Source organism: Paraburkholderia sp. Tr-20389, from assembly GCF_017104565.1.
In the GTDB taxonomy this organism is placed as follows: Bacteria; Pseudomonadota; Gammaproteobacteria; order Burkholderiales; family Burkholderiaceae; genus Paraburkholderia.
In genome coordinates this window covers 1-114,704 of the sequence record NZ_JAAGPD010000030.1, presented here as the reverse complement: position 1 = coordinate 114,704, position 114,704 = coordinate 1, and the positions used below count along the sequence as shown (strand labels likewise).

Genomic DNA, 114,704 nt, shown 5'->3' with positions numbered 1-114,704 from the left:
TTGTCGAGCATGATTTGGAGCGACGCGACCCACGTGATCAGCAGGCCGAGACCGACGACGTCGATGGGCAGTTTGCGCGTCGGCGTTTCGCGCGTGCGATAGATCATCCACGTGACGCCCGCCGCGAAAATGCCCACGGGGATGTTGATGTAGAAGATCCATGACCAGCTGTAGCTATCCGTGATCCAGCCGCCGAGCGCCGGACCCGCGATCGGGCCGACGGTCGCCGTCATCGCCCATAGCGCGAGCGCGGTCGACGATTTCTCCTTGGGCCACGAACTGAGCAGGATGGCCTGTGAGAGCGGAATCAGCGGCCCGGCGACCACGCCCTGCAACACGCGCGCGAACAGCAGGATAGGCAGCGACGGCGCGACGCCGCACAGCCAGGACGCGATCACGAAGCCGAGAATCGCGCCGACGAACAGCTTGATCTGCCCGAAGCGCTGCGTGAACCAGCCCGTCAGCGGAATCGACACGGCGTTCGACGCCGCGAACACGGTGATGACCCACGTGCCTTCGTCGACGGACACGCCGAGGTTGCCCGAGATGGTGGGAATCGCCACGTTGGCGATCGACGTGTCGAGCACGTTCATGAACGTGGCGAGCGCGACGGCGAAGGTCGCGAGCACCAGCCGGCCGCCTTGCAGCGGCGGCTGGGCGGGCGGCCCGGCGGGCTTCGAAGGGGCGGGCGGTCCGGCGGGTCGGTTCGGTTCGCTCAAGCGGGTCTCCGTCGGTGAAAAGGGCGGCGCGGCGGATGCTGCCGGCCGTTAAAAGGCCGATGATAGTCGCTAGCGCCGAACAGCATCGGCAACGTGCACACACGCCGGCACTGAGCGGATCAGAATTGCGTTGTCCAGTGCTACGTGACGCGACCGGGTCACCTGTTGGGCGCCGCTGACGGTCATCACATAATTGCCGCACAATCATGGCGTGCAGCGTATGCTGCCGCCTGCGCGTGACACGGCAGCGGCGCAATGCCCGCGGTGCACGCCGCGCAATACGAAAGGAATGATGGCGATGGCCTGGGAACAATTCGACAACGGCTGGCGGCTCGCGCCCGCCGACGGACCGGCGACGGCGCTGGTCGTGCTGCTGCACGGCGTCGGCAGCAATGCTCAGGACCTCGTGCCGCTCGCGGAAATCTGGCGCGAAGCGCTGCCGCAAGCGGCGTTCGTCGCCCTCGACGGCAGCGAACCGTTCGACGGCGGCTTCGGCGGCCGTCAGTGGTTCAGCCTGCGCGATGTCGACGCGAACAATCGTCCGGGCCGCGTCGCGGCCGCGTGGCCCGCGCTACAAAAAATGCTCGACGCCGAACTCGCACATTGGCAACTCGGCTACGGGCAGCTTGCTTTGGTCGGTTTCTCGCAAGGCTCGATGATGTCGCTGCATCACGTGGCGACGAATCCGCAGGGCGCAGCGGCCGTCGTCGCGTTCTCGGGGCGGCTCGCGTCGCCCGTCACCGCACACAGCGCCACGCCCGTGACGCTGATTCACGGCGACGACGACGCCGTCATCCCCGTCGACGAAACCGAACGGGCCGCTATCGCGCTGCACGACGCGGGCTTCGACGTCGAAGCCTTCGCGCTGCCGGGCGTCGGCCACACGATTTCCGGCGACGGTGTCGCGCTAGGCCGCGACGCACTCGTGCGCGCGCTCGCGCCGCTTGCCCGCCGCTGATCCATCGCGCATCGATCCCCGTATCTGAACTGTCTCGAGCCTTCGAAACGGCCGCATCCCGGCGGCCGAAGTAAGCGCCCGTAAGACAGTTTTCGAATTCACCCTCCTAAAGTTCGCCGGGCATTTGCCGATATGCGCTCAAGAGCCGGAAAAACTTTCCGACGCACGAACGCGCCGCTTTATTGCGCCGTACGTTTGACATTTCCGCTGCCAGAGAGGCAGCTCACTTTTCTCAGAAGAGCCTGATCATGGCCAGATCGAATGCGCAGTCATCGCTTTTTGGACGCCTGTTCCGCGAGTCCGTGGCGGTCGATCTCGGCACGGCCAACACGCTGATCTACACCGACGACGGCGGCATCGTCCTCAACGAGCCGTCCGTGGTGTGCTTCGACAAGCAGGAGACGGTGGCAGGACGCAAGCGCGTCGCGCTCGTCGGCAGCGAGGCCAAGCAGATGATCGGCCGCGCGCCGTGCAACCTGGAACCCGTGCGGCCGATGCGACACGGCGTGATCGCCAACTTCCCCGCCGCCGAGCACATGATCCGGCAGTTCGTCGATATGGCGCGTCCGCGTCCGTTCTTCGCGCGCCGCGCCGCGTTCACGATCTGCGTGCCGTCCAGCGCGACCCAGGTCGAACGCCGCGCGATCCGCGAAGCCGCGGCGGCAGCGGGCGCGTGGAAGGTGAACCTGATCGACGAGTCGCTGGCGTCGGCTGTCGGCGCGGGCTTGCCGGTGTCGTCGGCAACGGGGTCGATGGTCGTCGACATCGGCGGCGGCACGACGGAAATCGGCGTGATCGCGCTCGGCGGCACGGCGTACAACGGCTCGATCCGCGTCGGCGGCGACCAGTTCGATGCGGCCATCATCAAGCACGTGCGCAACAACTTCGGCGTGCTGCTCGGCGAGCAGACGGCCGAGCACGTGAAGAAGACGATCGGTTCGGCGCTCGCCGTGGTGCCGCCCGACACCATGCGTGTGACGGGGCGCGGCGTCGACGACGGCCTGCCGCGCACGGTGGAAGTGTCGACGCAGGATGTCGTCGACGCCATCGCCGCGCCGCTGCGTCAGGTGCTCGCCGCCGTGAAGACGGCACTGGAAAGCGCGCCGCCCGAACTCGTGACGGATATCGCGGACTCGGGCATCGTGCTGACGGGCGGCGGTGCGCTGCTCGGCAATCTCGCGCGCTATTTCAGCAACGAGCTGTTTCTCGACGTGCGGGTCGCCGACGAGCCGCTGACCTGCGCCGTACGCGGCGCCGGTGCGGCAGCTAGCGCAGGGCTGCTCGACATGTCGGTTTACGACTGACGCAATCGTTTGACATAGCCTGCGGCATGCGGAACGCAGGCGCCTCTGTCGTGCGATGCCATGCAATGCCCCGCATCGTCGTGTGAGAATGAGGCCTTCACGGCGCGCATTTCATGGATAATGCGCGCCTTTTCATTTGCCTCTTCCAGTGAATCAGACTTCCGCCTCATCCGTGCCTTCCATCGAATTGCCCAACGGCTTGCGCATGCCGTACGTCGAACAGGGCGAGGGCGAACTGCTGCTCTTCGTGCATGGCTCGCTGTGCGATTACCGTTACTGGGAGCCGCAAGTCGCGGGTCTGTCGAAGCATTACCGCTGCGTCGCCGTCAGTCTCACGCACTACTGGCCCGCAACGGATACGCCGGCTTCCATTTCGTTCAGCTGGAGGGATCACGCGGATGAAGTCGCGCAGTTCATCGAGCGCTTCGGCGCCGGGCCGGCGCATGTCGTCGGTCATTCGCGCGGCGGTTGTGTGGCGTATCACGTCGCGCGGCGTCATGGGCAGCATGTGAAGACGTTGACGCTCGCCGATCCGGGCGGGCCGTTGCAGATCGCCGGGCGTGCGCCCGCGAGCTTGCCGGAGACGGTGAATGCGCTGCGCGCCCGTGCTGCGCAGTTGATCGAAGAAGGCGAGGTAGACGCGGGCTTGCAGCTATTCGTCGATTCCGTGAGCCGTCCGGGTTTCTGGTCGAAGAGCACGCCGGGTTTCCGGCGCATGGCGACGGACAATGCCCACACGCTCGCGCGTCAGTTCCGCGATCCGTTACCAGCTTACACGCCCGAGAGCGCGTCGGATGTGAAGTGCCCCGTGCTGCTGATCGATGGCGAGAAGAGTCCGCTGATGTTCCGGCGCGCCGCGGAGACACTCGCGACATGGCTGCCGGACGCGCGTCGCGAAACCGTGATGGGCGCCTCGCACGGAATGAATCTCGCGCACCCCGCCGCTTTCAACCGTTTCGTCGACGCGTTCATTCAAGGTACGCGTTGAGAATCTTTTGACCTGTCAGTCTTTCGCGTGCGCGTCGATATCGAGCGCGCGCTCGGCCGGTTCGCCGACGAGGCCGCTGTAGTACAGATGCACGCCGATCGCGAGCGAGTCGTGGCGGATCTCGTTGAACGCCTTCCATGCCTTCTGCGGTTCCTTGAACACCAGATAGTGCGCTTCTTGCGATACGAGACGCGCGACCTGATGCAGCCCGTGTCCGTGCAGACGGTCGACGAGTTCGTCGAGGCTGCGGTGCGTGCGCGCGTCGGTGCGCGGATACAGCATGTGCAGAACGGCGACCTTTTCCGTTGCCAGCGCCGCCGACATCGCGAGCACGATGTCCTGATGGTTCAAGGCCGTGACGACGATGTCTTCGGCTTCTTCGGTCGCGGGAAAGAGCGTGTCGATGTTCATGTTCATTTTGTATGTTCCTGTGTCTGACTTTTAAAAAAGACCCGCCGGTTCGCCGGCGGGTCCAAGACAGCAATGTGTTTGCAGGGGAAGCTAAACACGAACCCAGTATGTCAGACGCGATTGCGTTTGACGTCCCGACCCGCAGCAAAACATTGTTGCAGCGGATGCGCTTACTTTCATTTGTCTGTCGATGAAAAGGCTTGTGCTCGCGTCGAGTATTGCTTGGTGCGAGATGGATTGTTGCGCGGGAGCGATGCAATCAAACGCGTCGCGCGCCGTAGAATGCTGGCGGCGGCCGGGTGCGGCAAAACGCGCAGTAGCCGGCGCGTGAATGTTTCGTTCAACGCGCAGCGCCGAAAGCCCGGCCTCACGTGTTTCGCGTGTCTCCAGCAATGCAATGTCGAAAGGAATCCCAGATGAACGTATCAACGACCAAAGCCACGCTGTCGTTTTCCGATAGCGACGAGAAGATCGAACTGCCCGTTTATAAAGGATCGTTGGGTCCGGATGTCATCGACATTCGCAAGCTGTACGGGCAAACGGGCAAGTTCACATACGATCCGGGCTTCATGTCGACGGCGTCGTGCAACTCGGCGATCACCTACATCGACGGCGACAAGGGCGAACTGCTGTATCGCGGCTACCCGATCGACAACCTCGCGCAAAACGCCGACTTTCTCGAAACCTGCTACCTGCTGCTGAAAGGCGAACTGCCCAACGCGCAGCAGAAGAAAGAGTTCGAAGACACCGTCACGAAGCACACGATGGTGCACGAGCAGATGCATTTCTTCTTCCGCGGCTTCCGCCGCGACGCGCATCCGATGGCAATCCTGGTTGCTGCCGTCGGTGCGCTGTCGGCGTTCTATCACGACTCGCTCGACATCAGCAACCCGCTGCATCGCGACGTCTCCGCGATCCGCATGATCGCGAAGCTGCCGACGCTGGTCGCGATGGCGTACAAGTATTCGATCGGTCAACCGTTCGTGTATCCGCGCAACGACCTGTCGTACAGCGCGAACTTCATGCACATGATGTTCTCGAACCCGGCCGAAGAGTACAAGGTCAACGACGTGCTCGTGCGCGCACTGGACCGCATCCTGATCTTGCATGCCGACCACGAGCAGAACGCGTCGACCTCGACGGTGCGTCTGGCCGGTTCGTCGGGTGCGAACCCGTTCGCGTGTATCGCTGCCGGTATCGCGTGTCTGTGGGGCCCGGCGCACGGCGGTGCGAACGAAGCCGCGCTGAACATGCTGGAAGAAATCGGCTCGGTCGACAACATTCCGAAGTTCATCGAGCAGGTGAAGGACAAGAACTCGGGCGTGAAGCTGATGGGCTTCGGCCATCGCGTGTACAAGAACTACGATCCGCGCGCGAAGCTGATGCGCGAAACCTGCCACGAAGTGCTGAATGAACTCGGCCTGCACGACGACCCGCTGTTCAAGCTCGCGATGGCGCTCGAAAAGATCGCGCTGGAAGACGAATACTTCGTGTCGCGCAAGCTGTACCCGAACGTCGACTTCTACTCGGGCATCGTGCAGCGCGCGCTGGGCATTCCGACCGCGATGTTCACATGCATCTTCGCGCTTGCACGCACGGTCGGCTGGATCGCGCAATGGAACGAAATGATCGCCGACCCCGAGCAGAAGATCGGCCGTCCGCGTCAGTTGTTCGTCGGCGAAACGTCGCGCGAAGCGCAGCCGATCGCGCAGCGTTGAGCGCGTATCGATAGTCAAGGCTTGCTTTTGAACGCCGCTATCCGTGGCATCGTCTGAAGGCGCAGGCGCCGCTCCCGCAAGAGGGGAGCGGCGCCTGTTTTCATTTGCGGCGGCGCATTGCATGTGAACAGGATACCGAAGTAATATTCGCGGCCGCTTTCCTTGCCGACGCTGCCATGCACCGTGAATTCGCCCATGTCCCGCACTGACAGCACGACCCGTGCCATGCGCGTCTCGCGCTACCTTTCAATGAAAATTTCATGAAGATTCGGGGCACCCGACGCACTATCCTCTGTCGTAATCGCATGAACCTTCTACAATCACCGGAATAAAGCCACTAGCACAGGAGCGAGCTGATGCAGGATCCAGAAGCACTCGGCGGGCTGACCCATCAGGGCGGCGTGGACTATCGCGGCGAGGAGAGCGATGGCGCATTCATTGCGCCTGAAAACCTGAATGTCGCGAGCGCGACCCAGCACGTGCTGAAATCGGGCGGCACGTTCATCGTCAACGATCCCCTCGGCGACGTCACCGGACGTGACGACGGCCTGTTCGTCAACGACACCCGCGTGCTGTCGACGCTGCGCCTGACGTTCGGCGGCCGCGCGCCGTCGCTGCTGTCGGGCAGCGTCGGCAGCGACAACACCTCATTCACCGCGCATCTGACCAACCGGCCGCTGCCGCCCCTCGGCGGCGACAGCACGCCGGAAGGCGTGATTCACGTCGAACGCGTGCGGGTGCTGTCGGGCACGGTGATGAACGAAGCGATCGAGCTGACGAACTACGGCACGACGGAGGCCGTCGTGCCGCTGTCCATCTCGTTTGCGAGCGATTTCCGCGACATGTTCGAAGTGCGCGGACTGAAGCGCACGAAGCACGGCACGGTCGAAGCGCCGCGCGTGCACAAGAACGAAGTGCTGCTCGGCTACATCGGCCTCGACGACGTGGCGCGCCGTGTGCGCGTCGCGTTCTCGCCGATGCCCGACAAGCTGTTCGCGGACCGCGCCGACTATACGGTGAAGCTGCCTGCGCAGGCGTGCGTGTCGATCTATCTGTCGGTGGCCGTGCAGGTCGCGGCGCACAAGGGCACGCCCGACGTCGATGTGCCGCAATCCACCCATACCGTCACGGAACAGCACGTGTCGCAGATCGACGCGGCGCGCCCGCGCGTGGGCCGCACGGCCGTGCGCGCGGCGCTCGTCGACGCGCACCTCGTCATGCGCGAGCGGCGCCGCGCGTCGGCGCGCGTACGCTCGAGCAATCCGCTGTTCAATGCGTGGATCGACCGTTCGCAGGCCGACCTCAATCTGCTGACGACCGATCTCGCGACCGGCCCGTATCCGTATGCGGGTATTCCGTGGTTCTCGACGCCGTTCGGCCGTGATGCCGTGATCACATCGCTGCAGATGCTGTGGTTGCAGCCGGGCCTTGCTCGCGGCGTGCTGCGCTTTCTCGCCGAGCATCAGGCGAAGGAAGATTCCGCGTTCCGCGACGCCGCCGTCGGCAAGATCATGCACGAGATGCGCCGCAGCGAAATGGCGGCGACGGGCGAGGTGCCGTTTGCGCTGTATTACGGCGGGGTCGACACGACGCCGCTCTTCATCGTGCTGGCGGGCGCGTACGTGGCGCGCACGGGCGACACACAGCTCGTCGACGAGTTGTGGCCGGCGCTCGAACGCGCGGCGAAGTGGGTGGCGGGCGTCTGCGATCGCAACGTATATGGGCTGCTCGACTATCAGCGCGCCTCCGACGGCGGTCTCGCGAACCAGGGCTGGAAAGACAGTCACGATTCCGTGTTCCATGCGGACGGCAGCTTTCCTGAAGGGCCGATCGCGCTCGTCGAAGTGCAGGCCTATGCGAGCGCCGCGTTCGACACGATGGCGCAGTTCGCGATGTTGCGCGGCCAGTCCGACGACGCAGTGCGCTACACGCAGCGCGCGACGTCGATCCGCGCGTGCGTCGAAGACAAGTACTGGATGGACGATTCGCGCTTTTACGGCATCGCGCTCGACGGCAAGGGCGAGCTGTGCCGCGTGCTGGCGTCCAATGCGGGTCATCTGCTGGCGTTCGGCCTGCCTTCGCGGGAACGCGGCGAGGCCGTCGCGCGTGCGCTCGAATCGACGCTCTTCCACACGGGCTGGGGCGTACGGACGCTGGCGGCCGGCCAGCCGCGCTTCAATCCGATGGCGTATCACAACGGCTCGGTCTGGCCGCACGACAACGCGCTGTGTGCGCGCGGCCTCGCGCGCTACGGCGCGAAGGCGGCGGCCGTGCGTCTGTTGCAGGCGCTCTTCCAGGCGGCCGTCAATTTCGACATGCGCTTGCCCGAGCTGTTCTGCGGCTTCCCGCGCCGTCGCGGCGAGCAACCCACGGCATACCCCGTCGCGTGTCTGCCGCAGGCCTGGGCGGCCGGCTCGCCGTTCATGATGCTCGAGGCATGCCTCGGCATCACGATCGACGCGCAACGTCGCGAAGTGCTGATCGAGCAGCCCATGCTGCCCGAAGGCATCGACTGGATCGAGATCGGCGATTTGCGCGTCGGTGACGCGTCGGTGTCGATCACGTTCCGGCGCGTGGCGGGCAAGGTCGTGGCGTCGGCGGAGCAGGGCGACGTGCGCGTGATCGCGCTGCTTTGAGTCCGCTTTGTTTGGCTAACGGAACTCGAGCTTCGACGGAGAGAGCCAGCGCATGGCGCAACAGAACGTCTACGTCGCGTTCAAGGGCACGCTGAAACTGGGCGTGCCCTTTCTCGACGGCTACACGGGCGACCCGCACTACGTGATCGTCGTGGACGACGCGCAGGGCGGCGAGTTCAGGATCGTCACCAACGTGAAGTCCGACAGCTCGCTCACGGGGCAGGCGGGCTATTCCGTGCTCTATTCGTGGGCGCAGTATTTCGACCATCCGATGGTGGCCGACCTCGCGAAGCTGCCGGCGGGGCTCGCGCAAAGCGGCTTTCCGAAGCTCGACTACGTGCACGATCCACGCCTCGTCGATCTCGGCAGCATGCGGCCCATCGCGCTCGATACGGCGACCGAGCACAACGACATCAACGCGCTCGTCAACGGGATGTTGCAACTGGACATGTCGGCGGCACCCGTCGACTATCTGTATCCCGGCAAGAGCGGCAACGACATGCGGCGCGGCTGGAAGCCGACGAAAGACGTCACGGTGTACGGCTTCGGCTTTCTGTTCGAGCCGGGCCACGACGGCTTGCACGAAACGCATATGAACCAGGGCAACCCGAAGCCGCAGCCGGGCAGCCGCGTGAGGGATCATTCGTCGGAAAACGGCACGTTCCAGGACGGCGCGGTGATGGTCGAAGTGGACGGGCGCTTCCAGGCGCTGTTCGTCGCGTTTCAGACCCAGCTCGTGCCGACCGACAACCGTGGCTTTCCGATTCCCGGCCAGTCGCATCCGATACTCGGCTGAGGTCGGCAAGGTCGGACAGCAGCGAGCAGCGAGACGCCGCGCAGCTTGAACCGCGCCGGCGCGGTGCTAAGCTTGGCGAAAGCGTTCAGCGTATTTTTTCAGGGGCGCGTGACGATCCTGCCCGTTTCACCCGACGTGGCAGGCGATCGACGCGGCTCAAGGGAGAAGCTCATGGCGGCACGCTCGATTGCATCGTTGTCTCTCTCGTTCGGCCTCGTGTCGATTCCCGTCAAGCTGTACTCCGCGACCGAAAGCGCGTCCGACGTGCGCTTCAATCTGCTCGCGCCCGACGGCTCGCGCGTGAAGCAGCAGTACATTTCGGAATCGAGCGGCGCCGTGGTCGAGCGTTCGTCGATGAAGAAAGGTTACGAGTTCGAGAAAGACCGATTCGTCGTATTTACCGCCGACGAACTGAAGGCGCTCGAAGAAAGCGCCAGCCACGTGGTCGAGATCGTGGCCTTCATTCCGGAAAAATCGGTCGATCCTGTCTACTACGACAAGGCCTACTACATCGCGCCCGACCGTCGCGGCGGCAAGCCATATAGTCTGCTTCAGCAGGCGCTCGCGGAAAGCGGCCGCTGCGCGCTGGCGAAGTGGGCGTCCAAAGGCAAGACGCGCATCGTGCAGGTGCGGCCTTCCGCCGACGGGCTGGTGTTCCAGCAACTGCTGTTCGCCGACGAAGTGCGTTCGATGAAAGACCTCAACATCGAGCACGTCGACGTGTCGGCGTCGGAACTCAAGCTCGCGATGCAGATCATCGAGCAGGGCACCGAAGACCACTACGATCCCGCCGCGTATGAGGACGAAGAGAAGAAGCGCGTTCTCGCGGCCATCGACCGGAAGATCGAAGGCAAGCAGGTCATTTCGAACGAACGCGCCGATGCGCCCGCCGAGGGCGGCGAGGTTATCGACCTGATGGAAGCGTTGCGCGCGAGCCTGCGTGGCGGCGCGAAGGCCAAGCCCGCCGCCGCGCCGAAGCGCAAGGCTGCCGAACCCGTCGCGGATATTGCGGACGCGCCGCGAGCCCGCAAGCCGGCGGCGCGCGCAGCGAAAGCGCCCGCTGAAGCGCCCGCGAAGGTTCGGGCACGCAAGTGACGCGCAACGACGCGCCGCACAGCCTGACGATGCGCGAGTTGCAATCGATGCTGGGCGTGTCGCGGCGCATCATCTCCGGACTGATCGACGCCGGTTTCGTGACACCTGCGCGCGGGCCGCGCAACGCGCTGCGCTTCACGTTTCAGGACGTGGTGCTGCTCAGAACCGCGTTGCAATTGCGCGCGTCGAATATTCCGCCGCGCAGGATCATCCAGGCGTTGACGCGGCTGCGTGCCGAACTGCCCACCGAACTGCCCTTGTCGGGCATTCGCGTGACGGCTGTCGGCAATGACATCGCGGTGAGAACGGGGCCGTCGCAGTGGGACGCGATCACGGGCCAACAACTGCTCGACTTCGAAATCGCCGAGATAAAGGGGGACGTGGTGTTCCTCGAATCGACGCCGAAGCCGGCGGACGCCGCGCAACAAGCCGAAGACTGGTACGAGCTGGGCGGGCAACTGATGAAGTCCGACGTGAAAGGCGCGGAGCTGGCGTACCGCAACGCGATCGAGCTTGCCAAGGAGCCGTTTTATGCGGCCTATGTCGATCTCGGGGCGCTGCTGTGCGAAGCGGAAGCGCGCTGCGACGAAGCGCTTCGCGTATTCGATGATGCGCTCGCGCACTTCCCGAACGACGCCGTGCTGCATTTCAATCGGGCGGTCGCGCTGGAGGGGTTGGACCGGCTCGACGAAGCAGAGCGCAGTTACGAGCGTTGTCTCACGCTCGATCCATCGTATGCCGATGCGCATCACAACCTTGCGATCCTGCTCGAAAGCCTCGGCGACAAGCAAGGTTTGTTGCGGCATCTGAACGCATATCGGCGGCTGATTACCTAGCTTGCGCGCAGTGTGCGGCTGCTAATTGGCGGGTGCGCAAAAAGGCGTAGACTTGCGGCTTACGCTCGCTAAAGCGGGTGCGGCGGGGCGCTCGATCGGGCGCCTCGTCTGCCTTGCGCGCAGGTTGTTTTCAGTGCAAAAGCACACACGTATTGAAGACAGGACAAACAGAATTGAGGTCCGAAACCCATGCTCAAGCCCGAATTCAATGACGCCGACAGCGCGCGTCCCGAACTGCTGTGCTATCTCGTCGCGATTGCTGCAGCGTCGTATGCGATGACGCAGGAATGGCGCGTCGATCATGTCGTCGAGTGCTGCCGCCGCTGGCTCGCGAAGAACGATGTGAAGATGGTCTGGCTCGACCGCGTCAGGATCGGTCAGCTCGCGTTGAAGATCGCGAGCCAGGATTTGCTCGAGGCGGGCATCGCGGTGCGTCTGTCGAGCGTCAATGCACTCTTTACGAGCGAGATGGAACTGAACGAAGCGAGCACGATGGTGCAGAGAATGATGTCGCTTTGCCAGGAAGCGCTTTGAGCAAACAAGCGAGCAGTTAAGCGCCCACCCAGTCAGTCGAGCCCGGTTGCGCAGCGTTGTACCGGGCGAACACAGTGTTGCAACTTCCCTAGCTGATCCAGAGACGAGGCCGATCCATACTTGCGGATGGTCGTGCACCGCATCGTGCAGGTGCAAGCGTTCAGCTTCGAGGTTGCTGTGAAAACGTTCGCAATGAATCAAGTCCTGTCGGGTCTGAACGATCTGATCAGGCAACGCGTGACAGTCGTCGCGCTGTTCACGCTCATGCCGCTGATGATGCAGGCTTGCGCGAGTTCCAGTCCCGTCGTGCCGACTGGCGATGCGGGGCGCTTCACGCTGCACGCATCGGCGGCGGGCGGAAACGTCGCGTGGGCGAGATCGCATAAGGCCGTCATGCAGAGCGCGAGTGACTTCTGCGCACAACGCGGCGAGGTGCCGAGCGTCGTGTCGGAATCGTCGAAAGGCGTGAGAGCGCTCGAAACCCACGAGGCCGAACTCACGTTCGAATGTCACCCGCGTTTTTGACGAATCGTCGATCGACTCATTAGACGAAAACGGAAAGCGAAAAGTGCGAATAGCGTAAGTCGCCCTTAAGGATGGGCAACTATAAAGTGATGCACATGCGACTCGCGCGGCGCCTCCAATCAACCAATCAGAAAGGGTGACCCGGACTCGCAGATACGACGTCTATCCGGAGGTCGCCCATCATGCAGATCATCCCCGCTGCCATTGCGCGCGTTGCCACGTTCTTTCCCCTCGCGTGCGCGATGCTGCTCGCGGCGCAGGTCCGCGCCGAATCCACGTGTCCCGACTATGTCGTGCTGCCATCGGGCAGCGCCTTCAACATCGCGAGGCTGATCGCCGATGCGGGGTCGCCGCAAGCCGCGCTCGACAAGGCACGCTCGGCCGTCGAACAGGTCAGTTCGAATGGCGGTTGTCCACGCTCCGTGCGACGCGCCGTGTGCGAAGAAACGATGGCCGTCGCGAAGAAAGCCATCGTCGCCCTGGAAGCGTGCGTTCGGCCGTCCGGTTCTTCCGGGGCAGTCGAGACGGATTCGCCAACGGCATCGAAATAGCCGCGCATCCACGCTCGAACGCTAAAAATACGGCCTTTCCCTGCGCAAAAGTAATGGGTCCATGCCCCCGACCTGGGACATTCCCTATCAAGCTCCGTTCGAATAACGAAAGAAAAGGCCTTTCAGATGGCCTCGCCGTGTCATCGACACAGCCGCAAAGCCGCACCAGTGCTGGCGCTCAGCCAGTTGCTCCGATTCCGGACGCTTTTCGGTGCACGCCGCACAACGGCCTTGCATTACCAAAGGTATGGATAAGTGCGCACAAAATGTAGATGGATGACGCTATTTGGCTTGCTAATCTGCAATCCATGCACTAAGCACCGACGAGAAACAGCTTAAGCGCACGAATATTCTGGCTTTCGTGCGACGAGTGGTGACTTGTTCTGATCTATCGCCTCGCGACGCTTGCGATCTGGTTTTTTCGCACGAGTTCGAAGGACTCGGCGAATGCGACAGTCGCGCGCTTCATTTCCTGAACTTGCCAGTTGGGATGACAGAATGACCCCAAACCTGACATTTGCGCCCGAGGGCGTACTCCATCCGGGCGCACTCGATGCGGAAGATGTTTCCGCGCAGGCCAAACCCGTCGCCGTGTCCGGCACCGATATCCTCACGGTCCGGAATTTGTCGAAGATATTCGGCCCCAAGCCCGAACGTGCCGTCGAGCTGATCAAGCAAGGCCTCGGGCGCAACGAAATCTTCGAGCAGACGGGCAACATGGTCGCCGTCAACGACGTGAGCCTGAGCGTGAAGGCCGGCGAGATCTTCGTGGTCATGGGCCTCTCGGGTTCCGGCAAGTCGACGCTCGTGCGACTGCTCAACCGGCTGATCGAGCCGACCTCCGGCCAGGTCATTCTCGAAGGCCGCGACATCGCGCCGATGTCAACGCTGGAGTTGCGCGAAGTCCGTCGCAAGAAGATGGCGATGGTGTTCCAGTCGTTCGCGCTGCTGCCGAACCGCACGGTGCTCGACAACATTTCGTATGGCCTCGAAGTTGCGGGCCTCAAGAAGGCGGACCGCTACGCAGTGGCGCGTGCCGCGCTGACGCGAGTGGGCCTCGGCTCTTATGAAAAGCTGCTGCCGGGCGAGCTGTCGGGCGGCATGCAGCAGCGCGTCGGCCTTGCCCGCGCGCTGGCCGTGAACCCTTCCGTGCTGCTGATGGACGAAGCATTCTCGGCGCTCGATCCGCTGATCCGCTTCGAAATGCAGAACGAACTGCTGCGGCTTCAGAAAGAAGAGCAGCGCACCATCGTGTTCATTTCGCACGACATCGAAGAGGCCATCAAGATCGGCGGCCGCATCGGCATCATGAAGGACGGCTGCCTGATTCAGGTCGGCACGCCGGCCGAACTCATCCAGTCGCCTGCGGATGCCTATGTGCGGGACTTCTTCCGCAACGTGGACGTGTCGCGTTTCCTGAAGGCTTCGAGCCTGATGACGAGCGTCGAGCGCGGAATGATTTCCTGCGACGTCGGCGCGCCCAGCGAGCGGTATCTGAATCAGCTGATCGATAGCGGCGTCGAATGCGGTTATGTGTGCGACGAAGCAGGTCGCTATCAGGGGTGCGTCACGCCCGCGTCGTTGCACAAGTCGGGCACCCATCCCATCCGCGATGCATTCGTGAAGGACGTGAACGCCGTGGCGCTCGATGCGGATCTGCATCAGCTGGCGACGATCGCGCTGAGCCAGGAACACGACGTACCCGTCACCGACACGACCGGCAAGCTCGCGGGCGTCGTGTCGTGCCGCACGATACTCAAGCAGGTCATGGAACGGAGAGCAGCATGAACTCGTCAGTCATCGGCAAATTTGCAGAAAACGTCGTCAACTTTCTCTTCCAGCATTTCCGCGGCGGCTTCGATGCGTTTTCGGCTGGCTTGGGCGCCGTCGTCAAGCTGCTGGAGGACGGACTCGCCGCCGTGCCGTTCATCGCGATGGTCGCGATTCTCGTCGCGTTGGCCGTGTGGCGGCGCGGCGTGGTGTTCGCGGTGTTCGTCGGCGCGGCGTTGATGGTGATTCACTACATGGGACTGTGGGCCCAAACGGTGTCTACACTCGCGCTGGTGATCGCGGCGACGGTTTTCAGTCTCGTGATAGGCGTGCCGCTCGGCATCTGGGGCGCGCGCAACAAGCGCGTCGAAGTGATCCTGCGTTCGCTGCTCGATTTCATGCAGACGATGCCCGCCTTCGTCTACCTGATCCCCGCCGTGATTCTGTTCGGCCTCGGCCGGGTGCCCGCCGTGATCGCCACCATCGTGTTCGCGATGCCGCCCGTCGTGCGTCTCACCACGCTCGGCATTCGCCAGGTGCGCGAGGAACTGCTCGAAGCGGGCCGCTCGTTCGGCAGCACAGATTCGCAGCTGCTCTGGAAAATCCAGTTGCCGAATGCGTTGCCGTCGATCATGGCGGGCGTGAACCAGACCATCATGATGGCGCTGTCGATGGTCGTGGTCGCCTCGATGATCGGCGCGGGCGGCCTCGGCGAATACGTGCTGAGCGGCATCCAGCGGCTCGACATCGGCATCGGCTTCGAAGGCGGACTGGGCGTCGTGCTGCTGGCGATCGTGCTCGACCGTCTCACGGAAAGTTTCGGCATGAAGGCGAAGAAGACCAAACGCACCGTGCGGACCGCGAAGCCCGCCGGCACCAACACCGCGGTGCGAACCTGAGCAACGCGTAAAGACAGATGCCACATCGCTACAGCAGTTCATTTTCTAAAACTTCCATAATCGCGTAGGAGTACTGTATGAAACCCAATCTGTTCAAATCGCTGGCAGCGAAACTGGCTGTGTCGACGGTCGTCGCGATGAGCGCCGGCGCAGGGCAGGCAATCGCGGCAGAGCCGATCAAGATGGCTGTGACCAACTGGGCAGACGTGCTGGCCGTCGCCAACGTGGCCAAGTACGCGCTCGAAACCAGCCTCAAGCAGCCGGTGCAGTTCGTGCAGGCGGACATCGGCATCCAGTATCAGGGTGTCGCACGCGGCGATCTCGACATCATGGTCGGCGGCTGGCTGCCCGTCACGCACGGTACGTACTACGCACGCTACAAGAACGACATGGAAGACGTGGGCGTGATCTATACGGGCGGCAAGAACGGCTGGGCTGTGCCCGCGTATATCCCCGAATCGCAGGTCGCGACGATCTCCGACCTCGAGAAGCCCGATGTGAAGACCAAGCTGAACGGCACGATCCAGGGCATCGAGCCCGGCGGCGGCCTGATGCAGGCCTCCGAAAAGACCATCAAGGCGTATGACCTCGCCGGCTACAACCTGCAATCGTCCAGCGAGGCAGGCATGCTCGCGGGCGTTCAGCGTGCGTATCAGTCGAAGCAATGGATCGTCGCAACCGTATGGAGCCCGCACTGGTTGTTCCAGAAGTGGCAGATGCGTTATCTGAAGGATCCGAAGGGCACGCTGGGCGGTGAAGAACAGGTGCATGGCTTCGCGTCGAAGCAGTTCGCCACCAAGTTTCCCCGTGCCGATGTGTTCTTCAAGCACTTCAAGCTGACGCTCGCCGACGTCGAGGCGATCGAATACGAAGGCAACACGACGAACGACTACGCGACGGCCGCGAAGAAGTTCGTCGATGCCCACCCGGAAAAGCTCAAGGCCTGGTTGCAGCAATAAGTACCGCAACAAGTGCAGCAACGAGCCGGGCACGCATCGACCCCGGCTCAGCCGTCCTGAAACACATGCCTTACACGTCAATACCCGGAGTCACCACGTGAACGAGAACTCGCGCTTTTTTGCAGAAACGCTCCAGAGCCGCGACCCTGTCATCGCATCGGAGATCGCGCTGGAATTGCGCCGTCAGCAGACGCAGATCGAACTGATCGCTTCTGAAAACATCGTCTCGGCGGCAGTGATGGAAGCACAAGGCACCGTGCTGACCAACAAGTACGCCGAGGGCTATCCGTCGAAGCGCTACTACGGCGGCTGCGATCATGTGGACCGGGTCGAGGCGCTCGCCATCGATCGCGTGAAGGCGCTGTTCGATGCCGAGTTCGCCAACGTGCAGCCGCATTCGGGCGCACAGGCGAACGGCGCGGTGATGCTCGCGCTCGTCAAGCCGGGTGAGACCGTGATGGGCATGTCGCTCGACGCGGGCGGCCATCTGACGCACGGCGCGCGTCCCGCGCTGTCCGGCAAGTGGTTCAATGCGGTGCAGTACGGCGTGAGTCCGCAAACCTATCGCATCGATTACGACGAAGTGCGCAGGCTTGCCGAGCAGCATCGTCCGAAGCTCATCATCGCGGGCTATTCGGCTTATCCGCGCGCGCTGGATTTCGCCGCCTTCCGCGATATCGCCGATAGCGTGGGCGCGATGCTGATGGTCGATATGGCGCACATCGCGGGCATCGTCGCAGCGGGACGTCACGAGAACCCGATCCGTTTCGCCGACGTGGTGACGTCGACCACGCACAAGACGCTGCGCGGACCGCGCGGCGGCTTTATTCTCACCAACAACGGCGACGTCGCGAAGAAGATCAATTCGGCTGTTTTCCCCGGCTTGCAGGGCGGCCCGTTGATGCATGTGATCGCGGGCAAGGCCGTCGCGTTCGGCGAAGCGCTGCGCCCCGAATTCAGCGCCTATATCGATCACGTGCTGCGCAACGCACAGGCGCTCGGCGACGTTCTCAAATCGGGCGGTGTGAATCTCGTGACGGGCGGCACCGACAACCATCTGCTGCTCGTCGATCTGCGCTCCAAGGGGCTGACGGGCACGCAGACCGAGAAGGCACTGGAACGCGCCGGTATTACGTGCAACAAGAACGGCATTCCGTTCGACACGGAGAACCCGACGGTGACGTCGGGCATTCGTCTCGGCACGCCTGCCGGGACGACGCGCGGTTTCGGCACGGCGCAATTCGAGCAGATCGGCCAGATGATTCTGGAGGTGTTGTCGGCGCTCGAACGCGAGCCTGGCGGCGACGAACAGGTCGAACGCGCGGTCCGCAGCCGCGTGCGCGATCTGTGCAGCCAGTTCCCCATCTATTCGCACACCGAGGCGCTCGCATAAGGCGGCTCGGCGTTTTCATCAGGCACGGCGCGTGGATTCGCGAGCCGCCATCTCATCGACTGAAGAGAGAACCGAAATGAGCTTTCTGGGCGTACACACACCGCTGGTGACCCCGTTCAAGGCAGACGGCGAGATCGATCATGATCTGCTCGGCAAGCATGCCGCGAATCTCGTGGGCCGCGTCGCGGGCCTCGGCGTCGGCGGAACGACGGGCGAATACTACGCATTGAGTTTCGAAGAGCGCGTCCGCACGTTCAACACGGTCGCCGAAGCAGTGGGCGGCAAGACCTATCTGACGGCGGGCATCAACGCGACGACGACGAAAGACGTGATCCGCCTCGGTCAGGAAGCGAAGCGCGCCGGGCTGCCCGCACTGCTGCTGGCCGCGCCGTACTACGCGCAGCCGACGCAGGAAGAATTGCTGAGCCATCTGCTGAAAGTGGACGACAGCCTCGACATGCCCGTGATGCTGTACAACTTCCCGGCGCGCACGGGCACGGACATCGGCGACGAGGTGCTGTCGAAGCTGCTCGAACGGAAGAACTTCATCGCGATGAAGGAAAGCACGGGCGATATCTCGCATCTACATCATCTCGCGACGCACTTCAAGGACCGGCTGGTGCTGAGCTGCGGGATGGACGATCAGGCGCTGGAATTTTTCGTATGGGGTGCACAGAGCTGGGTCGCGGGCGCGTCGAACTTCCTGCCCGAAGCGCATACGTCGCTGCTCGACGCCTGCGTGAAGCAGGGCGACTTCGCGACGGGCAGAAAGCTGATGGCACAGCTGCTGCCCGTGCTCGAACTGCTGGAGCGCAGCGGCAAGTTCATCCAGTATGTCCGTTACGGCTGCGAGCTGGCGGGTACGCCCGTGGGCGTCGCGCGCGCGCCGCTCGGCACGCTCGATGAAGCAGAACGCAGCGCGTTCGCCGCGCTGGTTCGCCCCTTGTTGCGCAACACTCAGTAACACACACTCGCATGGCCTCGAAACTGGAATTCGCGCGATTTCCCGCCCCGGACGGCGTCAACGGCTGGTGGGAAAGTCTGCCGCCCGCCGCGCCCGCCGTTTCGGTGTCGTCCGACCGGCAGTACGACTGGGTCGTCGTCGGCGGCGGCATTACGGGGCTGTGTGCGGCCCGGCGACTCGCCGAGCTTGCGCCCGATGCGTCGATTGCGCTGGTCGAGGCGGATCGCATCGGACGCACGACGGCCGGGCGCAATTCCGGCTTCTTCGTCGACCTGCCGCACGACATCAGCAGCGAAAGCTATTCGCGCAGCGTGGAAGCGGACAAGGCCGACGTCCGTTTTCAACGTCATGGCATCGACTACGTGCGCTCGGCGGTGAAGCAGCACGGCATCGAATGCGACTGGCGTGACGACGGCAAATTTCACGCGTCGGTGAACAAGAAAGGTCACGCGGCGCTCGCGCATTTCGCCGAGGGCCTGGAGCGCATCGACGAAGCGTTCGAATGGCTCGACGAAGCCGCCATCGCGAAGGTGACGGGCACGACGTTCTATCATGGCGCGCTGTTCACGCCCGGCTGCAGCACCGTGCAGCCGGCGGCGCTGATGCGCGGCCTCGCGGCGAGCTTGCCCGCGAACGTGCAGGTCTTCGAACTGAGCGCAGTGAAACGGATCGACGATCAGGGCACGGCGAAAGTGCTGAGCTTCGCGAACGGCAAGATCGTCGCGAAGCGCGTGATTCTCTGCACCAACGCGTACGCGGCGACATTCGGCGGCCATCCGAACGGGCTGCTGCCCGTGTACACGTTCGCGTCGATGACACGCGTGATGAATCCCGACCAGGTCAGTCGGCTGGGCGGCACACGTTCGTGGTCGCTGATTCCCGCCGACCCGATGGGCTCGACGGTGCGCCGTCTGGCCACGGATCGCATCTGCGTGCGCAATCACTTCGCGTTCCGGCCGAATCTCGAAGTGTCGCAAGCCGATCTGGCGAAGGCAAAGAGTCTGCATCAGCGCTCGTTCGACCGGCGCTTCCCGATGCTAAGGGACGTCGAACTCGAATACACGTGGGGCGGCCCGCTGTGCCTGTCGGCCAACAACGGCGCGCTGTTCGGACGCAGGGACGATGGCGTGTTCGAAGCGGTCGGCTGCAACGGCCTCGGTCTGAGCCGCGGGTCGGCGTCGGGCAAATTGATCGCCGAGTACGCGCTCGGCCAGTCGAGCGATCTGGTGCGTCAACTGTTGAACCAGCCGCATCCGCGCTCGCTGCCCGTGCGTCCCATCGCCGACGTCGCGGTGTCGGCGGCCATCTGGGTCAAGGAATTTTCGGCGGGTGCCGAGCTTTAAATCTGTGAGGACAGGACATGACGACGTATCAGGAATGGCAGCAGAAAGCGCAGGCCTTGTCGCTCGACGGCAGGGCGTTCATCGCCGGACAACGTTGTGCGGCTGCGTCGAATGAGACTTTCCCGACGCTCAATCCGTCGACGGGGAAGGCACTGGCCGAGATCGCTCGATGCGATGCGAAAGATATCGACCGCGCGGTCGCCGCGGCGCGCGCTGCATTCGAATCCGGCGTGTGGTCGAAGGCCGCGCCCGCGCAGCGTAAAGCGGTGCTGTTGCGGCTCGCACAACTGATCGACGACAACGCCGAAGAACTGGCGCTGCTCGAAGCGCTCGAGGCAGGCAAGCCGATCAGCGAATGCATGGGGCTCGACATTCCCGAATCGGCGGCGTGCATCCGCTGGCACGCGGAAGTCACCGACAAGCGCTACGACGCGCTGTCGCCGTCGGGCGCAAATGTCGTGAGCATGATTACGCGCGAGCCGATCGGTGTCGTCGGCGCCGTGCTGCCGTGGAATTTCCCGGCGCTGATGCTCGCGTGGAAGATCGGCCCGGCGCTCTCCGTCGGCAATAGCGTGATCGTGAAGCCCGCCGAGCAGACCTCGCTGTCGACGCTGCGCATCGCCGATCTCGCGCTCGAAGCGGGCGTGCCGGCGGGTGTCTTCAGCGTCGTCACGGGCTTTGGAGAAAGCGCAGGTCAGGCCCTGGGACTCCATGCGGACGTCGACCTGGTGGCGTTCACGGGTTCGACGGAAACGGGCAAGCGCTTTCTGCGCTACTCGGCGGATACGAACCTGAAGCGGGTCGTGCTCGAATGCGGCGGCAAGAACCCGCAGGTCGTGCTGCCCGACGTCGCGAATCTCGATGCTGTCGCGGAACAGGCCGTCGCCGCCGCGTTCTGGAACATGGGCGAGAACTGCAGCGCGGGTTCGCGCATCCTCGTGCCGTCAGCGCTGAAGGCGAGTCTGCTCGAAAAAATTCAGGCCGTGCTGCAAGGCTGGAAGACGGGCGATCCGCTCGATCCCGACGTCAAGCTCGGTTCCCTGATCGAGCAGAAGCACTATGAAAAGGTGCTGGCGCACATCGAGAAAGCGAAGGCGGAAGGCGCGCGAGTCGTGTGCGGCGGCAAGGCCACGCGCACGGAGACGGGCGGCTGGTTCGTCGAGCCGACCATCTTCGACAACGTGACGCCGCAAATGAGCATTGCGCGCGAAGAAGTGTTCGGCCCGGTGGTTTGCATCGTCGAATACGCCGATATCGACGAAGCGGTGCAAATTGCCAACGACACGTGCTATGGTCTCGCGGCATCGTTGTGGACCGACAACGTGAATCACGCGCACAAGGTTGCGGCGCGGATTCGCGCGGGCACGGTGACGGTGAACTGCTTCGGCGAGGGCGATCTGTCGACGCCGTTCGGCGGATTCAAGCAGTCGGGCTTCGGCGGCCGCGACAAGTCGGTCTATGCGCACGACCAGTATTGCGAGCTGAAGACCACCTGGCTGAAGCTCGACTAGGCGATGCGCAGCAACAACCGTCAGCCCGGCCGTCGCGCCGGGCTGACGCGATTCTGGTCCGGATGTCGGTTATCGGGGCCGGGGCGTGTCACGGCGGACTCGGGTTGTCCGCCCTTGCCTGTTGCCGCGAAGACTCGCACACTATTTTTCGCGCGGCTATCGTATTGTCACGGGGCAATGCGCAGCGGCGGACCCGCTGACAACCCGCGGGCGCGTCCGCTTTACAGGTGAAAGCCATGCAAAAGAAACAGATGTTCGCCGACCGGCTGCTCGCGCAGATGCCTTCCCTGCGCGCGCTGCGCTGCTTCGTCACGGCCGCACGCTATGAAAGCTTCACACAGGCGGCGGAAGTGCTCTGCGTGACGCAGGCTGCCATCAGCCGGCAGATCAAGGAACTGGAAGATTCGCTGGAGGTCGCGCTGTTCGAACGGACAGGCCGGCACATCGCGCTGACGGATGCCGGGCGCATTCTGTACAACGCGTCCTATCTGTCGATCATGAACATCGCCGAAGCCGCGGAGGCCGTGCGCCGCACCGACCGGGCCGCGCTGACCATCTGCGTGTCGCACACGTTCTCGGCATTGTGGCTGTCGTTCAGGCTGCCGTCGTTCCGCAAGCGCTTTCCTGAGATCCGTCTGCATGTGATGGTCACCGAGCATTTCATGGAACTCGACGACCTGATGGAACCCGACATCATCATTACCAAGAATCCGCCGCGCGAACCGGAATATGAAATCGAGCCGCTTTTCCATGATGTCGTGTATCCCGTGTGCAGCCCGTCGTTTCACGAGCGGCATTTTCACGGCAGGTCGCTGAAGCCGCTCGACCTGCTGTCGCATCCAACGCTCAACCTCTCGTTGCTGGGGCGCGCACAGGTATGCGAACACGTCGACTGGCGCGTGTGGCGCAACTGGTTCCAGCAGGGCGACGGCACGGACCGGCTGGTCGAGAACGACCATCTGGAGAGCAACGACTACCGGCTGCTCGTCGCGCAGGCGGAAGCGGGCGAGGGCACGCTGCTCGGCTGGCATCATCTCGTGCATCGCCAGGTCGAACAGGGCCGCCTGCTTCGGCCGGTGCAGGATGCGCTCGAATTCCACGACCGTCATCACTATCTGATCACGCATAAGAACGCGCGGCTGCGGCCGGAGTATCAGCAGTTCCGCGAATGGCTCGGTGAAGAGGTCGGCGCGATGATGGGCGAATGGCGCAGCGTCGAAGTCGAAGCGGCGAAATAGCGTTGCCGATCTCGATGCAGACAGTGCGAGCCGGCTTTTCACGCGTCGCGACGCAGGCGGTCTCATGTTGAGCCATGCCCCTCATTCCAGAGCCGATACTTCCCGGCCGCTGCGCTTCGGCATCGTGCTCTTGCCGAACTTCACGTTGACGGCGTTTTCCGGTTTTGTCGATCTGCTCAGACTGGCGAGCGACGAAGGCGACATGAGCCGGCCCGTGCGCTGTTCGTGGACGATCGTCGGCGAGTCGCTCGTGCCCGTGAGGGCGAGTTGCGGTATCCAGGTCGCGCCGTGGGTCACGTTCGACGAGGCAGGTGAGTTCGATTACGTTGTCGTCGTAGGCGGTCTGCTGCATTCGGGGCCGTCCGCGAGCAAGGCGACGCTCCAGTTCATCCAGGCTGCGGCGAAAACATCGGCCACGCTGGTCGGCATCTGCACGGGCGTGTTCGCGCTGATGCGCGCCGACGTGATGGACGGCTACCGCATGTGCGTGAGCTGGTTCCACTACTGGGACTTCGTCGAACGCTTTCCGGGCGTCGACGAGCGCAATCTGGTCGCCGACCGGCTGTTCGTGATCGACCGGCGGCGCATTACCTGTTCCGGCGGGCGCGCGTCGATCGACGTCGCCGCAGCCATCCTGCTGCGCCATGTCGAGGCGACGATCGTGCAGAAGGCGCTGCGCATCATGCTGGTCGACGATGCGCAGAAGGGCAACGCGCCGCAGCCGCATCCGCCGGGCCTGGAGCCCGCGACCCACCCCAAGGTGCGGCGCGCGATCCTGCTGATGGAGCAGCATATCGGGCAGCCGTTGAGTCTCGCCGAACTGGCGCACCGGCTGGAGATGTCGGTCAGGCAACTGGAGCGTCTGTTCGCCGCCGAAACGGGCAAGTCGCCGCATGCCTACGGGCGGCAGATCCGTATCCGCATGGCGTCGTGGCTGCTGACGAGTTCGGATCGCACGGTCGCCGATATCGCCACGTCGTGCGGTTTCTCCGACGCCTCGCACCTCGGCCGCGAGTTCAGAAAGGAATTCGGCGAATCGCCGAACGCGTATCGCGTGGCGCGGCCGCCTAGCCAGTCGCCCGCGTTGCCCGCCGGCTGGCAGGCCAGCGAGGGCGAGGTTCAGGCAGACAATGCGTGATGTCGAGGCCGCGCGTCTTGCGAAGAGCGCGCACCTACCTTCAAATTCGATCGATTCGACCCGAGCCTTCAGATGAAACCGCCCATACAAGGGACCAAGCAAGGGACCAAAGGATACCGGCGCCTGATTCCGTCGATGACGGCCCTCGTCGAGTTCGAATCGGTTGCCCGCCTGGGCAGCTTTACCGTCGCGGCTAACGAACTCGGCGTCACCCAGGCGGCCGTCAGCCGCCAGGTCAAATTTCTCGAAGACACGCTCGGTGTGCGGCTGTTTCACCGTCTGCATCGCTCGATCGAGCTCACCGACGAAGGCAAGGCGCTGTATCTCGTCATCGCCGAATCGATGCAGAAAATTGCGGGCGTGTTCGACCGGCTGGCCACGGGACCTGTGCAACAGGAGCTGGTGCTGGCCGCGACGTCGGCGTTCTCGCATTTCCGGCTGCTGCCGCGCCTCGAATCGATCCGCAAAGCGCAGCCGAACCTTCAGCTTCGCCTGTCCACCCAGATGTTCACCGCGGACCTGCGGCACAAGGAGATCGACGTCGCCGTGCGGTTCGGCGACGGGCGCTGGGGCGACGGCACGGCAACCCTGCTGTTCGACGAGGAGGTGTTTCCCGTGTGCTCGCCGAAATGGCTGGCGGAGCGCGGCATGCCCGAATCGCTGCAAGATGTCGCGAATGCCGCGCTGATCGAATCGGACTCGACTTCGGAAGGCTGGATGACGTGGGAGGAATGGTTCCATGCCGTCGGCCTGCATCCGCTGCGGCTGAACTTCGCGCTGCGCTGCAGCCTGTACACCGATGCGATCCAGGCAGCCCGCTACGGGCAGGGCATCGCGATGGGTTGGGGGCGGCTGGTCCACGATCTTGTCGATGCAGGCGAGCTGGTCAGGTTGCCCGTCGCGTCGTTCAAGACGAACGATGCGTACTTCGTCGTGGTGCCGCACGGGCGCACCATCACACCCGCCGTCGACGGGCTCATCGAGTGGCTCCGGCAGGATGTGGCGGCGCAATGACGCCGGCTGTCCGGCATGGCTGCACTCGCATAATCCAAAGTAATGCCTGACCGAAAATAAAGCACATTGACGCTCTTTTTCGTCGCTCCAATACTGAGTTCATCGCGGGACCGTTCGAAGTCCCGACATCCCCTGAACGCTGGAGAAGACGATGTCCGAAGTGCAAATCAAAACGCATGGTGAGTTGATCCGCAGCCGTCATCCCGGTCATGGCATGCCCGGCGAACTGTTCGGTCGGCAGGACGTGTTCGAGACGGACGTCGACGTCTTCTTCCACAAGCACTGGATTCTCGTCGGCGTCACGGCGGATGTGCCCGAACCGGGCGATGTGTCCGTCGTCGATATCGGCAAGGCATCCGTCATCATCGTGCGCGACGACGACGAAAACGTGCGGACCTACCGCAACGTCTGCAGTCATCGCGGCGCGCGGCTGAAGGAAGCGGGCAAGTCGACGGTCGGCATGCTGGTGTGCCCGTATCACCAGTGGACGTACGATCTCGACGGCAGCCTGCGTCACGCGTCGCACATGGGCAAGGACTTCGATCCCACTTGCCGCAGCCTGAAACCCGTGCATACGAAGATCGTCGGCACGCATATTTTCGTCTGCCTCGCCGACGAGCCGCCCGAAGACATCGCGAAGCTCGAAGAAACGATGATGCCGCGCTTCGCACCGTTCGACCTGCAGAACACGAAGATCGCGTTCGAGCAGGAGATCGTCGAGCACGGCAACTGGAAGCTCGTGATCGAGAACAACCGCGAGTGCTATCACTGCGCGGGGACGCATCCCGAACTGACAGCGTCGTTTTTGCCGGAAGACTTCGGCTTTTGCCCGGAAAACCTCAGCGACGAATCGCTGCGCGCGCTGGAGGAGTACAAGGCGCGTAACGCGGCCTGTCAGGCGAGCTGGGAGCGCGACGGATTCGTCGCCAGCACGGTCGAATGGCTCGACGAGGACGCCGTCACCCAGTTCAGGACACAGCAACTGGTGATCGCGGGCAATGGCGAATCGCAAACGCTCAGCACGAAGGTCGCCAGCACGAAGCTGTTCGGCCAGATCGAGCGGCGCGATCTGGGCGACACGCACCTCTGGACGCACAACTCCTGGACGCACGTGATGAGCGATCACGCGGTGATCAGCTACATCATTCCGCTTGCGCCCGACCGGACGCTCGTACGGTCGAAATGGCTCGTCCATGCCGATGCCGTGGAAGGCGTGGACTACAAGGTGTCCGACCTGACGGAAGTGTGGATTGCGACCAATACGCAGGACAAGCATCTCGTCGAAATCACACACGAGGGCACGCAGGATCCCGCCTATTCTCCGGGCGTGTTCTCGCCGTTCACCGAAACCTACGTGGATCAGTTTTCGCGCTGGTATGCGGCGCGGCTGAGCGCACATGGCGTCTGAAGAAGCATGACGAGACGAGCCGTGGATGCATCACGCGTTCGCGGCTCGATCGCAAGATGCGTTCGGCGCGCGTCAATACGCAAACTTTGTGTAGTTCTCGCCCGTGGCGTTATCGTCGATATCGCTCACGCGCGGCATGTGCCGCAGCAGCCGCTTCGCTCTCGCACCGAGCCCTTGATACACGCTTTCCGGCACGTCGATCTTCACCTCCGGCCGGAAGTACCAGCTGCGGCTATAGCCGATCACGACCATCGGGCGCGGCGTCTGCGTCCGGTTGGGTGTGCCTCGATGCAATGCGCGTACGTCGCGGATCATCACGTCGCCGAGTTCCATCGTGATCGCATGCAATGGCGCGCGGCCCGCTTCGTAGGCTTCCAGTGCGTCGCTCGAATGCATGCGATGCGTGCCGAGCGTCGTCTCGAACGGTCCGTTGTCGAGCGTCACGTCGCAAAGGGGAAAATTCACAGCCAGCTGGAACGATGGCGTTTCAGGAAAGCCTTCGAACAGCGCGGGTGTGTCGCGGTGCACGTCCTGATAGTCGGATCCGTCGAGCGGCGTATCCGACGCCAGCTGACACATGACGGGCTCGTCGCCCGCAACCCGCTCGACGATGCCGAGCAAGTCCGGGTCGGCAAAAATGGCTTCGTCGGCGAACACGCCTGCGAAAGGCAGCGTGATGTAATGACGGTTCGGTCCTCGCACGGCCGTCGCGCTCGTGCGCAGTCGGTGTTCGAGCAGCACGTCGAACGCGTTGCGCCATTGAAGCAAAGTGTCCCGCGCAAAGTGCCGACGCAGCACGACCATCCCGTCGGTGTCGAACTGATTGGCGAGCAGGTCCAGCTCGGCTGCCGTATAGCGGCTCATCGGTGTCTCCGGAACAGGCGTGGTGTGGACTCCACTGTAATACGTGCGGCGGCAACGAGCGATATTGCGTGCCTCAGTGGATGTATCCATCCGGTCTCAGGCCTGGATCATGCTCGTAGCTGCTCATCTGTTCGATGGGGAGCGAAAGATGGGTAATGCACGCAGCACTCAAGGCGCCGTCGATTTCGAGGTCGACGCTCAGGTCACCCTGCTGACGTTGATCGTCGCGTTGCATTTGCTCGTCTACGCGGAGACGCGTTGGTGGCTGACGGCCTCGCAGGCGGTCGATGCGATGCGGCGCTGGCATATGGCCGACACGAAGGTGCGCCACGTGATGCGCCGGGTCGCGTTGTCGAGCCGGGCGCTGCCGCTCGCGATGCGCCTCGTCGAGTGTCACGCGAGCCTGCGCGACCCGGCGGGTCTGCAAGCGGCCTTTACGGACCAGCTTCAGATCGACAAGGATACGGATCAATACCGGATCATTCGTCACGCATGCGAAGCGGCGCTGCTGCGCGAGCGATAACGTGGCGTATGCGTGGACAGGCGCTGCGGGGGCATCGTCGCCCCCGCCTTGCTTCGATCGTCAGACGGCATGAATGACGTTCATCGCGCCGTCGTTTTGGGGGGCGTATGCCCGCCAGACTTAGCCACCAGGTCGGGCCACCGATCCGCCACGTCCGGAACCACCGGCGCCGGCGGAGATTCATCGGAGCTGGAATATCCGCCTATCGCGTTTCCCCACGATTCGACGGCGCGTCCGCCCATCATGGCCGTCCCGATGATGGGCGCGTTGGACAACCAGTCGTCAATCGCAGCGCCCCGGTTCCGCGCAGCTCGAAGTTCTTCAGGGGTGAGTTCCCTGTCGTTCAAGGCCGCGTTTCGCATGGCGTCTGCCGTCGAGAAGAAGGTGGCGGGATGTGCGAACCCGTCACGAAAGCCGCGCCAGAAGACTGAGCCCGGGCCTTCATCGTTCTTCGGATCATGTGGCGGAGGCGGGATGATCTGGGAGCCGACCTGGATGGGTTGTCCGTTGGTGCCCAGTTTGAATTCGGTCGCGACATTCGGAGTCTTTCCGTCAGGACCTGGAAGCTGGTTGGCATCGACCACCCGCAGATCGGTCGAAACATGTTGTTCGCCCGCTGTATCGCCGGGATGGGGCGGCGGCGTTGTGGACGTCTGGATTGCGATAGTCATTGTGGATTCCTATGTAATTGAGTCGAAGGCGTCGAGGCCTTCGCCGATCCGTGTTTCCAGCGCGATCGCTTCTACCAGTTTCCGCCTGCACCGCCTTGCGCCGGGTTTCCGGGCGCGCCGCCTTGTCCGGCATTGCCGCCTCCGCCGCCTTGCCCCTGATTTGCACCGCCGCCCTGCTGCTGCTGCTGTTGCAGGGCATGCATGCCGAACGCCCAGCCCAGGAAGTTATTGACGTTCATCGGTTGCTGCTGCGGCGGTTGTTGCTGTTGTTGCGGTGGATTGCCCGGCTGCGCAGGCGGATTGTTATCGGTGGGTGCCGATTGATACGGATCCTGGCCGCCGCCTTTGAGCCCCTGTGAAATCTGCCATTGCCCGTCGTGATCCAGCGAAACCCCGTAGGACGGTCGTTCCGGGTGGTCAGGGTCGTACGTACGGTACTGACCGCCCTCGTTTTTCACGGGATACGCCTGACCGTTCACGATGATGAACTGAGTCTTGCCGGGGTGTTCGTAGTCGACCATGACGTTCCTGTTTTCCTTCGACGGGCCATAGCGCGTCGGCAGGCGGTTCATGGCATAGGCGGTGGGCCAGTTCGAAGTGGGCGGCCGGGCGTCTGCGCCGGAAGATGCGGGACCGGCGGTGGATTCGTCCCCGTGCAGCGTCCCGCCTCGCTCGGGTTCGTTTTCGTTCTCGTGGGGCGAGCGTGGCGTTTCCGGCGGCGCATCATGGCCTGGCGGCCTCATGCCGCCAGGAACTTCCGGGGGAAAGATGTCGAATCCGCGTGCTCCGATCGATGCGATTGCCATGATCCATACCTCGTCAGTAAAGGAGGGTACGCAGGCCGCATGTCATTCGGCTTGCCACGTCAGGCGGTGTGGCAGCCGCTTGTGGCGGCCTCCGTGCGAAGTATTTGACCAGGCAGGAGCGGGATACGGGTGATACAGGGTTACCTGCGAGGGTTACCTGCGCGCCTCCTCCTCGGCGGCTTGCCAATGCTCGGTGACGGCTTTGTCGGTGATGCGTACCGTGGCGAGCAACGGCACATATCCGCGCAGCTTGATCTCGCCGACCGCGAGCATTTCCGAGCGATAGATCTCCGGCGTCACTTTCGAGCCGTCCTCGAACTCGACGGTATAGCCGTCGATCGGCCCCCAGCGGCCCTTCGGTACGGGTTCCACATAGACGTGCAACATTTGACCTCTCCCTGCGTTATGAAAAAAGCGTTGGGCGGTTCGCTTCGACTCGCCGGTCGTCGGACGGGAAGCTGCGAACCGTCACCTCTTGTATAAGAGAGTACCGAAGAAGGGATCGGCGGCGGCTCTTCAGGATATGCCGAGAACCACAGAAAAGATGCATTAAGATCAATGGGTTGCGCATTTCATTTCACGATGTGGAGCGTGGTTTTCCGATACGCATTGCCGTTAAGCTGCCATGCAGCACGCGGTTTTGTGACACGAGCCCCGATTTCGCAATGTGAGATTTTTGACATATCGATTGCCTGAGATGGAGACACGGGATGTCCCGAGTGCGCGGTAGGATGATCCGGACACACACGACGAGACCATCCGCTGACCCAAGGACGAAAAATATGAACGTGCTGATCAGGGCAACCGCATTCGCGGCGTACAGGCATCGCAACCAGCGGCGCAAGGATGCTGACGCATCGCCTTACATCAACCATCCCATCGCGCTCGCCGACGTGCTGGCCAACGAAGGCGACGTCGCCGACGAAGCCGTGCTCGTCGCCGCGATTCTTCACGACACGATCGAGGACACGGAAACCTCGATGGAAGAACTGGTCGCGCAGTTCGGCCACGCGGTCGCCGGGATCGTCGCGGAAGTGACCGACGACAAAACGCTGCCGAAGGCGGAACGCAAGCGCCGGCAGGTCGAACATGCGCCCGCCATCAGCCGGAACGCGCAGCTCGTCAAACTCGCCGACAAGATCTGCAATCTCCGCGATATCGCTGCCTGCCCGCCGGCAGACTGGTCCGTCGAGCGCAAGCGCGAGTATTTCGACTGGGCCAAAGCGGTGGTGGATGGGCTGCGCGGCGTGCACCCCGTGCTCGAGGCGGTATTCGACAGCGCGTACGCCGCGAAGCCATCGGCGAGTTGATTCTCTTCATGCCGGGCCGGTTTGCGTCGGGTCTTCGTCGACGGGACATGAAATGTCCCAACTCCACGCTGAAATACCGGCTCTGCGGTTCAGCGCCTGAGACAATCTGACCGCCCGACGTGACGAGATGGACACCCAAAGTGTCTCCGCCGCATGGACAATAGCGGACTCGAAGCGATCGACGACAAACGAACAGTGACAAGAGAGGGCCGGACATTTGAAGCTACTGCACACCGCCGACTGGCAGATCGGAACCCAGTTCGGGCAATTTACGCCGGAGGAGGCCGCGCATCTGACGGAAGCGCGCTTTGAAACGGTCCGGCGCATCGCCAGCCTCGCTACCGAACGCGATATGGACGCGGTGCTGGTCGCCGGCGACGTGTTCGACCAGCAGACGGTTTCCGAAACGGTCATTCGCAGGCTCTTCGGCGCATTGTCCGGCTACGCCGGGCCGTGGTATCTGCTGCCGGGCAATCACGACGCCGCGCTGGCCGAAAGCGTCTGGACGCGTGCGCAGCGCCTCGGTTGCGTTCCGCACAACGCGCATCTCGTTCTGGAACCGGGCGTCATCCTGCTGGAAAAACAGCGGACCGCGCTGCTGTGCGCACCGCTCACGCAGCGCAACACCTACGAAGACACGACCGCGTTCTTCGACGGGCTGGAGACGCCCGACGGTTACCTTCGCATCGGGCTCGCGCACGGCAGCGTGACGGGCATCCTGCAGGAGGACGTCGATTCCACGAACCCGATTGCGCCGACGCGCGCGCGGACGGCGCGGCTCGACTATCTCGCGCTGGGCGACTGGCACGGCGAATACCGCGTCGACGAGCGCATCCGCTATGCGGGCACGCACGAGCAGGACCGCTTTCGCAGCAACGAGCCAGGCTATGTGCTCGACGTCGAGTTGCCGGGGCCGGGCGAAGCGCCCATCGTGGAGCGCGTGCATGTGAGCAAATACCGTTGGCATCTGCTGAAGCCGCATCTGAGTGTGGCGAGCGACGTGGCGCAGTTTCGCGCGCAGCTCGAAGCTTTCGGTGAAACCGACGTGCTGCGCATCGAAGTCACGGGCGATCTCGCGCTGGCCGACGCCGAAGCCGTGAACGTGGCCATCGAGGAAACGCGTGCGCGCGTGCGTGCGCTGCGCTCGACGACCACGGGCATCAAGGTGCTGCCGACGGACGAAGACCTTGCCGCGCTCGGTGCGCGCAGCGGCTATCTGGCGAAGGTGGTCGAGCGGCTGCGGGCAATCCAGGCTGACGGAGGCGGCGCGGTTGCATCCGAAGCGCTGCTGATGCTCGCGCGATTCCAACGTGAAACGGGGGCGGCGTGATCCTCGAAAGCATTACGATCCAGAACTTTCGCAAACTGACCGACCGCATCGTCATCGACGGGCTCGAGTCGGGGCTGAATCTCATCAGCGGTCCCAACGAGGCGGGCAAGAGCACGATTGCCGAAGCCGTGAGAACCGTGTTCCTCGACCGCTACAAGGTGAGCGGGCTGGACGCGCTGGTTCCCGCCTCGCGCCCGGATAGTCTGCCGACGGTGGAAGTGGGCTTCGACATCGGCGGCACGAAACACCATCTCGTCAAGCAGTTCGTCAAGAAGCAGCGCTGCAATCTGCGCGTGGGCAGCAAGACGTTCGACGGCGACGAAGCGGAGGCGATTCTCGCCGACACGATCGGCTTCACGCGTCCGAAGCAGGGCTTGAGCCGCGCCGAGCATGCCGGCATTCCCGGGCTGCTGTGGGTTCGCCAGGGGCAAACGGGCGACGTGCGCAAACCGGGCGAGCACGCGTCGACGCACGTGCGCGCCGCGCTTTCGCAACTCACGGGCGGCGAAATGCCTGGCGGCGACGATGCACTCATTGCAGCGGTGCAGAAAGATCTCTTCAAGCTGATCACGAGTCAGGCACGCAGGCCGACGGGCGAACTCGCCGCGGTGGAGAAGGAACTCGAGAATCTGAAGGCGGAGCAGGCGGCGCTCGAACAAAGCAATCGCGAGTTCGACGAAGACATTGTCCGGCTCGGCAAGCTCCAGCGCGAGCATGACAATGGAGAGCGCGAGCGCCCGTGGGATGCGCTGCGTCAGAAGGCGGCCGCCGCGCTCGCGCAGGCTCAGCAGAATGACGTTGTCAGGCGCGAACACGATGAGGTCGCGCAACAGCTCAAGATTGCCGAGGCCGAACACCGCGTGCTGCTGGAGCAGGAGCAGTTCGCCGCGAACCTCGAAGCGTCCGTCGCGACGGATCGGCGCGATCTCGACAAGGCCGATGCGATCGCCGCGCAGGCGGGCGCTGCCCATCTGCGCGCGCAAGCGTCCGACGCCGCCGCGCAAAAGGCCGGCGAGGCCGCGCAGCAGGCGCATGGAAAGGCGATCGCCGCCGAAAGCGCTGCGCAATACAAGGCGCTGGCACAGACGCAGCAGACGGACATCGCTCGAATCGACGCCGCACTCGCCCGTGCAATCGAAAGCAATGAAAAAGTGCTGGAGTTGACGCGTGTTGCCGCGAACCTCGAACTCGACGAGAAAAAGGTCAAGCGGCTCCAGCAGGTAAGCGATCAACTGGTTCCGTTGCAAGTCCAGAAGAATGCCGCGCTGACGCGCATCGAATATCGCTTGAGCGCGGCCATCACGGTCGACGGCGCTCCCGTGCAGGGCGACGGCACGCTGGTGCTGGACGGGCGCAAGACGATCGGCCTGCCCGGCTTCGGCGAATTGACCATCGTGCCAGGCACGCTCGACCTGTCCGCGCTCGATACGCAATTGCAGGGTCTCGAAGCAGAGCGCGACAAGCTGCTGCTCGCACTTGGCGTCGAGAGTCATGCGCAGGGCGCCGAGCAACTTGCGCGCTGGAAGTCCGTGTGCGTCGAGCGCAACAACCATGCGCAGATGCTCAGGACGCATGCGCCGGACGGCGTCGATGCGCTGCGCAGCGAACTCGAGCAGGCACGCGGGCGTCTCGGCGCCACGCAGGCGAAGCTGGACGCGCTGGAGGACGCAACGGGCGCGATCCCCGTCGCGCAGGCGAAGGATGCCGTCGATGCCGCGCGAGTGCAGATCGAAACGGCACGCACGGCTTTGCTGGATGCCGCGACGGCCAGCGCGCAGGCCGCGGCGGGCGCGAAGGGCATCCGCGAGCGTCTGGCCGTCAATGAGGCGCGGCTGAAGGAAGCGGCATTCATCGACGAACGCAAGCGCCGGCAGGCAGCGCTGGTCGAAAAGAAGGCGTACATCGACGAATACACGCGCAATCTCGACGCGGCGGCGCAGCGTCTGAGCGCCGTCAGCCTGGACGATCCGCGCGCCGACGCCGACCGCTACAACCGTTCGGCCGAACTCGAATATCAGCAGCATCTCGAACGGCAGCGCAACGCGGGGCAGTTGCGCACGCGGCTCGAAACGCTCGGCGGCACGGAGCTGGGCGTGCGTCTCGCGCAGACGGCGGCCGCCATCGAGCAGGCCGAGGTGCGGCGTGCGGAACTGCGCATGCGCGCCGATGCGCTGAGTCTGCTGGAGAGCGTGCTGGTCGAAGAGCGCGATACGGCAGTGGCGACCTTGCGCAAGCCGCTGACCGATCGTGTCAACCACTATCTGCGACGCGTGTTCCCGACAGGCGAACTGGCCGTCGACGACTCGCTGTCGCCCGTGGGCCTGATGCGCGAGACAGCCGATGAAGCCTTCGAGTCGCTCAGCTACGGCACGCAGGAACAGCTTGGCCTGCTGGTGCGGCTCGCGTACGCCGACTTGCTGAAGGATGCGGGCAAGCCGACGCTGTTGCTGTTCGACGATGCGATCGTCCACACGGATGAAGAGCGGCGCGAATCCATCAAGCGTGCGCTGCTGGATGCGGCCACCCGTCATCAGATTCTGGTGTTCACCTGTCATCCGTCGGCGTGGAGCGATCTTGGCGTGAAGCAGCGGCGTCTGGAAGACATCAAGGCGGCAGCGCGGCTTGCCGGCTGATGGCGCAATCGACGCCCTCGCGGGCGTCGAGCCGCCGCTTCCCTCATTCGCCCCCATCAATACCGGGTGATAACATTTGTTGTCATCCCATCGCCCGGTACACCGTATGCCCGACAACTTCGACCAGCTCGCCGCCCTGATCCGCGGGCGTTTCGCGGAACTCAGTCCGCAGTTCCAGATGGGCGCGGCGTTTCTGCTCGATCATCCCGACGAGGTTGCCGTCTCGTCGATGCGCAAGGTCGCCGAGCGCGCGCAGGTGCAGCCGGCGTCGCTCGTGCGCCTGTCGCAGCAACTGGGCTTTCCCGGCTGGAACGAGTTGCGCGACCTGTTCGTCGCGCGTGTGCGTACGCGTCCCGAACCGCTGACGAGCCGCGCCCGCTCGCTCGTCAAAGGCCACGCGAAAGATGCGCTCGCGCACGATCTGCTCGTCGCGCAGCAACACAATCTCGAAGTGACAGCCGCGCACAACACGCGCGTCACCGTCGAAGCGGCCAAGCTGCTGCGGCGCGCGCCGCATGTGCATGTCGGCGGCTTTCGTTCGTGCTACCCCGTCGCGTTCGGTTTCGTCTACGGATACCGGCTGTTTCGCTCGTCCGTGTCGCTGCTGACGGGCGAAGCCGGCACGCTCGAAATGCAGTTGCGCGGCATCGAGCGTGACAGCGCGACCGTCGTCGTCAGCTTCGCGCCGTATTCCGTCGAGGCCGCGCGCGTCGCCGAAGCCGCGCTGGAAAAAGGCAGCAAGCTGATCGCGATCACCGACAGCGCCGTCTCGCCCATCGCGCTGAACGCCGACAAGGCGCTGATCTTCTCGCACGAAAGCCCGTCGTTCTTCCCGTCGCTGGTCGCGGCGACGGCCATCGCCGAATCGCTCGTCGCGCATCTGCTCGCGCTCGAAGGCACGGACGCCGTCCAGCAGCTCGAACTCGCCGAGCAGTCGCTGCACGCGAAGGGCGCCTACGTACCCTGAACGTCGGGCCGGTCGGTTGACGACAACAGACCGGCCAAATCACGCCACCTTTGACAACATATGTTGTAATGCGCTATAAATGCGCATCGCGTGTTGAATGATGTTCGAGGTGTCGTGTGGCGAAGCAGGGTTGGGAGTTGCACCGGATAACGGGCGAGCCGTATGAGATTGGCCGTCAGCTGGGCGAGCTGGCGCGGCCGGGGTTCGATGCGTACATGCAGCAGAGCGCGGCCTGGCACGCGCTGCGGGCATGGCGCGGCCACGCGTTCGTGCAGCATCTGCGGGATGTCGCGCGCGCGCATCATCCCGCTCAACTGGCCGAACTCGACGGCATGGCAGCGGGCCTCGGCTGGCCCGCCGACGACGTTTTCCTCTGGAATTGCCGAGGCGAACTCCTGCACGCCACGCCCGACGGCTGCACGACGTTCGCCGTCGCGCGAGCCGACGACACGCTCATTGCGCACAACGAAGACGGCGATCCGTTCCTGCTCGGCAAAGGCCTGCTGGTCGACATGCGGCCGCAGGGCAAGCCCGGCTTCATCAGCTTCTATTACCCCGGCTCGCTGCCTGGCCACACGTTCGCGACGAACCGCGCGGGGCTCGTGCAGGCGATCAACAATCTGCGCATCCGTCAGCCTGTGACGGGCGTGCCGCGCATGATCCTGTCGCGCGCCGTGCTCGATACTTCGACGCTCGACGAAGCCGTTCGTCTATTGCAGAACGCGCCGCGCGCGAGCGGCTTCCATCACACGCTCGGCGCGACGGGCGAACGCCGCGTGTTCAGCGTAGAAGCCACGGCGATGCGCTGTTCGATCGAAGCCGTCACGCGCGTATCGGGTCACGCGAATCACATGATTCATCCCGGCTGCGACACCGAGGCGCAGATCGTGACGGATTCGTCGCGCGACCGGCAGGCGCGTATCGCGGCGCTTCTGGAAGCGCGCGGCGCGCAGCCTGACGGCAAGACGCTCGTCGACATGCTGCACGACAAGGCGTCCGCCGGCTTACCGATTTACCGCGAAGACCCCGACGATCCCGACGACGAAAACACGCTCGCGACGGCGCTGTTCCAGATCCGCGACGACGGTGTTGCACTTCAGGTTCACGCGCAACGCGCCGTCGTCTTCGAAACGTTTGTTGCACGCACGGCGGCCTGAGCGCCACCGCCTTCCGCTCATTCAAGGAGAGCTGATGACTACCGTATTCCATCGCATGCCCAAGCAGACGCTGCCTGTCGCCGTGAAAGGCGACGGCATCGAGATCGTCGATTCGACGGGCAAGCGCTATATCGACGCATCGGGCGGCGCGGCCGTTTCGTGTCTCGGCCACAGCAACCAGCGTGTGATCGACGCGATCAAGCGTCAGGCGCAGGCGCTGCCGTATGCGCACACGTCGTTCTTCACGACCGAGCCCGCCGAGGAACTGGCGAGCTATCTGACCGAACGCGCGCCGCAAGGTCTCGGGCACGTGTACTTCGTGTCGGGCGGATCGGAGGCGATCGAGGCGGCGCTGAAGCTCGCGCGTCAGTATTTCGTCGAAGTGGGGCAGCCGCAGCGCCGCCACATCATCGCGCGCCGTCAGAGCTATCACGGCAATACGCTTGGCGCGCTGGCGATCGGCGGCAATGCATGGCGGCGCGAACCGTTCCTGCCGCTCCTGATCGATGCGCATCACGTGAGCCCGTGCTACGCATATCGCGAGCAGCGTGCGGACGAGACGGAAGAGCAGTTCGCACAGCGACTCGCCGACGAACTCGAACAGAAGATTCTCGAACTCGGGCCGGACACGGTTGCGGCTTTCGTCGCCGAGACGGTGGTCGGCGCGACGGCGGGCGCGGTGCCGCCCGTGCGCGAGTACTTCCGCAAGATTCGCGCGGTGTGCGACCGCTACGGCGTGCTGCTGATTCTCGATGAAATCATGTCGGGCATGGGCCGTACGGGCTATCTGTTCGCGTGCGAGGAAGACGGCGTCACGCCCGACCTGCTGACCATCGCGAAGGGCCTGGGCGCGGGCTATCAACCGATCGGCGCGACGCTCGTGAGCGACAGGATCTACCAGGCGATCACGGGCGGTTCGGGCTTCTTCCAGCACGGCCACACGTATATCGGCCATGCAACGGCCTGCGCCGCCGCGCTCGAAGTGCAGCGCGTGATCGCCGACGACCATCTGCTCGACAACGTGAAGGCACGCGGCGAGCAACTGCGTGCGCTGCTGCGCGAGCACTATGCGCAGCATCCGTACATCGGCGACGTGCGCGGCCGTGGACTCTTCGTCGGTGTCGAACTGGTGAAGGATCGCGCGACGAAAACGCCGTTCGATGCGAAACTGAAGCTGCACGCCGCGATCAAGCGCGAGGCGTTCCAGCGCGGTCTGATGGTGTATCCGATGGGCGGCACCGTCGACGGCAAGACGGGCGACCATGTGCTGCTCGCACCGCCGTTCATCTGCACGCAAAGCGATATCGAACAGATCGTCAGCCGCCTGACGGATGCGATCGAAGGTGCGCTTGCTGCATCGGGCGCGGCCTGACCGAACTTACTCCTACCTGAAGAGCTTCCGATGACCAACCGTCTGCCATCTTTCGACGCCGGCCACGCGACGCCCGAACAGAAGGTCGTGCTCGACGAGATCCTGTCGGGTCCGCGCGGCAATCTGAACGGACCGTTTCTCGGCTGGATCCATAGTCCCGAACTCGCGCAGCACGCGCAGCGGCTCGGCGCGTTCTGCCGCTACAAGACGGGCCTGTCGCTGCGCCTGTCGGAGCTGGCGATTCTCGTCACGGCGTCGCGCTGGCAGGCGCAGGCCGAGTGGTTCATCCACTACCCAATTGCGATCGAAGCGGGCGTGCGCGTCGACGACGCCGAGGCGATCCGCCAGAGCAAGCTGCCTGACTTCGCCGATGCCGACGACGCGCTGATCTACGCCTTCGCGACCGAGCTGTACGACGCGAAGCGCGTGTCCGATGCGACGTATGCGAAGACCGTCGAGCGCTTCGGCCACGAGGTCACGATCAACCTGGTCGGGCTGCTCGGCTACTACGCGCTCGTCGCGATGACACTGAACGTGTTCGACATGCGCGCGCAGGGGCAGGACTCGCTGCCGTTCGCTGAGTAGGTTTCACATGCACAAAAGAAAGGCCCCGGCTGACTCGATGAGTCGGCCGGGGCCTTCGTGCATCTGACGCTAGCGCGCGATCACGGCGCGCAACACGGCCTGGTGGCCGCAGATCAGTTGCCGCGGAACGTCGAGAAGATGCGCTGCTCGACGCTCGGACGCGAACCCGATTGCGACGAGCCCGACGTCGCGCCGCCGACTTCCGTCGCTTGCGACGTTGCGCCGTATTGCGGCGTGGCCTTCGGGTACGTCACGTCGTTCTGGTCGAGCGTGCCGTTTTGTTGCGCGGCGACGAGTTCGGCGCGAACCTGCGTGCGCGTCACGGGGGCGTTGCTGGCTTGCTGCGCGAACGAAACAGCGGGAACGAGAAGAGCGGATGCGACGACGACTGCCGAAAGAAGCGATTTCATGATGACCTCCGAGAACATTTGTTTGATCGGTTCGGTTTGAACTTTCCTGTCCGAACCGTTGGAGCAAGTGTATTTCCGGAGTGCTGGTCAAAAAAGTGGCAGATTGGAGAAAGATTCTTGCGTCGAGTGAAATAATGCCCGCGCACGCATGGGCGTGCAGCTTCACGGCAGTGCCACCGATATCCGCCTATGATGAAGCTTCGGTCCACGCCGACGGCCCACACGTTTGGCGCAGCACGCGTGACCGGTGCCGAAGCCGCGAATCGTCGGGAGAGACCGTCGCGGCGGGCATCGCGGTTGGGAGCGCGGCAGCACGAACTCTACTCAGGAGAGACGAATGAAGCGCAAGGCATCAGCACTCTGGCAGGGCGGTCTGCAAGACGGCAAGGGCTCGATCTCCACCGACAGCGGCGTGCTCAAGGACACGCAGTATTCGTTCGCGACGCGTTTCGAGAACGGCATCGGCACGAATCCCGAAGAACTGATCGCGGCGGCGCATGCGGGATGCTTTTCGATGGCGTTGTCGGCGGAACTCGGCAAGGCCAACATCAAGCCGGAGCGTATCGCGACCACGGCCACGGTCACGCTCGACAAGGACGGCGGCGGCTTCGCGGTGACGGCCTCGCATCTCGACGTCGTGGTGAAGATTCCGGGCGGGGACAAGGCCGCGTTCGACAAGGCGGCAGCCGACGCCAAAGCGGGGTGCCCGATCTCGAAGGTGTTGAACGCGACGATCACGATGGACGCGAAACTCGAAACCTGAGTTCGCGGCGCACAGCAGTTCACAGCAGTTCTTTCCGCTTTCGCCCGGTCACGCGATGCAGCGCCGGGCAAAGCGGCTCGTACGGAATCCACCGACAGGGCGGCCATGACATCACAAGCAGACAAGGCACGGGCATTTCGCGCGCTTCATGAGGCGAGCGTTCCGTTCATCATTCCCAACCCGTGGGACATCGGTTCCGCGCGCCTGCTCGAAGCACTCGGCTTCAAGGCGCTCGCGACGACGAGCGCGGGCTACGCGTTCTCCGTCGGCTTGCCGGACAACGCCGTCGGCCGCGAGCAGATGATCCGTCATCTGGCCGACCTCGCGCCGTCGACGGCGCTGCCCGTCAGCGCGGACCTCGAAAACGGCTTCGGCGATGCACCGGAAGACGCGGCCGAAACGATCCGGCAGGCAGCTGCGGCGGGTGTCGTCGGCGGCTCGATCGAGGACGCGACGGGGCGCGCCGGCGATCCCATCTACGCGCACGACCTCGCTGTCGAGCGCGTGCGCGCGGCCGTCGAAGCGGCGCGTGCGCTGCCGTTCCCGTTCACGCTGACGGCGCGGGCGGAAAACTATCTGGTGGGCCGCGCCGATCTCGCCGACACGATTCGCCGTCTGCAGGCGTTCCAGGAAGCGGGCGCCGACGTGCTCTATGCGCCGGGCCTGAAGACGCGCGAAGACATCGCGGCCGTCGTCAGTTCCGTCGACCGGCCCGTCAACGTGCTGATGGGCATGGCGGGCATGCCGTTTTCCGTCGACGATCTCGCGCAGATGGGCGTGCGGCGGATCAGCGTCGGCGGGGCGCTCGCACGCGCGGCGCTGGGCGCGATGCTGCGCGCCGCGAATGAAATGCTCGGTCGCGGCACCTTCACTTACACGAACGAAGCAGCGACGATGAAGGAGATTACCGACCTGTTTGCTTCCGTCGGCAAGCCTGCCTGAGCAGCGTACGAATGCATGACGCCAGCCCAGCGTCACGCATTCGATGCGCTCGGATCCACGGGAGCATTCGACGCGTGCTGCAGTTCGTGCGGACTGCGCGCATAACGCCTCGGCGCCATTCCCGACCAGCGGTGGAACGCGCGAGAAAACGCCTTTTCCGATGAATAGCCGACCCGTTCGGCTATTTCGATCAGCTTGCGCTTGCCGTTGGTCAGTTCGCCGCTTGCCAGATACATGCGGTACGCGGTCAGATGTCCGATCGGCGTGTCGTTCACCAGTTCGACGAAGCGCGCACTGAAGCGCGAGCGCGACATGCCCGCCGCCGCCGCGAGACTCGCGACGCTCCATTCGCGGCGCGGATCGCGATGGATCATCGCCATCGCGCGGCCGATCTGCGGATCGGCGAGGCCGCGCAGCCAGCCGGTGTGATTGGCCGTCGATTGCAGATGCGCGCGCAGCAACTGCACGAACAGCACATCCGCGAGACGCGCGGCGGCGATCGCCCAGCCGGGCTGACAGGTCATCGATTCCTGAATGAAAGTCTGCAGCGTGCTGGCGAGCCACGGCGCGACGGCGGGATCGTTTGCACGCACGTGAATCAGCGGCGGCAACACCGAGAAGAGCGGACTGCGCATGATGTCGCGATATACGACGATGCCCGTGTAGAGGTCGCTGGTCTCGCCGCCGCCGCCCGCGGTGAATTCGAGCGGCGTGTCGAAACGCGGCTGGATGCCTTTGTCGGCCATCAGCGAATCGAACGGCACAGGCTGCTCTTCCAGCGACGACGCCATGATGTGTTCGTGCCCATGCGGCAGCAGCACGAAGTCGCCTGGTTGAACATGGACAGGCGGCTCGCCTGCAACCGTTAAATAGAACGGCGTGCCCGAAGCCATGCGGAACGGCGCACCCGATACGGCAGGTTTACGGATCGCCCACGGCGCGCTCAACGTGAAGCGGCCGGTGACGACGGCATCCGCGCGCAGGTCGGCGAGGATGTCGCTCAGCAGGTCGTTTGCCATAGGTTTGTCTCCCGTTGTTCGCGCCGAGGTTCTGTATGTTGGACCCGTATGCGCATGCCTGATCGGATCGGGCGCGCAGATGCATCAAAAGCGCTGCTGGATGCCCGCCATCACGCCCAGCTGATCCTGCCCCGTGCCGACCGACCCGCCTGCCGCGACAGCCGCCGCGCCGCGCGAACTGTTCTCCATGTAGCCGACCGACGTATAGACCGTGGTGCGCTTCGACAGCAGATAATTCACGCGGCCGACGAACAGCGTCGAGTCCGACGTTTCGCGCAACAGATAGCGCAGCACCTGTGCGTCGAATGATAACGCTGCGCTTGCGTGATACGTCGCGCCGACAAAATAGATGTCCGACTGGCTATGCGCGGCCGCCGACGTATTGCGGCGAATCCAGCCGCCACCGATCTTCGCGGGACCGACATTCGCGTAGGCGTCGACGATCGTGCGCGTGTCGGTGTAGGCCGGGTTCGACAGCGGCGCCGACGCGCCGGTGCCGCCGCGCATCACGTCGTACGAAGCCGCCACGCCGAATTGCGTTGCGTCATAGGCGAGCATCATCGTGTACTGCCGGCACGCGACGGGATCGCCCGCGACATTGCCTGCGCAATTGGTGGCCGACGGTCCAGCCGGTCCGGCTGCATCGCGCCCCGTGCTGTAGGTGCCGCCAACCGTCAGGCCGCCGAACTTGCCGAGATAGCCGGCTGCATTGTCGCTGCGCGCATTGGGCAGATAGGTGTCGAAGCTCGCCATCGAATGAATCGACGGGCCGATCACGTCGGCGTTTTGCAGCACGTACATCGACATGTTCATCTGCCTTCCGAGCGTGAGGGCACCATACGGCGAACTCACACCGACGTTCGCCTGACGGCCGAACAACCGGCCGCCGTAGTTCAACGCGCCGCTATTCACTGCGAAACCGTTCTCCAGAACGAAGAAGGTCTTGTAGCCGCCGCCGAGATCTTCGACGCCGCGCAAGCCGAACCGCGACGGCACCTCGCCCGTGAGCGTCGGCATGCCGACTACCGAGCCGCCACCCGATGCGTTGTTGTAGTACTGCACGCCCGTATCGACGATACCGTAGAGCGTCACGCTGCTTTGCGCGCGTGCGCTGCCCGCGCCGAGCGCCGCCGTCACGCCGATCGCGGCGAGCAGCGCAGTGGAGACAGTCGTTCTCTTTCGTGTGACCTTCATGTTCACCAAGCCCTTGTTTGCAGCCCTGCTTATCGTTGTGGGTTCGGAGGCTGTCGCGGCGACGGGCCTCCCCTGAAGCGGCGTGCGTCGAACGGTTCGGATGCCGTTGCGTACGCTGCGCATCGCCCGTCGCGTATCAGCTGCGGATGGCGGGCGAGTGGGGAAATTCTTGGCGACGCAAAAAACGCCGCCAAGGACCGTGGCTCTCTGAAAAGTAGCCGATCGTCCCGTTGTCGCAGATTGACTGGCGCGCCGAAACGGCTTGTTTCAGGGGAGAAACAAGGGCAATAACAGGAGGTAAAAACGAGGTCGGGGAAGAGGCGTTACAGGCTGGAGCGGGACAACTCGCCGGCGGCCGACTTGACGCCGGCTTCGACCTTCGCGCGCAGCGAGTCGTCGTTAGCGAATGCGGTGTTCGGGCCCGCGACGCTCACGGCGGCGAGCACGTTTCCACGGCTATCGATGACGGCCGCCGCGCACGAATCGATGCCCGCTTCGAGACCCGAGAAGCTCCACGCACAACCGTTCTCCCGCACTCTGGCGAGCGCGACGTTCAGCGTGTCCCAATCGGGGCGGTGGTCGGCGTTCGCCGGCGGGTGGTGCGCATACAGGTCGGCGAGCGCCGGCGCGTCGAGCGTGGCCAGCATCGCGAGTCCCGGCGTCGCGCGGTGTGCCGGAATCCGGCTGCCGACCCGTATGCGCGTGACGAGCGGCGTGTCGGGCGTCTCGCACAACAGATAGATCAGCTCCGTGCCTTCGAGCACGGCGAGAAACGCCGACAGGCCCGTTTGCGCGACCAGCGCGGGCAAGGTTTGCCGCGCGCGCGACGTCAGGTCCGCCGAGCCGAGCGCGCTCGCCGCCAGCGTCAGGAAAGGCAAGCCGAGCCGATGCGCGCCGCCGGACGGAACGGCTTCGATCAGCCCGGCAGATTTCAGCGACTCGAGCAGCCGCATCACCGTCACGCGATTCACGTTGATCTGGCGCGCGACATCGCTCAGGTTCGCGGTCGAGCCGCCGTCGGCGATGTAGCGCAACAGGCGGAACGCGCGTTCGACGGGCGACGCCGACGCATCGGCGGCGCCCGCCCGGTCGGATGGAAACGTCATCTTCGGGCTGGTTCAGTTGGAGCAACGAGTCACTGCAGACTCACGGACCACGCATCGTACCCGTAAACCCAGTCCGCATTGCCGCCCGTTTTCAGCCAGTTGTTGCCGCGCGAGCCGATCTGGATTGTCGCGGTGCGTTCCTGGCGCGCGCTTTCGTAGCGCTTCAGCGCCGCGCCGAGCCCGTCGGCTTCCACGCCCGTCAGCGCGCGCGACAGCACGACGGCGTCCTCGATCGCCATGCCCGCGCCCTGTGCCATGAACGGCATCATCGGATGGCATGCGTCGCCGAGCAGCGCCATGTGCGGGCCCGTCCAGCTGGGCAACGGATCGCGAATATAGAGCGCCGACGCGAGCACGCTGTCGCAGGCGTCGAGCAGGGCGCGTGCTTGCGGGTGGAAATTCGCGTACGCGCGGCGCAACGCGTCGGGGTCGCCCGGCGTGGTCCACGATTCGTGCGTCCAGTCGGCCTGCGAGGTGGTCGCGAAGATGAACACGTCGCGGCCGCGATTGAGCGGGAACGTGACGATCTGCAGATCGTCGGTGGGTCCCCACCATTTGACGAACGCGCCGAGATCTCCGCCGCTGAGCCGTTCGGCGGGTACCACCGCGCGATACGACACGATGCCCGTGAACTGCGGATGCTCGTCGCCGAACAGGTGCTTGCGCACGCCGGAATGGATGCCGTCGGCGCCGAGCAGCAGATCGAACGCGTGCGTCGAGCCGTCGGCGAGCGTCACCCGTGCTTCGCCGTCCGCGTGGTCGAATCCGACGCTGCGCGCGCCAAGTTGCAGTTCGCCCGGCGCCAGCGCCCGCTCCAGCGCGGCCATCACGTCCGCACGGTGCATCGTCAGTTGCGGTGCACCGTATTTGCGCTCCGCCTCGTCCGACATCGCGAGGCGCGAGGTTTCCTCGCCCGTGTCCCACATCCGGCTGATGCGCGCGTTCGGGCGCGCGGCCGTTTCGCGCAACTGTGCGCCGACGCCCAGTCCGTCCAGCGCGCGAACTGCGTTCGGCGTCAGGTTGATATCCGCGCCGACGCGGCCGAAACGTTCCGCCTGCTCGAACACGCTCACCCGATGTCCCGCCTTGCGCAGCGCGATCGCCGCCGCCAAGCCCCCAATCCCGCCGCCGATGATGCCGATCTTCATGCTTTTCCTCACGCCGAATGCATTAACGAACTGTTCAAAAATGAACATAGAGAACAAAAATGAACGTTAATTGTGGAGCAGTTTGTTTTTGACGGCAAGGAAAAGTGCATCGTTCGGCGTGCGCGCATCCGTCCCTGGAAAACGCTCTTTGGCCGGGACGAACGGCAACCTTTTTGGATTTTGGAGAGGTTGTCGCGCCCCTGACGCGTCGCCAAGATTTCGCCATCGCTCGAGCCTCGCCGGAGACGGGGGGCAGCGTTTCCAACATGCGAGGACACGGAATATGTTGAGTCAGGAAAAGAACAAAGTGCTCACCGAAGTGGGTCCGGGCACGCCGATGGGCGACTATCTGCGGCGCTACTGGCATCCCGTTGCGGGCGTCGCGGAATTCGACGACAAGCCGGTCCGTCCGATTCGCCTGTTCGGCGAAGACCTCGTGCTGTTCAAGGACCTGAGCGGCAATTTCGGTCTTGTGCAGCGTCGCTGTCCGCATCGCAATGCGGATCTCGCGTTCGGTTTCGTCGAGCAATGCGGTTTGCGCTGTGCGTATCACGGCTGGGAATTCGACGCAAAAGGGCAGTGCACGCATCAGCCGTACGAAGAGATCGTCGACGAGCAGGCGCGACTGCGGCAGAAGACGCGCATCACCGCATACCAGGTGCGCGCGAAGGCGGGCATGGTGTGGGCGTACATGGGGCCGTCGCCCGCGCCCGAGCTGCCGGACTGGGAGCCGTTCAACTACACGAACGGCTTCGCGCAGGTGGTGATGGCGGAGATTCCGTGCAACTGGTTTCAGTGCCAGGAAAATTCGATCGATCCGATCCATTTCGAGTGGACCCACAACAACTGGACCGAGCGTCAGCAGAACAGCCACGCCGAACACGTACCGACCCACCTCGATACGAAGTACGAAGAATTCGAGTTCGGCTTCGTCTACAAGCGTCTGCGCGCGCATGAAACCGAACAGAACCCGATGTGGACCACGGGACGCGTCACGCTCTGGCCGAATGCGTTTTATCTCGGCCACCACTTCGAATGGCGCGTGCCGATCGACGATGAAAACACGCTGAGCTTGCTGTGGGTCTACAACAAGGTGCCGAAGGAGCAGGAGCCTTACGTGCAGGAGCACATCCCCGCATGGTACGGACCGCTGCGCGATGAGAACGGCGACTGGATCACGAGTCACGTCGCGAATCAGGATTTCGCGGCGTGGGTCGGGCAGGGCGTCATCACGGACCGCACGCGCGAAACGCTCGGCGCCAGCGATCGCGGCATCGTCATGCTGCGCCGCCGTTTTTTCGAGGAACTCGAAGCGGTCGCAGCGGGCGCTACGCCGAAGGGCCTCATCACTGACAGCGCGCGCAACCGGAACGTGTTTTTGCCGTCGGCGTGCCGCGAAGAAATGATCAACGGCATGACGCTCGCCGAGTTGTCGGCGCATCCGCTGCTCGGTGCGTATCTGCGCGATTTCATCGGCCAGTACGGACAGCCGGAAAGCGTGCGCGAGGCCTACGAGAACGCCATCGGGCAGAAGGTGAATCGTGCGCGGTTTTTCTCGGTGCACGGTGGCAAACAGACTCCCGTACGGGCCGCAGCGCCTGAATCGAGTGACGCCGTGCGCGACGTGGCGCCAGCGGGTGAAGCGTCGTAAGCGCAGATGTCGTCCATCCATCGAGGTCTGCAAAACATGCAACAGCAAACAGGCGGTGTGAGCATGAGCCGCGCGCGGACACGCATCGAGGCGAAGGTGCGCACCTTGCGTCACGAAGCAGAGCGCGTGCTGGGCATCGAACTCGTGCCGGCGCATGGCGGCACGTTTCCGCGCTTCACGCCGGGTGCGCATATCGATCTGCATCTTCCGAACGGCATCACGCGCAGCTATTCGCTGGTGAATTCGCCCGACGAGGTGGACCGCTATGTGATTGGCGTGCTCGCCGATGCGAAGAGCCGCGGCGGTTCGCGCTACGTGCACGAGCAATTGCGCTGCGGCGCGGTGCTGACGATCGGCGCGCCGCGCAACAACTTCGCGTTGCAGGAGGATGCGGCGTCGACCTTGCTGATCGCGGGCGGCATCGGCATCACGCCGATGCTCTGCATGTACCGGCGTTTACGTGAAGCCGGCCGCGCAGTGCGTCTCGTGTATTGCGCACGCGAGCGCTCGCAGGCTGCGTATCTGGACCAACTCGGCACGAACGACGGCAGCGTGCAGTTGCATTTCGATGCGGACCATGCGGGGCATCCGTTCGATCTCGGCGCGCTGCTGGCGCAACAGCCCGCCGATGTTCACGCGTACTGCTGCGGACCGGACGCGATGTTGAGCGCATTCGAAACGGCATGCGCAAGCGCGGGCATCGGCAACGTGCACGTCGAACGGTTCGCCGCGAGCGCGCCCGCGCCGGATACGCCGCAGGGCGGGTACACGGTCGAACTGGCGAAAAGCGGCCGGCGCCTCGCTGTGCCGGCGGGCGCGGCTTTGCTCGACGTGCTGCTCGAAGCGGGCGTCGACGTCGACTACAGCTGTCGCGAAGGCCTGTGCGGCGCGTGCGAAACGCGTGTGCTGGGCGGTTGTCCCGAGCATCGCGATGCCGTGCTCACGCAATCCGACAAGGCCGCGAACGCCGTGATGATGGTCTGCGTATCCGGTGCAAAAAGCCCGACGCTTGTACTCGATCTCGCGTGAGGTCGTGCTGCGACGCTTGCATCTGAACGCATCGCGACACATGACATGAATCGCTGAAGCCGCTCGCCTTCGAAGCGGCGCATTTCCCCCACGGACGGCATGTCTCGCGTCCCGCACTCCCTACTGAGGACATGATGGATCTATCGAGCACAGTGAAACAGGTCGACGCGAACACCGTCGCGCGCAGCCGGGATCGGCACGCCGCCGCGCTGATCTCGGCGCGCATCGAACGGCTGCCGTTCACGCGATGGCATGCGCGTGTACTGAGCGTGGCCGGTTTCGTTCATATGACCGATGCGTTCGACGCGCTGACGATCGCGTATGTGCTGCCCGTGTTGATCGGTTTATGGCATCTGTCGCCTGGCGAGGCTGCGTTGCTCGTGTCGGGCGGTTATGTCGGGCAGACGATCGGCGCGCTGGTGTTCAGCGCCGCCGCCGAACGTTTCGGACGATTGCGCGTGCTGCGCTGGCTGCTCGTGATTCTTGCGCTGGGCAGCCTCGCATCCGCGTATGCACCGAGCTACGCGGTGTTCATCGCGTTGCGGTTCTTGCAGGGTATCGGGCTGGGCGGCGAGTCGCCCGTGTCGGCGACCTATATGAACGAACTGTGCCCTGCGAAAATTCGCGGGCGCGTGATCTTCATTCTTCAGTCCACTTTTGCGGTGGGCAATCTGATTGCGGCGCTCGCTGCGTTGTGGCTGATCCCCGCGTATGGCTGGCAGGCGATGTTCGTGGTCGGCGCGCTGCCCATCGTGCTCGCCGCGATCCTGCCGCGCGCGGCGCCCGAATCGCCGCGCTGGCTCGCGATCAACGGCCGTGCTGAAGAAGCGGACCGTATCGTCGCGACGATGGAGCAGGCGGTGCCCCGCGATCGGTACGCCGCACTGCCCGCTCTGCGCGCTGCAGGAACGCAGGCGGACCCGGCCAAAGCGCCGTTTCGCGCGCTGTTCAAGCGCGGCTTCGCTACGCGCACGCTGACGGTATGGCTGATGGCCTGCTGCGGCAGCCTGACGACGTACGGGATTCTGGTGTGGCTGCCGTCGCTGTACCGGACCGTCTATCACCTGCCGTTACAGGTCGCGCTGCGCTACGGCATGGTCAGCATGATCGCGACGTTGATCGGCACGCTGGCGGGTATCTTCGTGATCGACTGGCTCGGGCGCAAGAAAACCTTCGCGCTGGCGTTTCTCGGCGCCGCGCTGCCGATGCTCTATCTCGCGTTCAGTGGAACGCGCGTGCCGGCCGCGCAGGTTTCAATGTTGGCGTCGCTGAGTGTCGCGCTGATTGCGATCGTCCAGTGCGGAATCTATGTCTATGCGCCCGAGGTGTATCCGACGAGGATACGCGCGCGTGGCGCGGGTGCTGCGTCTGCGGTGACGCGGGCGTCGTCCGTGATCGGGCCGATGATCATCGGTGCGTTGCTGACGTATCTGAACGTGGAGGCCGTGTTCGGTTATTTCGCGTTCGTGTCGCTGGCGGGCGCGATGGTGATGGCTGCGTTCGCGATGGAAACGCGCGGCAGGACACTCGACGAGATTGCGGGTGAGGGTGACGCAATGAATGTCGACGGTTGACGGATGGAGTGGCTGACGCCTGGCCGCGTTCGGCCACTCCATCGTGCACGACCTTATTCCGACGACATGCCGTTGCGCGGATGGCGCGCACGGAAGGCGAACCAGCATGCCGCCGCAGCCAGCCCGGCGATCATGCCGCCGAAGGTGCCGATCCAGGGGATGCCATAGTCCCTGGCAATATGATTGCCGAACAGCGCACCTGCGCCGATCGCCACGTTGTAGAGCCCCGAAAAAATCGAAACGGCGAGGTCGGTGGCATCGGGTGCCAGTCGCAGCACCCACGCCTGCATGCCCAGACCGAAGCAGATGATCGCGCCTCCCCATATGAACGAATGCACCGACAACGTGACGATGCTCAGCGAGCAGGGGAAAAGGATCAGCAGACACGCGGCGATCGACATCACCGCGCCGCGCATGAAGCGCTCCGGTTGCTGCGGATAGAACCGGTTGAAGCAGATCGCAGCCGGAATCCCGGCTGCGCCGAACAAGGTCAGGATGAAGGTGATGCGGCTTCCGCTCGCATGATTGACCTGCTGGATGAACGGCTCGATGTACGTGTACGCGGTGAAATGCGCCGATACGACCAGCACCGTGACCAGATAGAGACACATCAAGGTCGGATTTCTGAGCAGAACGGGCAAGCTGCGTAGCGAACCGGACTGCTCGCTCGACAGCACGGGCAATGTGAAGCGCAGCAGCAAAAGGACGACAACCGCCGCAACGGCGATTACCTGGAACGTAATCCGCCAACCCAACGCCTCGCCGATCATCCGTCCGACAGGAATGCCCGCGACCATCGCCAGCGACGTGCCCATTGCCAGCAGTCCGAGCGCGCGGCTTTTCTTGTCGGCAGGGGCCAGTCTGACAACCAGCGAAACGGATATCGACCAGAAGATCGCATGGGCGCAGGCAATGCCCAGTCTGCCGATGACGAGCACGGCAAAATTCCACGCGACGCCTGTCACGATATGGCAGGCGACGAACAGCAGCAGCACCCCTGTGAGCAGCTTGCGGCGTTCGACGTGGCGCGTGAGTATCGTCAACGGCAACGATACGAGCGCGACGGCCCATGCATAGATGGTCAGCATCACGCCGACGTCGGTCGGCTGCATCGAGAGGCTTTCGCCGATCGAACTCAGCAAGGCGACGGGAACGAATTCCGTGGTGTTGAAGACGAAGGCCGCAAGTGCGAGCGCCAGCACGCCCCACCACGAATGTTTTGCTGCGAAGGAATCGGGAGTTGACATTGCCGGTTGGGCAAAAAGACAGAGTGGCGCTTAAAGAGCGGCTGCAACCGCATGGCACCGGACGATGATCCGCGGTTGGCCGCCCAAGAAAATGCCCGCACGGCGGCGGGCAAGAATCCATATCGGGAAGATACGGAGGAGACGGGGTTAAGTATAAACCCTTAAGTGCGCGATACAAGCGAGGGATTCTCGAGTGCGCATCCGCTCACGCCCGATAAAAATGCAAACGATAAATATTGAACCGATATAAACATATCGGAATTGAATAATTCTCACGGCCGCCGGTCGTCGCTACGCTGTGCCCGATACGCACAGTGAGGACTTATGGCCGCTTCCGTTCCAACGTCTTTTTCAATGTCCATGCGGGCGCGCCGGCGTGTGCTGCGTTCGCTCGCGGCGGCGCCGCTCGCGATGGCGACCGCTTTGACAGGCGCACGCAACGCTCGCGCAGCGGATGACGTGACCATCGTGCTCGGCGATCAGGCGGGCGGCACACGGGCGCTCGTCGAAGCGGCGAAGGTGCTGGACGGCGCCCCGTACGCTTACCGCTGGGCCAACTTCCAGGGCGCGGCGCCGTTGTTCGAAGCACAGCGTGCCGGCGCCGTCGATCTCGCGCCGGCCGGCGATCTCCCCGTGCTGGCAGCGGCCGTCGGCGACCCGACGTTGAAGATCGTGGCGACGCGCATCGGCTCGGGCGCGCAACTCGGCATTCTGGTTGGATCGAATTCGACCATCCGCACCATCGCGGACCTGAAGGGCCGCACGGTATTCGTTTCGTCGGCGCGGGGCAGCATCTCGCAGTTCCAGTTATACGGCGCACTCGCCGAAGCGGGCCTCACGAAAGACGACGTGACGGTGCGCTTCATCCTGCCCGTCGATGCATTTGCGGCCTTCGCCTCCGGCGCGATCGAAGTGTGGGCGACGTTCGACCCTTACTACGGCATCGCGGCGCAACGCGGCGGCCGCATCCTGCGCGACGGCTCCGGCATCAATAGCGGCCTGGGCTTCATCACCGCTTCGGGCGCTTCGTTGAGCGATCCGCGCAAGCGTGCAGCCATCGCCGATGTGCTCGTTCGCTACCAGCGCGCGGGTGACTGGGCGCTGGCCAATCCCGACGCGTACGCGCAAATCTACGCGACGCTCACACGCTCGCCGCTCGAAGCCGCGAAGCAGATCACGAAACGCGCGGCGCTGAAGCAGCATTTCGTCACCGACGCGGATATCGCAACGCTGCAAAAAGTCGCGGACCGCGCGCATCAGGATGCCATCCTGCCGCGCCGCATCGACGTTCGCGCGATCTCGGAGACGCATCTTGCCAGCACATGAACTCGCATTGACGGAGCACGATGACATGTCCACACAAGCACCCACACTCGAACTCGCGGGTATAGCGGGTGAAGGCAAACGCGATGCACGCGAGCAAGGCAAACGCCTGATCGCGCTGCTGGCTGCGTTCGGCTGGCTCGGCAGCGCGGCCATTACGCAATGGTGGCCCGCGCTCGACGATTGGCCTTATACGCGCGAACTGTCCATTCTCAAGCTGCTGTTGGCGGCGTTGTCGCTTGCGATCGGTATTGCAGGGTGGCGCGCCAGCACCGCCAGAAGCGCACGCGTCGAAGCATGGCGCAATACCGCGCCGTGGCTGCTCGCGCTATCGATCGGTCTCACCGTATGGGAACTCGTCACCGCGCAACTCGAATGGCTGCCCAGACCATTCTTCGCGCCGCCGCAAGCGTTGATCGCCGTCTATGCCGACGATCTGCCGCGTCTCGCCGCGAGCGTGGCGCATTCGTTCGTGTTGCTCGCGTACGGTTACTCGCTGGGCGCGCTGACGGGCTTCGTGATCGGCGTGAGCATCGGCTGGTCGAAAGCGGTTGGCTACTGGCTGCACCCAGTGCTGCGCCTGATCGGGCCGCTGCCTGCCACCGCCTGGCTGCCGCTCGCGTTCTTCTTCTTTCCGTCGAGTTTCAGCGCGAGCGTGTTTCTGATCGCGCTGGCGACGGCGTTTCCCGTCGCGGTGCTCACGTGGTCGGGCGTCGCGAGCGTCAATTCCGCTTTCTACGACGTGGCGCGCACGCTCGGCGCAAAGCCGTCGTTCCTGATTCTGCGCGTCGCCATTCCCGCTGCGCTGCCGTCGGTTTTCGTCGGCCTGTTCATGGGCCTTGGCTCGTCGTTCGCCGTGCTGTTCGTCGCGGAGATGATGGGCGTGAAAGCGGGCCTCGGCTGGTACCTGCAATGGGCGCAGGGGTGGGCCGCCTATCCGAACATGTACGCCGCGTTGCTGGTAATGGCGCTGATGTGTTCCGGGCTCATCAGCCTGCTGTTCCGCGTTCGCGACCGACTGCTCGCCTGGCAAAAAGGAATGCTGAAATGGTAGCCGCCTCTTTTTCTCACGCATCTGATGTGCGACAGGGCGCACGGATCGATGTGCGCAACGTCACCCATCGCTTCGCGCTGCACGGCGAAGCGCTGCCCGTGCTCGACGATATCAGTCTCACGATCGAGCCAGGCGAATGCGTCGCGCTGCTCGGTCCGAGCGGCTGTGGCAAGTCGACCTTGCTGCGGCTCGTCGCGGGTCTCGATGCGCCGGCGCAGGGTGCCATTCATGCGGACGGAGTGCCCGTCACCGGACCCGATCCGTCGCGTGTGGTGGTGTTCCAGGATCCGACGCTGTTCCCGTGGCGCACCGTGCGCGACAACGTGGCGCTCGGTCCGCAGGCCCAGCGTACGCAGCGCGACGCGGGCAACCGTATCGACGCTGCGCTCGAACTGGTCGGCCTGTCGGCTTTCGCGAACGCCTATCCGCATCAACTGTCGGGCGGGATGGCGCAGCGAGCGGCGCTGGCGCGCGCGCTCGTCAACGATCCGCAACTGCTCGTGCTCGATGAACCGTTCGGCAAGCTCGACTCGCTGACGCGCATCCGCATGCAATCAGAGCTGGTGCGTCTGTGGCAGACCGAAGGGTTTTCAGTGCTGCTGGTTACGCACGACGTCGAAGAAGCGCTGTATGTCGCGAACCGCGTGATCGTGCTGAGCGAACGACCGGCACGCATTCTCTCGCAAGTGCGCAACGACGCGCCGTATCCGCGGCATCGCGACGATCCGGATCTCGTCAGGTTGCGCCGCGACGTGCTGGCGCTGCTCGGCCTCGATACCTGAGCGGCGCGCAACGAAAGAACACCATAAACTTGGAGAACTCACGCGATGAAGCATTCAGACGACAACACACCTTCGAACGCCGCGCGCCGCACCTGGCTGCGCAACACGGCATGGACGATGGGCGCGGCGGCGCTCGGCGGCGCGGCGTTCGGGCTGCCCGGCGTGCGCGCATCCGCCGACGAAGCCTTGAAGCCGCTCAAACTCTCGTGGAATGCGGGCGCGATCTGCACGGCGCCCGTGCCCGTCGCCGTGCAGCAGGGCTTTTTCCGCAAGCATGGCCTGCAGGTCGAACTGATCAACTTCGCGGGTTCGACCGACCAGCTGCTCGAAGCGATTGCCACGGGCAAATCGGATGCGGGCGTCGGCATGGCGCTGCGCTGGATCAAGCCGCTGGAGCAGGGCTTCGACGTCAAGCTGACGTCGGGCATTCACGGCGGCTGCATGCGGCTGCTCGCGACACGCGCATCGGGCATCGTCGATCTGCAAGGGTTGAAGGGACGCACGGTCGGTGTGAGCGATATGGCGAGCCCGGCGAAGAACTTCTTTGCGATCTCGCTGAAGAAGATCGGCGTCGATCCTGACAACGACGTGCACTGGCGCCAGTATCCGGCGCCGCTGCTCGGCGAGGCGCTGAAGAAGGGCGAAGTGCACGCGATCGCCGACGGCGACCCGACCATCTGGACCTTGCGCGAGACCGACCATTTGCAGGAGGTGTCGAACAATCTGTGCGGCGAATACGCGAACCGTGTGTGCTGCGTGCTGGGTGTGCGCGGCTCGCTGGTCCGCAAGGACCGCGCGACGGCGCAGGCGTTGACGCAGGCGCTGCTGGAGGCCACCGAGTGGACCGCGAACCATCCCGCCGAAGCGGCGGCGATCTTCGCGCCGAATGCACCCGGCGCCAATGTCGCCCAATTGACGGAGATGTTGAAGAGCCATACGGATCATCACCATCCCGTCGGTGATGCGTTCAGGAAAGAGATCGCGCTGTATGCCGACGATCTGAAATCGGTTGGGGTGTTGAATGCGGGCACGAGTTCGGACCGCTTTGCGACGCGGGTGTTTGCCGACGTGCTGGCGTGATGTCGAGATTCAGCCGGCTTGAACTCCGCGCGTCGCCCGGAAAGATACTCAGAACTTATGGCGAATGCCGATCCGCACGAAAACCTGCTTGTCGCTGGTTGACGCCGTCTGGGTATTGATCGCAGCGACGGCCGACTTACCCGTCGAATCCGTTCCGGAAGCCTTCTGATACACGGCCGCCAGATACACATCGGAGCGCTTCGACAGAAAGTAGTCGATACCCAACGCCGTCTGGTAATACTTCGCACCCGGATTCGTGGCGCCGCTCCTTTCGCTGACGTCGCTGCCCTTCGTATAGTTGAACGCCGCCCCCGCAAGCAGTGCCGGAGTCAACTGATACTTGAAGTTGATTTCGGCATTGTTGAAGCTTGCGGTCCCCGTATAGCCCTTCGTGTTCAAAGCGGCAACCGCGCCGAGGTTCATGAACCGGATGTTGGAGTAGGTGGCGCCGAACGTGGCTGCGCCAAACGTGTAGGCGCCGCCCGCACCGATCACCTGATACGTGTTGGCGGAAGCGAATCCGCTGAACACCGGGCTCGTGACCGACGACGCCGTGCTCGACGACGTATTGTTGCCGAACATGCTGCCGCTGTTCGCACCCGGTGTGCGCGCGTTCAGGTAGCCGACGCCGAGTGTCAACGGACCATTGATATAGCCTGCACCCAACGACCAGATCTGGTTCGACGTCACGTCACCCGCGACGCCGCCCAGACTATACGTGCCGCCGAAACTCAGCCCCGCGTAGTTTGCGCTCGTGTATTTGATCGTGTTGTTGGTGCGGTACGTGTTGTTGAAGTTGTCGATATCGCCCGGATGTGCGCCCATGCTGGTCGCCCATTGGTCGCCCGTCGCGAGCCAGCCGACATAATCCACGACTGAATCGTACTGACGGCCCAACGTCACCGTGCCGGCCTTGCTCGACAGCCCCAGATAGGCCTGACGCCCGAACATCAGGCCGCCTTGCCCGAGCTTGCCGGTACTGGCGTCGAAGCCGTTCTCCAGCACGACGAGCGCCTTCATGCCGCCGCCGAGATCTTCCGTGCCGCGCAGCCCCCAGCGGCTGGCCTGCAGACCGCCGCTCGTCAGGCTGTAGAGTCGTCCGCCGCCGGCGTTCGAGTTGTAGTTGATACCTTCGTCGATAACCCCATACAGCGTGACGCTGCTTTGTGCGTGAGCAACACCGGCGAACACACTCACTGCTGCAACTGCAAGATGCGACTTCTTCATCGAACGACCTCCATAGCGTTGTGGTTGTTATTGCGAGGAAAAGCCCTGGCCGTGGTGCCGGCCTTTTTATCTACTGCCGGCGATGCTCACGTAGCGAATTCAGCCGACGTGCGGCGTGCCGTCGACGGCAACAGCAGCACGCCGACCATGCCGATCGCCACGCTGACCTGCACGTAGTAGATCGGTGCGAGATTGCTGCCCGTCACCTTGACGAGCCACGTGTTCACGAAGGGTGCGAGACCGCCGAAAACCAGCACCGCGAGGTTGTACGTGACGGAGGCGCCCGTCGAACGGACGCTGACCGGGAAGACTTCGGTGAGCACGATGGGCGTCGGCCCCCAGAAGAAGCTCATGAAACACGACACGCCGATCTGCAACGCGAGCAGCGAACTCAAGGTCGGCACGTTGACGAGTTGTCTGAACAACACGTACGAGGCAATGCCGTATGCGGCGATCGCGGGCAGCAGCACCGCCTTGCGGCCATAACGGTCCGACAGGTAGCCGGCGAGCGGGCAGAACACGAGGATGATCGCGGTGCCGATGAAGGTACTGAGGTTCACGTCGGCCGCCGACATGCCGAGTTGCTTCTTCGCGAAGATCGGCAGGAAGAACACGAACACATAGGCCGACACGGTACCGACCACCGCCATGCCGATGCTGCCGAGCATCGCGCGCGGATAGTCGCGAAACACCGTGCGTATCGGCGTATTCACAGGCTTGATCTTGCCGTGCCGCACCTCGTTCGCGTAGGCGAGGAATTCCGGCGATTCATCGACGGTCGAGCGGATGAGCCAGCCAACCGGGCCGATCAGGATGCCGAGCAGGAACGGCAGACGCCAGCCCCACGACTCGAGATCGTGCGGCGCGAGGTTGACGGTCAGCGTATAGGCGACGAGCGCACCGAGCGAAAACGCGAGCGCCTGCGAGCACATCTGGAAACTGCCGTAAAAGCCGCGCCGATGCGCGGGCGCGAACTCGATGAGCATCGTGGTCGCACCGCTGAACTCGCCGCCGACCGAGAACCCCTGAATCAGCCGCGCAAGCACCATCAGGATCGGCGCCGCGATGCCGATCGCCGCATACGTCGGCAACAGACCGATCATGCCCGTACCCACGGACATCAGGATGATCGTCATGGAAAGCGCTTTCTTGCGGCCGACGCGGTCGCCGTACAGGCCGAGCAACACGCCGCCGAGCGGGCGCACCGCGAAGCCGACGCCGAACGTCGCCAGCGTGAGGAGCATCGACGCGAAGTCGTTGCCGCCCGGGAAAAACAGCTTCGCGATCAGCACGGCAAAAAGACCATAGATCGCAAAGTCGAACCATTCGAATGCATTGCCCAGTACGGAGGCAATCACGACTTTTCGCACCATCGCCGGCGAGGGCGTCGGTTTTCCGTTCATTGCTGTTCCCCTTTGATCGTTTCCGTGAAAAAAAACGCTTCAACCAAGCCGTTGCCGGACGATTTCGATGAAGACGGCCGCACCGGCAGGCGCGGTGTCGTCGTCGAAATCGAATTCCGGGTGGTGGCACGTGAGTCCGTCGTGGCCGAGGAAGAAGTAGGACCCCGGGCGCTGCTGCAACATGAATGCGAAGTCTTCGGAGGCCATCAGCGGCGCGACGTCGACGATCACGTTCTCCGCTCCGAGCACGCGTTCGGCCGCGCGCTGTGCGGTGTCGGTTTCAGCGGGTGTGTTGAGCGTCGGCGGCGAAGTCTGCAGATGCTCGAAGCGCACTTCGCAGCCATACATCGTGGCCGCGCCTTCGCAGATCGCGCGCAGCCGCGCGAGGGTTGTCTCCTGCGCGGCAACCGACAGCGTGCGCACCGTGCCTTCCAGGACCGCCGTGTCGGGAATCACGTTGATCGCAGTGCCGGACAGGAACTTGCAGACGCTCACCACAGCGGTGTCGAGCGGATCGATGTTGCGGCTCACGATGCTCTGGATCGACTGCACGAGCGTCGTGCCGACGATCAGCGGATCGATCGACTTGTGCGGCATCGCCGCGTGGCTCCCGATGCCCTTGACGGTGATCCGGAAGAGATCGCAGGCCGACAGAATGGCGCCGGTGCGCACACCGATCTTGCCGGCCGGCAACTGGTTGTTGTTGTGCAGCGCGTAGATTTCGTCGCAATGGAAGCGCTCGAACAGGCCGTCGCTGATCATCGCCGAACCGCCACGCAGCGTTTCCTCGGCTGGCTGAAAGATCAGATGGACGGTGCCGCGAAAGTCGCGATGCGCAGCGAGGTGGCTGGCGACGCCGAGCAGGATCGCGGTATGGCCGTCGTGACCGCAGCCGTGGAATACGTTGTCGTGTGTGGAGCGGTACGCGGGCGTGCCTTTTTCGCTCATCGGCAGGGCGTCCATGTCGGCGCGCAGACCGATCGACGGGCCGTCGCCGCGCGTGCCGCGAATCGTGCCGACCACGCCCGTGCCGCCGATGCCCGTCTGCACGTCGATCGCCCAGCCGGCGAGCAGCTTCGCGACGAGGCCGGCCGTGCGGTGCTCATGAAAGCCCAGCTCCGGGTGCTGGTGGATGTCCCTGCGCCAGCCGCGCATCTGCTCGCCGAGCGCCTTCAGTTCGTTGTCCGTCTGCATACCGCCGTCTCCTCTGTGATGGATGAGTGCGTTGACCCCGCGCGACGCCCGGTAGTCACGCCGATATCCAAGATTAATTCAATAGTTGAAAGTTTCAAAAATCATTTTTCGCGCCCAATCGGTGGCGGCGGGTGCCCTGGGGTATGATCTTCGGGGGCCTCCCGGCGCAAAAGGCATAGAGCGAGCGGGCGGCAGCAAAGCCCGCCGGCTCGTAGAGCCTCGATCAGGCGGGTCTTTCAGACAGGACGGGGAAGAGATGCGAGCAGGGACGTCAGTGACGGCGAAGAGGGAAAACCCGAAGGATCACGTGAAAAGCAAAGCAAAAGGCGCCGCGCGCGGTTCCAGACAGGAACTTGCGGCCGGCAATGCACAGAACGCCGTCCGCGATGCCGGTCCGAACGAAACCCCTGATGGCGAGGGCCGCCAGGGTACCGAGGGAAGCTATTTCCTGACCTTCAAGCTCGACCTCGTCAAGAGCGAGATGATCAGCCGTGCCAACGCGTCATACCGGAGCGCGGTGGGACTCGACGTGCGTTCGCTGCGCGTGCTGCGGGTGATTTGCGATACCGAGGGCATCACCGCGACGGCGTTGAGCGAACAGACGCTGATTGAGAAGACGCTGCTGTCGAAGCTCATTGCCGATCTGATCGAACGCAAGCTGGTGCGGCGCTCGATCCATCCCGACGATGCGCGCCAGTTTCAGCTGTCGCCGACTGCGGCCGGCAAGCGGCTGCGTGTGACCGCCGACGAGCACGGCCAGTCGCTGGAAACGGAAATGCTGTCGATGCTGTCGGCGCAAGAGCGTGGTGAGTTGAACCGGATCGTCGACAAGCTGGTCGAGGCGTTCCGTCGGACCGGGGCGGAGTAGCGAAAGGCGTCGACGTCCGGGAGATTTGCGCGGTTTAGGGACCTTTAAGACTCCTTGCCGCGCACGAGCAGAACCGGGCAATGTGACTGGCGCACGAAACTCTCCGCGACACTACCGATCACCATGCGCTGAAGTCCCCGCCGGCCGTGCGTTCCGAGCACGACGAGATCCGCTTCCCAGCCTTCCGCATGCTGCTGCAATACGGCCGCGATATCCATTTTTTCGCCTGGCTTTTCAATCAGTTCACCACTGCCCGCGATGCCGTTCTGATCCAGCGTTTCCCGCGCTTCGTCAAGAATGTGTAACGCTTTGGCACGCAGGCCGTCGCGCTGACTGTTCGGCACGACGAGGCCGCCATACGCCACGACTTCGGCCTCGCTATCGAAGACCGACACAACAAGCACTTTCGATGGCCCGGCTTTCGCGACACGGATCGCTTCGCCCAGTGCAAGCTTCGATGTCTCGCTGCCGTCTATCGCTACCATAATTTTGGCGTACATGCTTTCTCCCTTTACACGAAATCGGAATGAATTCTCCTGTCACTGGATTGATGACACATTTCAGTGCTTATAGGTTGTCCATTCTGCGAAAGCTTGCCTGACGTCAATGTGGGTACGTTGGATATCCTTAGGATTTCGTCGTCAGGCGTTCATGTCGTGCCGAATGGGTCCGCTATGCGCTTCGATTCGCTGCGCCCTGCAGCGAGTGCTTCACGCCGGAACGGCCTCGCGCGTGGTGTGTTGCCGCGCGATAGCGGCGCGCACGAGCGGCAGCAGATCGCGCCCATACGCAAGCGCATCTTCAAGCGGATCGAAGCCGCGAATCAGAAAAGTCGTGACCCCGAGCTTGTGATATTCGAGCAGCGCATCCGTCACCTGTAGCGGCGTGCCGACAAGCGACGTCGAATTGCCCGCCGCACGCGTGAGTGCGGTGATGCCCGTCCACAGACGCTTGTCGACCACGCTTCCCTTATCGGCTTCGGCGAGCAGCCGCAAGGCGCCCACATTCTTCGGTTCCTTCGGCCGCCGCGTGAAATTCGGCGAGGCGGCGACGACGTCCTTCGCGCGCTGCAGAATCGATTCGGCGCGCGCCCATGCGGCTTCTTCCGTCGCGGCAATGATGGGGCGCAGCGACAGGCTGAAGCGAATGTGCTTCTCGCGTCCATGGCGGGCAGCGGATCGGCGCACCTTCGCAATCGTCTCCTCGACGGCCGCGAGCGATTCGCCCCACAACGCATAGACATCGGCATGTTTGCCTGCGACCTCGATCGCCGCGTCCGACGAGCCGCCGACATACACGGGCAAATGCGGCTGCTGCAGCGGACGGATTTGCGACTTGTGACCGGTGACACGGTAATAAGCGCCTTCGTGATCGAACGGTGTCTCGCTCGTCCATGAGCGCTTGACGACATCGAGATATTCGTCGGTGCGCCGATAGCGCTCGTCGTGCGACAGAAAATCGCCATCGCGCTGCTGCTCCGCATCGTCGCCGCCCGAGATGATGTGGACGGCCGTGCGCCCCGCGCTGAAGTGATCGAGCGTCGCGAGTTGCCGCGCGGCCAGTGTCGGCGCGACGAAGCCGGGACGATGCGCGAGCAGGATGCCGAGACGCTTCGTCTGTTGCGCGACGAACGAAGCGATCTGAAAGCCGTCGGGCGACGCGCTCGAATGTGCAATCAGCACGCGGTCGAAGCCACCGTATTCATGCGCTTGCGCGACGGCGGCGATATACGGCGGATTCACTGCGGGTCCTGTCGGCAAGTGGATCTCGCTTGCTTCCTGATGGCTCACGTAGCCGATGAATTCGACGCTCATCTGTGTTCGCTCCTTGTCGGTTGATTGGCGGCGAATGCCGCGCGGCCCAGATTGCCGAGTACGGTGTCGTTCTGCGGCGTATGAATGCGCGCGCACAGCACGTCGCGGTAGTGACGCTCCAGTGCGTTGTTACGGCTCAAGCCGGGATTGCTGCTCGCTTCCAGTGCGAGTTCGACGGCATCGATCGCGTGCTTGCTGACGAGATATTTGATGGTCGGCGCCTCCGCCGTATTGATCTGACCGGCTGCGCCCGCATCGAGCAAGGTGCGGTTGTTGAAGAGCAGGGCGTCGATGCGTCCCACCGTCTGCTGAAAACTGTCGAGTGTGGAAAGCGGTGCGTTCAGTCCCGAAGGCACGCGCTGCGCCGCCCATTGCACGAACCAGTCGCGTGCCGCGCGTGCGACGCCGTCGTAGATCGACGGCAGCAGCACGTTCATCCAGAGGCTCGTCACCGGGTCCATGCCGTTGGCGGGGCCGGGCGCTTGAAGATCGACGGCCTGGCCGAACGGAACGCGCACGTCATCGAAGATCACTTCGTGGCTGCCCGTCGCGCGCATGCCGAGATGATTCCATGGCTCGCCGAAACGCACGCCGGGTGTGTCGCGATGGACGAGCCATGTGCCGACGCGCGGCACGGCTTCGTCCGTGCGTCCCCACACGGCAAACCACGTCAGACCGGGGCTTCCCGTCGAATAGAGCTTGCGGCCGTTCAACATCCAGTGATCGCCTTCGCTGCGGCCGACGGTTGCGGGCAATCCGCCGCGCGACGGCGAGCCGAGTTCGGGTTCGACGCGCAGCGAGTTGATCAGCGCACCGCGTTCGACGGCATCGCGCGCGATGCGTTCTTTCAGTGCGATGGGCCAGTTCGGATTGGCCTGCAAGCGCAGATGGTAAAGGCATTGCATGACGACAATCAGCGCCGTGGAAGGCTCGCCGCGTGCGATCGCACGAACCACCTTCAGCGCTTGTGCAAGCGTGGCCTCGCGTCCGCCGAGCGCGCGCGGCACGGTCAGCGACAGCAGGCCGGCACGTCGCAGGCGAGCGAGATTATCGTGCGGAAAGAGCGGCCCCGCATCGAGCGCGGCGGCACCTGCGCTGAATTCGGCGGTGAGGGCGGCGAGCCACGCATCGGCTTGCGGACTGTCGAGGTCGGCGAGCGCTGCGAGCGCATCGGCATCGCGCTCGACTTCGGCAAGCGCGCTATCGGGTTGTCGGCTGGTCATGATCGATTCACTGTGCCGTGAGCGGGAATTGCCGGTCGAAACTCTTCGTGACATCGAGGCGCGTCTTGATCACATCGGCACGGTGATAGAGATCGGCCGTCTTTTGCTGCTCGGCGACCAGCCCATCGTCGATGACAACGGGATGCAGCTGTGCGCGCTGATAGACGGTCTTCAGCACGTCAGGCGGCAAGCCCGTGACCTTCGATTGCATGGCGGCCACTTCGTCCGGGTGCGATAGCGCCCAGCGTTGACCCGCCGCGACGCGCTTGAGGAAGTCGGCGATCTCGGCGTGCTTGTCGTTGATCGAGGTTTCCGTCGCAGCCTGAAAACTGAGGCCGGAAGACAGATTGACGCCGTTGGCGATGCTGCGATCATGATCGCGCTGCTCGGCGAGTGCGACATACGGATCCCACGTGGACCACGCGTCGACGTTACCCGATGCGAGCGCAGCCTTGGCGTCGGCGGGCTGCATGAAGCGCAGCGAAACATCGGAGAGCTTGATGCCCGCGCGTTCGAGCGTCGCGATCGCGAGGTAATGGCCGATCGAGCCGCGCGTGGTCGCGATGCGCTTGCCCTTGAGATCGGCGGCCGTCTTGATGGGCGATGCATCGGGCACGATGATCGCGAGATCGGTGGGCGTCGAGCGCGTGGCGGCTACCGCGCGCACTCTTGCGCCCGCAGCGTAGGCGAAGATCAGCGGCGCATCGCCGAGGCCGCCTACGTCGATTGCGCCGGCGTTCAGTGCTTCTCCCAGCGGCTGCGCAGCAGGGAAGTTGAACCATTCGATCTTGTACGGCACGTCTTTGAGCTGGCCCGACGCTTCGAGAATGCCACGCGTCTGCAATTGCTGGTCGCCCACTTTCAACGTGGTGTCGGCAAGCGCGACAGGCGATGCGCTCGTGACGATCACGCCGAGTAGAAGACGGGAGAATCTTTGCAGGAATCGATGGGGATGGAAGGGCATGAGATGCGCGGCGAAGAGTGGTGACTGAAAACACACGATACGGTTGCGAGTTTTATAAGGCAAACGCATTGTTCTTCTTAGTTAATATGCGGGAGGGGAAAGCAGAAAAGTACAGGTATCGCTTGAATGCGAGGGCGGTTGCACGCTAAGGTCGCGCTATCGACACTTCGTCAAACGACCGAACCATCCATGAAACTCGATGAAATCGAGGCCTTCGTTGCCGTCGTGCGCAGCCAGTCGCTGAGTCAGGCGGCCGACTCTCTCGCGCTGACGCAACCGGCCGTTACGCGCCGCATCCAGAACTTCGAAGAAGCGCTCGGCGTCGAGCTGCTCGACCGCAATACGAAGCCTTTGAAGGCGACGCCGATGGGGCGCGCCGTCTACGAACAATGCCGCGCGATCGTGCGCGAGGTGGATGCGCTCAGGCATCTCGTCGCGGACGACGCGCCACTGGCCGGCGTGTTGAGACTCGGCGTCGCGCAGACGGTCGCCGACGTGGCCATGCTCGCGGCGCTGCATGCGCTGCGCGGCGCGCATCCCGAGTTGCAGGCGCGCGTGTCGACGGGATGGGGCAATCCGCTGCTGCAGAAAGTCGATGAGGGAGAACTGGATGCCGCGATCGTGCTGTTGCCTGCGAACCGCACCTTGTCCGACACCCTGGCGGGTGAAGCGTTGGGCGAACTGAAGCTGGCCGTCGTCGCGCAAAAGGGCAGTGTGAAGAAACGCCCTTATACGCTCGCCGAATGTCAGCCGTATGGCTGGGTGTTGAATCCCGATGGCTGCGGTTTTCGTGCGGGCTTGCAGCAGGCGCTCGCGGCGCAAGGCTATACGCTGAAGCTCAACCTCGAAACGCTCGGCACCGAACTGCAACTCGGGCTCGTCGCCGATGGTGTCGGTCTGGGGCTGGTTCCGCTGCCCTTGCTTCGCAATAGCGCGCACGCCGCGCATCTCGACGTGGTTCAGATCAGCGACTTCAAACCCGAAATCGCCGTATGGATCGTGCGTTCGCGCGCGCTGGGCAAGATGCAATCGGCCCTCTCCGTGCTGGCGGAAAGCGTCGAGCAGAGCTTCAAGGCGGCACGTCTGTCACGCGCCGCCTGATGGCGCACTCAGATCACGAAGAATCCATGCGTGCCGTCGCGATCGAGTTGTGCGACGAGACCGTATTCCCATTCCAGATACGCGTTCATCGCTTCACGCGCATTGTCGTTGCCTTCATAGGGACGTCGATAACGATCGATACGCGGCGAAGCGAGCCGGGCATCTCCCGATTCGGTCAGGAAGCCCGCGCGTATCCATGCCGACGTGCCGCCCTCCAGCACATGGACGAGCTTGCCCGTCAGCGCGGCGATTTCGGGCGCGGCGAAGGGCGCGAGCGCGTTGGTCGCGCAGGTGACGACGTAGCGTCTGGCATCGGGCAGCGTGCGCAGATCGTCGACATCGTTGGACAGATGCGACCGCAGGATCCAGTGCGCCCCCGGAATGTGCGCCTTCACGTGATTCGCGCTCGACGTCACGTCGATCACGACGGTGCCGCTCGACGGATTGGCGAGCAGCGCAGCGAGTTCGTCGGCGGTAAGGGCGGGCGTGTGAGCCGGCTCAGGTCTCGCACCGCGCCAGCTTCCACTGGCCGTCAGTTCCTGTCCGGTAGCGTCATCGACCACATAGACGTCGATATTCATCTGCGCGAGCCACGAGGCCGTCATATTGGCGCGCACGCCGTCGTCGTCGAACAGCACCACGCGCGCGCCGCGCACGGGCGCGAACATTTCCGTCTCCTGCACGAGCTGGCCGCCCGGCGCGCCCTGAAATCCGGGCGCATGGGCACGCTCGTATTCGGTTGGCGTGCGCACGTCGAAACGATACGTCGTGCGGGAGGATTCGGCTGACCAGCGTGCGGCTTCATCGAGTGTGGTGCGTCTCACGCCTGCGCGGTCCGCCAGTGCACGCGATGCGCTGCGTGACGCATCGAGACTCGCCTGATCGAGACCGGCCTGCGCATCGAATTGGCGGTCGCTGCCGTGTTCGAGCGTCTGCCCCGCGAGCGTCCAGCCGATGGTGCCGTTGCGCAGAGCCGCGACGGGGTTCGGCAACCCTGCGTTGACGAGCGATTGTGTGCCGATGATGCTGCGCGTGCGGCCTGCGCAATTGACGATCACGCGCGTTTTCGGGTCCGGCGCGAGCGCACGCGCGCGCAGCACGAGTTCCGCGCCGGGGACGCTGATGCTGCCCGGTATGTTCATCGTGCGGTATTCGTCCAGGCGGCGCGCGTCGAGCACGACGACGTCGTCACCGTTCTGGAGCAGTGTTTGGACGGCTTCGGCGGAAAGCGAAGGCGTATGCCTTTGCGCTTCGACGAATTCGCCGAATGCCTTGCTCGGCACGTTGACGTCGCGGAACACTTCGCCGCCTGCGCGAATCCATCCATCGAGCCCACCCGCCAGCAATGCGATCCGCGTATAGCCGAGCGACGCGAGCTTGTCGGCGGCGCGGGTTGCGAGTCCTTCCCCTGCGTCGAACAGCACGATGGGCACGTCGCGCCGCGGCAAACGGGTGTAGGCATCGAGTTCGATCTTCGATAGCGGGAAATTCGCGGCGAAGAGCGGGTGCGCCTGCGCATGCGGGTCTTCTTCGCGTACGTCGAGCAACGCGATTTCGCGGCGCGCGAGCAGCGCTTCGCGTACGTCTTCATACGTGCGAACGGGATAAGGCTTCATGGAAGATGCGGTTCCTTGCTGAGATCCCACAGGTTGGGGAGCGTGTCGTTCGAGTAGCCCGAGATAAACGGTTTGGCCCGTTCGCCTGGCGGATAAGTGAAGCGGCGCACCGCGCCGATGTTCGCCCCATACACGTGGATGCTGACCGACGTACGGTCGTCATGCGCATTGCGCACGCGATGAATATCGCCGATGGCAGGCGAGACCGCTTCGACGTCGCCCGCTTCGAGTCGCACTTCGGCGCTCGCCGCATGCAGCGTGCCGTCGTCGTTGCGGGCATAGGGCGCAGCAAGTTCCGCGCCGCGCAGCACGCCGATGAGTCCCCACACGGTGTGATCGTGAATCGGCGTCTGCTGGCCGGGGCCCCACACGAAGCTGACGACGCTGAAGCGTTGGCGCGCGTCGGCGTAAAGCAGAAACTGCTGATAGCGCTCGGTGGACGGTCGGGCGTAAGCATCGGGCAGCCAGTCGTCGACGCGGATCAGTTCGCGCAGCGCTCGTGCGCCCTGATCGAGCAGCGTGGCTTCATCGACGCCGGAATCGACGAGTTCTGCAATCTCGCCGACAAAGCTCCGTAGTTTATGGATCGCCATCAGTCGAGCAACTCCCGTTCGGTTTCGATCAGCCCTTCATACAGGCTGTTGAATGCATGACGCGCACCGTTTGCACGACCGACCTGCTGATGCGTGAGGTCCGCCATCTCATGGGGAATCGGCTGCGGTGTGCCCGCCGCTTCCGCGAGCAGTTGCGCGTGGCATGCGTTGTCGAGCGCGATGTACCACCATGCTGCCGCCTCGACCGTCGGGCCTGCCGTCAGAATGCCGTGATTCTTCAGTATCACGGCCTTGCGCGGACCTAGCGCTTCGGCGATACGCGCGCCCTCCGTGGTGTCGAGCACGACGCCGCGAAAGTCATCGAACAGCGCGTGGTCTTCGTAGAACGCGCACGAGTCCTGTGTCAACGGATCGAGCTTGCGGCCGAGCGTCGACCATGCCTTGCCGTACAGCGAATGCGTATGCGCAGCGGCGACGACATCGGGCCGCGCTTCGTGAATCGCCGCATGAATCGCAAACGCAGCCTGATTCACGGGACCCTCGCCGACGACGATCTCGCCGTCGCGATTGACCAGCAGCAGGTCCGACACACGCATGCGGCCGAAATGCCGGCCCAGCGGATTGACCCAGAAGTGATCGGTCCATTCGGGATCGCGTGCGGTGATGTGGCCCGCGAGCCCTTGCGCAAAACCGTAGTGCGCAAACAGACGAAATGCGCCCGCGAGGCGCTGCTGACGATGCAGACGTTCTTCGGCAAACGAGCGCTGCGGTTCCAGTTCATCGTCGAACCAGAACTTGCGCACGGGTGTGTCGCGCAGCACGAGCGGCGGTTGATCTTCGAGCAGGGTGGCCATGATCGCTCCGGTCAGGCCGCGCGGCGCGCGCGGGACGTGAGTTCGCGTGTCGCGGGGATCAGTTCGCGGCCGTAATCGATCGCATCTTCGAGCGGATCGAAGCCGCGAATCAGGAAGGTCGTAACGCCGAGTTCATGATATTCGGCGAGCGTCTGTGCAACCTGTGCGGGGGTGCCGACAAGTGCCGTCGAATTCGAGCGTCCGCCGATTTCCTTTGCGACGGCTGTCCAGAGACGCTCGTCCGCGCGGACGCCGTCGCCGGACGCCGCGAGCAGGCGGCGTGCGCCTTCGCTCTGTTGCGGACCGCCGCGAGAGAAGCCCTGTTCGACGCGCAAGCGGCGCGTCTCATCGAGGATGTGTTCCGCACGCTCCCATGCGGCTTTTTCCGTTGCGGCGAGGATCGGACGGAACGACACGGAGAACCGCACGTTGCGGCCATGCTTTGCGGCTTCGGCGCGAACGCGCGTCACCTGCTCATGCACCTGCTGTTTCGATTCGCCCCATAGTGCATAGACATCGGCGTGCTTGCCGGCCACGGCGAGTGCCGGCTCCGATGCGCCGCCGAAATAGATCGGCACGTGCGGCGACTGCTTCGGTTTGACTTCGGAGAAAGCCTTTTCAAAGCGATAGAAGCGGCCTTCGTGATCGAACGGCTGATCTTCCGTCCATACGCGACGCAGAATCTGCAAGTATTCGTCGGTGCGAGCGTAACGCTCGTCGTGACTTAGAAAGTCGCCGTCGCGCCGTTGGTCTTCATCGCTGCCACCCGAGATGAAGTGCACGGCGAGCCGTCCGCCCGAGAAGTGATCGAGCGTGGCGATCTGCCGTGCAGCGAGCGTGGGTGCGACGAAGCCCGGCCGATGCGCGAGCATGAAATGAACCTTCGATGTCACGCTCGCCGCATAGGCAATCGTGATCGTCGCGTCGGGGCTCGTCGAACTGTGCGGAACGAGAATGCGATCGAAGCCGGCATTCTCATGCGCCTGCGCGAACGCGCGCACGTACTCGGTATCGACAGCGGGCCCTTGTGGAAGGTGCGTTTCCGATACCTTGCGCTGCTGGATCATGCCGATGAATTCGACGCCCATGTTAGCTCCTTGCGGAAATCCGTTTAGATGGAGGAATGCATGTCGAAACAGACGCTACGAGGTACGAAGCATCCGTCGATGATGCAATCGAGGCTAACACCGCGTTATGCAAAGACTAAATAGTAAATTCAGATAAACATATCGACGGAGCATGTTGCGCGGCGCCGATGAGGGAGAGGCATCAGGTGCTGGCCGGACGTCGGTCTGGTGATCAGCGCACAGATCGTCGTGCTCGGCCGCGCGCTGATGGCGCGGTCAGCAGTCGCGAGGGCAAACTGAATCAGGCGGAAAACCTGCAGCGCTCGACGCGATGCATTGGCGGCGACAACGAACGGTTGGAGTCGGCTGGCAGCGGCTGGGATGGTAGAGATGAAACCCGGAAAACGACGGAGGCGTGAAAGCATCCTGCTGGTTCGGATCGCTTGCACCGCAGTAACGGATTCGGGGCGTTGTTCGTACTGTGCGTGGCCGGACAATACGCGGCTCTGCAGAAACCGCGCTTACGCCCCGTAAAACTTCTCACAGAACGCCGCACTCGCACCGAGCCTTCGGGAGAGATCGGCAGCCGCATCCAGTTGCACACGATCGAGTTCACCCGTTGCGTGGGCCGGACAGAGGCGCGACGCAGGGCCCGAAAGCGTGAGGGCCGCCATGAATTTTTCGCCGGCGCCGAAAATCGGTATCGCGAACGCCGCAGTATGAACATCGCGCGCACCTGCGGTGAAGAGCGGCAGCGCGGGCGGTTCGTCGTAGATCGGTTCACCGAGTCCCCAGAAACGGATCACCTGGCCGATAGCGGTGTCGTCGAGCGGGAAGGTCGTTCCGGCAAGCCGCGTCTCCCGTAGGCCTTCCGACGGCTCGGCACGGAAAAGGCAAAGCCGCTGACCGTTGTCGTGAACGTAGTACGATGCGCTTTCCTTCGTCAGCGCGGCCAGTGCATGCAGCGCAGGTTCGACCACCGACGACAGATGGAATGACTGCTCATACAGCTTGCCCAGATACAGCACGCGATGTCCGAGCGAATACGCACCGCCTTGCGAGCGCACGACATAGCCCATCCGCTCCAATGAGTTCATGAGGCGATAGACCGTCGTCTTGTGCATGCCGGACGCTTGCGCGAGCATCGCGAGCGACTGCGATTCAGCGCCCGGCTTGAAGCAGTCCAACAGCGACAACGCTTTCTCGACCGCCACCACCCCGTCGTTTCCCATCTTTGCCTCCCATCTTCAGTGTTCAGGATTGTACACAGTAAAACGATGGTTTACACCGTAAAAGGGTAAACGCTAGTGCCATCGCATCTCGTGCCTGGCTATAGTGATTTCACAGAGTACACCATGGTTGTACAGAGTAAAACGATCGAAACTTGAGGTGAAATTCATGAGCACGACATCCGCAGGTACTTCCCCCATCAATCGCGACATCGAACGCGTGTCGCCGGAACTGGTCGAGGCGGCCGCCCGTTACCAGGCGGCGATCCTCGCCGACGTCGCGGGCCGGCGCGGTACGGTACATGGCCGCGTCCAGCCGCTGTCGCCGACGATGAAAGTCGCGGGTCCCGCCGTCACGGTCGAAGTGCGCCCGGGCGACAACCTGGCCATCCACGCGGCGCTCGCGATCGCGAAGCCGGGTGACGTGATCGTCGTCGACGGCAAGGGCGACATCTCGTGCGCATTGCTCGGCGAGATCATGGCGACGCAGGCGAAAGCGAGCGGCATTGCCGGCATCGTCATCGACGGGGCAGTGCGCGACGCACACGAACTCGCCAACGGCGACTACCCGATCTTCTCGGCGGGTCTTAATCCTTGCGGTCCGACCAAGAGCGTCGCGGGACTCGTGAATGCGCCGATCTCGATCGGCGGCACGGCCGTCAATCCCGGCGATCTCGTGGTCGGCGATGCGGATGGCGTCGTCGTGATTCCGCGTAAGGACGTCGCACGCATCATCGATCTCGCACAGAAAAAGCTCGACATGGAAACCGCGCGTATCGCCGCGATTCACAAAGGCGATGTGCGTCCTGGCTGGGTCGAGAAGGAGCTGCGCGCGGCAGGCATGCTGGCCGAAGGCGAGGCGCTGTGATGCAGGACGCTTCGCATAAACCCGTCGTCCTCGTGACGGCCGCCGATCTCGCGCCGCAAGCGCTCGACATGCTCGCGCAGTTCGACGTCGTGTTCGCGGGCAAGCAGCCTACGGAAGACGACATCGTCGCGTTGTGCGCACGGCACAACCCTGTTGCCATCATCGTTCGATACGGCAAGGTCAACGCCCGCATCATGGATGCCGCCGGAAACCTGCAGGTGATTTCGAAGCACGGCAGCGGGATCGACGTCATCGATCAGGCGGCCGCGGCTGCGCGCGGTGTAGCCGTTCGCGCCGCCGTCGGCGCCAACGCCGCCGCGGTGGCGGAGCACGCATGGGCGCTGATCCTCGCGTGCGCCAAATCCGTTCCGCAACTCGACGTGCGCATGCGCGCCAGTCACTGGGACAAATCCACGCACAAGTCCGTCGAGCTGGACGGGCGCACGCTTGGCCTGGTCGGACTGGGCGCGATCGGCCGCCGCGTCGCTGCAATCGGTGCCGCCTTCGGCATGCACGTGGTCGCGTTCGATCCGTATGCGAAAGAAGCGCCTGCGGGCGTGAAGCTGGTGACGCTCGACGAACTGTATGCCGCCTCCGACATCGTGTCGCTGCATTGCCCGTTGACGGCCGAGAACCGCCAGATGCTGAACCGCGACACGCTCGCGCGTTTCAGGCGCGGCGCGATTCTCGTCAACACGGCGCGTGGCGGCTTGATCGACGAAGCCGCGCTCGCCGAGGCGCTTGCAAGCGGCCAGTTGCGCGCGGCCGGTCTCGACAGCTTCGATGTCGAGCCGATGCCGACGCCGCATCCGTTCCAGCAGATTCCGAACGCGATCCTGTCGCCGCATATCGGCGGCGTGAGCGATGCCGCCTACGTGAACATGGGCAAGGGCGCTGCCGCCAATGTTCTCGCGGTCGTCGAGGAACACGCCCGCAACGCAGCCTGACGTTCGCAAGAGAAGGTCCACCATGTTCTATCTCACCTCGCCCGACGTGCGCACCGCCGAAGCCTTCACGCGCATGCCGGACACATTCCGCAGGCCCGACGTGCAGACGGATTGGGCGCGTGCCAATCGCGGCGGCCTCGCCACGGATTCGTTCCTCGAAGGTCCCGTCTGGGACCCCAGCGGCTATCTGTTCGTCACCGACATCCCGCATGGCCGCGTGTTCCGGATCTCGGCTTCGGGCGAGTGGGAACTCGTCGTGCAGTACGACGGCGAGCCGAACGGGATGAAGCGCTTCGACGATACGCACCTGCTCATCACCGACTATCGCAACGGCCTGATGCTGCTCGACCTCGTGCGAGGCGAAGTGCGTCCGTTCCTCGAGCGCCGCAACAGCGAGCGCTTCAGAGGCGTGAACGACCTCACGTTCGATTCGCACGGCAACCTGTACTTCACGGATCAGGGGCAGTCAGGACTGCATGATCCGACGGGCCGCGTGTATCGCCTGTCACCCGACGGCAAGCTCGACATGCTGCTCGGCAATTGCCCGAGCCCCAACGGCCTCGTGCTGTCGCTCGACGAGAAAGTGCTGTTCGTCGGCATGACGCGCGGCAACTGCGTATGGCGCGTGCCGCTGCAGGCGGACGGCTCGGTCAGCAAGGTCGGGCAGTTCTTCACGTCCTATGGTCCCAGCGGCCCGGACGGATTGACCATCGATTCCGAAGGCCGCCTCTTCGTCGCGAACCCAGGGCTCGGTCGCGCATGGGTGCTGAATCATCGCGCCGAGCCCGTCGAAATCCTGACCAGCCCCGAAGGCGCGTCACTCACGAATCTCTGCTTCGGCGGCCCTGACATGAAGACGTTGTTCATGACCGAATCCGTGTCGGGAACGGTCCTGAAAGCCGCGATGACGATTGCCGGACCGCTTCCGAAGCGGGCGAAGCAGACCGTCTGACGCGAGGCGGGCGTCGCGCCCGCCAACCATCAATGCATCGCGCCGACAGAAGCGCGATGGAGGAGGCAAGCATGACCATTTCACACACCTTGCGTGCTGAGAGCGCCGAAGGTGCCGTACGGCACGCCGACGCACAGCCTGTCCAGAGCATCGCAAACGAAGACTACGCCGCCAGCGAGCGCACGCTCGCGAAGGCATTCCGGCGCATTCTGCCGTTCATCTTCCTCTGCTATGTGATCAGCTATCTCGACCGGACCAACGTCGGCTTCGCCGCGCTGACGATGAACAAGGATATCGGCCTCACGTCCGAGCAGTTCGGCTTCGGCGCGGGTCTGTTCTTCGTCGGCTATTTCCTGTTCGAGATCCCGAGCAATCTGATCATGCAGAAGGTCGGCGCGCGCGTGTGGATTGCGCGGATCATGATCACGTGGGGTCTTTTCTCAATGGCGACGGCGTTCGTCGTCGGCCCGAAGAGCTTTGCCGCTGCCCGCTTTCTGCTCGGACTCGCCGAGGCGGGATTTACGCCCGGCATTTACCTGTATTTCACGCACTGGTTTCCGGGCAAGTGGCGCGCGAAGGTGACGGCCGCGTTCCTCGTCGGCATTCCCGTCGCGAACATGGTCGGATCACCGATCTCCGGCGCGTTGCTCGAACTCGGCGGTCTGCATGGCCTGCGCAGCTGGCAGTGGCTTCTGCTCATCGAAGGCGTGCCGGCCGTGATTCTCGGCGTCGCATGTCTGTTCCTGCTCGCCGACCGTCCCGAGAAAGCGAAGTGGCTCAGCGACGAAGAAAAGTCGTCGCTCGCGCGGCGCCTCGCGCTCGAACAGAGTGATATCGGCGCGAAGCACGGCAGCAAGCTGCGCGATGCGATGACCAACTGGCGCGTGTTCGTGCTCGCGTTCATCAACTTCTGCGGGATCGTCGGCTCGCTCGGCGTCGGCTTGTGGATGCCGCAGATCATCAAGCAATTCGGCGTCGAACATTCGGTGGTCGGATGGCTGACGGCGATTCCGTACGCGATCGGCGCCGTGGTGATGCTCTGGTGGGCGCGTATCGCCAATCGCGCGCAGAACCGCATTCCGTATGTTGCGGGCGCGCTGGTCGTCGCAGCGGTGGCGCTGTGCGCGAGCACATTCGTCGATACGCCCGTGCTCAAGCTGCTCGCACTGTGCTTCACGGTGAGCGGCATCCTCGCTTTCCAGGCGACTTACTGGGCCATCCCGTCCGGCTTCCTCACCGGTCGCGCGGCGGCCGGCGGTCTTGCACTGATCGTCTCGGTGGGCAACCTCGGCGGCTTCGTCGGTCCGTCGATGATCGGCGCACTCAAGCAACTTTCCGGCGGCTTCACTGTGCCGCTGCTCGCCGTGTCGGGTGTGCTGCTGCTCGGCGCGCTGACCATTGCGTGGCTCGGCGATCCGGGCGCGGACGCAGGTGAAGCACCGTCCGCTCACGAGGCGTGATCTCTCCTTCCTCGAACCAATCCATAAACAACTGTTTGGAGACTCCATGTTGTTCAATAAAGCCAGCCAGAACGCCAACACGACATCCCGCTTCATGCTCGGAGCTTTTGCAGCCGCGGGCGTGAGTCTGGCCTGCGGCGCCGCGCATGCGCAAAGCAGCGTCACGCTGTACGGGATTGCCGACGTCGGCATCGAGCACATCAACAATACGAGTGCTGGCGGCGCACAAACGCGCGAAGTGTCGGGCAACCTGTCGGGTTCGCGCTGGGGGCTGAAGGGCGTCGAAGATCTTGGCGGCGGAATGAAGGCCATTTTCCAGTTGGAAAACGGCTTCAATATCAATGACGGCACGACCGCGCAATCGACCAAAGGTCTTGGCACGAACGCGACCACGACCTCGCGACTTTTTGGCCGCCAGGCGTGGGTCGGTCTTTCGTACAAAGGTCAGCAGCTGACATTCGGCCGCCAGAACTCGCTCTTCTACGAGCAGGCTGTCGCCTTCGACCCGATGGGTGCTTCGTCGCGCTATTCGGTCTTGTCGCTCGACTATGCTGCGGCCGCGCGCATCGACAACTCGGCGAAATACACGGGCGTGTTCGGCCCCGTGACGGCGCAGGCGATGTACAGCACGCGCTACGACACGGGGTACGGCGCAGAAGTGCCGGGCGCGCAAATCACCGGGCAGTTCTTCAGCGGTGCGTTGACCTTCGCGCAAGGTCCGCTTGCAGCGAGCGTCTCGTACGAGCAGCGCAACAGCAACACCGTCGCGACGAACACCAGCACCGAGCGTCGCGCGACGGCCGCAGCATCGTATGTGATCGGACCTGTGAAGGCCTTCGCGGGCTATCGCTATCTGCGTGCGTCGAACGCGTTCCTGCCCGCGAACCCGATCCGCGTCGCGAACGGCTCCGATGCCAGCGCCGCCAATCTCTACTGGGCGGGCGCGCAATACACGGTCACGCCGGCCTTCGTGCTCACGGCAACGGCCTATTACCAGGACGTCCATTCGACGGGCGCGGATCCGTGGCTCGCGGTGCTCTGCGCGGACTACCTGCTGTCGAAGCGCACCGACATCTACGCGACGGCAGGTTATGCGCGCAACAAGGACGGCTCGGCGCTCGGCGTGAACGGTTACGGCACGGTCGCGCCGGGCTACAACCAGGCGGGCGTGGTCATCGGCATGCGCCAGAAGTTCTAAGGGCGAATGTCATGCAGATCGTTCACGCGCCTCATTTGCCCGTCCGGCCCGAGTGGCTCGCGCTACGCGACGAGCCGGTGCTCGAACCGTCGCTCGCCATCGTCGATGCGCATCATCATCTGTGGGACCGCCAGAGCGGGCGCTATCTCGCGGATGAGTTCGGCAAGGATGTGGGCAGCGGGCATCGGGTCGTGTCGACGGTCTACGTGCAGTGCCGTTCGATGTTGCGTGAGCAGGGTCCAGACGCGATGAAACCCGTTGGCGAAGTGGAGTTCGCCAACGGCATCGCCGCGATGTTCGCAAGCGGCGCGTATGGACCGGCGCGGTGCTGCGACGCGATCGTCGGCGGCGCGGATCTGACGCTGGGCGCGGAACTGGATGCCGTGCTCGACGCGATGCGGCAGGTGTCCGGCGGGCGCCTGCGCGGCATTCGCAATCCGCTCGCGTGGCATGCGAGTCCCGACGTGAGTTCGAGCCCGGTGACACCGCCGCGCGACCTGATGGCGAATCCAACGTTCCGGCAGGGCGTCAGGACGCTTGGTCGTTATGGGCTGTCGCTCGATGCGTGGGTGTATCACACGCAACTCGACGAACTGTATGAGCTTGCGCGCGCGACGGAGGACGTGACCATCGTCATCGACCATTTCGGTGGTCCGTTGGGCGTGGGACCGCATGCTCGTCAGCGTGCGGAAGTTCACGCTGAGTGGCAGCGGAAACTCGTGCGCCTCGCTGGACTACCGAATACGCGCATGAAGCTCGGCGGCGCTGGCATGAACGTGTTCGGCTTCGATTTCGCCACGCGCGAGCTGCCGCCGTCGTCCGAAGAACTCGCCGCTGCGTGGCGGCCTTATTTCGAAACCTGCGTCGAACTCTTCGGCGCGGATCGCTGCATGTTCGAAAGCAACTTTCCCGTCGACAAAGGGATGTTCAGCTACCGCGTGCTGTGGAACGCCTTCAAACGACTCGCGTCCGCGATGTCCGCCGACGAGAAAGCCGCGCTGTTCAGCAGGACTGCGGCGTCGACCTATCGACTCGCGATTCCAGGAGACAACACATGAAGACGAGCGCAACTGTTCCGACCACCGAATTCAAGCATGCCACCGAAGCCAAAGGATTGAGGAGCATCACGGGCGTCGAGTGGCGCTCGCTCTCGCTCGCGGGGCTCGGCTGGACCTTCGAAAGCTACGACTCGTTTCTGCTTTCGCTTCTTCTGCCGACGCTCGCCCTTCAGTTCGGATTGAGCAAGGCACAACTCGGACTGTTCACGAGCATCACCGCGGCTGGGCAGATCGTGGGCGGCATCCTGTTCGGTTATGTGTCGGACCGGCTCGGGCGCGTGCGCACGGCGATGCTCTGTGTTGGCATTTATTCGCTGTTTTCCGGCCTGATCGCGTTCGCACCCGACGAGCAATGGTTCGCGGCCTTGCGCTTCTTCGGCGCGTTGGGCATGGGCGGCACGTGGACGGCGGGCGCCGCGCTCATCGCCGAGACATGGCACGCGAGCCGGCGCGGGAAGGGCGGCGCGCTGATGCAGATGGGCTTGCCGATCGGCGCGATTCTCGCGATCACGGTTTCGGGCATCGTCAGCGGCGCGCATGACGGGCTCGCCGGGCACGGCTGGCGTCTGCTGTTTCTGATCGGCGCGTCGCCTTTCTTCATTCTGTTCTGGGTCGCGCGAAAGACGCCTGAATCGCCGATCTGGCTGGAACGCAAGCGTGCAAAATCGACGCCTCAGAAGCTCGACGCGGCAAGCGGCGACAAACTCGATGTGCGCGGTTTGCTGACGGCGTTCGGTTTCATCTTCTTTCTGCAGTACCTCTACTGGGGCGTATTCACGTGGACACCGACGTTCCTCGTCACCGTGAAGCACCTGGACTTCGTACATAGCCTGAAGTTCGTGCTGTCGTTGCAGTTCGGTGCGATCACAGGGTTCCTGCTGTTCTCGGCTTTTGTCGACCGGCTCGGCCGGCGTCCGATGTTCCTGGCTTACCTGCTGGTCGGCGCGGCGGCGGTAGGTGTGTACATCCTTTCCGCGAATCCGCTGCTGTTGATGGTCGCGATCTTTCTGACGGGCTTCAGCGTGAACGGCATCTTCGCGGGCGCGGGGCCGTTCCTCGCGGAGATCATCGGCGATACGGCATCGCGCGGGTTCTATATGGGTCTTGCCTACAACGGTGGACGTCTCGGCGGTTTCATTGCGCCGTTGATCATCGGCGCGCTGGCGTCAACCTCGGGTGGTTTCGTGCTGGGACTCGCGACGACCATCGTCGCATTCGTCGCCGCCGCCGTAGTCGTGTTCTTCGCGCCCGAGACGCGCGGCAAGGCACTGTCATGACGGTGGCCGCACAACCGGGCTTCGTCAGCAGACTGTTTCCGGCGCTCTCGGAGGCTTCGTTGCGGCGCTATCTGAGCGGGCAGGTCGCGTCGGTGCTCGGCAGCTGGACGCAGAACGTCACGCTGAATCTGCTCGTGTATCACCTGTCGGGATCGGCGGCGATTCTCGCGCTGCTCAATTTCCTGCTGTATGGGCCGCAGCTGATCGTCGCGCCCCTGGCCGGTTCGCGGATCAGTTCAGCCAACGCCAGGCGAGCGACGCTCTGTGTGCTGATGACGTCGCTCCTGCTGACGGGCAGTCTCTTCACCCTGTCGATGCTCGGCGTACTCGGCGTCAAGCTGATCCTCGCACACGCGCTTGCCATCGGCGTGTCGAGCGCGGTCGAGACACCCGCACGTCAGGTGCTGCTGCTCACGAGTCTGGAGGATCCGACGCATACGTCCAACGCCGTCGCGATGAACACGATGGTCTACAACGTCGGCCGCATGGTCGGTCCGACGATCGCAGGCTTCGTCTATCCGACGCTCGGACCCCGGACATCGTTTGCGATTTACGCGCTGGCGCTCTGCTTCATGGCGACGTGCGTGCGCTCGATCAAAACGGCATCGGCGGCGCGGCCTTCGCGCGCGGACAGCAGCTTGCGCGACGCGGTCGGCTATGTGATGTCGGATGCGTTCTCAGCACGCTATCTGCCGATTCTCGCGTGTATCGGTCTATTCGCCGGCAGCTATCAGACGCTGGTGCCGCTGCTTGCGGACAAGGGCTTCCACGACGCAGCGCGCTTCACCGGCGTGTTCTTCGCGTGTGCCGGCGCGGGCTCGTTGAGCGCGGCGGTGTTGTTGTCGTCCGCGTTCGGACCGCGGGCGTCGCGCCGGTTCATCGCGTGGGCGCCATGGACGGCCGTCGCCGCGCTCGCGGTGCTGGCGGCAACGACGGATGCGGCGGGATCGATCCCGGCGTTCTGCGCGCTCGGCTTCAGCCTCACGTTCGCGGCCACGTCGACGAACGCGACCATCCAGCGTCAGTGCCCGGAACACGTGCGCGGCGGGCTCGTCGGCATGTACGGCATGGCCTACAACGGCACGATGCCGTTCGGCTACCTGCTGGTCGGAACCGCATCGGAAGCGCTCGGCGTGCGGCACACCTTCGCGGCCATGGCGGTCGTGCTCGCCAGCGGCGTCATCGCCGTCATCGCATGGCAACGGTTCACGGATTCGCGCTCAGGCGCACAATAAACGGAGACACAATGCAAACTGGATTCATGGAAAAGTCCGAGATCGAGCGCCGGACCCTACGAAAGGTCGTCTGGCGACTCATTCCGTTCCTGATGATCTGCTACCTGCTTGCCTTTATCGACCGGGGCAACGTGGGGATGGCGTCGCTGCAGATGAATCACGACCTCGGCATGTCGGCAAAGGTCTTCGGCTTCGGCAGCAGTCTGTTCTTCATTTCGTACTTCTTCTGCGAAGTGCCGAGCAACCTCGCGCTTCAAAAGTACGGTGCACGGATCTGGATTGCACGCATCATGATTACGTGGGGCATCGTGTCGGCGGCGACGGCGCTGGTGCATAACGCGACGACGTTCTACGTGCTCCGCTTCCTGCTCGGCGCTGCCGAAGCGGGCTTCTTTCCAGGCGTGCTGCTGTATCTGTCGTACTGGATTCCCGCGTCGTATCGCGCGCGCATCGTCGCGACGTTCATGGTGGCGATTCCGGCCGCGAGCTTCATCGGCTCGCCGATCTCGGCACTGCTTCTGCAGATGGACGGTGTCTGGGGTTTGCGAGGATGGCACTGGCTGTTCATTCTCGAAGGCGTGCCGACGGTGCTGCTCGGCATTGCGTGTCTGTTCATGCTGACGAACAAGCCTGAAAACGCGAAGTGGCTCGCCGACGATGAGCGTACCTGGCTCGTCGACGCGCTTGCCACCGCGCACAAGACGCCGAAGAAAGTACCGTCGCTGCCCCTTGCGCAACTGTTCCGCAATCGCTATGTGTTGTGTCTCGCACTCGTCGATACGTGTGCATCCGCGGCGGGCAGCACGCTGTCCGTGTGGCAGCCGCAACTGCTCAAGTCGTTTGGTCTGACCGTCATGCAGACGGGGCTGCTGAACTCCGTTCCGTACGCGGTCGCTTCCGTCCTGATGGTGTACTGGGGCCGGCGTTCGGACCGCATTGGCGAACGCCGCTGGCATACCGTCGTGCCGATGCTGCTGATTGGCGTCGGCCTGTTCGCGACGTCACTGAGCGGGTCGCTGCTGCCGACGATCTGCATGCTCTGCGCGGTGCTGGTCGGCGCGTATTCGTTCAAGGGCCCGTTCTGGGCGCTCGCGACCGACATGCTGTCCAACAGCACCGTGGCAGCGGGTCTTGCGACAGTGAACGCAATCGCGAACCTGCTGGGCGGCGGCCTGATGGTCAATGTCTACGGATGGGTGAAGGAGGCGACGGGCAGCTATGCGCTGGCATTGATGCCGCTCGCCATTCTCACACTCGTGAGCGTCGCGACACTGCTGCTGCTCACGCGTAACGGGCAGGCGAGCAAGGTCACCGGCAAGACGGAGACCATCTGAACATGCGGCGTATCGGGAGACGTGAGTTCCTTCGGGTCACGGGCGCCGCGCTGGCGACTGCTGCGCTGCCGAAGCCGGCCTGTGCCGAGGGAACGTGGTCGAGCGGGACGGAACGGCCGGCGTTCAGCCTGCCGGAGGGCGCCATCGATTGTCATATGCACATCTACGACGACCGGTTCCCGGTCGCGCCGGGTACGACGCTGCGGCCGCCGAACGCGACAGTCGCGCAATACCGGCTGCTGCAAACGCGCCTCGGCGTCGGGCGTAATGTGGTCGTGACGCCATCGACGTATGGAACGGATAACCGCTGCACGCTGGAAGCCCTCAGTCAGTTCGGGGACAACGCGCGCGGCGTCGCCGTCGTCGACAGTTCGGTGAGCGACGACGAACTTCGGACGCTCGATCGCGGTGGCATCCGTGCGGTCCGCTTCAACCTGAGTTATCCGGGCGCGACGACGCTCGACATGCTCGCGCCGCTCGCCGCGCGCATCGCGAACTTCGGGTGGCATATCGAGCTGGTGGTGCAGGGCGCGCGGCTGCCGGAACTGGAGCATCATCTTGCGGTGCTGCCGTGTCCGCTCGTGATCGACCATATCGCGCACGTGCCGCAACCCGGCGGTTTGTCATCGGATGCGTTTCGTACTGCGCGGCGCCTTGTTGAAAAGGGCAATACGTGGATCACCTTGTCCGGACCTTATGTCGACAGCAAGAAGGGCGCGCCCGGTTATGAGGATGTTGCACCCGTCGCGAAAGCGCTGATCGAGTTCGCGCCGGAGCGGATGCTCTGGGGAACCGACTGGCCGCATCCGACGCAGAAGACTGACAAGCCTGACGATGCGAGCATGCTGGACGTCATCGCGGGCTGGATCGGGCGTCGGGACTGGCAGCAGATGATATTCGTCGCCAATCCGGCGAAGCTGTACCGGTTTGTCTAGTGTCCGTGATCAATTAACTTGAAAACGGACCCTTCAGCACGTAACGGTATTTGATGTACAACGACGGAGCATTTCCGAATGTTGCGATAGCGCGTCTGGATCACTTCGGTGTTCCCTTTCATCGCTGCAACCGATTCATCCGCTTGCCTCAACCCACTGCATGCGCCACTGCGGCGCATCGAACGGTTCCGCAAAATACTGCGTTTCGCGCACGACCTTTCCGTCGGCAAACTCCATGATGCTGACGACGAGCGCACGCTGCGTCTTGTAGTCGATCGAATATTCCGTCAACCAGAGATTGCCGCTTCCCTGAATTCGCCGCACGGCAAATCCCGCAGGCTTGTCAGGATGGTATCCGCGCAACGCCTGCAGATTGCCTCGCCCAACGATTCGCTCGCCCGATTGCGGATACTCGCAGACCACGTCATCAACGTAGATAGCATGCTCCGCATCCAGATCACCTGCCGACGACGCACGCCAATGCGCATCGAGCACTTCACGGATTTGTCCGTCGTCCATGTGTCGCCTCACGCGGTTGGGGGTGGAATGAAACCCGGATTGCCTGTCTTCACGACTTCGTTGAACCGCTGTCGCGTTTCGATCGCGTTGATCTCATCGATGGCATCGGAAGGAAGCGCGTAAATGTCGAAATTCTCCCGTGCTCGCGCCGCCGTTTTTGGCGTCGTGAGCACCGCCGTGCCGCGCTGCACGGCCCACGCGAGCAGCACTTGCGCCGGCGTTCTTTCCACGCGGGCGGCAATACGCGCAATGACGGGGTCTTCGAGCGGTCCCGGCCTGATTCCATGCCCGAGCGGCGCGAACGCAGTAAAGACGATGCCCTGCTGGTTGCAGTACGCCAGCAACTCCGTTTCGGGCAGATACGGATGCGCTTCGACCTGAATCGCCGCAGGCTTGATTCTCGCGGCCTCATACAACGGCTGAAGCTCACCCAACGTGATATCGGACAGCCCGATTGCACGGCATCGCCCACGGTCGACGAGTTCCTCCATCGCGCGCCACGTGTCAAGCAGCGTCACGCCTTCGTCGTAAAGCACATTGCCGTTTGCGTCACGCGGGTCCTGATCGTCGCCGGCCTGAAACGCAAACGGCGTGTGAACCAGATAGAGATTCAGATAGTCGAGCCCAAGCCTTTCAAGACTCCCGTCGAGAGCAGGGCCGACGCGCTCGGGCCGGTGGTTCGAGTTCCACAATTTGGTCGTCACGAAGATCGCATCCCGCGCGATACCACGCGCCGATAGTCCCGACTTCAGCGCGGTGCCTACCTCGCGTTCGTTGCGATAGCGCTCGGCGCAATCGACGTGCCGGTAGCCGGTTTCGATCGCGTCGCGCGTGGCACTGAGCGTCGTCGCCGGATCGGCGATCAGCGTACCAAAACCGATGACGGGCATGTGTCCGCCGTCACGCAGCGCCACCGTCCCGCTGCGGAAATCATTCGACCCGATCATCGCGAACCCTCCACGCGCATTGCGCCCTCACATACTAGGGCGGTTTGCTCGCGGTGTCATGGCAAGTGACCGCCCTTGTCATGTTTCGACCCCACTCTGCAAAAGCGGGACATGGATGGTCCTTCCAGGCTGGTTCACTACGCATAGGCCCCCCATCAAGAGTGGGGACTTCTGACAGGCTCCGCCGATAATGGATTCCTGCCTGACGGTAGGTATGGAGCGCCTACCGTTAGCGCCTGGCCAGATTCGTCAGTGGACGGGCCGGTTTGGACAGCCGATTCTCCGCCTTCAGCGATACGATGTTTGCAGTGGCTTTTCCCGCCGCTGTTCACAATCGTCGACATGATCCGCGTGCCTTGGAAGCCGGATCACGCTGTGTTCGGGGACAACGTTGGTGTGACTGTTTTCGCGTAGGAGAGTTTTGTGAGAGTTCTTGTCGCGGTAAAGCGCGTAATTGACTACAACGTGAAGGTCCGCGTGAAGTCGGACAACACGGGCGTCGACATTGCGAATGTGAAGATGTCGATGAATCCGTTCGACGAAATCGCTGTTGAAGAAGCGGTGCGTCTGAAGGAAGCAGGCGTGGTTAGTGAGGTCGTGGCGGTTTCTTGCGGCGTCACGCAATGTCAGGAAACGCTGCGCACGGCGCTGGCGATCGGCGCGGACCGCGCTGTGTTGATCGAGTCCAACGAGGACTTGCAGCCGCTGGCTGTGGCGAAGCTGCTCAAGGCGCTGGTCGACAAGGAACAGCCTTCGCTGATTCTCCTGGGCAAGCAGGCGATCGACGACGATTCCAACCAGACCGGTCAGATGCTGGCTGCTTTGGCTGGCCTGCCGCAGGCGACGTTTGCATCGAAGGTCGTCGTGGCAGATGGTAAGGCGACGGTGTCGCGCGAAATTGATGGCGGCGCGGAAACGCTGTCGCTCAAGCTGCCCGCCGTGGTCACGACCGATCTGCGCCTGAACGAGCCGCGTTATGTGACGCTGCCGAACATCATGAAGGCGAAGAAGAAGCCGCTCGAAACCGTGAAGCCGGAAGACCTGGGCGTCGATGTCACGCCGCGTCTGAAGACGCTGAAGGTCAGCGAGCCGCCGAAGCGCTCGGCCGGCGTGAAGGTGGCCGACGTGAAGACGCTGGTCGAAAAGCTCAAGACCGAAGCCAAGGTGCTTTGATTTTTCGGGCACACGGAGACGAATGAAATGACGATTCTGGTAATTGCTGAACACGACAACGCGGCGCTCAAGGCAGCGACGCTGAACACGGTTGCTGCCGCGCAGAAGATCGGTGGCGACGTGCATGTGCTGATCGCCGGCCACAACGCGCAAGGTGCGGCCGACGCGGCGGCGAAGGTCGCAGGCGTGGCGAAGGTGCTGCTTGCCGATGCACCGCAACTGGCTGAAGGCCTCGCGGAGAATGTCGAGGCGACGGTGCTGAACATCGCGAAGGATTACTCGCACATCCTCGCGCCCGCTACGGCGTACGGCAAGAACATCGCGCCGCGTATCGCCGCGAAGCTCGACGTCGCGCAGATCAGCGACATCACCGCTGTGGATTCGGCCGATACGTTCGAGCGTCCGATCTACGCGGGCAATGCAATCGCTACGGTTCAATCTCAAGACCCCATCAAGGTCATCACGGTTCGCACGACGGGTTTCGATCCGGTGGCGGCGGAGGGTGGCAGTGCATCGGTCGAGAAGATCCAGGCTGCAGCAGATACAGGCTTCTCGCAGTTCGTGAGCCGCGAAGTGACGAAACTCGACCGTCCGGAACTGACGTCGGCGAACATCATCGTATCGGGTGGCCGCGGACTGGGCAGCGGCGAGAACTACACAAAGGTGCTGGAGCCTTTGGCCGACAAGCTCGGCGCAGCCATGGGCGCATCGCGCGCAGCCGTCGACGCCGGCTACGTGCCGAACGACTATCAGGTCGGCCAGACCGGCAAGATCGTCGCGCCGCAGTTGTACATCGCGGTCGGCATCTCCGGTGCGATCCAGCATCTGGCAGGCATGAAGGACTCGAAGGTCATCGTCGCGATCAACAAGGACGACGAAGCGCCGATTTTCAGCATCGCGGACTACGGCCTGGTCGGCGATCTGTTCGCGGTCGTGCCGGAATTAGAGCACGCTTTTGACTAGCTCATTCAGCATTCGCCGCGGTTCCAATATCTGTTTCGGATAACGGAGCAGACGAATACCCGCAGCAAGTGAAATCATCATGAATCAACTTGGCGGAGACGGCATCGCAGCGATCTTCGAAAACTTGAGCCACGTCTAGGGCAAGGTCCCAACCATACCAGCGAATTCATTGAAACAGGTCAAGCATGAAACACGGAACAGAGGAAAAACAGGTAGTCCGGCAGGGCAATGACGAATGCGATCACGCGAAATACCATCGCATGGACGGCTTCGGCAAGATGAATTCCGAGCGCGAGCAAAACTGGGCGTGGACGACGTCGGGCAGCCAGTACGACTGGATGGATTCGCATGCGCCGTTTGCGTATCTCGACTAGACGTCTGCGACTGAAATCCGCTGCGGTGCAGCGCCCCTGCATTCCAAACCGCTGTTGAGGATTGCGTGCTGCCGACCGCATGAGACGGTGATCGGCCGACAAGGGACTGTTAGATCAATCTGTCACCGTAAGGGTGTGGAGACAGCGCCCGATGTGCCTGAGTTGAGGTCCGTTATCGTGGCAGATATCACGTAATTCCCGATAGGATCAGTGTCAGAGAGACCTAACGTCAGGTGTGCGTCTCCTGACTGCACAATGCCGGGTTTTGGAACGTTAGTGTCACGTATCGACTTGCCGGCGTAGAGCCGGGCATGCGCTATACAGCGCGACTTCAGTTGCCATTGGTCAATTCCCGCCGGGCGCTCCTACGCAGAACATCGGCGGGTACGCCATACGTTCGGACGAACGCGCGGCGCATCCGTTCGCGGTCCGCGAAACCCGTTTCCTGCGCCACCACGTTGATCGTATGGCGGCCTTGCTCGATCATAAATCTGGCTGCTTCCAGACGAAGCTGTTCGACTGCTTTGGCAGGCGACTGACCCGTCTCGGCCACGAATGCGCGGCTGAACTGACGAGGGCTGAGGTTCGCCACTTCCGCAAGCTCTTCGATGGTGAGCGGGTTGCGCAGGTTGCGGCGAATATGCGCGAGGACCAATTCGATCCGATCGGTTTTCGGCGTCATGTCTAGCAGTGCGGAATGCTGCAGTTGACCGCCCAGCCGACGCTGATTCATGACTAGAAGTCTGGCAACCAGTTTTGCTGCGTCGGGGCCGAGGTCATTGTCGAGCAACGCGAGGGCGAGGTCGATGCCGGCAGTCATTCCCGCCGAAGTCCAGACCGGACCGTCGTTGACAAATATCCGGTCCTCTTCTGTGCGTACTTTCGGGAATCGTGCTCTGAATTCGGACGCGTGTGCCCAATGCATGGTCGCGCGTCTGCCATCCAGCAGTCCTGCCTCAGCGAGCACAAACGCACCACTGCAGATGGAGGCTATCCGTCTGGATGCCCTGGCTGCCTCTTTCACGAATGCAACCACGGGAGCATCGGAAGACGGCATTTTCATTTCGGTTATCGAGCCCACGATGACGGTGTCGAATGCCGGATCGCCGAACGCCTCGGTTTCTAATGTCATGCCACCCGACGATACAACCGGACCCCCGTGTTCAGACAGGAGATGGACCGCGTAGCACGGGCCCCTCGGCGGCATGTTCGCGATCTCGAACACCGTCAGAGCCGCGAGGCTCATCAACTGAAATCTTCTCGGCACTATAAAGCCAATCCGGTGCATATCTGATCCTGCCGTCCGCACTATGAACGTGGTGTGAATGAGCGCTCTCTGGGTCGAATTCCCAGCTAGCAGACCGATGAGTCCGAGTAGTGAGCTTACTGCGGCATGGCGACGGATGTCATGAATGGTGGCAACAACGACATGGATCGTAATGGCCCGCGACGTTAAGGTACAAGCACTTCTCTTACCGATTCGCAGCACCGAAAGGACCAACATCATGTCGAAAATCATCCGGGCCGCAGCCGTTCAGATCGCGCCTGTTCTCTATAGCCGGGAAGGCACTGTCGATAAAGTCGTCAGAAAAATTCTGGCGCTCGGCAAGCAGGGCGTCCAGTTCGCGACCTTCCCTGAGACCGTCGTTCCCTATTATCCATACTTCTCGTTTATCGAATCGCCATTTGCAATGGGTGCCGAGCATTACAAGCTGCTCGAGCAGGCGGTGACTGTCCCGTCGGACACGACTCGCGCAATCGGCGAAGCGGCCCGTCAGGCCGGAATGGTGGTGTCGATCGGCGTCAATGAACGCGACGGCGGCACGATCTACAACACACAACTGCTGTTCGACGCCGATGGCACGCTCGTGCAGCGCCGCCGGAAGCTCTCGCCGACTTATCACGAGCGAATGGTCTGGGGAATGGGCGATGGCTCAGGCCTGCGTGCGATCGATACCGCCGTGGGCCGCGTCGGCCAGTTGGCCTGCTGGGAGCACTACAACCCGCTTGCACGCTACGCACTGATGGCCGATGGCGAGGAAATCCATTCGGCCATGTATCCGGGTTCGTTCGCGGGTGATCTTTTCTCGGAGCAGATCTCCGTGAACATCCGCCAGCACGCGCTGGAGGCGGGCGCCTTCGTGGTCAACGCGACCGCCTGGCTGACTCCCGAGCAGCAACAGCAGATTCTGCAGGATACCAATACCACCCAGATTGGCCCGATCTCCAGCGGCTGTTTTACCGCCATCGTTTCGCCGGAGGGCGAGTACATGGGTGGTGCGCCGCTGCGTGAAGGAGAAGGCGAAATTATCGCCGATCTGGATTTCTGGCAGATCGACAAGCGCAAACGCATGATGGATTCGCGCGGTCATTACAGCCGTCCCGATGTGCTCGGGCTCGTGATCGACCGCACCCCGAAGCTGCATGTCATCGAGCGATCCATGCGGGCTCCGGGCGAACAGCAGGTCAATGAACTGGAAGAGCTCGCTTGAGCCGTATGTGGAATCGAGCGATATCGTCGTCAAGTCCGCATCGCGTGAGTGCGATGCGACGGATGCACGAATTTCAACGAGGCAACTTCGATCTAACTACGAAGGAGTAGGCAAAATGGACTTTAACGATGTAATGCTGGAGCGCAACGTCGACTTCGCCAGCACTGGGTTTGAACCTGCACTGAAAATGATGCCGTCGACGGGAACGGTCGTCGTCGGATGTGTCGATCCTCGCGTCGATCCGGCAAATGTGCTGGGCTTGAAGCAGGGTGAGGCGGCCGTCATTCGCAATGTCGGTGGCCGCATCAACAAACCGTTGCTGGAAACGCTGGCAGTGCTGAGCGTGGTCGCGAAAGCGGCGGGACGTCCCGATGGTGCGCGCAATCTCGTTCTGCTCCAGCACACGGATTGCGGGATCATCGGCTGCCATAAGCATGCGCCCGCGTTGCTCGCGAAGCATCTTGGTGTCGAGACAGGCGCGCTCGATGAACTTGCTATCACCGAACCGTACGAGGCGGTGGCGCTCGACGTCGCTGCACTCCGCGCTAACAAGGACCTTCCCGATAACCTGATCGTGTCGGGATTGGTTTACGACGTCAAAACGGGCATCGTCAAGACTGTCGTTCCTCCCGCAGCGTTGCGTGAGACTGCAGGCTGAGACCGGCTGGGTGAGAGATCTGACTCATCGCCGGGTCTTTCCTGGCCGACATAGTCCGGGCACGCGTTCTGGGGGTGGCCCGGCGATCACGGGTTCGGCGTCGCAAACCTGGCCAAACTAACGATGCTCCTTCGTGGCTCATACGGGATCAGCCACGCGATGCCGTGTTGCCGCGCGCCCCATTCATGGAAGGGCGCGCGTGCATCGACGCATTCCCGCACAAGCGCCCGTGCTCGTGGGCTTATCCATGGCAAATAGCCGGACCCGCGAACCGATGCGGGTCCTTCTATCGCGTGCCACTCAAACCACGGAGGCCACTTCACTGTAATGCCTGTCCGGCACCACGACGATATTGCCGACAAAGCGCTTCGCCATGAACTGTGTTTGCGCTTCATGAAACTTCGACAGCGGGTAGGTCGCGGCGAGCACCGGCTTGATCGTGCCCGCCTCGATATAGTCGAGCACGCGCTTGAACGCGCCGCGTGTGCCTTGCGATGACCCGTTCAGCTGTAACTGTTTCAGATACATGGTTCGCAGATCGAGCTGAACCACCGGTCCGGCGATCGCACCCGCCGTCGTGTAGCGGCCTTCCGGCCGAAGTACGTTCAGCAGCTTGCCGAACAACGCGCCGCCGACCAGATCGGCCACCACGTCGACGGGCTTGCCACCCGTCATGCGTTCGACAGCGGCAGCGAAATCCGCGCTGTCGCGCAGCATCGCGCCTTCTGCGCCGAGCTTCAGCACGGCTTCTTCCTTGCCCTTGCTGACGACCGCGTACGGCATGGCGCCGCGTGCGCGGCACAATTGAATGATGGCCGAGCCGACGCCACCCGAGGCGCCCGTGATCAGCACCGTCTCGCCGCGCTTGACGGCGGCGCGTTCGATCATCTGCTCGCCCGTGTGATACGCGCACCAGAACGTCGCGAGTTCGGCATCGGAATACGAGGAGTCGACACGATGCGCGCTGACGGAAGGCACCGCTGCATATTCGGCATAGCCGCCATCGCGGCCGTGGCCGACATAGTCGATATCGGCGAGGCTGTCGTCGTCGCGGTTGTAGATCGACGCATCGACGATCACCCGTTCGCCGATGCGCGTGTCGCTGACGCCGCTGCCCACTGCGATCACGCGTCCTACGATGTCGGCACCCTGAATGCGCGGAAAGGACAGCGTCGAGCGTCCGCGCCGCCAGGTCGAGACGGCTTGCGGATCGTCGTCGGTGCCGTATGCGCCCTCGCGCACCCAGACGTCGGTATTGTTCAGGCCGCACGCAGTGACGTCGAGCAACACCTCGCCCGGCTGACAGACGGGAACGGGCACATCGTCGCGGTAGACGAGCTTGTCGAGGCCGCCATGCGCGGTCAGCACGACGGCCTTCATGGTTTTTGGCAGCATGGGTTTCCTTTTGGTATCCCGCCGCGCGACGCGAGCAGCGCACGCAGACGGGGCTCAGGCAGTGGTGGAAGCCTTACGGCTTGACGAACAGCTTGCGCGGCGTGTTGCAAAGCGTTTCGACGCCGGTCTCGGTGATCAGGATGCTCTCGGTGATTTCGAGACCCCAGTCGTCGAGCCACAGGCCCGGCATGAAATGGAAGGTCATGCCGGGTTCGAGCACCGTCTTGTCGCCGGGACGCAGGCTCATCGTGCGCTCGCCCCAGTCGGGCGGATAGCTCGCGCCGATGGGGTAGCCGCAGCGGCTGTTCTTCTCGATACCGTACTTGTGCAGCATCGCGAAGAACGCATTGGCGATGTCTTCGCACGTATTGCCCGGCCTGGCGGCAGCCAGCCCCGCTTCGATGCCTTCCACCACCGCGCGTTCGCCGTCGAGGAAATGCTTCGGCGGCTTGCCGAGATACACGGTGCGCGACTGCGGGCAGTGATAGCGCTTGAAGCAGCCGGCGATTTCGAAGAAGGTGCCGGCATCTTTAGCGAAGGGCGTGTCGTCCCAGGTCAGATGCGGGGCGGCGGCATCGGCGCCCGTCGGCAGCAGCGGCACGATTGCCGGGTAATCGCCGCCGTGACCCTCCACACCGGTAATTCCTGTCGCGTAGATCTCCGCGACAAGGTCATTCTTGCGCATGCCGGGTTCGATCCGCTCGACGATATGCGCATGCATCCGTTCGACGATCCGTGCGGCCACGCGCATGTATTCGATCTCGCGCGGCGACTTGACCGCTCGCTGCCAGTTGACGAGCCCGGTGGCGTCCTGCCATTTTGCGTTCGGCAGATTCGCGACGAGCGACCGGTAAGCGGCGGCGCTGAAATAGTAGTTATCCATTTCGACGCCGATGCGCAATGCGCCCCGGCCGCGCGCATCGATCACTTCCTTCGCGAGGTAATCCATCGGATGGCGAACGGGTGACTGCACGTAATGATCCGGGTAGCTGACGATCTGATCATGCTGCATGAACACCGTGCGCTTTGCGCCGTTGGCGTCCTGGCCGCGACCGAACCAGACAGGTTCGCCGTCGAGCGCGAGCAGCACGCACTGATGCACATAGAACGACCAGCCGTCGTACCCCGTGAGCCAGGCCATGTTGGTCGGATCGGACACGATCAGCAGTTCGATCCCCGCGGCCTGCATCGCTTTGCGCGTTTTGGCGAGACGCGCGGCGTACTCCGCGCGCTCGAACGGCAGACGGACGCGAGGCGCCGCGCTACGCGTTTCCATTTGCGTTGTATCTGACATTTTCCCCTCTCTCCATGAGCGTGAGGTCGGTTCTGGAAGCGGCGCCTCAAGCGTGTGCTCGTACGCAAAGACAAGGCGCCCGTGGGTATTTCTGCGCGCAGTCTAATGCTGCGAAAAAGCCACTATGAATGTGCTAGTGCAATGTTCGTTACCCATACCAAACCGTGCGCCATCTATTGCGATTGTCCAGGTGTTGGCCCTGGCCTGGTACTCCGCTTTAACGCAATGAGAACCGTGTGGCGCGGCATTGCGCGGCCCGCTTCGTGGGCCCGTGAAAAGAATTGTTCTAGAGCAATCGGATCGTGAATATGGCTTTGTATTCTGATTTGCATAGCGGATCCGGCACACCCGGCAGTCGTACTGCGCGCCGATGCCGATGCACCGCATTCCATCAAGGCTGTATCACCAACGGGATCGAATCGAGATGACCAGCGCGCGAGTCACTGACATGCCCAGCCTTTCAGACATTGCCCCGGCGGCGTTGCCGCCCGACTCACGCGTAGCCCATGATCACGCCGTCGAACCGCGTGCCGGGACCGCGACGAACCAGCCCTTGATCAGGATCGATCGTGTAACGAAGCGCTATGGCGCGCTGACCGTGCTCGACGAGTTGTCGCTCGATGTGATGCCCGGCGAGAAGCTCGCGCTGATCGGGCCGTCGGGTTCGGGCAAGACCACGATCCTGCGCATTCTGATGACGCTCGAATCGATCAACGGCGGCCACGTCGAAATCGACGGCGAGCAACTCTTTCATATGCAGCAGGGCGGCCGCACGGTGCCCGCGAACGAGCGGCATCTGCAGAAGATGCGCTCGAAAGTCGGCATGGTGTTTCAGCACTTCAATCTGTTTCCGCACAAGACCGTGCTCGAGAACATCACACTTGCGCCGATCCTGACCAAAGGCGAGAGCCGCGAATCGGCGGAACGGCGCGCAATGGAATTGCTCGACATGGTCGGCATGGCCGACAAGGCGAAAAGCCGGCCGGCGCAACTCTCGGGCGGCCAGAAGCAGCGTGTTGCGATTGCACGCGCGCTGGCGCTTGCGCCGCGAATCATGCTGTTCGACGAGGTGACGTCGGCGCTGGACCCGGAACTCGTCGAAGAAGTGCTGAACGTGATGCAGCGTCTTGCAAAAGAAACCGACATGACGATGCTGCTCGTTACGCACGAAATGGGATTCGCACACGACTTCGCCGACCGCGTGTTGTTCTTCGACCGTGGCCGGATCATCGAAGAAGGCAAGCCAGAAGACATATTCAGTCATCCGGAGCATGAACGCACGCAGGCATTTTTGCGCAAGATCATCGCCGCGGGTCACAGGCTCTGATCAGCTTTTCCGTTACTCAATCCCACACGTCATTGCATACCACCACGCTCGAGGAGTCAAAAAGATGAAACTGAAGGGCATTCTGATCATGGGAACCTTGTCGCTGCTGACGCTGAGCGGCGTTGCTGCCGCGGAGGACAAGCTGACGCAATTGAAGGAGCAGGGCTTCGCACGCATTGCCATCGCGAACGAGCCGCCGTTCACCGCGGTCGGCGCGGACGGCAAGGTGACGGGGGCGGCGCCCGATGTGGCGCGTGCGGTGTTCAAGAAGCTCGGCGTCAATGACATCGTCGCATCGGTCTCCGAGTACGGCGCGATGATTCCGGGCCTCGCGGTGGGCCGGCACGACGCGATCGCGGCCGGTCTGTTCATGACGCCGCAACGCTGCGCGGCCGTCGCGTACTCCCAGCCGGTGCTGTGTGCGGTCGAGGCATTCGCGGTGAAGAAGGGCAACACCAAGAGCATCAAGACGTACGAGGAAATCGCCAAAGACCCGAAAGCGGTGATCGGCGTGGAAGGCGGCACCACCGAGCAGAAGCTCGCGACAGCCGCGCATATTCCCACCGAGCGCGTGATCATCGTGCCGGACGGGCAGAGCGGATTGAAGATGCTGCAGGACGGCCGCATCGACGCCTTCGCGTTGCCGCTGCTGTCGATCAGCGATCTGCTCGCGAAAGCGAAAGACGCCAGTCTGGAATCCATCGCGCCGGTGCAGGGCACGCCCGTGCAATGCGACGGCGTCGCGTTCCGCAAACAGGACACCGCGCTGCGCGATGCATTCGATGTCGAGTTGAAGAAGATGAAGGAATCGGGCGAATTCGCGAAGATCGTCGAGCCTTATGGGTTCTCCGCGAAAGCCGCGATGTCGACGAGCCGCGAGAAGTTGTGTGGTGCGTCTAACTGAAGCCAACTGGGGCCATTCGGGCCGCCGGACATGCGACTGTTCGCAGTCCGGCGGCGAGCCTGCAGCACGATGAGGTGCGTTTATGCATGACTGGTCCGGCTATCTTCTGCTCATTCTGAAGGGTGCGCAGGCCACCGTCGAACTGACGGTCATGGGCGCGGTACTCGCCCTTGTCATGGCCTTCGTCGCAGGGCTCGGGCGATTGTCGCGTTTCTTCGCGGTGCGCTCGCTGGCCACGGTGTACATCGAGTTCTTCCGCGGCACATCTGTATTCGTGCAGCTGTTCTGGGCGTACTTCGTCTTGCCGATGGCGGGATTGACGTTGACGCCGTTGCAGGCCGGCATCCTCGCGCTCGGCCTGAACGTCGGCGCATACGGCGCGGAGGTGGTGCGCGGCGCGATCCTCGCCATCGGCCAGGAGCAACGGAACGCGTGCATCGCATTGAATCTGACGCGCTATCAGCGCATGCGTCACGTGATCCTGCCGCAGGCATTGCCGCTGATGCTGCCGACCTTCGGCAACAACGCGATCGAATTGCTCAAAGGCACGGCCGTCGTCTCGCTGATTTCGCTGGGAGACATGACATTCCAGGCTCAGGTGGTGCGCTCGCAGACAGGCAATACGTTGATTCCGTTCGCGACGATTCTCGCGCTTTACTTTGCGATGGCGTGTCTGATCGCGTTCGGCATGCGCAAGCTCGAACGCCGGATGAGCGTCGGTCTTGATGGAATGAGGAGATAAGCGCATGGAATGGGACTGGAGTTTCGCGCGCCAGATCTTGCCGATCTTGCTGCAAGGCCTGGAGATCACGGTGCTCGCCACCGTGCTCGGTGCGATCGTAGCGGCCGTCGTCGGCATGGTGTTCGCGATTCTGCGCCTTTCGCCGAATCGCGCGGTCGCAACCATCACGACGGCCGTGGTGAGCTTCATTCGCGGCACGCCGTTGCTCGTGCAACTGTATTTCGTGTTCTACGTGCTGCCGGACATCGGCATACGCATGCCTGCACTGGCGGCCGGCGTGCTGGCGCTCGGCCTGCACTATGGCACGTACGCGGCGGAAGTGTATCGAAGCGGTATCGAGAACGTGCCGCGCGGGCAGTGGGAAGCGGCGAAAGCATGCAATCTGAATCCGGCGCAAACGTGGCAGCACGTCATCCTGCCCGAGGCCGTTCCGCCGATGCTGCCCGCGCTCGCAAACTATCTGATTTCGATGTTCAAGGAAACGCCGCTGCTGTCCGCGATTACCGTTCTCGAGTTGATGAACGAAGCGAAGATCATCGCGAATACGGACTACCGTTACCTCGAACCGATGACGCTGGTGGGCGTGCTGTTTCTGTGTATCAGCCTGATCGCAGTGGCTGCTGTGAGGCTGCTCGAAAAGCGCTTTCCTCCTCTTGGACATTGAGCGATGCGACCTGCCATTCAATCTGCCGTTCGCGCGCCGCGTCTCGATGATCGCGCGCTCGACAAGCGTATCGGGCTCGTGATTCTCGCGACCGATCACACGACCGAACCGGATTTCGCGGCGCTCGTCGCGAGCGAGCATATCGGCATTTACGTGAATCGCGTGCCCTACGTGAATCCTGTTACACCGGACAATCTGCGCGCGATGCAGCCTTCGCTGACGGCGGGCGCCGCGCTGATTCTGCCCGACGAAGCGCTCGACGTCGTGATGTATTCGTGCACGTCGGCGTCCGTGATGATCGGCGACGCGCAGATCGACGCGGCCATTCGTGCGGCGAAACCGCAGGCGCAGGTGGTCACGCCGACCGCCGCGGCCGTGACCGCGCTGCGTGCGCTCGGCGCACGGCGTATCAGCGTGCTCACGCCTTATACGGTCGAAACGAGCGGGCCGATGGCCGATTACTTCGCCGCGCAAGGCTTCTTGATCGACCGCTTCACGTGCCTCGGCTTGAGCGACGATCGCGAGATGGCGCGCATCTCGCACGACGATATCGTCGAGTTCGCACGTGCCGCGACAGCCGACGAGTCCGACGCGCTTTTCATTTCATGCACAGCCGTGCGGGCGGCTGCCGTCATCGCATGGATCGAGGTGTCGATCGGCAAGCCGGCGGTGAGCAGCAATCTGGCGACGGCATGGATGTGTTTGCGGCTTTGCGGCGATAACAACGCGAAGTCCGGGCACGGACGACTGATGACGCTGGCGTTGCCGTCGCTCGAAGTTTGAGCGGCGTGTAACGGCAAGCGCTAACGACTATCTGTCATATCGATGCGGTTCGGGGGCAATGTCGCATCGCTGGAGATTCAGGAGGGAGGAACGATGGATTACGCACATTCACATGCATGGGACGGCGAGGCGGGGCGGCGCCAGTCGACGGGTCTGCTACGCCGCGCGATTGCGGCATCGGCGCTCGGCAATGCCACGGAGTGGTTCGACTATGGCATCTACGCATACGGTCTGACGTACATATCGGCGGCGCTGTTTCCTGGCAGCACGGCTCAGGCCACGCTGTTCGCGCTCGCCACGTTTGCGATTTCGTTTCTGATCCGTCCGCTGGGCGGCTTGTTCTGGGGCCCACTCGGCGATCGCCTCGGCCGCAAACAGGTGCTCGCAATGACGATCATCCTGATGTCGCTGGCTACGCTGCTGGTGGGACTCGTGCCGACTTACGCGCAAATCGGCTGGTGGGCGCCGACGCTGCTGGTCATCCTGCGAATGATCCAGGGCTTCTCGACGGGCGGCGAATACGGCGGGGCGGCGACTTTCATGGCCGAATACGCGCCTGACAAAAAGCGCGGCTTTTGCGGCAGCTTCCTCGAGTTCGCGACGCTCGCGGGCTTTTCGCTCGGCGCGCTTCTGATGCTCGGCTGCTCGGTCGTGCTCGGCAATACCGCGATGCACGATTGGGGATGGCGGCTGCCTTTCCTGATCGCGGCGCCGCTCGGGCTGATCGGCTTTTATCTGCGCTCGAAGCTGGAGGACACGCCTGTCTTCGTCGAACTGGAACGCACGTGCCAAAAGGATACGCAAAGCTCCGTCACGCTGAAGGCGCTAATCAGCGGCTACTGGCGGCCGCTGGTCCTGCTCGGCGGACTGGTGGTGGCGCTGAACGTGGTGAACTATGTGTTGCTGGCCTACATGCCGACCTTCATGCAGAAGCAGTTGGGTATGAGCGACAACATGTCGTTGCTGGTGCCGCTTATCGGCATGCTGACGATGATGGTGTTTCTGCCGTTCGCCGGGACGCTTTCCGACCGCGTCGGCCGCAAGAACGTCTGGTGGTTTTCGCTTGTCGGGCTGTTTGTCGCCGCGATTCCGATGTTCCTGCTGATGAAGCATGGACTTGCCGGCGCATTGATCGGCTTCTCGGTACTAGGGCTGCTGTATGTTCCTCAACTTGCCAGCATCTCGGCGATGTTCCCGGCGATGTTCCCCACGCACGTGCGCTATGCGGGGATGGCGATCGCGTACAACGTGTCGACGTCGATTTTCGGCGGCACCGCGCCTTTGGTCAGCGACTGGCTCATTGCGCGCACGGGCAATGTGCTCGTGCCGGCATACTACATGATGGGCGCGTGCGCGATCGGTGCGTTGGCGCTGATCTTCGTCACGGAGACCTCGGGTTGCTCGTTGCGGGGGCGTGGGATACCGGGTAAATCGTGATCGCTTAGTAACGCTTAGTAGCGCGGTGCACCGACGCCTGTGTTGTCGCGCAATCGACGGGCTCGAGGGGCGACACGCGGCCAGGAAAGGACTTTCGTGTGCCCTCTCGCCCGGCTATCCGGACGGCCGTTTGATCTAAAGCTGCGATTGGGTGCCGGGCACGGTGTGCTTTCGATACCTTTATCAGTAGCGCACAGTCGACGGCAACAGCAGCAGGCGGCAAGGCAACGATCTCATGCGATATCTCCGATGCGATAGCCAACACCACGCACATTGCGGATCGTATCGACACCGAGCTTACGCCGCAGGTTGTGGACATGCACCTGAACGGCGTTAGTCATCATCTCGAGACGCTGCCCGAGTTGCTCGTGAGTGACGACACTCGTTGGATCACGCATCAACTCACGGAGCAACGCGGACTCCTGTTTCGTCACCGGTACCTCGTGGTCGCGCAGCCAGACGCGGCACTGCGCAGAATCGAGCCACAACGCACCCACGTGCAGCGTTGTCTCCAGGCGTCGCATCTGCTGCAGACCCTCGACACGGATCGAGGCAAGCAACTCGTTTAGTGCGAACGGCTTCACCAGACAATCGTCCGCAACGCTGTCCTGGCTCGCGGCTTGATCCGCGCCTGTGTTCCGCGGCGTAATGACGAGGACAGGTGTCGGATCGTTACGATGCCGCAGTCCTGCAAGCAGCGTCAGTGCATCGCCTCCAGCCAGCGCAAGATCGAGCAGCACCAACCCGTACGGCGTCGTTCGAAGTACCAGCAAGGCCGATGCCCCGTCTATTGCCCAATCGACGACAAAGCCCTTTCTACGTAACCGATGCTGCAACGGGCCGCCAATCAAGAGGTTATCTTCCACCAGCAATATGCGCATCGATTGTTCCGCCCCCGGCTCAGCACGCTTTATTCACGTTGATAAGAATAAGATTGGTCCGCAGCCGACAATCTGCTTTCTGCGTTCGATTTCACGGCTGACCCGATAAAGCCGGACCGTCAGGCATTTGCAAGAAGAGCGCTGTGCGCCTTTCCAGCCTGATCTTGCTCATGGCGTCTTCCGCCGCAGTCGACGGACGCTATCCGGCGTTAACTTTTTCTTAAGTCTGCACTGGCAAGCTAGCCATGCCATCTACAGACCCGCCCCGGGTCCGCAGCCCTGACACCTGAATTGCTGGAGGCGCAGACTATGAACAGAATCTTCAAACTGGTCGCTCCAATGGTCGTATTGTTTGCACCGACCCTTTCTTTTGCGCAATCGTCCAATGGACCACCAACGCGTGCGGCGGTACGCGAGGAGTTGGCCCAGCTCGTAAAAGCCGGCTACAGACCTACCGGACGCGACAACAAATATCCAGGGGACCTGCAAGCGGCTCAGGCGCGCGTTGCTGCCGGCGCGCCCGGGCACTCGGCTGTGCCGGGTCAATCCGCACCGACGACGGCCCCGAATGCGCAACATGACTGATTCCGCTCACGTGATGGTCGGAAGAGGGAACGGCAGCGGTTCGTTGCGGCAAACGCCAGGCCGCCAGCGTCAAGCTGGCGGCTCGCTCATTGAGTCTGAAGGACGGGAGGCGACACTTCATCGTCCATTCCTGCGAACCAGCGCTTGCGCATGGGCGCGAGAATGAACTTGGCCGACACGCCCGCGACGATCGACACGACCGCGGAGCCGATGAACACATGCTCCCATGATCCGCCTGCCGCCAGCAGTGACGCGATGGGGACGATCAACGACGCGGTGCCCTTGGCCGTGTAGAGCGTGCCGGCGTTCGACGACGCGTATTTGCTGCCGAACGTATCCGCGCAGATCGCGGGAAAAATCGAGAAAATCTCTCCCCAGCACAAGAAGATCAACGGCGCAAAGATCAGAAATGCATAGGGATCGTGTCCGTAGGCATTCATCCCGAGCAATGCAAGTCCCTCGCCAACGAACACGATCAGCATGGTGTTTTCGCGCCCGATCTTGTCGGACAGGAGGCCACAGATCGGGCGGGTCAATCCGTTGAGCAGGTTGTCGATCGATAGCGCGAGCGTCAACAAGGGCAACGTTGCACCAAAGAACTGCACCGGGAGCTTCGCAAACCCAAATGCCTTCGCAATCGGACCCAGTTGCGCCGTAGCGATCAGGCCGCCGGCTGCTACGAGCACGAACAACAGATAGATCATCCAGAAGAGCGGTGTCTTGATCATCTGTCCCGGCGTGTAGTCGATCCTGCTTGTCACGACGCGCGCGACGGGCTTGATGCCGGGGCCTGGATTCGGGCGAATCAATGCAATGCTCAGAATGAAGATTGCGATGCCCTGGATAATGGCGAATACGAGGAACGTCTGCCGATACCCCGAATTGTGAATCATGTTTGCGATGGGGATGACCGTCAGCGCAGCGCCAGCGCCAAAGCCTGCCGCCGTCAGTCCAGCCGCGAGCCCGCGCCGGTCCGGAAACCACTTCAGCGCATTGCCGACGCAGGTGCCGTATACGCAGCCGGCTCCGAGGCCCGCGATGATAGAAGCCGCGTAGAGCACGGGCAGCGTCGTGGCGAACGAATCGATTCCCCAGCTCAGCGCGACGAAGAACGCGCCGGCCATGACGACAGGGCGCGGGCCGAAACGGTCGACAAGCCAACCCTCTATCGGCACGAGCCACGTTTCGACCAGAATGAAGACGGAGAACGCCGTCTGAACTTCAGCAGCGGTCCAGGCGTTCTCCGTTTTCATCGGGACCACGAAAAGCGTCCACGCATATTGCAGGTTGGCGACGAGCGCCATGCAGGCAATGCCGATAAACAGTTGAGTCCACCGGCTTCCCAGGAAGGGTTTGCGAGCCGGCGAGGCAGTGGATGAGATCACGAGTTCTCCTGCAGATTAAAGGTAGGGTGACGGCGCGCGAAAGCGCGATCCTGCGCGCCGCACCTCGTTTCATGCAGCGTAGTCGCGGTACGGGTATTGCAGGAGGTGTGCTGCTGCAATACCCGAACCGGCGCGCGATATCAGGACTTCTGCTCGTACACCCCAACCTTGTTGCTTTCGTTGAGGTAGACGTAGACCCGATGGGTTGCCGTGTCGACCGTCAACGTGTGGACCTTGGGCTCGGTGTGGATGTGATCGACGACCTGATTCGCATCCAGATCGATCACCTCCAGTTCGCCCGTCTTGTCGCCGACGAAAGCGCGGCGCTTGTCGGTGTCGATCGCCGTCTGATCGACAGCGCCGGCGACGGCGATGGTCGTGATCAGCTTGCCTGTTGTCGGGTCCACGACAAGCATCTTCTTGTCACTGGTGCCGAAAATCAGGTGATTCGTTTTCTTGTCGTAGGCGCCGCCCTTCGCCGCCCCCTTCAAACCGAAGTCCCACACCGCCTCGATCTCATGGGTATCCGGATTGATCACGTCGATCTTGCTGCCAACTGGTTGATACAGTCGGTCGGTGGAGGCAAGGTATAGCGCGACGTCCGGACCGTCCTTGTCGTCTTCGGGTTTCAGCTTGAATGTCGCGGACATCTTGTACGGCGACTTCGGCTCAAAGACGGCTTCGTTGTTGCTGTCGTCGTTCGCGAGCAGAATCTTGCCCGACTTCGTGTCGACATTCACACCGTCTGGCGTTTTGCCGCCGCTGTCGACGGCGGCGATCCGGGCGAACGAGTGTTTGTCATAGACGATCAGCTTGCCTGTCGTCGCGTCCGTGACGTAGGCGTGGTGTGCATCGAAATCGATGCCGTTGCCGGAGTCGACGCCTGGCAGTGTCTTTTTCACCGTCATGGTCTTCGCGTCGATCACGATGACATTGTGATTGGGCGACTGGGCAAGCCAGACTGCGTGGGTGTCGTTGTCGTAGGTGACCCAATCGCCGTGACCGCCCTTGGCGCCGGGCAAATTGATCGTCTTCACGAGCTGATATTGCGACGTCTGCGCGTGGACCGTGACCGAGCATAATCCCAATGCCGCCAAACAGATCGTCAACGCTTTATGTTTGAGAAAAGCCATGTTGCCTCCATAGTTTTGGTGGGTTTTATCGACTACCTTGAATCCGACATCAGAATTTGTGGGTGATACCGATGATCGTCACCACCTGCGAACGAGTGGTCGAACTCGTCGCAAGATCGCCCACCGTGCCACCTGCCGCGACGATTGCGGACCCGTCTTCGCTGAAGGTCGTGCCGCTCGCGTGGGAATACCCGACCTCTGCATAGAAGCTCGTGCGCTTGCTCAGCGAGTAGGCGCCGTTGACGCCGAAGTTGTTGTAGGTCGCTGACGACGCTCCACTCGAACGCGTGTACACATAGTTGAGCGTGCCCGTTAGCGCGGGGGTGAACTGGTACTGAAGCGCCGCGCCGCCGATGTTGTATGTCTCGGTGCGGTTAAACGCGCCGTAGTTCATGTATGGCTTGTACTGAGCATTGCTGTAACGGATGTTCGCCGTGACGCTGCCGATCACATACTGTGCTGCGACCTGAAAGCTCTGACGCGAACCGAACAGCGCTGTCGCGCCAAAAAGCGGCACCACCGAATTGGTCTGGGTGAGGTCTGCCGCGCCGTTGCCGTTTGCGTCGTTCTTCGAGAACAGATAGCCGGTGGCAAGCGTCAACCCGCCGTTGTTGTACGACGCGGCCGCCCCATACGAGTGGCCGCCCGTCGTATTGCCGGCGATTCCGCCGACGCCGTACATCAACTCGTACTGGAAGCCGGCGTACGTCGGGCTCGCATACTTGATCGAGCTATTGATCCAAACCGAGTTGTCGTTGTTGTCGGCATCTCCGGGTGTGGTGAAAGCCGCCCCCGCGAAGCCGTCGCCGGTGATGGGCTGCACCAGATCGACGGTCGGATCGAATTGCCGTCCCAGGGTAACGGTTCCGTAAGCATCGTCGGCGAGGCCGACCGAGGCCTGGTGGGAAAAAATGCGATTACTGGAAAGCGATCCATGCGTGATGTCGAATGAACTTTCCAACGTGAAGATCGTGCTCAGGCCACCGCCCAGTTCTTCTTTGCCTTTGAGTCCCCAGTACGTCGCTGCGTTGTTGCCGCTTTGCATTGCTACCAGAGAATGGCCGCCGGTGTTGTTGTAGTAGGCCGCAGATTCGTCGAGAGAGCCGTATAGCGTGACGCTGCTTTGTGCATGTGCTATTGGGAGCACTGAAACGGAAAGTACTCCTATGAGAATGGGTCTCAACATGAAATATTTCACAAGCTCTCCTCCTTGAATTGTTAATAATTTGTAGGCCGAATCTAAAGATGGGTGATTCGGCACTGAGGACGGATACGTTGGAACGGAAAGTAACGCTTCAGATCCACCATGGTTGCCATCTCCCTATATCGAAGTGGTCATCCGATGGACGTTGTTTAGCGAGGATGCGTGACGGATGTCGTCTGTTCCGGAACGCACTTTGAGGGCGCGACAGGCTTTAAGACAATCGAATAATTTTATGTCGATCATTAAACGTACGTTATGAGTGAAAGCTGTTTAAATGATAAAAGGCTATTTGCGATAATTTCTCAGAGTTGTTTCGTGTGTGACGGGCATGTCATCTTGTGCACCGCAAATCCGCGCCCAGACAGGCTGAGATCAATTCGTATTGTGCGTTGTCGCCAGGCCATCGGAACCAGTTTCCGCGTGCTGCGAATAAAGGAAGTCGTAAAGAGAAGAAAGAGGTGCTGGACGAGCGATCTGCCGTTGACGCACTGGCAGTCAGGGAATTCACTAGGCGGTTTCAAGATCTCAGAGGCGAGAGAGATCTTAAGGTGTTGCAATTAATATTCGAGTGATTGGCGCGTTAACGGTCTCTTAAGGTTTTCGACGCTAGCCTCTTCGCCTTTGCGTGCAACGCGGCTGCGCACCGGGTGTCTGAAGTAGTTGTCTCGAGAGAGCATTTGCTGCCGAAAGTGGCAAAGCTCGATCTCTTCTGTTGTGACCGTTCCGTGCGAACTTTTTATAAATGAGGGCGGCGAGAAGGCGCGAAAAGCAAATCGAGCCGTGCCGGCTGTCGGGTGAAATACGGGGAACACATGCGCATATTGGTCGTGGGGCCTGACGCATTGATAGACGATGGGTTGAAGCACGGCTTGCACAAGGCGGGCTTCGCCATTGATTCGGTGAAGGATGCAGAATCAGCCATGCTTGCGCTTCGCACGACCTCGTACGGGGCGGTCTTGCTCGATATCGGTTTGTCTGGAAATGACGGCCTGACTTTGCTCGAACGGCTGCGGCAGCGAAATGACGCGACGCCCGTGGTTCTTATCGCAGATCGCGGTGCCATTCCGGAAGCGGTGGTGGGCCTGGACGAAGGCGCCGACGACTACATCGTCAAGCCCTTCACACTCGATGATCTTCTGGCCCGCATTCGTGTCGTGAGCCGGCATCAGACTGGGCACATGCGACCGTTACTGCAGGTCGGGGCGCTGAGGCTCGATCCCGCGCAACACCGCGTGTGGCTACGCGATAAGGAGGTATCGGTGACGACGCGAGAGTTCGCATTGTTGCAGGAGCTAATGCGCGATCCAGCAATCGTCGTCACGCGTGCACAACTTGAGGACCGCCTATACGGGTGGAACGAGGAGATCGAGAGTAACGCCATCCAGGTGCATGTTCACAATCTGCGCCGCAAATTGGGCGGAGACGCAATCCACAATGTGCGAGGGGTGGGCTACCGCATAGGGACGCTCTCATAAGGTCGACGAATTACAACCGGTTTTCTTCGCCATAGCGTTGCATGGCATTGACCAGTGATGTCGCAAGGGTCCAATGAACCTCCGGGCGACATCACTGCCCCGAACGGCCGTTGTACCTAAGGTACACGGAATCAAAGGACCGTTTTGGGACTCGTTCATTGACAGTGGGAAGCGTCATTCGTCGATGCCAGTTTGCGAATGGCAGCAACCTGACCTGAAGTCGACTCGCGGCTCGTATCGCCGGGCGTCCGCTGAGGCCGATATCGAGTCAATCGGCTTAACAGCCTGGTGTCCGTGATCAATTAACATAAAAACTGATAGTTATTGCGATTCGTGATAGTTTTTGCTGACCAACTGGCGGAATATTTCAGAAGACGGCTCAAATCGTTCTTCGATGCATGAGTGCTTAGGTATTATTTGCCTGTTTTAGCGTATTGTAATCTTAGTTTCCCAGTTTTTTGGCCAAACCGTTGCGTCGAGACGGAGGTAAAATTTCCTGTAGCCATGCGTAGCAATGTTTGGACGCATATAACATCGCAGGCTTATCTGACCGCCAAATTTCGGTACGACTTAGCTTGCGCGGATCGTTGATAAGCTTGAGAATCCTCGGCATGCACGTTTCAGGGGTTAGCACTTCTCGACGTTCCCTTCTTGTACTAAGTCCCACTCTGCGTAGAAAGTCCCGATCATGCTTTCGCAGGTAGTTGTACGCCTTTCGATGGTTCCTATACAAATTTTCTAGGCCGTCGGAGCCTAGGGCCGCACATCTTTCGGCTGTTTTTCGGTAGGTACTGTCCTTGAGGCGGCTGGATCGCATGTTGCTCGCATAGAGGTTTCTTGACCATTTCTCCGAACCTATCAGAGAAAAATACAGCCGAAACCAGGGAATCTGCGAATAAAGCTTTGAAACTTTAAAGTTTGATAGGCTATCTCTTCTTCGAATTATTCCCCAACTAACTCCGGTAGCCAGTTCGTAGAGAACATTTCGTTGGATTCCGGAAGCATCTAACGCTTCAAGAACTTCATTCTGCTTGTCCTGTGGCAACGAAAAAGGTCCCGGAGCAAACGGAAATCTGTATTCTTCAATCTCGGGTTGCATTTCGCGCACAGAAAACAAATCTGGTAACTGTTTTTGTGTTGAACGGAAGTGCTCGATCAACAGGATATATATAAATGGGTTAACATCGAAATTCATTCCGGATAACGCAGACCACATTTTTTTCGTCGCTGTCGTCTTCGTGGTTGATACCTTGAAGAAAGAAAATAGATCGGAAATTGAACGCATTTTCCACCTGCGCAATATCGCCGATAGAATCGTTTGGAGATTGTTGTCGTTGAGCGGAAAGAGCGCAATGTTGCAAAGTGCCCTTTGATAATAGGGTCGACTAAAATCAGGTGTGATTGCCTGCCAGCTACCATCGAACAACATTCTTATAATCTCTAGTACTTTCCAGTATGGAGCGGGACAGCCGGCAGTTCGTCGAGCAACTAGCTGTAAGCCGCATGAAGCGCAGATCATCGATGGCAGTGAATACCTACCGGCTTGGATCAACGTTCCACATGCATGGCACTGCGAGATAAGCGGCGCCAAATGTTTGATGCAATGTTCAATTCCCGGCAATTGATGATAGGTGCGCCAATAAGCGATACCGTAGCGGTTGAAGTCATCTTCCACGCATGCTAGGCAAGCGCACGAATTGGCTTTAATGAGACCTTGGAGCGAAAGCCCGTGAAGATATGCTCTCCAGGGAAAGACGGATGATGAAAGCTGAGCGGCGCGCCATTGTTCCCGGAACGGTGCGGGAAGAGCATACGCAAAGAATGGCCACAGTGTGTGGTGCTCAAGGGTATGGTTCCTGTCGGCGAAAGCCCCGCTACGTATGATCTGGCTACACTTCAGTACGCCTTGTCCAAAGATGTCCAATCCTAAACCACCCAATGTTCCAAATAACATTGATCGGGTGCTGGAGGCAGATTCAAAGGTATTGTGTAATTTGATCGCTGTGGCGAACGAGCCAAGGGTCGCTCCAGTCGGCATAAGCGGGACGATGGGAATTTCCATGTTACCTTCTGATTGCAATGATCACGACGAGTCTGGGCGGCCGCAAAACCAGCGAGCATTGGCTGCTCGCTGGCACGCTGGGCGGGGATCAACTACTTTTTCGACGTTACACGGGCCAGTTCTTTTGCGCGTGCCACCAGTTCGGCCCGGTTGATCTCTGTCTGGTCCTGATCGGACATTGGTGATTTTGCGTCCTGGGCAGCCTGTTGTGCGTTTGCCGCATGATCCTGTCGCTTGCGGAACATCGCATCGGCCTGTTTCCTGCGCTGCTCGGGTGACTTGTACCTTGTCTGGTTGGCCTTTTTTGCTCCTTTACCGAAGGCTTCGTTGCCTGCCACTCCGGGATTGTCAGACAGAGTTGTGGCGGATGATGATTCGCTGGCTGGCAGTGACATCTTCCAGCGTTTCGCGAAGAGTTCAAGCGGCATATCGGTGTTTTTCGCTAGTTCGTTGATATCCTTCTTCACAAGCGCGTTGATCGTCCCGTGATATTTTTTCATCCTCCTGCCTGAGTAGGTCTCAGCGATATACTCAAACGGGATTTCACCAAGGTTTTTCCTGAGCCCCCGTTCCTGCATGGCGCCCAGGAGGGTGTCGAAATAGTCGCGTACCCCTCCTGAGCATCGGTAGAACTCATCGTGTGCGGTATCGTCAACCGGAAACGACAGCGGTAGGAGGTTATCCTGCAGTTTTCCGGATACGTAGCTTCTCCATGCCCTGTCTCTCCCGTCGGTTGCCGGCCACAGTTCAAAGTGACCGCCCTTGTACAGGCGTCGGGTATCCTGTGCGGATTGTTCAAAACCGGAAAAACCCTTGGGATTGCCAAGGAGCATGATGGGAATCCCGAAATTAAGAAGGCGCAGGAAGAATAGAAGTATCAGTTCCCGATTCGTCGAGAAGTTTCGATCCTGAATTTCATCGATAACCAGTAGTCCGCAATAATACTGGCTAAGTATCTGTCCGATTATGACCATAACCTTCTCGGTGCTCATCCGTGACTTCGGACCACCGTATGTTTCATAGTAGTGGGTGTCTCCTGAGGGGTCGTCAATGTCTCGTAAGGCGTTATCAATGGCAAGAAGGATATTGTCCAGGAAGCCCAGGCGCGAACTGTCCGCACTCATTGTTACGTCGAGGTAGATGATCTGCGCCTGTTTTTCCCATCCGCCTGCCTCGAATCTGCCGTGTCTGTGCACCTGCGGATAAAGGGAAAGAATGCGGTCTTTCATAAAGGTTTTACCCAGACCAGTGATGCCCTCCACGATGACAGCCCGAGCGAATCCCGGAAACCACGAAGCGCTTGGGAGTTTCGCCGGGTCGAGGGTGGCAATTTCCATGCGACGCCGGCGGTTGCAAGGCAGTGCCGGATGCCGCTCGATGTAGCTCGCACGGATCATCTGTTGGATGGCTAGGGCGATTTCGACGGCATCCGGTGTCGGGACGAACTGGCTTTGCATCAGGTTCAGAAAATCGATCCGCTGTTTGGGGTCCACATCTCTCCATGGCACGTTCTGCAGGGGCCGATGCGAAAGCGCCGCTGGCATACGTTCCACTTCGATCAGGGGGTCAAGCGGATCAAGCAGAGGGTTGGGGCCAAAGGCTGCGTCGAGCGCTTCCCGGGACGTGAGCTTGGGTTTCCTCGTGGTCATTTCGGATTCTCCTCATCTTCGAAGTGGCGGATCGCGTCAAGGACATCGTCGAACGTTTCGTCGTCCTGCGCCGGAACGGGATCGTTGGGGATGGATGGCTGGGCGGGGAACCCGCCGTGGTCAGGTTCAACGGCTGTGGAGGGGGAGCACCGGGTGCCAGTCCGTTTTCCTGTCGGATCGGCCAGGCCGCGCTGTTCGAGCAGGTCGGTCTCCTTCTGTTTCACATCGGCGCCGCCTGTCCCCGCCCCCTGGTGAGTCGGCCTAGTGAGTTCGGTTTCATTCGTTCTAGCATTGATAGACGACGACACTGAGGCGGCCTGTCTGTCCATGAAGTCGACCGCCTTTTGCTCGGCGCCTGATGTGTTCGCCAGTAGTGTCAGATGGTCCCTGTCCTGAAGCATCAGCAATTCATCCAGTGTGCAGTGCCGGATAAGCCACTCGTCGGGGTAAACGTTCCGGAGTTGAAGGAGACCCTCGTCCCGGGTCCGAAACCAGGCGACACTGAGGTCATTGGGATCAAGGGAAATCTCTGCCGGGATTACCTTCCTTCTCGCGGCCTCGAGCAGGCCCGATTCGACCAGGTATTCGTTCACATACCGGCATCGCTGCACATACTCCTTTTTGTTCCCACGATCCGGACGGTGCAAAAAGATGCCACGTTCGGTAATGGTCGCGGGAAACGACGGGAGCATGTGTGCCCGTATCATTTCCGGATCGGGCGGGGGGCTCGTGACATACCCGTGGCGGACATACCAACGAAACACGTCCATCCGGGTTGCAGTGGCGTCCAGTTCGTTTCGCATCTCGCCCGTGATCAGATGCGCGGGGGCGACCTCGATGGCGTTGTGATAGATGATGCGATGAATATGGTGTCCGACATATTCGTAGTAGTTGACGATTGCAGGAGTCGGTTTGGTGCCCGGCGGTGGATGTGTCGTGCCAGGTAGCCGGTGATCGACATCGAGATGACGCAGATGATGATCACCTTCTATCGTCCCCTTCGCGCGGCCATCCCCAGCGGGAGCAAATTCAATCCAGCCTTCCCAGGCTTTCAGGTACACCCGCATCGTCTGTGCGTTTCGACCTTCGCCATTGTCGTGAAATAATTCCTCAAAACGCAGACTCGGAATCATATCGTCTGTAACGCCACTGATGCCGAAGCGTGCACACCACGCCTCCTTGGACAGAGCGGCATGGGCTGCAGCGAGCAGAAAGACCCGGGCGGACGGGGGTTCAAATCCGATATAGACGCCGCAGATGACTTGCGTCAATGCCTCCATGACATCGAGATAAGTAGCGATGCCGACTTCGGTCGCCCGGTGTGTGATGGACGACAGCCGTACATCGCCGCCACTAGAATCAATCCATCCGCGTTGGCCAACTGCCCGGATCCCGTCCGTTGCCGACCCGTGCATACCCAGGTGGTTAAGCCGGTATTCATGTTCCCCAAGCATCCGGCGTGTAGCCGACTGGGCAGGATCGCCGCGTGGCCCCCAGTAGCGGAACTGGCGCAGCGTGGGACGTTTGTCTGCATCCGCCAGGACGGTCTCTTCGTTGCCGTTGCCGGTTTCCGGCGTGACGGCGTAGAAGGTCCGGGCGGTCTCCAGATGTGCCTGTCTGACCGACCTGCCGTCGCTGACGAAACATTGCCATCCGCATTGCAATTTGATCTTGTCTTCGTCAGAGAGCGCCAATCCACTGCTTGCACGACCTGCGACTGCGTCAAGCGCGTTCGGGCGCCCCAGCTTGCGTGTCTGCTTCTTCGGCTTTCCGCGCCCACCGTTGTAGCAGGTCAGGCCCAGCAGCGCATTTTTCTCATCGCCTGCCCATAGGCGGTGAAGTGCATCATATAGGTAGGCTTGGGAGTGACCTGTGGCTTTGCTCGTTTCGCGGATCCAGTTGGTGTAGCTTTTCGTCGTCAATGCCTCGTGAATCGACGTATTGCTGATATACGGCTGGATTGCCGTATAGGCTCGCTCGCGGACCTGAATGATTTTGCATGGCGCTTTCGTTGATCCACCAAACCAGCGGTTGAGATCTTCATCCTGCGCCTGCCATAGCACGGGGCACTTGAAATCGCCGATGCGTAATCTGCCGTCGCTGACGGCAGAGTGGAGGTATGTGGCGTCAACGAAGTGCGGGCCGTGTGCATACTTGCGGCGACCGTCGAAATCCACGGGGATCAGCCAGTAGCCTCCCGCATCCGCGGTCAGGACGCGGCGGGGAAACTTGTATGGGGCCTCATCGCACGAGGGAATGAGGATCGATCCAATGCGTATCATGTCCACGATGCGTCCCCCAGAAGAAGACGTGCAAGGGCGGCTTTCAACGCGCGACCGCCAGGGATCGGGCGCTCGGTATGAAAGATGCGATAGCGGAGGTCAATGTCGATCGACTGTGTCCACTGCATATAGGTGAACACGGTCCAGACGTGCCGTTCGTGCACGCCGAGCTTGCTGGCCGTGCGGCGCACCGCGTCGACAATCGTTTCCCGTTCCAGTTGCAGAAGTAATTCCGCTTCAACGCGATACAGGGTGTCAGGCGCAATATCGCGTCTGACAGCGTTGACGGCATACGAGCAGACCAGCAGGTTGTCCATAAGGGGACGTGCAACGCAGTGCGGGTCGAATTCCGTGTATGGGATGCTGTTCGCGTCGGCGTAGCGCCTGCAGTACCTGACATCGGTGTCAGATGCACGGGCGCGGGCGTCAGGATTGTCTCCGAGCGACCGGCAACTCATCATGATGCAGTGGGGCGCTTCGCGCGGACCGCAAGTCAGCATCAGATTGACGATCGGCACCGAACCCGTGTTCGCTCGCCTATGAATATGTTGTCGCTCGTTTTTGCCATCGATGATGTCGAGTAGTCCACGGCAGGTGAAAGTCACGGGCTTGCCAAACGGCCAGCCGGAGAGTGGATGAGGATGGGCAAACGGCCAGAGTGGGTAGCTCTCTCGCGCATCGCGTGCGCCAATCCATAGCGCCAGTATGGCGGCGTGCCGAAGCGGTCGCTGCTGGAAGCTGCTGGCGCGGCGGTATCCCGGCAGGGGTCCTGTCGACTGCAAGCCGAAACGGGTGGCGTTTCCTCGAACCACCTGCCAGAACGGCGTGTATTCATCAAGATGTCCTTGACCTACGCCACGGTCTATCAATTCCATGAGTGGGTTGTGGCTCATGATCGCCTCTGCTGGGAAATAGGGCGTCGGTTCGATGCATCCGCGCCCGCACACCTGGTTAAATGGCCGGGTCGATGCCGGTGATCGCCGGCTGACAGCTGGTTCATCTCTTCCTCCTTCTGGCACCGAGTCTGTTGCCTGACGCCGATGCGAACGGGCGCGCCGGCGCAACGCTTCGCACGCGATGCGATCGTGCGAGGCACTACGGGCGAGCGAACAGGTGGAGAAATGGCATGCGCGGGGTGGCCTCTGCCTGCAACGAGCGTGCGAGCATCACTCCCGGCTTGACTTCCGGTAGCTGGAGGACCACACTAAAACGCAGTCGTTCCGCGAGAACTTGACTGAGTTGTGCGATCGCGCCCGGGTGTCCACCAACACTTGGGCGTTTTCGTCTGGAATGCGCTGCCAAGGGGCATCAAGACATGGTCGTTCCTCCTCGATTGATGATCTGGTTCCGGCTAGCTGCCGCTGTTACGACGGGGCATGGTTTGACCGTCCTGACGCAAGGTGTAGCCATTGCACCACGTCGTTTGTCAGGGCGAACCGGCCGCGGCGGTGAGGGATGCGGAACGTTGCGATGGGTACTGTGTTTCGCTCAACCGCCTTGCTGAAGGCTTGCGCGGTCGGATAACCAAGCGCGCGCCATAAATGACGTCCACCCATTAACGGGCCATGCGTCTGGAGTAATGGTTCACCGTGAAAGTCCTGGCATTCGCATAGTGTCATGATCTGACCTCTCCGCGATTGAAGTTGATGCTTGTCGCCTGAAGTACCATTCAGTCAGACTAGTCAGGTCAACTGAAAACTGCACGGGACAAATTTCATTGCAAATTTGTCCCACCCTCGGAGATTAGGTGATGGCATTGCATTTCGAGCCAGTCGCCCCGGATGCGGCGCAGGACGGTCAATACCTGTTGTTCGATTGGCTCGGGCCTACACTGCTGACTCAGATGAGCAGGGCTCTCCATCTCGACCATATCAAAGCACGACTCCTCTATTGCCTCGCGGCCCGTCTGGCGGGCGATCCAAGCCCGAGGGGCATCGCTCGAAAGTTCTGCGGGAAGGAAGACGTGGAGACCGTCAGGAAGCGATACACACGTCTGCAGGACTATGCATCTTCGTTCGATGGTTCTGAAAAACGTAAGAACGGGATCGTTTCGACCTGTCTTGAACATCTTTCAAAACACACCAGCCTTGTCGCCACGCTGTTTTACGCGCCGATCTGGGAGATAGTAAGCAGGGGCCATTGGTCGCTTCGGGAACTGGAGGCAATGCGAGATATGGTTGAGTCAATGGGTGTCGATATACCTGATGATCCAACGGACGAATTCAGTGCGTGCTGCTTCTATTTTTCGCTGTGCCAGCCTGGCGTGCACGGTGCGCCAACAATCTGGGCCGCGGCGAACGTTACTGCCTTTTGTATGGCGCGAGCACAGGCGGTGGGTGATCTGGTGGCGTACGGCGTCGCCTATGACGCGATGATTTTCCACGCCCGTGAAAGCCGGATGGCTCAAGGTGCCGACGTCTTAACGCTCATGATGCGCGATTTTTGGATGATGTTTGTTCGCTTCGTGCGCCTTTGGCATTCGCGCGTCAAGGTGGCGGGGCTGTCCGAATATGACCGCAAGAGTGTTGCGAGGCTTCTCAGGGCGCATAGTGTGGAGGTCTACTGGCAGGTGATTTCGAGTGCGCCTCAACATGCTGCTGCCCGGCCCAAGCTAGTAACGCGTGGTGGTTTGCGGCTGGTCTATAGCGAGGAGTGCGTCCGGGCACATTGCTGTCGTTTGGGGAAAAGAGTATGGCGAATACCTGCTTGGCGCGCCCGACTCTTCGCGCCGAAGCCGCTCCGGAAGGTCGCGAGAGAAGAGGTCCGTTATCGCGGAATCAAGGTTGAATCTGATCCGCAGACCTTTTCGTTAAACGTGGAACTGTCTGACCGGACATGCTAGGTGCCCTCACGAGGCGCTCGAGCCTCCTGGGAGCGTTCCATGAGGGTGGCAGACGTCTGGAAAACTCCCCTCCACAAAATCCCGCAGCTGCGTGAGGTCGGTGCGTGCATACGCGGCCGTCGTCTGCACCGACGCGTGCCCCAGTAACGTCTGCGCGACGGGCAGCGGCACCGCGTGATCGACGACCAGCGTGCGCGCATAGCCGTGCCGCAGCCAGTGGGTCGACGCCGCGCGGATCAGCGCCCGGGTCGCTGCGTCACCGGCCGGGACCGTTTCTTCCGCCGCCTGCAGCACCGCCTTCACTTCATCGTAGAGACCGCTGTGCCCGAGTGCGTCGCGCTTCTCGCTGTGAATCAGGGGTACCGACTCGAACGGCGCGGGTTCGGCGGCGAGACCGCGCAGGACGCGATAGTCACGCAGCACGGGCGCGCAGCGCGACGGCAGTGGGATCGCGCGAAGCTTGCCGCCCTTGCCGCGCACATGCAGCGTCCATTGACCGCCCGTCGCGCCGGATGAGCCGTGTGCCGGGTCGGCGGCCGTGGTCGCGTCCGGCTCGACGCTCAGGCGCGGCAGTCCCAGTTCGGCTGACCACTCGAGTTCGGCGAGGCGCACACCGGCGAAGCGGTAGAGCGTCCAGATCGCACAGCGGCGCGCCCAGACGAGGACCGATACCCCCGGCGGCCGCGCCCCGGCCGTGACCGTGTCGCACTGCGCGAGCACCCGGGCGGGCAGGATCCGCGACGGTGTCCACGTCATGCGGGCGGCCCCACCGCCTGACAGCTCGGCGGCGGGGTTGATCACCAGGTAGCCCGTCTTCTGCCAGTAACGGAACAGGCTCGAAATGACCGCAAGCGCGCGGCGGCGGCCCGCGTCGCTACGGGACGGCGTGCCGGCACGCGCGGCACTGGGTTGGGACAGCACCATGGAGGGGTTGCCCCCCGTGCGGCCTGCGGGGCCGAGTGTTTGCCGGAAGGCGAGCAGGTCATCGCGCGTCAGGTCGGATAACGGCCCGCGCCGGTGCGCCTCACACCAGCCGATCAGGCGGCGCAACTCGGTCCTATATGCGCGCAGCGTGTGCGGCGAACGCTGCGCCCGGTCGCGCAGGAATAGCGCGAGGGCCCGGGCATCGTCGGTCACGCCGAGGGAATTGGTGGTCGTTGCGTTCATGAAGCGGCCGGCGCGCGTGAGCCACATACGCAACGCCGCGGGATCGCTGCTACGCGAGACGGACAGCGCGACGAGTGTCGCCATGTCGGCGACCGCCATACCGGCGGCATCGCGCGTCGCCTCGGCGGGTGTGACGGCGCCGTCGCCTTCATTGCCTGCGCTGACAATGGGTTCGCCGCGCTGGCCGGCAGCGTCTGCTGTGTCGGTGTCGGGCAGATGCCGGAACCGGCGGCGGTGCGCCTGCAGCACGCGGGCGAGCACGGTATCGGGCGAGGGCGCATGATTCGCGGTTGCAAGGTGCAGGCGCCCCTGCGCCCAGTACTCGATCGCGACATCGTGCTCGAGCAGCAGCGCGAACACGGCCGGGTGCGCGCGCTTCGCGTCGGCGAGCGATGGCGCGGCGCGTTTCAGGTCGGCGAGCGTCCAGCGACGATACAGGACGTGACCCAGTGTCTCCTCGAGATACGCGAGCGCGGCGTCGACGCCGGGAGGCAGCCGCTGCGGTGGCAGCACACCCGCGTCGATCCAGTCGGTGGACTTCATGATGACGGGCTTTTACGCGCACGGGGTGAGCGGGGCCGTGGGCGCGGTGCGGCAGCGCCGGCCGCCGCGCGGCTCGAGCAGCAGCGCGAACACGGCCGGGTGCGCGCGCTTCGCGTCGGCGAGCGATGGCGCGGCGCGTTTCAGGTCGGCGAGCGTCCAGCGACGATACAGGACGTGACCCAGTGTCTCCTCGAGATA

At 62.6% G+C, this 114,704-nt stretch carries 104 protein-coding genes and 1 pseudogene (1 of these 105 running past the window's edge); 65 read left to right on the top strand and 40 right to left on the bottom strand.

All coding sequences use genetic code 11. From position 1 onward, the window contains the following. Positions 1-719: the 5' end (the start) of a DHA2 family efflux MFS transporter permease subunit gene (locus tag G3N95_RS25660; RefSeq protein WP_205972874.1), read on the bottom strand. The gene continues 874 nt to the left of window position 1, outside the view; the window shows 719 of its 1,593 coding nt (coding positions 1-719); it begins with the start codon at positions 717-719; its stop codon lies off the left edge, out of view. Positions 720-1,017: 298 nt separating this feature from the next. On the opposite strand from G3N95_RS25660, the gene G3N95_RS25655 reads away from it, so the two are divergent. From G3N95_RS25655 to G3N95_RS25645, 3 genes are all read left to right on the top strand, one after another. Then, positions 1,018-1,677, top strand: a complete 660-nt coding sequence (locus G3N95_RS25655) for a dienelactone hydrolase family protein (RefSeq protein WP_205972873.1) — start codon at positions 1,018-1,020, stop codon at positions 1,675-1,677. A gap of 248 nt (positions 1,678-1,925) precedes the next feature. Next, positions 1,926-2,981: a rod shape-determining protein gene (locus G3N95_RS25650; RefSeq protein WP_205972872.1), complete on the top strand. Its 1,056-nt coding sequence runs from the start codon at positions 1,926-1,928 to the stop codon at positions 2,979-2,981. Positions 2,982-3,186: 205 nt separating this feature from the next. Then, positions 3,187-3,969: an alpha/beta hydrolase gene (locus tag G3N95_RS25645; protein ID WP_205972903.1), complete on the top strand. Its 783-nt coding sequence runs from the start codon at positions 3,187-3,189 to the stop codon at positions 3,967-3,969. A gap of 15 nt (positions 3,970-3,984) precedes the next feature. On the opposite strand, the gene G3N95_RS25640 is transcribed toward G3N95_RS25645, so the two are convergent. Next, positions 3,985-4,386 carry a hypothetical protein gene (locus tag G3N95_RS25640; RefSeq protein ID WP_205972871.1) on the bottom strand — a complete coding sequence of 134 codons (402 nt, stop codon included), beginning with the start codon at positions 4,384-4,386 and terminating at the stop codon, positions 3,985-3,987. A gap of 410 nt (positions 4,387-4,796) precedes the next feature. Here G3N95_RS25640 and gltA point away from each other — a divergent pair, with 410 nt between their 5' ends. Then, positions 4,797-6,098, top strand: a complete 1,302-nt coding sequence (gene gltA, locus G3N95_RS25635; protein WP_205972870.1) for a citrate synthase — start codon at positions 4,797-4,799, stop codon at positions 6,096-6,098. Between the two features lie 14 nt (positions 6,099-6,112). On the opposite strand, the gene G3N95_RS25630 is transcribed toward gltA, so the two are convergent. Continuing rightward, entirely contained in the window at positions 6,113-6,295 is a 183-nt protein-coding gene (locus G3N95_RS25630) for a hypothetical protein (protein WP_205972869.1), read from the bottom strand. 159 nt (positions 6,296-6,454) lie between these two features. Between G3N95_RS25630 and G3N95_RS25625 the strand changes: the two genes are divergently transcribed. The 18 genes from G3N95_RS25625 (at position 6,455) to G3N95_RS25540 (ending at position 26,708) form a co-directional block, all read left to right on the top strand. After that, complete coding sequence (locus G3N95_RS25625; RefSeq protein WP_205972868.1) at positions 6,455-8,734, top strand: amylo-alpha-1,6-glucosidase; 2,280 nt, start codon at positions 6,455-6,457, stop codon at positions 8,732-8,734. A 52-nt stretch (positions 8,735-8,786) separates the two neighbouring features. Continuing rightward, on the top strand, positions 8,787-9,530 hold the full coding sequence (locus G3N95_RS25620; protein WP_205972867.1) for a YukJ family protein: 744 nt from the start codon (positions 8,787-8,789) through the stop codon (positions 9,528-9,530). 171 nt (positions 9,531-9,701) lie between these two features. Continuing rightward, positions 9,702-10,625, top strand: a complete 924-nt coding sequence (locus G3N95_RS25615; RefSeq protein ID WP_205972866.1) for a Ku protein — start codon at positions 9,702-9,704, stop codon at positions 10,623-10,625. After that, on the top strand, positions 10,622-11,461 hold the full coding sequence (locus G3N95_RS25610; protein ID WP_346778402.1) for a tetratricopeptide repeat protein: 840 nt from the start codon (positions 10,622-10,624) through the stop codon (positions 11,459-11,461). Before G3N95_RS25615 ends, G3N95_RS25610 begins: the two co-directional genes overlap by 4 nt. 189 nt (positions 11,462-11,650) lie before the next feature. Then, on the top strand, positions 11,651-11,995 hold the full coding sequence (locus G3N95_RS25605; protein WP_205972865.1) for a hypothetical protein: 345 nt from the start codon (positions 11,651-11,653) through the stop codon (positions 11,993-11,995). A 192-nt stretch (positions 11,996-12,187) separates the two neighbouring features. Next, entirely contained in the window at positions 12,188-12,520 is a 333-nt protein-coding gene (locus G3N95_RS25600) for a hypothetical protein (protein ID WP_241018920.1), read from the top strand. A 182-nt stretch (positions 12,521-12,702) separates the two neighbouring features. After that, positions 12,703-13,071: a hypothetical protein gene (locus G3N95_RS25595; RefSeq protein WP_205972863.1), complete on the top strand. Its 369-nt coding sequence runs from the start codon at positions 12,703-12,705 to the stop codon at positions 13,069-13,071. A 498-nt stretch (positions 13,072-13,569) separates the two neighbouring features. After that, positions 13,570-14,859, top strand: a complete 1,290-nt coding sequence (locus tag G3N95_RS25590) for a glycine betaine/L-proline ABC transporter ATP-binding protein (protein WP_205972862.1) — start codon at positions 13,570-13,572, stop codon at positions 14,857-14,859. Beyond that, a complete protein-coding gene (locus G3N95_RS25585) occupies positions 14,856-15,740 on the top strand; it encodes a proline/glycine betaine ABC transporter permease (protein WP_205972861.1) in 885 nt (294 codons plus the stop codon). Before G3N95_RS25590 ends, G3N95_RS25585 begins: the two co-directional genes overlap by 4 nt. A gap of 77 nt (positions 15,741-15,817) precedes the next feature. Then, on the top strand, positions 15,818-16,699 hold the full coding sequence (locus G3N95_RS25580; protein WP_205972860.1) for a glycine betaine ABC transporter substrate-binding protein: 882 nt from the start codon (positions 15,818-15,820) through the stop codon (positions 16,697-16,699). A 97-nt stretch (positions 16,700-16,796) separates the two neighbouring features. Further along, positions 16,797-18,092 (top strand): serine hydroxymethyltransferase, encoded by a 1,296-nt coding sequence (gene glyA, locus G3N95_RS25575; RefSeq protein ID WP_205972859.1) that lies wholly within the window; start codon positions 16,797-16,799, stop codon positions 18,090-18,092. Positions 18,093-18,168: 76 nt separating this feature from the next. Next, positions 18,169-19,056, top strand: a complete 888-nt coding sequence (locus tag G3N95_RS25570; protein WP_205972858.1) for a dihydrodipicolinate synthase family protein — start codon at positions 18,169-18,171, stop codon at positions 19,054-19,056. A gap of 11 nt (positions 19,057-19,067) precedes the next feature. Then, positions 19,068-20,399, top strand: coding sequence for an FAD-binding oxidoreductase (locus G3N95_RS25565; protein ID WP_205972857.1), 1,332 nt, complete (start codon positions 19,068-19,070; stop codon positions 20,397-20,399). Between the two features lie 17 nt (positions 20,400-20,416). Beyond that, entirely contained in the window at positions 20,417-21,910 is a 1,494-nt protein-coding gene (locus tag G3N95_RS25560) for an aldehyde dehydrogenase (RefSeq protein WP_205972856.1), read from the top strand. Between the two features lie 236 nt (positions 21,911-22,146). After that, positions 22,147-23,148, top strand: a complete 1,002-nt coding sequence (locus G3N95_RS25555) for a LysR substrate-binding domain-containing protein (RefSeq protein WP_205972855.1) — start codon at positions 22,147-22,149, stop codon at positions 23,146-23,148. Between the two features lie 64 nt (positions 23,149-23,212). Further along, positions 23,213-24,286: a GlxA family transcriptional regulator gene (locus G3N95_RS25550; protein WP_205972854.1), complete on the top strand. Its 1,074-nt coding sequence runs from the start codon at positions 23,213-23,215 to the stop codon at positions 24,284-24,286. Between the two features lie 72 nt (positions 24,287-24,358). Then, positions 24,359-25,300: a LysR substrate-binding domain-containing protein gene (locus G3N95_RS25545; RefSeq protein WP_205972853.1), complete on the top strand. Its 942-nt coding sequence runs from the start codon at positions 24,359-24,361 to the stop codon at positions 25,298-25,300. Between the two features lie 151 nt (positions 25,301-25,451). Further along, entirely contained in the window at positions 25,452-26,708 is a 1,257-nt protein-coding gene (locus G3N95_RS25540; RefSeq protein WP_205972852.1) for an aromatic ring-hydroxylating dioxygenase subunit alpha, read from the top strand. A gap of 72 nt (positions 26,709-26,780) precedes the next feature. Here the strand turns inward: G3N95_RS25540 and G3N95_RS25535 are convergent, their stop codons facing one another. Continuing rightward, entirely contained in the window at positions 26,781-27,572 is a 792-nt protein-coding gene (locus tag G3N95_RS25535) for a phytanoyl-CoA dioxygenase family protein (RefSeq protein WP_205972851.1), read from the bottom strand. A gap of 109 nt (positions 27,573-27,681) precedes the next feature. Here G3N95_RS25535 and G3N95_RS25530 point away from each other — a divergent pair, with 109 nt between their 5' ends. After that, positions 27,682-28,095, top strand: coding sequence for a hypothetical protein (locus G3N95_RS25530; RefSeq protein ID WP_241018919.1), 414 nt, complete (start codon positions 27,682-27,684; stop codon positions 28,093-28,095). Between the two features lie 80 nt (positions 28,096-28,175). On the opposite strand, the gene G3N95_RS25525 is transcribed toward G3N95_RS25530, so the two are convergent. The 3 genes from G3N95_RS25525 to G3N95_RS25515 all read right to left on the bottom strand — a co-directional run bounded on the left by G3N95_RS25525 (position 28,176) and on the right by G3N95_RS25515 (position 29,959). Then, the gene (locus G3N95_RS25525) at positions 28,176-28,766 is read right to left on the bottom strand and encodes a hypothetical protein (RefSeq protein ID WP_205972850.1); all 591 of its coding nucleotides are present in this window, start codon (positions 28,764-28,766) and stop codon (positions 28,176-28,178) included. Positions 28,767-28,837: 71 nt separating this feature from the next. Continuing rightward, entirely contained in the window at positions 28,838-29,572 is a 735-nt protein-coding gene (locus tag G3N95_RS25520) for a hypothetical protein (RefSeq protein WP_205972849.1), read from the bottom strand. A gap of 153 nt (positions 29,573-29,725) precedes the next feature. Then, entirely contained in the window at positions 29,726-29,959 is a 234-nt protein-coding gene (locus G3N95_RS25515) for a hypothetical protein (protein ID WP_205972848.1), read from the bottom strand. A gap of 395 nt (positions 29,960-30,354) precedes the next feature. Between G3N95_RS25515 and G3N95_RS25510 the strand changes: the two genes are divergently transcribed. The 7 genes from G3N95_RS25510 to G3N95_RS25480 all read left to right on the top strand — a co-directional run bounded on the left by G3N95_RS25510 (position 30,355) and on the right by G3N95_RS25480 (position 38,926). After that, the gene (locus tag G3N95_RS25510) at positions 30,355-30,882 is read left to right on the top strand and encodes an HD domain-containing protein (RefSeq protein WP_205972847.1); all 528 of its coding nucleotides are present in this window, start codon (positions 30,355-30,357) and stop codon (positions 30,880-30,882) included. Positions 30,883-31,099: 217 nt separating this feature from the next. Beyond that, positions 31,100-32,212, top strand: a complete 1,113-nt coding sequence (locus G3N95_RS25505; RefSeq protein WP_205972846.1) for a DNA repair exonuclease — start codon at positions 31,100-31,102, stop codon at positions 32,210-32,212. Next, positions 32,209-34,845, top strand: a complete 2,637-nt coding sequence (locus tag G3N95_RS25500; protein WP_205972845.1) for an AAA family ATPase — start codon at positions 32,209-32,211, stop codon at positions 34,843-34,845. The genes G3N95_RS25505 and G3N95_RS25500 overlap by 4 nt, the downstream gene beginning before the upstream one ends. 106 nt (positions 34,846-34,951) lie before the next feature. Beyond that, on the top strand, positions 34,952-35,812 hold the full coding sequence (locus G3N95_RS25495) for a MurR/RpiR family transcriptional regulator (protein WP_205972844.1): 861 nt from the start codon (positions 34,952-34,954) through the stop codon (positions 35,810-35,812). A 116-nt stretch (positions 35,813-35,928) separates the two neighbouring features. Beyond that, positions 35,929-36,969: a C45 family peptidase gene (locus G3N95_RS25490; RefSeq protein WP_205972843.1), complete on the top strand. Its 1,041-nt coding sequence runs from the start codon at positions 35,929-35,931 to the stop codon at positions 36,967-36,969. Positions 36,970-37,003: 34 nt separating this feature from the next. Then, the gene (locus G3N95_RS25485; RefSeq protein ID WP_205972842.1) at positions 37,004-38,341 is read left to right on the top strand and encodes an aspartate aminotransferase family protein; all 1,338 of its coding nucleotides are present in this window, start codon (positions 37,004-37,006) and stop codon (positions 38,339-38,341) included. Between the two features lie 30 nt (positions 38,342-38,371). Further along, complete coding sequence (locus tag G3N95_RS25480; protein WP_205972841.1) at positions 38,372-38,926, top strand: carboxymuconolactone decarboxylase family protein; 555 nt, start codon at positions 38,372-38,374, stop codon at positions 38,924-38,926. A gap of 113 nt (positions 38,927-39,039) precedes the next feature. On the opposite strand, the gene G3N95_RS25475 is transcribed toward G3N95_RS25480, so the two are convergent. Then, positions 39,040-39,336, bottom strand: a complete 297-nt coding sequence (locus G3N95_RS25475; RefSeq protein WP_205972840.1) for a DUF4148 domain-containing protein — start codon at positions 39,334-39,336, stop codon at positions 39,040-39,042. 337 nt (positions 39,337-39,673) lie between these two features. Here G3N95_RS25475 and G3N95_RS25470 point away from each other — a divergent pair, with 337 nt between their 5' ends. Together G3N95_RS25470 and G3N95_RS25465 are read left to right on the top strand one after the other, a co-directional pair. After that, a complete protein-coding gene (locus tag G3N95_RS25470; protein WP_012404470.1) occupies positions 39,674-40,099 on the top strand; it encodes an OsmC family protein in 426 nt (141 codons plus the stop codon). A gap of 105 nt (positions 40,100-40,204) precedes the next feature. Further along, positions 40,205-41,041 (top strand): isocitrate lyase/phosphoenolpyruvate mutase family protein, encoded by an 837-nt coding sequence (locus tag G3N95_RS25465; protein WP_205972839.1) that lies wholly within the window; start codon positions 40,205-40,207, stop codon positions 41,039-41,041. Between the two features lie 32 nt (positions 41,042-41,073). On the opposite strand, the gene G3N95_RS25460 is transcribed toward G3N95_RS25465, so the two are convergent. The 4 genes from G3N95_RS25460 to G3N95_RS25445 all read right to left on the bottom strand — a co-directional run bounded on the left by G3N95_RS25460 (position 41,074) and on the right by G3N95_RS25445 (position 45,508). Further along, complete coding sequence (locus G3N95_RS25460) at positions 41,074-42,060, bottom strand: AraC family transcriptional regulator (protein WP_205972838.1); 987 nt, start codon at positions 42,058-42,060, stop codon at positions 41,074-41,076. A gap of 84 nt (positions 42,061-42,144) precedes the next feature. Then, positions 42,145-43,254, bottom strand: coding sequence for a porin (locus tag G3N95_RS25455; RefSeq protein ID WP_205972837.1), 1,110 nt, complete (start codon positions 43,252-43,254; stop codon positions 42,145-42,147). Positions 43,255-43,577: 323 nt separating this feature from the next. Continuing rightward, entirely contained in the window at positions 43,578-44,360 is a 783-nt protein-coding gene (locus G3N95_RS25450; protein WP_205972836.1) for an IclR family transcriptional regulator, read from the bottom strand. A 29-nt stretch (positions 44,361-44,389) separates the two neighbouring features. Next, positions 44,390-45,508: an FAD-dependent monooxygenase gene (locus G3N95_RS25445; protein ID WP_205972835.1), complete on the bottom strand. Its 1,119-nt coding sequence runs from the start codon at positions 45,506-45,508 to the stop codon at positions 44,390-44,392. Positions 45,509-45,791: 283 nt separating this feature from the next. Here G3N95_RS25445 and G3N95_RS25440 point away from each other — a divergent pair, with 283 nt between their 5' ends. From G3N95_RS25440 to G3N95_RS25430, 3 genes are all read left to right on the top strand, one after another. Beyond that, positions 45,792-47,159 carry an aromatic ring-hydroxylating dioxygenase subunit alpha gene (locus G3N95_RS25440; RefSeq protein WP_205972834.1) on the top strand — a complete coding sequence of 456 codons (1,368 nt, stop codon included), beginning with the start codon at positions 45,792-45,794 and terminating at the stop codon, positions 47,157-47,159. A gap of 63 nt (positions 47,160-47,222) precedes the next feature. After that, on the top strand, positions 47,223-48,188 hold the full coding sequence (locus tag G3N95_RS25435) for a PDR/VanB family oxidoreductase (RefSeq protein WP_205972900.1): 966 nt from the start codon (positions 47,223-47,225) through the stop codon (positions 48,186-48,188). 152 nt (positions 48,189-48,340) lie between these two features. Beyond that, complete coding sequence (locus G3N95_RS25430) at positions 48,341-49,762, top strand: MFS transporter (protein WP_205972833.1); 1,422 nt, start codon at positions 48,341-48,343, stop codon at positions 49,760-49,762. Positions 49,763-49,815: 53 nt separating this feature from the next. Here G3N95_RS25430 and G3N95_RS25425 read toward each other — a convergent pair whose 3' ends face one another. Further along, positions 49,816-51,009: a sugar transporter gene (locus G3N95_RS25425; protein WP_205972832.1), complete on the bottom strand. Its 1,194-nt coding sequence runs from the start codon at positions 51,007-51,009 to the stop codon at positions 49,816-49,818. Positions 51,010-51,333: 324 nt separating this feature from the next. Here G3N95_RS25425 and G3N95_RS25420 point away from each other — a divergent pair, with 324 nt between their 5' ends. Genes G3N95_RS25420 through G3N95_RS25405 form a run of 4 tightly spaced genes read left to right on the top strand, consistent with a single transcriptional unit; the run spans position 51,334 to position 55,248 of the window. Beyond that, entirely contained in the window at positions 51,334-52,335 is a 1,002-nt protein-coding gene (locus tag G3N95_RS25420) for an ABC transporter substrate-binding protein (RefSeq protein WP_205972831.1), read from the top strand. 25 nt (positions 52,336-52,360) lie between these two features. Continuing rightward, positions 52,361-53,386, top strand: coding sequence for an ABC transporter permease subunit (locus G3N95_RS25415; RefSeq protein WP_205972830.1), 1,026 nt, complete (start codon positions 52,361-52,363; stop codon positions 53,384-53,386). After that, positions 53,380-54,168 (top strand): ABC transporter ATP-binding protein, encoded by a 789-nt coding sequence (locus G3N95_RS25410; protein ID WP_205972829.1) that lies wholly within the window; start codon positions 53,380-53,382, stop codon positions 54,166-54,168. The genes G3N95_RS25415 and G3N95_RS25410 overlap by 7 nt, the downstream gene beginning before the upstream one ends. Positions 54,169-54,213: 45 nt before the next feature. Further along, positions 54,214-55,248, top strand: a complete 1,035-nt coding sequence (locus G3N95_RS25405; RefSeq protein WP_205972828.1) for an ABC transporter substrate-binding protein — start codon at positions 54,214-54,216, stop codon at positions 55,246-55,248. A gap of 48 nt (positions 55,249-55,296) precedes the next feature. Here G3N95_RS25405 and G3N95_RS25400 read toward each other — a convergent pair whose 3' ends face one another. The 3 genes from G3N95_RS25400 to G3N95_RS25390 all read right to left on the bottom strand — a co-directional run bounded on the left by G3N95_RS25400 (position 55,297) and on the right by G3N95_RS25390 (position 59,072). Beyond that, positions 55,297-56,475 (bottom strand): porin, encoded by a 1,179-nt coding sequence (locus G3N95_RS25400; RefSeq protein WP_205972827.1) that lies wholly within the window; start codon positions 56,473-56,475, stop codon positions 55,297-55,299. Between the two features lie 86 nt (positions 56,476-56,561). After that, positions 56,562-57,878 (bottom strand): MFS transporter, encoded by a 1,317-nt coding sequence (locus G3N95_RS25395; protein ID WP_205972826.1) that lies wholly within the window; start codon positions 57,876-57,878, stop codon positions 56,562-56,564. Between the two features lie 39 nt (positions 57,879-57,917). Continuing rightward, complete coding sequence (locus tag G3N95_RS25390) at positions 57,918-59,072, bottom strand: M20 aminoacylase family protein (protein WP_241018917.1); 1,155 nt, start codon at positions 59,070-59,072, stop codon at positions 57,918-57,920. Positions 59,073-59,157: 85 nt separating this feature from the next. Between G3N95_RS25390 and G3N95_RS40635 the strand changes: the two genes are divergently transcribed. After that, positions 59,158-59,940 (top strand): MarR family winged helix-turn-helix transcriptional regulator, encoded by a 783-nt coding sequence (locus tag G3N95_RS40635; RefSeq protein ID WP_241018914.1) that lies wholly within the window; start codon positions 59,158-59,160, stop codon positions 59,938-59,940. Positions 59,941-59,984: 44 nt separating this feature from the next. Here G3N95_RS40635 and G3N95_RS25380 read toward each other — a convergent pair whose 3' ends face one another. The 4 genes from G3N95_RS25380 to G3N95_RS25365 form a co-directional block, all read right to left on the bottom strand. Then, positions 59,985-60,440: a universal stress protein gene (locus G3N95_RS25380; RefSeq protein WP_205972825.1), complete on the bottom strand. Its 456-nt coding sequence runs from the start codon at positions 60,438-60,440 to the stop codon at positions 59,985-59,987. A gap of 210 nt (positions 60,441-60,650) precedes the next feature. Continuing rightward, a complete protein-coding gene (locus G3N95_RS25375) occupies positions 60,651-61,754 on the bottom strand; it encodes an LLM class flavin-dependent oxidoreductase (RefSeq protein ID WP_205972824.1) in 1,104 nt (367 codons plus the stop codon). Beyond that, positions 61,751-62,977, bottom strand: coding sequence for an acyl-CoA dehydrogenase family protein (locus tag G3N95_RS25370; RefSeq protein ID WP_205972823.1), 1,227 nt, complete (start codon positions 62,975-62,977; stop codon positions 61,751-61,753). Before G3N95_RS25370 ends, G3N95_RS25375 begins: the two co-directional genes overlap by 4 nt. A 7-nt stretch (positions 62,978-62,984) precedes the next feature. After that, positions 62,985-63,941, bottom strand: a complete 957-nt coding sequence (locus G3N95_RS25365; RefSeq protein ID WP_205972822.1) for an ABC transporter substrate-binding protein — start codon at positions 63,939-63,941, stop codon at positions 62,985-62,987. A gap of 189 nt (positions 63,942-64,130) precedes the next feature. On the opposite strand from G3N95_RS25365, the gene G3N95_RS25360 reads away from it, so the two are divergent. After that, on the top strand, positions 64,131-65,042 hold the full coding sequence (locus G3N95_RS25360) for a LysR family transcriptional regulator (RefSeq protein ID WP_205972821.1): 912 nt from the start codon (positions 64,131-64,133) through the stop codon (positions 65,040-65,042). Positions 65,043-65,050: 8 nt separating this feature from the next. Here the strand turns inward: G3N95_RS25360 and G3N95_RS25355 are convergent, their stop codons facing one another. The 5 genes from G3N95_RS25355 to G3N95_RS25335 form a co-directional block, all read right to left on the bottom strand. Beyond that, positions 65,051-66,658, bottom strand: coding sequence for a rhodanese-related sulfurtransferase (locus G3N95_RS25355; protein WP_205972820.1), 1,608 nt, complete (start codon positions 66,656-66,658; stop codon positions 65,051-65,053). Then, positions 66,655-67,251, bottom strand: a complete 597-nt coding sequence (locus G3N95_RS25350; RefSeq protein ID WP_205972819.1) for a cysteine dioxygenase — start codon at positions 67,249-67,251, stop codon at positions 66,655-66,657. Before G3N95_RS25350 ends, G3N95_RS25355 begins: the two co-directional genes overlap by 4 nt. Further along, positions 67,251-68,066: a class II aldolase/adducin family protein gene (locus tag G3N95_RS25345; protein ID WP_205972818.1), complete on the bottom strand. Its 816-nt coding sequence runs from the start codon at positions 68,064-68,066 to the stop codon at positions 67,251-67,253. The genes G3N95_RS25350 and G3N95_RS25345 overlap by 1 nt, the downstream gene beginning before the upstream one ends. Positions 68,067-68,077: 11 nt before the next feature. Continuing rightward, positions 68,078-69,154, bottom strand: coding sequence for an LLM class flavin-dependent oxidoreductase (locus G3N95_RS25340; protein WP_205972817.1), 1,077 nt, complete (start codon positions 69,152-69,154; stop codon positions 68,078-68,080). A gap of 500 nt (positions 69,155-69,654) precedes the next feature. Then, the gene (locus G3N95_RS25335; protein ID WP_205972816.1) at positions 69,655-70,365 is read right to left on the bottom strand and encodes an IclR family transcriptional regulator; all 711 of its coding nucleotides are present in this window, start codon (positions 70,363-70,365) and stop codon (positions 69,655-69,657) included. A 166-nt stretch (positions 70,366-70,531) separates the two neighbouring features. On the opposite strand from G3N95_RS25335, the gene G3N95_RS25330 reads away from it, so the two are divergent. The 10 genes from G3N95_RS25330 to G3N95_RS25285 all read left to right on the top strand — a co-directional run bounded on the left by G3N95_RS25330 (position 70,532) and on the right by G3N95_RS25285 (position 81,626). Then, positions 70,532-71,230 carry an RraA family protein gene (locus tag G3N95_RS25330; protein ID WP_205972815.1) on the top strand — a complete coding sequence of 233 codons (699 nt, stop codon included), beginning with the start codon at positions 70,532-70,534 and terminating at the stop codon, positions 71,228-71,230. Continuing rightward, the gene (locus tag G3N95_RS25325) at positions 71,230-72,177 is read left to right on the top strand and encodes an NAD(P)-dependent oxidoreductase (protein WP_205972814.1); all 948 of its coding nucleotides are present in this window, start codon (positions 71,230-71,232) and stop codon (positions 72,175-72,177) included. Before G3N95_RS25330 ends, G3N95_RS25325 begins: the two co-directional genes overlap by 1 nt. A 22-nt stretch (positions 72,178-72,199) precedes the next feature. Beyond that, positions 72,200-73,129: an SMP-30/gluconolactonase/LRE family protein gene (locus G3N95_RS25320; protein ID WP_205972813.1), complete on the top strand. Its 930-nt coding sequence runs from the start codon at positions 72,200-72,202 to the stop codon at positions 73,127-73,129. Between the two features lie 71 nt (positions 73,130-73,200). Then, a complete protein-coding gene (locus tag G3N95_RS25315; RefSeq protein ID WP_205972812.1) occupies positions 73,201-74,589 on the top strand; it encodes an MFS transporter in 1,389 nt (462 codons plus the stop codon). Between the two features lie 46 nt (positions 74,590-74,635). Then, positions 74,636-75,787, top strand: coding sequence for a porin (locus G3N95_RS25310; RefSeq protein WP_205972811.1), 1,152 nt, complete (start codon positions 74,636-74,638; stop codon positions 75,785-75,787). A gap of 11 nt (positions 75,788-75,798) precedes the next feature. Next, on the top strand, positions 75,799-76,845 hold the full coding sequence (locus G3N95_RS25305; RefSeq protein WP_205972810.1) for an amidohydrolase family protein: 1,047 nt from the start codon (positions 75,799-75,801) through the stop codon (positions 76,843-76,845). Further along, positions 76,842-78,122, top strand: coding sequence for an MFS transporter (locus G3N95_RS25300; protein ID WP_205972809.1), 1,281 nt, complete (start codon positions 76,842-76,844; stop codon positions 78,120-78,122). The genes G3N95_RS25305 and G3N95_RS25300 overlap by 4 nt, the downstream gene beginning before the upstream one ends. Then, a complete protein-coding gene (locus G3N95_RS25295) occupies positions 78,119-79,357 on the top strand; it encodes an MFS transporter (protein ID WP_205972808.1) in 1,239 nt (412 codons plus the stop codon). The genes G3N95_RS25300 and G3N95_RS25295 overlap by 4 nt, the downstream gene beginning before the upstream one ends. Positions 79,358-79,368: 11 nt before the next feature. Then, positions 79,369-80,691 (top strand): MFS transporter, encoded by a 1,323-nt coding sequence (locus G3N95_RS25290; protein ID WP_205972807.1) that lies wholly within the window; start codon positions 79,369-79,371, stop codon positions 80,689-80,691. Positions 80,692-80,693: 2 nt separating this feature from the next. Continuing rightward, entirely contained in the window at positions 80,694-81,626 is a 933-nt protein-coding gene (locus G3N95_RS25285; protein WP_205972806.1) for an amidohydrolase family protein, read from the top strand. A gap of 135 nt (positions 81,627-81,761) precedes the next feature. Here G3N95_RS25285 and G3N95_RS25280 read toward each other — a convergent pair whose 3' ends face one another. Both G3N95_RS25280 and G3N95_RS25275 read right to left on the bottom strand, forming a co-directional pair. Continuing rightward, complete coding sequence (locus G3N95_RS25280; RefSeq protein WP_205972805.1) at positions 81,762-82,145, bottom strand: nuclear transport factor 2 family protein; 384 nt, start codon at positions 82,143-82,145, stop codon at positions 81,762-81,764. An 8-nt stretch (positions 82,146-82,153) separates the two neighbouring features. Beyond that, a complete protein-coding gene (locus G3N95_RS25275; protein WP_205972804.1) occupies positions 82,154-83,092 on the bottom strand; it encodes an aldo/keto reductase in 939 nt (312 codons plus the stop codon). A gap of 423 nt (positions 83,093-83,515) precedes the next feature. Between G3N95_RS25275 and G3N95_RS25270 the strand changes: the two genes are divergently transcribed. The 3 genes from G3N95_RS25270 to G3N95_RS25260 all read left to right on the top strand — a co-directional run bounded on the left by G3N95_RS25270 (position 83,516) and on the right by G3N95_RS25260 (position 85,602). Then, the gene (locus tag G3N95_RS25270) at positions 83,516-84,265 is read left to right on the top strand and encodes an electron transfer flavoprotein subunit beta/FixA family protein (protein WP_205972803.1); all 750 of its coding nucleotides are present in this window, start codon (positions 83,516-83,518) and stop codon (positions 84,263-84,265) included. 27 nt (positions 84,266-84,292) lie between these two features. Then, a complete protein-coding gene (locus G3N95_RS25265; RefSeq protein ID WP_205972802.1) occupies positions 84,293-85,228 on the top strand; it encodes an electron transfer flavoprotein subunit alpha/FixB family protein in 936 nt (311 codons plus the stop codon). A 185-nt stretch (positions 85,229-85,413) separates the two neighbouring features. Then, positions 85,414-85,602: a hypothetical protein gene (locus tag G3N95_RS25260; RefSeq protein WP_205972801.1), complete on the top strand. Its 189-nt coding sequence runs from the start codon at positions 85,414-85,416 to the stop codon at positions 85,600-85,602. Between the two features lie 331 nt (positions 85,603-85,933). Here G3N95_RS25260 and G3N95_RS25255 read toward each other — a convergent pair whose 3' ends face one another. After that, positions 85,934-86,890, bottom strand: a complete 957-nt coding sequence (locus G3N95_RS25255; RefSeq protein WP_205972897.1) for a helix-turn-helix domain-containing protein — start codon at positions 86,888-86,890, stop codon at positions 85,934-85,936. 217 nt (positions 86,891-87,107) lie between these two features. Between G3N95_RS25255 and G3N95_RS25250 the strand changes: the two genes are divergently transcribed. Together G3N95_RS25250 and G3N95_RS25245 are read left to right on the top strand one after the other, a co-directional pair. Beyond that, positions 87,108-88,094: a nitrilase-related carbon-nitrogen hydrolase gene (locus tag G3N95_RS25250; RefSeq protein ID WP_205972800.1), complete on the top strand. Its 987-nt coding sequence runs from the start codon at positions 87,108-87,110 to the stop codon at positions 88,092-88,094. A gap of 115 nt (positions 88,095-88,209) precedes the next feature. Beyond that, positions 88,210-88,752 (top strand): carbonic anhydrase, encoded by a 543-nt coding sequence (locus G3N95_RS25245; RefSeq protein ID WP_205972896.1) that lies wholly within the window; start codon positions 88,210-88,212, stop codon positions 88,750-88,752. A 300-nt stretch (positions 88,753-89,052) separates the two neighbouring features. Here the strand turns inward: G3N95_RS25245 and G3N95_RS25240 are convergent, their stop codons facing one another. Together G3N95_RS25240 and doeA are read right to left on the bottom strand one after the other, a co-directional pair. After that, positions 89,053-90,147: an alcohol dehydrogenase family protein gene (locus G3N95_RS25240; protein WP_205972799.1), complete on the bottom strand. Its 1,095-nt coding sequence runs from the start codon at positions 90,145-90,147 to the stop codon at positions 89,053-89,055. A 73-nt stretch (positions 90,148-90,220) separates the two neighbouring features. Continuing rightward, positions 90,221-91,441, bottom strand: a complete 1,221-nt coding sequence (gene doeA / locus G3N95_RS25235; protein WP_205972798.1) for an ectoine hydrolase DoeA — start codon at positions 91,439-91,441, stop codon at positions 90,221-90,223. A gap of 424 nt (positions 91,442-91,865) precedes the next feature. On the opposite strand from doeA, the gene ehuA reads away from it, so the two are divergent. The 6 genes from ehuA to G3N95_RS25205 all read left to right on the top strand — a co-directional run bounded on the left by ehuA (position 91,866) and on the right by G3N95_RS25205 (position 97,298). Continuing rightward, positions 91,866-92,768, top strand: a complete 903-nt coding sequence (ehuA, locus tag G3N95_RS25230; protein WP_277398031.1) for an ectoine/hydroxyectoine ABC transporter ATP-binding protein EhuA — start codon at positions 91,866-91,868, stop codon at positions 92,766-92,768. Positions 92,769-92,832: 64 nt separating this feature from the next. Next, entirely contained in the window at positions 92,833-93,672 is an 840-nt protein-coding gene (gene ehuB / locus G3N95_RS25225) for an ectoine/hydroxyectoine ABC transporter substrate-binding protein EhuB (protein ID WP_205972797.1), read from the top strand. An 82-nt stretch (positions 93,673-93,754) separates the two neighbouring features. After that, positions 93,755-94,414 carry an ectoine/hydroxyectoine ABC transporter permease subunit EhuC gene (gene ehuC, locus G3N95_RS25220; RefSeq protein WP_205972796.1) on the top strand — a complete coding sequence of 220 codons (660 nt, stop codon included), beginning with the start codon at positions 93,755-93,757 and terminating at the stop codon, positions 94,412-94,414. Positions 94,415-94,418: 4 nt separating this feature from the next. Then, a complete protein-coding gene (gene ehuD, locus G3N95_RS25215; protein WP_205972795.1) occupies positions 94,419-95,078 on the top strand; it encodes an ectoine/hydroxyectoine ABC transporter permease subunit EhuD in 660 nt (219 codons plus the stop codon). A 3-nt stretch (positions 95,079-95,081) separates the two neighbouring features. Beyond that, the gene (gene eutA, locus G3N95_RS25210; protein ID WP_205972794.1) at positions 95,082-95,861 is read left to right on the top strand and encodes an ectoine utilization protein EutA; all 780 of its coding nucleotides are present in this window, start codon (positions 95,082-95,084) and stop codon (positions 95,859-95,861) included. Between the two features lie 93 nt (positions 95,862-95,954). After that, the gene (locus G3N95_RS25205; protein WP_205972793.1) at positions 95,955-97,298 is read left to right on the top strand and encodes an MFS transporter; all 1,344 of its coding nucleotides are present in this window, start codon (positions 95,955-95,957) and stop codon (positions 97,296-97,298) included. A 233-nt stretch (positions 97,299-97,531) separates the two neighbouring features. On the opposite strand, the gene G3N95_RS25200 is transcribed toward G3N95_RS25205, so the two are convergent. After that, positions 97,532-98,179: a response regulator gene (locus G3N95_RS25200; protein WP_205972792.1), complete on the bottom strand. Its 648-nt coding sequence runs from the start codon at positions 98,177-98,179 to the stop codon at positions 97,532-97,534. Between the two features lie 309 nt (positions 98,180-98,488). Between G3N95_RS25200 and G3N95_RS25195 the strand changes: the two genes are divergently transcribed. After that, complete coding sequence (locus G3N95_RS25195; protein WP_205972791.1) at positions 98,489-98,764, top strand: DUF4148 domain-containing protein; 276 nt, start codon at positions 98,489-98,491, stop codon at positions 98,762-98,764. Between the two features lie 86 nt (positions 98,765-98,850). Here G3N95_RS25195 and oxlT read toward each other — a convergent pair whose 3' ends face one another. From oxlT to G3N95_RS25180, 3 genes are all read right to left on the bottom strand, one after another. Next, positions 98,851-100,146, bottom strand: a complete 1,296-nt coding sequence (gene oxlT, locus G3N95_RS25190; RefSeq protein WP_346778404.1) for an oxalate/formate MFS antiporter — start codon at positions 100,144-100,146, stop codon at positions 98,851-98,853. A gap of 143 nt (positions 100,147-100,289) precedes the next feature. Further along, positions 100,290-101,282 (bottom strand): hypothetical protein, encoded by a 993-nt coding sequence (locus G3N95_RS25185; RefSeq protein ID WP_205972790.1) that lies wholly within the window; start codon positions 101,280-101,282, stop codon positions 100,290-100,292. Positions 101,283-101,331: 49 nt separating this feature from the next. Beyond that, positions 101,332-102,429 carry a porin gene (locus tag G3N95_RS25180; RefSeq protein WP_346778401.1) on the bottom strand — a complete coding sequence of 366 codons (1,098 nt, stop codon included), beginning with the start codon at positions 102,427-102,429 and terminating at the stop codon, positions 101,332-101,334. A gap of 869 nt (positions 102,430-103,298) precedes the next feature. Between G3N95_RS25180 and G3N95_RS25175 the strand changes: the two genes are divergently transcribed. Then, positions 103,299-103,961, top strand: a complete 663-nt coding sequence (locus tag G3N95_RS25175) for a response regulator (RefSeq protein ID WP_205972789.1) — start codon at positions 103,299-103,301, stop codon at positions 103,959-103,961. A 442-nt stretch (positions 103,962-104,403) separates the two neighbouring features. Here G3N95_RS25175 and G3N95_RS25170 read toward each other — a convergent pair whose 3' ends face one another. From G3N95_RS25170 to G3N95_RS25155, 4 genes are all read right to left on the bottom strand, one after another. After that, positions 104,404-106,023: a hypothetical protein gene (locus G3N95_RS25170; protein WP_205972788.1), complete on the bottom strand. Its 1,620-nt coding sequence runs from the start codon at positions 106,021-106,023 to the stop codon at positions 104,404-104,406. Positions 106,024-106,115: 92 nt separating this feature from the next. Next, entirely contained in the window at positions 106,116-107,672 is a 1,557-nt protein-coding gene (locus G3N95_RS25165; protein ID WP_205972787.1) for an ATP-binding protein, read from the bottom strand. Beyond that, a complete protein-coding gene (locus G3N95_RS25160; protein WP_205972786.1) occupies positions 107,669-109,960 on the bottom strand; it encodes a hypothetical protein in 2,292 nt (763 codons plus the stop codon). Before G3N95_RS25160 ends, G3N95_RS25165 begins: the two co-directional genes overlap by 4 nt. Next, on the bottom strand, positions 109,951-110,847 hold the full coding sequence (locus G3N95_RS25155) for a hypothetical protein (protein WP_205972785.1): 897 nt from the start codon (positions 110,845-110,847) through the stop codon (positions 109,951-109,953). Before G3N95_RS25155 ends, G3N95_RS25160 begins: the two co-directional genes overlap by 10 nt. Before the next feature lie 857 nt (positions 110,848-111,704). Between G3N95_RS25155 and G3N95_RS25150 the strand changes: the two genes are divergently transcribed. Further along, positions 111,705-112,796, top strand: a complete 1,092-nt coding sequence (locus tag G3N95_RS25150; protein ID WP_205972784.1) for a hypothetical protein — start codon at positions 111,705-111,707, stop codon at positions 112,794-112,796. A 6-nt stretch (positions 112,797-112,802) separates the two neighbouring features. On the opposite strand, the gene G3N95_RS25145 is transcribed toward G3N95_RS25150, so the two are convergent. Beyond that, positions 112,803-114,506 carry a tyrosine-type recombinase/integrase gene (locus tag G3N95_RS25145; RefSeq protein ID WP_205972783.1) on the bottom strand — a complete coding sequence of 568 codons (1,704 nt, stop codon included), beginning with the start codon at positions 114,504-114,506 and terminating at the stop codon, positions 112,803-112,805. 12 nt (positions 114,507-114,518) lie between these two features. Beyond that, positions 114,519-114,704 (bottom strand): annotated as a pseudogene (locus G3N95_RS25140) (integrase); the annotation flags it as partial.

Excerpts from the sequence above, each read along its gene's own strand:
- G3N95_RS25540 (WP_205972852.1), top strand. The coding sequence starts at position 25,452 with ATGTCCGAAGTGCAAATCAAAACGCATGGTGAGTTGATCCGCAGCCGT.
- G3N95_RS25350 (WP_205972819.1), bottom strand. The coding sequence starts at position 67,251 with ATGGCGATCCATAAACTACGGAGCTTTGTCGGCGAGATTGCAGAACTC.
- G3N95_RS25395 (WP_205972826.1), bottom strand. The coding sequence starts at position 57,878 with ATGAACGGAAAACCGACGCCCTCGCCGGCGATGGTGCGAAAAGTCGTG.
- G3N95_RS25605 (WP_205972865.1), top strand. The coding sequence starts at position 11,651 with ATGCTCAAGCCCGAATTCAATGACGCCGACAGCGCGCGTCCCGAACTG.
- G3N95_RS25245 (WP_205972896.1), top strand. The coding sequence starts at position 88,210 with ATGGACTTTAACGATGTAATGCTGGAGCGCAACGTCGACTTCGCCAGC.
- G3N95_RS25170 (WP_205972788.1), bottom strand. The coding sequence starts at position 106,023 with ATGGAAATTCCCATCGTCCCGCTTATGCCGACTGGAGCGACCCTTGGC.
- G3N95_RS25365 (WP_205972822.1), bottom strand. The coding sequence starts at position 63,941 with ATGCCCTTCCATCCCCATCGATTCCTGCAAAGATTCTCCCGTCTTCTA.
- G3N95_RS25275 (WP_205972804.1), bottom strand. The coding sequence starts at position 83,092 with ATGATCGGGTCGAATGATTTCCGCAGCGGGACGGTGGCGCTGCGTGAC.
- G3N95_RS25390 (WP_241018917.1), bottom strand. The coding sequence starts at position 59,072 with ATGCAGACGGACAACGAACTGAAGGCGCTCGGCGAGCAGATGCGCGGC.
- G3N95_RS25515 (WP_205972848.1), bottom strand. The coding sequence starts at position 29,959 with ATGTTGCACGTCTATGTGGAACCCGTACCGAAGGGCCGCTGGGGGCCG.
- G3N95_RS25360 (WP_205972821.1), top strand. The coding sequence starts at position 64,131 with ATGAAACTCGATGAAATCGAGGCCTTCGTTGCCGTCGTGCGCAGCCAG.
- G3N95_RS25280 (WP_205972805.1), bottom strand. The coding sequence starts at position 82,145 with ATGGACGACGGACAAATCCGTGAAGTGCTCGATGCGCATTGGCGTGCG.
- G3N95_RS25520 (WP_205972849.1), bottom strand. The coding sequence starts at position 29,572 with ATGGCAATCGCATCGATCGGAGCACGCGGATTCGACATCTTTCCCCCG.
- G3N95_RS25300 (WP_205972809.1), top strand. The coding sequence starts at position 76,842 with ATGAAGACGAGCGCAACTGTTCCGACCACCGAATTCAAGCATGCCACC.
- G3N95_RS25485 (WP_205972842.1), top strand. The coding sequence starts at position 37,004 with ATGACTACCGTATTCCATCGCATGCCCAAGCAGACGCTGCCTGTCGCC.
- G3N95_RS25480 (WP_205972841.1), top strand. The coding sequence starts at position 38,372 with ATGACCAACCGTCTGCCATCTTTCGACGCCGGCCACGCGACGCCCGAA.
- G3N95_RS25185 (WP_205972790.1), bottom strand. The coding sequence starts at position 101,282 with ATGGCTTTTCTCAAACATAAAGCGTTGACGATCTGTTTGGCGGCATTG.
- G3N95_RS25425 (WP_205972832.1), bottom strand. The coding sequence starts at position 51,009 with ATGTCAACTCCCGATTCCTTCGCAGCAAAACATTCGTGGTGGGGCGTG.
- doeA (WP_205972798.1), bottom strand. The coding sequence starts at position 91,441 with ATGTCAGATACAACGCAAATGGAAACGCGTAGCGCGGCGCCTCGCGTC.
- G3N95_RS25450 (WP_205972836.1), bottom strand. The coding sequence starts at position 44,360 with ATGACGTTTCCATCCGACCGGGCGGGCGCCGCCGATGCGTCGGCGTCG.
- G3N95_RS25400 (WP_205972827.1), bottom strand. The coding sequence starts at position 56,475 with ATGAAGAAGTCGCATCTTGCAGTTGCAGCAGTGAGTGTGTTCGCCGGT.
- G3N95_RS25550 (WP_205972854.1), top strand. The coding sequence starts at position 23,213 with ATGTTGAGCCATGCCCCTCATTCCAGAGCCGATACTTCCCGGCCGCTG.
- G3N95_RS25525 (WP_205972850.1), bottom strand. The coding sequence starts at position 28,766 with ATGACTATCGCAATCCAGACGTCCACAACGCCGCCGCCCCATCCCGGC.
- ehuC (WP_205972796.1), top strand. The coding sequence starts at position 93,755 with ATGCATGACTGGTCCGGCTATCTTCTGCTCATTCTGAAGGGTGCGCAG.
- G3N95_RS25320 (WP_205972813.1), top strand. The coding sequence starts at position 72,200 with ATGTTCTATCTCACCTCGCCCGACGTGCGCACCGCCGAAGCCTTCACG.
- G3N95_RS25570 (WP_205972858.1), top strand. The coding sequence starts at position 18,169 with ATGAGCTTTCTGGGCGTACACACACCGCTGGTGACCCCGTTCAAGGCA.
- G3N95_RS25645 (WP_205972903.1), top strand. The coding sequence starts at position 3,187 with ATGCCGTACGTCGAACAGGGCGAGGGCGAACTGCTGCTCTTCGTGCAT.
- G3N95_RS25205 (WP_205972793.1), top strand. The coding sequence starts at position 95,955 with ATGGATTACGCACATTCACATGCATGGGACGGCGAGGCGGGGCGGCGC.
- G3N95_RS25405 (WP_205972828.1), top strand. The coding sequence starts at position 54,214 with ATGAAGCATTCAGACGACAACACACCTTCGAACGCCGCGCGCCGCACC.
- G3N95_RS25535 (WP_205972851.1), bottom strand. The coding sequence starts at position 27,572 with ATGAGCCGCTATACGGCAGCCGAGCTGGACCTGCTCGCCAATCAGTTC.
- G3N95_RS25580 (WP_205972860.1), top strand. The coding sequence starts at position 15,818 with ATGAAACCCAATCTGTTCAAATCGCTGGCAGCGAAACTGGCTGTGTCG.
- G3N95_RS25315 (WP_205972812.1), top strand. The coding sequence starts at position 73,201 with ATGACCATTTCACACACCTTGCGTGCTGAGAGCGCCGAAGGTGCCGTA.
- G3N95_RS25340 (WP_205972817.1), bottom strand. The coding sequence starts at position 69,154 with ATGGGCGTCGAATTCATCGGCATGATCCAGCAGCGCAAGGTATCGGAA.
- G3N95_RS25305 (WP_205972810.1), top strand. The coding sequence starts at position 75,799 with ATGCAGATCGTTCACGCGCCTCATTTGCCCGTCCGGCCCGAGTGGCTC.
- G3N95_RS25630 (WP_205972869.1), bottom strand. The coding sequence starts at position 6,295 with ATGGGCGAATTCACGGTGCATGGCAGCGTCGGCAAGGAAAGCGGCCGC.
- G3N95_RS25150 (WP_205972784.1), top strand. The coding sequence starts at position 111,705 with ATGGCATTGCATTTCGAGCCAGTCGCCCCGGATGCGGCGCAGGACGGT.
- G3N95_RS25310 (WP_205972811.1), top strand. The coding sequence starts at position 74,636 with ATGTTGTTCAATAAAGCCAGCCAGAACGCCAACACGACATCCCGCTTC.
- G3N95_RS25255 (WP_205972897.1), bottom strand. The coding sequence starts at position 86,890 with ATGCACCGGATTGGCTTTATAGTGCCGAGAAGATTTCAGTTGATGAGC.
- G3N95_RS25290 (WP_205972807.1), top strand. The coding sequence starts at position 79,369 with ATGCAAACTGGATTCATGGAAAAGTCCGAGATCGAGCGCCGGACCCTA.
- G3N95_RS25250 (WP_205972800.1), top strand. The coding sequence starts at position 87,108 with ATGTCGAAAATCATCCGGGCCGCAGCCGTTCAGATCGCGCCTGTTCTC.
- G3N95_RS25530 (WP_241018919.1), top strand. The coding sequence starts at position 27,682 with ATGCTCGTAGCTGCTCATCTGTTCGATGGGGAGCGAAAGATGGGTAAT.
- G3N95_RS25545 (WP_205972853.1), top strand. The coding sequence starts at position 24,359 with ATGAAACCGCCCATACAAGGGACCAAGCAAGGGACCAAAGGATACCGG.
- G3N95_RS25620 (WP_205972867.1), top strand. The coding sequence starts at position 8,787 with ATGGCGCAACAGAACGTCTACGTCGCGTTCAAGGGCACGCTGAAACTG.
- G3N95_RS25380 (WP_205972825.1), bottom strand. The coding sequence starts at position 60,440 with ATGTACGCCAAAATTATGGTAGCGATAGACGGCAGCGAGACATCGAAG.
- G3N95_RS25465 (WP_205972839.1), top strand. The coding sequence starts at position 40,205 with ATGACATCACAAGCAGACAAGGCACGGGCATTTCGCGCGCTTCATGAG.
- G3N95_RS25335 (WP_205972816.1), bottom strand. The coding sequence starts at position 70,365 with ATGGGAAACGACGGGGTGGTGGCGGTCGAGAAAGCGTTGTCGCTGTTG.
- G3N95_RS25445 (WP_205972835.1), bottom strand. The coding sequence starts at position 45,508 with ATGAAGATCGGCATCATCGGCGGCGGGATTGGGGGCTTGGCGGCGGCG.
- G3N95_RS25510 (WP_205972847.1), top strand. The coding sequence starts at position 30,355 with ATGAACGTGCTGATCAGGGCAACCGCATTCGCGGCGTACAGGCATCGC.
- eutA (WP_205972794.1), top strand. The coding sequence starts at position 95,082 with ATGCGACCTGCCATTCAATCTGCCGTTCGCGCGCCGCGTCTCGATGAT.
- G3N95_RS25420 (WP_205972831.1), top strand. The coding sequence starts at position 51,334 with ATGGCCGCTTCCGTTCCAACGTCTTTTTCAATGTCCATGCGGGCGCGC.
- G3N95_RS25355 (WP_205972820.1), bottom strand. The coding sequence starts at position 66,658 with ATGAAGCCTTATCCCGTTCGCACGTATGAAGACGTACGCGAAGCGCTG.
- G3N95_RS25415 (WP_205972830.1), top strand. The coding sequence starts at position 52,361 with ATGTCCACACAAGCACCCACACTCGAACTCGCGGGTATAGCGGGTGAA.
- G3N95_RS25145 (WP_205972783.1), bottom strand. The coding sequence starts at position 114,506 with ATGAAGTCCACCGACTGGATCGACGCGGGTGTGCTGCCACCGCAGCGG.
- G3N95_RS25165 (WP_205972787.1), bottom strand. The coding sequence starts at position 107,672 with ATGACCACGAGGAAACCCAAGCTCACGTCCCGGGAAGCGCTCGACGCA.
- G3N95_RS25240 (WP_205972799.1), bottom strand. The coding sequence starts at position 90,147 with ATGCTGCCAAAAACCATGAAGGCCGTCGTGCTGACCGCGCATGGCGGC.
- gltA (WP_205972870.1), top strand. The coding sequence starts at position 4,797 with ATGAACGTATCAACGACCAAAGCCACGCTGTCGTTTTCCGATAGCGAC.
- G3N95_RS25655 (WP_205972873.1), top strand. The coding sequence starts at position 1,018 with ATGGCCTGGGAACAATTCGACAACGGCTGGCGGCTCGCGCCCGCCGAC.
- G3N95_RS25325 (WP_205972814.1), top strand. The coding sequence starts at position 71,230 with ATGCAGGACGCTTCGCATAAACCCGTCGTCCTCGTGACGGCCGCCGAT.
- G3N95_RS25470 (WP_012404470.1), top strand. The coding sequence starts at position 39,674 with ATGAAGCGCAAGGCATCAGCACTCTGGCAGGGCGGTCTGCAAGACGGC.
- G3N95_RS25285 (WP_205972806.1), top strand. The coding sequence starts at position 80,694 with ATGCGGCGTATCGGGAGACGTGAGTTCCTTCGGGTCACGGGCGCCGCG.
- ehuB (WP_205972797.1), top strand. The coding sequence starts at position 92,833 with ATGAAACTGAAGGGCATTCTGATCATGGGAACCTTGTCGCTGCTGACG.
- G3N95_RS25375 (WP_205972824.1), bottom strand. The coding sequence starts at position 61,754 with ATGAGCGTCGAATTCATCGGCTACGTGAGCCATCAGGAAGCAAGCGAG.
- G3N95_RS25625 (WP_205972868.1), top strand. The coding sequence starts at position 6,455 with ATGCAGGATCCAGAAGCACTCGGCGGGCTGACCCATCAGGGCGGCGTG.
- G3N95_RS25475 (WP_205972840.1), bottom strand. The coding sequence starts at position 39,336 with ATGAAATCGCTTCTTTCGGCAGTCGTCGTCGCATCCGCTCTTCTCGTT.
- G3N95_RS25555 (WP_205972855.1), top strand. The coding sequence starts at position 22,147 with ATGCAAAAGAAACAGATGTTCGCCGACCGGCTGCTCGCGCAGATGCCT.
- ehuA (WP_277398031.1), top strand. The coding sequence starts at position 91,866 with ATGACCAGCGCGCGAGTCACTGACATGCCCAGCCTTTCAGACATTGCC.
- G3N95_RS25495 (WP_205972844.1), top strand. The coding sequence starts at position 34,952 with ATGCCCGACAACTTCGACCAGCTCGCCGCCCTGATCCGCGGGCGTTTC.
- G3N95_RS25345 (WP_205972818.1), bottom strand. The coding sequence starts at position 68,066 with ATGGCCACCCTGCTCGAAGATCAACCGCCGCTCGTGCTGCGCGACACA.
- ehuD (WP_205972795.1), top strand. The coding sequence starts at position 94,419 with ATGGAATGGGACTGGAGTTTCGCGCGCCAGATCTTGCCGATCTTGCTG.
- G3N95_RS25600 (WP_241018920.1), top strand. The coding sequence starts at position 12,188 with ATGAATCAAGTCCTGTCGGGTCTGAACGATCTGATCAGGCAACGCGTG.
- G3N95_RS25440 (WP_205972834.1), top strand. The coding sequence starts at position 45,792 with ATGTTGAGTCAGGAAAAGAACAAAGTGCTCACCGAAGTGGGTCCGGGC.
- G3N95_RS25595 (WP_205972863.1), top strand. The coding sequence starts at position 12,703 with ATGCAGATCATCCCCGCTGCCATTGCGCGCGTTGCCACGTTCTTTCCC.
- G3N95_RS25435 (WP_205972900.1), top strand. The coding sequence starts at position 47,223 with ATGAGCCGCGCGCGGACACGCATCGAGGCGAAGGTGCGCACCTTGCGT.
- G3N95_RS25200 (WP_205972792.1), bottom strand. The coding sequence starts at position 98,179 with ATGCGCATATTGCTGGTGGAAGATAACCTCTTGATTGGCGGCCCGTTG.
- G3N95_RS25370 (WP_205972823.1), bottom strand. The coding sequence starts at position 62,977 with ATGACCAGCCGACAACCCGATAGCGCGCTTGCCGAAGTCGAGCGCGAT.
- G3N95_RS25650 (WP_205972872.1), top strand. The coding sequence starts at position 1,926 with ATGGCCAGATCGAATGCGCAGTCATCGCTTTTTGGACGCCTGTTCCGC.
- G3N95_RS25560 (WP_205972856.1), top strand. The coding sequence starts at position 20,417 with ATGACGACGTATCAGGAATGGCAGCAGAAAGCGCAGGCCTTGTCGCTC.
- G3N95_RS25585 (WP_205972861.1), top strand. The coding sequence starts at position 14,856 with ATGAACTCGTCAGTCATCGGCAAATTTGCAGAAAACGTCGTCAACTTT.
- G3N95_RS25565 (WP_205972857.1), top strand. The coding sequence starts at position 19,068 with ATGGCCTCGAAACTGGAATTCGCGCGATTTCCCGCCCCGGACGGCGTC.
- G3N95_RS25295 (WP_205972808.1), top strand. The coding sequence starts at position 78,119 with ATGACGGTGGCCGCACAACCGGGCTTCGTCAGCAGACTGTTTCCGGCG.
- G3N95_RS25260 (WP_205972801.1), top strand. The coding sequence starts at position 85,414 with ATGAAACACGGAACAGAGGAAAAACAGGTAGTCCGGCAGGGCAATGAC.
- G3N95_RS25460 (WP_205972838.1), bottom strand. The coding sequence starts at position 42,060 with ATGGCAAACGACCTGCTGAGCGACATCCTCGCCGACCTGCGCGCGGAT.
- G3N95_RS25640 (WP_205972871.1), bottom strand. The coding sequence starts at position 4,386 with ATGAACATGAACATCGACACGCTCTTTCCCGCGACCGAAGAAGCCGAA.
- G3N95_RS25155 (WP_205972785.1), bottom strand. The coding sequence starts at position 110,847 with ATGAGCCACAACCCACTCATGGAATTGATAGACCGTGGCGTAGGTCAA.
- G3N95_RS25455 (WP_205972837.1), bottom strand. The coding sequence starts at position 43,254 with ATGAAGGTCACACGAAAGAGAACGACTGTCTCCACTGCGCTGCTCGCC.
- G3N95_RS25265 (WP_205972802.1), top strand. The coding sequence starts at position 84,293 with ATGACGATTCTGGTAATTGCTGAACACGACAACGCGGCGCTCAAGGCA.
- G3N95_RS25195 (WP_205972791.1), top strand. The coding sequence starts at position 98,489 with ATGAACAGAATCTTCAAACTGGTCGCTCCAATGGTCGTATTGTTTGCA.
- G3N95_RS25330 (WP_205972815.1), top strand. The coding sequence starts at position 70,532 with ATGAGCACGACATCCGCAGGTACTTCCCCCATCAATCGCGACATCGAA.
- G3N95_RS25590 (WP_205972862.1), top strand. The coding sequence starts at position 13,570 with ATGACCCCAAACCTGACATTTGCGCCCGAGGGCGTACTCCATCCGGGC.
- G3N95_RS25410 (WP_205972829.1), top strand. The coding sequence starts at position 53,380 with ATGGTAGCCGCCTCTTTTTCTCACGCATCTGATGTGCGACAGGGCGCA.
- G3N95_RS25175 (WP_205972789.1), top strand. The coding sequence starts at position 103,299 with ATGCGCATATTGGTCGTGGGGCCTGACGCATTGATAGACGATGGGTTG.
- G3N95_RS25615 (WP_205972866.1), top strand. The coding sequence starts at position 9,702 with ATGGCGGCACGCTCGATTGCATCGTTGTCTCTCTCGTTCGGCCTCGTG.